Origin of the sequence: Hymenobacter sp. BRD67, from assembly GCF_013256425.1 — a bacterium.
GTDB lineage: Bacteria > Bacteroidota > Bacteroidia > Cytophagales > Hymenobacteraceae > Hymenobacter.
In genome coordinates this window covers 1934695-2045347 of record NZ_CP053904.1, presented here as the reverse complement: position 1 = coordinate 2045347, position 110653 = coordinate 1934695, and the positions used below count along the sequence as shown (strand labels likewise).

114 protein-coding genes, 1 tRNA gene, 1 other RNA gene, 9 pseudogenes and 1 riboswitch (1 of these 126 cut by a window edge) are annotated in these 110653 nt (G+C 58.8%); of the genes and pseudogenes, 61 read left to right on the top strand and 64 right to left on the bottom strand.

The features are described 5' to 3' along the window. The first annotated feature begins 247 nt into the window (after positions 1-247). The 15 genes and pseudogenes from ffs (at position 248) to GKZ67_RS09440 (ending at position 11839) form a co-directional block, all read left to right on the top strand. Positions 248-344, top strand: an RNA gene (ffs, locus tag GKZ67_RS09505) — signal recognition particle sRNA small type. 175 nt (positions 345-519) lie between these two features. Then, entirely contained in the window at positions 520-1176 is a 657-nt protein-coding gene (fsa, locus tag GKZ67_RS09500) for a fructose-6-phosphate aldolase (RefSeq protein WP_173242074.1), read from the top strand. Between the two features lie 121 nt (positions 1177-1297). After that, positions 1298-1501, top strand: a complete 204-nt coding sequence (locus tag GKZ67_RS09495; RefSeq protein ID WP_173242073.1) for a fructose-6-phosphate aldolase — start codon at positions 1298-1300, stop codon at positions 1499-1501. A 180-nt stretch (positions 1502-1681) separates the two neighbouring features. Continuing rightward, positions 1682-2143, top strand: coding sequence for a hypothetical protein (locus tag GKZ67_RS09490; protein WP_173242072.1), 462 nt, complete (start codon positions 1682-1684; stop codon positions 2141-2143). Positions 2144-2178: 35 nt separating this feature from the next. Beyond that, positions 2179-2861: pseudogene (locus GKZ67_RS09485) on the top strand (cell division ATP-binding protein FtsE). Positions 2862-2878: 17 nt separating this feature from the next. Further along, positions 2879-3784, top strand: coding sequence for a glycosyltransferase family 2 protein (locus GKZ67_RS09480; protein WP_173242071.1), 906 nt, complete (start codon positions 2879-2881; stop codon positions 3782-3784). 138 nt (positions 3785-3922) lie between these two features. After that, positions 3923-4978 carry a DegT/DnrJ/EryC1/StrS family aminotransferase gene (locus GKZ67_RS09475; RefSeq protein WP_254245180.1) on the top strand — a complete coding sequence of 352 codons (1056 nt, stop codon included), beginning with the start codon at positions 3923-3925 and terminating at the stop codon, positions 4976-4978. A gap of 9 nt (positions 4979-4987) precedes the next feature. Beyond that, complete coding sequence (locus tag GKZ67_RS09470) at positions 4988-6013, top strand: Gfo/Idh/MocA family protein (protein ID WP_173242070.1); 1026 nt, start codon at positions 4988-4990, stop codon at positions 6011-6013. A gap of 4 nt (positions 6014-6017) precedes the next feature. After that, positions 6018-7007 carry a hypothetical protein gene (locus GKZ67_RS09465; protein WP_173242069.1) on the top strand — a complete coding sequence of 330 codons (990 nt, stop codon included), beginning with the start codon at positions 6018-6020 and terminating at the stop codon, positions 7005-7007. After that, complete coding sequence (locus GKZ67_RS09460) at positions 6983-7498, top strand: hypothetical protein (protein ID WP_173242068.1); 516 nt, start codon at positions 6983-6985, stop codon at positions 7496-7498. Before GKZ67_RS09465 ends, GKZ67_RS09460 begins: the two co-directional genes overlap by 25 nt. A gap of 52 nt (positions 7499-7550) precedes the next feature. Continuing rightward, positions 7551-7662: riboswitch (SAM riboswitch) on the top strand. Between the two features lie 226 nt (positions 7663-7888). Further along, positions 7889-9340 carry an amino acid permease gene (locus GKZ67_RS09455; RefSeq protein ID WP_173242067.1) on the top strand — a complete coding sequence of 484 codons (1452 nt, stop codon included), beginning with the start codon at positions 7889-7891 and terminating at the stop codon, positions 9338-9340. Between the two features lie 95 nt (positions 9341-9435). Further along, entirely contained in the window at positions 9436-9711 is a 276-nt protein-coding gene (locus tag GKZ67_RS09450) for a TIGR03643 family protein (protein ID WP_173242066.1), read from the top strand. A gap of 322 nt (positions 9712-10033) precedes the next feature. Continuing rightward, positions 10034-11092, top strand: coding sequence for a circadian clock protein KaiC (gene kaiC / locus GKZ67_RS09445; protein ID WP_217278723.1), 1059 nt, complete (start codon positions 10034-10036; stop codon positions 11090-11092). Further along, positions 11032-11484 (top strand): ATPase domain-containing protein, encoded by a 453-nt coding sequence (locus tag GKZ67_RS22560; RefSeq protein WP_217278722.1) that lies wholly within the window; start codon positions 11032-11034, stop codon positions 11482-11484. The genes kaiC and GKZ67_RS22560 overlap by 61 nt, the downstream gene beginning before the upstream one ends. A gap of 70 nt (positions 11485-11554) precedes the next feature. Continuing rightward, positions 11555-11839 carry a circadian clock KaiB family protein gene (locus tag GKZ67_RS09440; RefSeq protein ID WP_151088846.1) on the top strand — a complete coding sequence of 95 codons (285 nt, stop codon included), beginning with the start codon at positions 11555-11557 and terminating at the stop codon, positions 11837-11839. A 13-nt stretch (positions 11840-11852) separates the two neighbouring features. Here GKZ67_RS09440 and GKZ67_RS09435 read toward each other — a convergent pair whose 3' ends face one another. The 11 genes and pseudogenes from GKZ67_RS09435 to pseC form a co-directional block, all read right to left on the bottom strand. Beyond that, complete coding sequence (locus tag GKZ67_RS09435; protein ID WP_173242065.1) at positions 11853-13334, bottom strand: lipopolysaccharide biosynthesis protein; 1482 nt, start codon at positions 13332-13334, stop codon at positions 11853-11855. Positions 13335-13364: 30 nt separating this feature from the next. Next, positions 13365-14756 carry a DUF7033 domain-containing protein gene (locus GKZ67_RS09430; RefSeq protein ID WP_173242064.1) on the bottom strand — a complete coding sequence of 464 codons (1392 nt, stop codon included), beginning with the start codon at positions 14754-14756 and terminating at the stop codon, positions 13365-13367. A gap of 13 nt (positions 14757-14769) precedes the next feature. Further along, positions 14770-16065: a hypothetical protein gene (locus tag GKZ67_RS09425; RefSeq protein WP_254245179.1), complete on the bottom strand. Its 1296-nt coding sequence runs from the start codon at positions 16063-16065 to the stop codon at positions 14770-14772. Continuing rightward, on the bottom strand, positions 16062-17126 hold the full coding sequence (gene pseI / locus GKZ67_RS09420) for a pseudaminic acid synthase (protein ID WP_173242063.1): 1065 nt from the start codon (positions 17124-17126) through the stop codon (positions 16062-16064). Before pseI ends, GKZ67_RS09425 begins: the two co-directional genes overlap by 4 nt. 15 nt (positions 17127-17141) lie before the next feature. Next, a complete protein-coding gene (locus GKZ67_RS25100) occupies positions 17142-17303 on the bottom strand; it encodes a hypothetical protein (protein WP_410505051.1) in 162 nt (53 codons plus the stop codon). Between the two features lie 101 nt (positions 17304-17404). Further along, positions 17405-17803, bottom strand: a pseudogene (locus tag GKZ67_RS25095) (GNAT family N-acetyltransferase); the annotation flags it as partial. Between the two features lie 59 nt (positions 17804-17862). Further along, positions 17863-18639, bottom strand: coding sequence for a UDP-2,4-diacetamido-2,4,6-trideoxy-beta-L-altropyranose hydrolase (gene pseG, locus GKZ67_RS09410; RefSeq protein WP_173242061.1), 777 nt, complete (start codon positions 18637-18639; stop codon positions 17863-17865). Between the two features lie 63 nt (positions 18640-18702). Then, the gene (locus GKZ67_RS09405; protein WP_173242060.1) at positions 18703-19458 is read right to left on the bottom strand and encodes a cytidylyltransferase domain-containing protein; all 756 of its coding nucleotides are present in this window, start codon (positions 19456-19458) and stop codon (positions 18703-18705) included. A 12-nt stretch (positions 19459-19470) separates the two neighbouring features. Continuing rightward, a complete protein-coding gene (locus GKZ67_RS09400; protein WP_254245178.1) occupies positions 19471-20277 on the bottom strand; it encodes an SDR family oxidoreductase in 807 nt (268 codons plus the stop codon). Next, the gene (locus GKZ67_RS09395) at positions 20259-21161 is read right to left on the bottom strand and encodes an aldo/keto reductase (RefSeq protein WP_173242059.1); all 903 of its coding nucleotides are present in this window, start codon (positions 21159-21161) and stop codon (positions 20259-20261) included. The genes GKZ67_RS09400 and GKZ67_RS09395 overlap by 19 nt, the downstream gene beginning before the upstream one ends. Beyond that, the gene (pseC, locus tag GKZ67_RS09390; RefSeq protein WP_173242058.1) at positions 21158-22339 is read right to left on the bottom strand and encodes a UDP-4-amino-4,6-dideoxy-N-acetyl-beta-L-altrosamine transaminase; all 1182 of its coding nucleotides are present in this window, start codon (positions 22337-22339) and stop codon (positions 21158-21160) included. The genes GKZ67_RS09395 and pseC overlap by 4 nt, the downstream gene beginning before the upstream one ends. Before the next feature lie 123 nt (positions 22340-22462). On the opposite strand from pseC, the gene GKZ67_RS09385 reads away from it, so the two are divergent. Further along, the gene (locus tag GKZ67_RS09385) at positions 22463-23152 is read left to right on the top strand and encodes a hypothetical protein (RefSeq protein WP_173242057.1); all 690 of its coding nucleotides are present in this window, start codon (positions 22463-22465) and stop codon (positions 23150-23152) included. Between the two features lie 404 nt (positions 23153-23556). Next, positions 23557-24246 carry a gliding motility-associated C-terminal domain-containing protein gene (locus GKZ67_RS09380; protein ID WP_173242056.1) on the top strand — a complete coding sequence of 230 codons (690 nt, stop codon included), beginning with the start codon at positions 23557-23559 and terminating at the stop codon, positions 24244-24246. Between the two features lies 1 nt (position 24247). On the opposite strand, the gene pseB is transcribed toward GKZ67_RS09380, so the two are convergent. Both pseB and GKZ67_RS09370 read right to left on the bottom strand, forming a co-directional pair. Further along, on the bottom strand, positions 24248-25270 hold the full coding sequence (gene pseB / locus GKZ67_RS09375) for a UDP-N-acetylglucosamine 4,6-dehydratase (inverting) (protein ID WP_173242055.1): 1023 nt from the start codon (positions 25268-25270) through the stop codon (positions 24248-24250). A gap of 40 nt (positions 25271-25310) precedes the next feature. Beyond that, positions 25311-26639, bottom strand: a complete 1329-nt coding sequence (locus GKZ67_RS09370; protein WP_254245231.1) for a glycosyltransferase family 4 protein — start codon at positions 26637-26639, stop codon at positions 25311-25313. A 90-nt stretch (positions 26640-26729) separates the two neighbouring features. Here GKZ67_RS09370 and GKZ67_RS09365 point away from each other — a divergent pair, with 90 nt between their 5' ends. The 3 genes and pseudogenes from GKZ67_RS09365 to GKZ67_RS25090 all read left to right on the top strand — a co-directional run bounded on the left by GKZ67_RS09365 (position 26730) and on the right by GKZ67_RS25090 (position 29407). Next, the gene (locus GKZ67_RS09365) at positions 26730-27155 is read left to right on the top strand and encodes a hypothetical protein (RefSeq protein WP_173242054.1); all 426 of its coding nucleotides are present in this window, start codon (positions 26730-26732) and stop codon (positions 27153-27155) included. A 59-nt stretch (positions 27156-27214) separates the two neighbouring features. Next, the gene (gene ffh, locus GKZ67_RS09360; RefSeq protein WP_173242053.1) at positions 27215-28582 is read left to right on the top strand and encodes a signal recognition particle protein; all 1368 of its coding nucleotides are present in this window, start codon (positions 27215-27217) and stop codon (positions 28580-28582) included. A 435-nt stretch (positions 28583-29017) separates the two neighbouring features. Beyond that, a pseudogene (locus GKZ67_RS25090) lies at positions 29018-29407 on the top strand (IS1 family transposase). Positions 29408-29421: 14 nt separating this feature from the next. Here the strand turns inward: GKZ67_RS25090 and GKZ67_RS09345 are convergent. The 14 genes and pseudogenes from GKZ67_RS09345 to GKZ67_RS09280 all read right to left on the bottom strand — a co-directional run bounded on the left by GKZ67_RS09345 (position 29422) and on the right by GKZ67_RS09280 (position 40066). Then, positions 29422-29778: a hypothetical protein gene (locus GKZ67_RS09345; protein ID WP_173242050.1), complete on the bottom strand. Its 357-nt coding sequence runs from the start codon at positions 29776-29778 to the stop codon at positions 29422-29424. Further along, on the bottom strand, positions 29778-30395 hold the full coding sequence (locus GKZ67_RS09340; RefSeq protein WP_173242049.1) for a Uma2 family endonuclease: 618 nt from the start codon (positions 30393-30395) through the stop codon (positions 29778-29780). Before GKZ67_RS09340 ends, GKZ67_RS09345 begins: the two co-directional genes overlap by 1 nt. Positions 30396-30401: 6 nt before the next feature. Beyond that, complete coding sequence (locus GKZ67_RS09335) at positions 30402-30782, bottom strand: hypothetical protein (RefSeq protein WP_173242048.1); 381 nt, start codon at positions 30780-30782, stop codon at positions 30402-30404. An 11-nt stretch (positions 30783-30793) separates the two neighbouring features. After that, a complete protein-coding gene (gene accC, locus GKZ67_RS09330) occupies positions 30794-32137 on the bottom strand; it encodes an acetyl-CoA carboxylase biotin carboxylase subunit (protein ID WP_173242047.1) in 1344 nt (447 codons plus the stop codon). Between the two features lie 170 nt (positions 32138-32307). Next, on the bottom strand, positions 32308-32787 hold the full coding sequence (gene accB / locus GKZ67_RS09325) for an acetyl-CoA carboxylase biotin carboxyl carrier protein (protein WP_173246648.1): 480 nt from the start codon (positions 32785-32787) through the stop codon (positions 32308-32310). 125 nt (positions 32788-32912) lie between these two features. Beyond that, positions 32913-33476, bottom strand: a complete 564-nt coding sequence (gene efp, locus GKZ67_RS09320; protein WP_151088833.1) for an elongation factor P — start codon at positions 33474-33476, stop codon at positions 32913-32915. 103 nt (positions 33477-33579) lie between these two features. Next, positions 33580-34572: a beta-ketoacyl-ACP synthase III gene (locus tag GKZ67_RS09315; RefSeq protein ID WP_173242046.1), complete on the bottom strand. Its 993-nt coding sequence runs from the start codon at positions 34570-34572 to the stop codon at positions 33580-33582. Between the two features lie 58 nt (positions 34573-34630). Continuing rightward, positions 34631-35571 (bottom strand): annotated as a pseudogene (plsX, locus tag GKZ67_RS09310) (phosphate acyltransferase PlsX). A 122-nt stretch (positions 35572-35693) separates the two neighbouring features. Beyond that, entirely contained in the window at positions 35694-35927 is a 234-nt protein-coding gene (gene rpmF, locus GKZ67_RS09305) for a 50S ribosomal protein L32 (RefSeq protein ID WP_173242045.1), read from the bottom strand. Positions 35928-35986: 59 nt separating this feature from the next. Beyond that, the gene (locus GKZ67_RS09300) at positions 35987-36523 is read right to left on the bottom strand and encodes a YceD family protein (protein ID WP_173242044.1); all 537 of its coding nucleotides are present in this window, start codon (positions 36521-36523) and stop codon (positions 35987-35989) included. 77 nt (positions 36524-36600) lie between these two features. Further along, positions 36601-36972, bottom strand: coding sequence for a helix-turn-helix domain-containing protein (locus tag GKZ67_RS09295; RefSeq protein WP_151088829.1), 372 nt, complete (start codon positions 36970-36972; stop codon positions 36601-36603). Positions 36973-36974: 2 nt separating this feature from the next. Then, a pseudogene (locus GKZ67_RS23365) lies at positions 36975-37121 on the bottom strand (type II toxin-antitoxin system HigB family toxin); the annotation flags it as partial. A gap of 238 nt (positions 37122-37359) precedes the next feature. After that, on the bottom strand, positions 37360-38397 hold the full coding sequence (gene pdxA / locus GKZ67_RS09285; RefSeq protein WP_173242043.1) for a 4-hydroxythreonine-4-phosphate dehydrogenase PdxA: 1038 nt from the start codon (positions 38395-38397) through the stop codon (positions 37360-37362). A 211-nt stretch (positions 38398-38608) separates the two neighbouring features. Continuing rightward, complete coding sequence (locus GKZ67_RS09280) at positions 38609-40066, bottom strand: leucyl aminopeptidase family protein (protein WP_173242042.1); 1458 nt, start codon at positions 40064-40066, stop codon at positions 38609-38611. A 120-nt stretch (positions 40067-40186) separates the two neighbouring features. Between GKZ67_RS09280 and GKZ67_RS09275 the strand changes: the two genes are divergently transcribed. Then, a complete protein-coding gene (locus GKZ67_RS09275) occupies positions 40187-41848 on the top strand; it encodes a M1 family metallopeptidase (protein WP_254245177.1) in 1662 nt (553 codons plus the stop codon). On the opposite strand, the gene GKZ67_RS09270 is transcribed toward GKZ67_RS09275, so the two are convergent. Next, complete coding sequence (locus tag GKZ67_RS09270) at positions 41845-42546, bottom strand: hypothetical protein (RefSeq protein WP_173242041.1); 702 nt, start codon at positions 42544-42546, stop codon at positions 41845-41847. The two genes, GKZ67_RS09275 and GKZ67_RS09270, sit on opposite strands and share 4 nt — an antisense overlap. 301 nt (positions 42547-42847) lie before the next feature. Between GKZ67_RS09270 and rsmA the strand changes: the two genes are divergently transcribed. From rsmA to GKZ67_RS25085, 8 genes and pseudogenes are all read left to right on the top strand, one after another. Further along, positions 42848-43633: a 16S rRNA (adenine(1518)-N(6)/adenine(1519)-N(6))-dimethyltransferase RsmA gene (rsmA, locus tag GKZ67_RS09265; RefSeq protein WP_173242040.1), complete on the top strand. Its 786-nt coding sequence runs from the start codon at positions 42848-42850 to the stop codon at positions 43631-43633. A 387-nt stretch (positions 43634-44020) separates the two neighbouring features. Continuing rightward, a pseudogene (locus tag GKZ67_RS24550) lies at positions 44021-44263 on the top strand (phosphoglycerate dehydrogenase); the annotation flags it as partial. A gap of 62 nt (positions 44264-44325) precedes the next feature. Then, positions 44326-44955, top strand: coding sequence for an NAD(P)-dependent oxidoreductase (locus GKZ67_RS09260; RefSeq protein ID WP_317172284.1), 630 nt, complete (start codon positions 44326-44328; stop codon positions 44953-44955). Between the two features lie 147 nt (positions 44956-45102). Continuing rightward, positions 45103-45576 carry a transcription elongation factor GreA gene (gene greA / locus GKZ67_RS09255; protein ID WP_173242039.1) on the top strand — a complete coding sequence of 158 codons (474 nt, stop codon included), beginning with the start codon at positions 45103-45105 and terminating at the stop codon, positions 45574-45576. Between the two features lie 311 nt (positions 45577-45887). Then, entirely contained in the window at positions 45888-46721 is an 834-nt protein-coding gene (locus GKZ67_RS24545; protein WP_173242038.1) for a nuclease A inhibitor family protein, read from the top strand. 66 nt (positions 46722-46787) lie between these two features. After that, a complete protein-coding gene (locus GKZ67_RS09245; RefSeq protein ID WP_173242037.1) occupies positions 46788-48431 on the top strand; it encodes a M28 family peptidase in 1644 nt (547 codons plus the stop codon). Between the two features lie 57 nt (positions 48432-48488). Further along, positions 48489-48836: a hypothetical protein gene (locus GKZ67_RS09240; protein ID WP_173242036.1), complete on the top strand. Its 348-nt coding sequence runs from the start codon at positions 48489-48491 to the stop codon at positions 48834-48836. Positions 48837-48925: 89 nt separating this feature from the next. Continuing rightward, positions 48926-49513: pseudogene (locus tag GKZ67_RS25085) on the top strand (alpha/beta hydrolase); the annotation flags it as partial. A gap of 2 nt (positions 49514-49515) precedes the next feature. On the opposite strand, the gene GKZ67_RS09235 reads toward GKZ67_RS25085, so the two are convergent. The 5 genes and pseudogenes from GKZ67_RS09235 to GKZ67_RS09210 form a co-directional block, all read right to left on the bottom strand. Then, on the bottom strand, positions 49516-49701 hold the full coding sequence (locus GKZ67_RS09235; RefSeq protein ID WP_173240510.1) for a hypothetical protein: 186 nt from the start codon (positions 49699-49701) through the stop codon (positions 49516-49518). Between the two features lie 62 nt (positions 49702-49763). Beyond that, positions 49764-50962: pseudogene (locus GKZ67_RS09225) on the bottom strand (DNA/RNA non-specific endonuclease). Between the two features lie 71 nt (positions 50963-51033). Next, positions 51034-51231, bottom strand: a complete 198-nt coding sequence (locus GKZ67_RS09220; protein ID WP_173242034.1) for a hypothetical protein — start codon at positions 51229-51231, stop codon at positions 51034-51036. A gap of 238 nt (positions 51232-51469) precedes the next feature. Then, positions 51470-52405 carry an aldo/keto reductase gene (locus GKZ67_RS09215; protein ID WP_254245176.1) on the bottom strand — a complete coding sequence of 312 codons (936 nt, stop codon included), beginning with the start codon at positions 52403-52405 and terminating at the stop codon, positions 51470-51472. Between the two features lie 141 nt (positions 52406-52546). Next, positions 52547-53860: a hypothetical protein gene (locus tag GKZ67_RS09210; RefSeq protein WP_173242033.1), complete on the bottom strand. Its 1314-nt coding sequence runs from the start codon at positions 53858-53860 to the stop codon at positions 52547-52549. 162 nt (positions 53861-54022) lie between these two features. Here GKZ67_RS09210 and GKZ67_RS09205 point away from each other — a divergent pair, with 162 nt between their 5' ends. Beyond that, positions 54023-55789 carry a DUF885 domain-containing protein gene (locus tag GKZ67_RS09205; protein ID WP_173242032.1) on the top strand — a complete coding sequence of 589 codons (1767 nt, stop codon included), beginning with the start codon at positions 54023-54025 and terminating at the stop codon, positions 55787-55789. Positions 55790-55924: 135 nt separating this feature from the next. Beyond that, positions 55925-56692 (top strand): YdcF family protein, encoded by a 768-nt coding sequence (locus tag GKZ67_RS09200; protein ID WP_173242031.1) that lies wholly within the window; start codon positions 55925-55927, stop codon positions 56690-56692. Positions 56693-56838: 146 nt separating this feature from the next. Here the strand turns inward: GKZ67_RS09200 and GKZ67_RS09195 are convergent, their stop codons facing one another. Then, the gene (locus tag GKZ67_RS09195; RefSeq protein ID WP_173242030.1) at positions 56839-58239 is read right to left on the bottom strand and encodes an NAD-dependent succinate-semialdehyde dehydrogenase; all 1401 of its coding nucleotides are present in this window, start codon (positions 58237-58239) and stop codon (positions 56839-56841) included. A gap of 235 nt (positions 58240-58474) precedes the next feature. On the opposite strand from GKZ67_RS09195, the gene GKZ67_RS09190 reads away from it, so the two are divergent. The 3 genes from GKZ67_RS09190 to GKZ67_RS09180 all read left to right on the top strand — a co-directional run bounded on the left by GKZ67_RS09190 (position 58475) and on the right by GKZ67_RS09180 (position 60602). Next, entirely contained in the window at positions 58475-59035 is a 561-nt protein-coding gene (locus tag GKZ67_RS09190; protein WP_254245175.1) for an RNA polymerase sigma factor, read from the top strand. Between the two features lie 62 nt (positions 59036-59097). Continuing rightward, complete coding sequence (locus GKZ67_RS09185; RefSeq protein ID WP_173242029.1) at positions 59098-59925, top strand: anti-sigma factor domain-containing protein; 828 nt, start codon at positions 59098-59100, stop codon at positions 59923-59925. Positions 59926-60002: 77 nt separating this feature from the next. Further along, a complete protein-coding gene (locus tag GKZ67_RS09180; RefSeq protein ID WP_173242028.1) occupies positions 60003-60602 on the top strand; it encodes a heme NO-binding domain-containing protein in 600 nt (199 codons plus the stop codon). Positions 60603-60852: 250 nt separating this feature from the next. Here the strand turns inward: GKZ67_RS09180 and xseB are convergent, their stop codons facing one another. Beyond that, positions 60853-61149 (bottom strand): exodeoxyribonuclease VII small subunit, encoded by a 297-nt coding sequence (gene xseB / locus GKZ67_RS09175; protein ID WP_173242027.1) that lies wholly within the window; start codon positions 61147-61149, stop codon positions 60853-60855. Between the two features lie 101 nt (positions 61150-61250). After that, entirely contained in the window at positions 61251-62648 is a 1398-nt protein-coding gene (xseA, locus tag GKZ67_RS09170; RefSeq protein WP_173242026.1) for an exodeoxyribonuclease VII large subunit, read from the bottom strand. A gap of 348 nt (positions 62649-62996) precedes the next feature. Between xseA and GKZ67_RS09165 the strand changes: the two genes are divergently transcribed. The 5 genes from GKZ67_RS09165 to GKZ67_RS25080 all read left to right on the top strand — a co-directional run bounded on the left by GKZ67_RS09165 (position 62997) and on the right by GKZ67_RS25080 (position 69585). Continuing rightward, a complete protein-coding gene (locus GKZ67_RS09165) occupies positions 62997-64913 on the top strand; it encodes a M13 family metallopeptidase (protein WP_254245174.1) in 1917 nt (638 codons plus the stop codon). Positions 64914-65135: 222 nt separating this feature from the next. Beyond that, positions 65136-67196: a M13 family metallopeptidase gene (locus GKZ67_RS09160; protein WP_173242025.1), complete on the top strand. Its 2061-nt coding sequence runs from the start codon at positions 65136-65138 to the stop codon at positions 67194-67196. 476 nt (positions 67197-67672) lie between these two features. Then, positions 67673-68833, top strand: a complete 1161-nt coding sequence (locus GKZ67_RS09155) for a zinc dependent phospholipase C family protein (RefSeq protein WP_173242024.1) — start codon at positions 67673-67675, stop codon at positions 68831-68833. Positions 68834-68968: 135 nt separating this feature from the next. Further along, positions 68969-69346 (top strand): peptidylprolyl isomerase, encoded by a 378-nt coding sequence (locus tag GKZ67_RS09150; RefSeq protein WP_173242023.1) that lies wholly within the window; start codon positions 68969-68971, stop codon positions 69344-69346. A 92-nt stretch (positions 69347-69438) separates the two neighbouring features. Next, positions 69439-69585, top strand: coding sequence for a peptidylprolyl isomerase (locus GKZ67_RS25080; protein WP_410505050.1), 147 nt, complete (start codon positions 69439-69441; stop codon positions 69583-69585). A gap of 62 nt (positions 69586-69647) precedes the next feature. Here GKZ67_RS25080 and GKZ67_RS24540 read toward each other — a convergent pair whose 3' ends face one another. From GKZ67_RS24540 to GKZ67_RS09135, 4 genes are all read right to left on the bottom strand, one after another. Continuing rightward, positions 69648-70388: an amidohydrolase family protein gene (locus tag GKZ67_RS24540; RefSeq protein WP_317172283.1), complete on the bottom strand. Its 741-nt coding sequence runs from the start codon at positions 70386-70388 to the stop codon at positions 69648-69650. Then, positions 70286-70957, bottom strand: a complete 672-nt coding sequence (locus GKZ67_RS24535; RefSeq protein ID WP_317172282.1) for an amidohydrolase family protein — start codon at positions 70955-70957, stop codon at positions 70286-70288. The genes GKZ67_RS24540 and GKZ67_RS24535 overlap by 103 nt, the downstream gene beginning before the upstream one ends. A gap of 72 nt (positions 70958-71029) precedes the next feature. Beyond that, the gene (locus GKZ67_RS23350) at positions 71030-71230 is read right to left on the bottom strand and encodes a hypothetical protein (protein WP_254245173.1); all 201 of its coding nucleotides are present in this window, start codon (positions 71228-71230) and stop codon (positions 71030-71032) included. Continuing rightward, positions 71212-71583, bottom strand: a complete 372-nt coding sequence (locus tag GKZ67_RS09135) for a CinA family protein (RefSeq protein WP_254245172.1) — start codon at positions 71581-71583, stop codon at positions 71212-71214. Before GKZ67_RS09135 ends, GKZ67_RS23350 begins: the two co-directional genes overlap by 19 nt. A 184-nt stretch (positions 71584-71767) precedes the next feature. On the opposite strand from GKZ67_RS09135, the gene GKZ67_RS09130 reads away from it, so the two are divergent. From GKZ67_RS09130 to GKZ67_RS09120, 3 genes are all read left to right on the top strand, one after another. Further along, the gene (locus tag GKZ67_RS09130) at positions 71768-72022 is read left to right on the top strand and encodes an acyl-CoA-binding protein (protein WP_151088801.1); all 255 of its coding nucleotides are present in this window, start codon (positions 71768-71770) and stop codon (positions 72020-72022) included. A gap of 100 nt (positions 72023-72122) precedes the next feature. Beyond that, positions 72123-73184 carry a hypothetical protein gene (locus GKZ67_RS09125; RefSeq protein ID WP_173242022.1) on the top strand — a complete coding sequence of 354 codons (1062 nt, stop codon included), beginning with the start codon at positions 72123-72125 and terminating at the stop codon, positions 73182-73184. A gap of 47 nt (positions 73185-73231) precedes the next feature. Then, positions 73232-73594, top strand: a complete 363-nt coding sequence (locus GKZ67_RS09120; RefSeq protein ID WP_173242021.1) for a hypothetical protein — start codon at positions 73232-73234, stop codon at positions 73592-73594. 82 nt (positions 73595-73676) lie between these two features. Here the strand turns inward: GKZ67_RS09120 and GKZ67_RS09115 are convergent, their stop codons facing one another. Further along, positions 73677-73904, bottom strand: a complete 228-nt coding sequence (locus GKZ67_RS09115) for a CDGSH iron-sulfur domain-containing protein (RefSeq protein WP_151088798.1) — start codon at positions 73902-73904, stop codon at positions 73677-73679. 113 nt (positions 73905-74017) lie between these two features. After that, positions 74018-74542, bottom strand: coding sequence for a GNAT family N-acetyltransferase (locus tag GKZ67_RS09110; protein ID WP_173242020.1), 525 nt, complete (start codon positions 74540-74542; stop codon positions 74018-74020). 263 nt (positions 74543-74805) lie between these two features. Between GKZ67_RS09110 and GKZ67_RS09105 the strand changes: the two genes are divergently transcribed. Beyond that, the gene (locus tag GKZ67_RS09105; RefSeq protein ID WP_173242019.1) at positions 74806-75162 is read left to right on the top strand and encodes a hypothetical protein; all 357 of its coding nucleotides are present in this window, start codon (positions 74806-74808) and stop codon (positions 75160-75162) included. Between the two features lie 14 nt (positions 75163-75176). On the opposite strand, the gene GKZ67_RS09100 is transcribed toward GKZ67_RS09105, so the two are convergent. Next, positions 75177-75461, bottom strand: a complete 285-nt coding sequence (locus GKZ67_RS09100) for a hypothetical protein (RefSeq protein WP_173242018.1) — start codon at positions 75459-75461, stop codon at positions 75177-75179. Between the two features lie 244 nt (positions 75462-75705). On the opposite strand from GKZ67_RS09100, the gene GKZ67_RS09095 reads away from it, so the two are divergent. Further along, a complete protein-coding gene (locus GKZ67_RS09095) occupies positions 75706-76329 on the top strand; it encodes a deoxynucleoside kinase (protein WP_173242017.1) in 624 nt (207 codons plus the stop codon). Here the strand turns inward: GKZ67_RS09095 and GKZ67_RS23345 are convergent. The 9 genes and pseudogenes from GKZ67_RS23345 to GKZ67_RS09055 all read right to left on the bottom strand — a co-directional run bounded on the left by GKZ67_RS23345 (position 76326) and on the right by GKZ67_RS09055 (position 85327). Next, positions 76326-76932, bottom strand: a pseudogene (locus tag GKZ67_RS23345) (DUF2461 family protein). The gene GKZ67_RS09095 and the pseudogene GKZ67_RS23345 overlap by 4 nt on opposite strands. Positions 76933-77047: 115 nt before the next feature. Continuing rightward, positions 77048-77875 (bottom strand): MOSC domain-containing protein, encoded by an 828-nt coding sequence (locus GKZ67_RS09080; RefSeq protein WP_173242015.1) that lies wholly within the window; start codon positions 77873-77875, stop codon positions 77048-77050. A 104-nt stretch (positions 77876-77979) separates the two neighbouring features. Further along, positions 77980-78969 carry a YitT family protein gene (locus GKZ67_RS09075; protein WP_173242014.1) on the bottom strand — a complete coding sequence of 330 codons (990 nt, stop codon included), beginning with the start codon at positions 78967-78969 and terminating at the stop codon, positions 77980-77982. 40 nt (positions 78970-79009) lie between these two features. Beyond that, positions 79010-80251 (bottom strand): S8 family serine peptidase, encoded by a 1242-nt coding sequence (locus GKZ67_RS09070; protein ID WP_254245171.1) that lies wholly within the window; start codon positions 80249-80251, stop codon positions 79010-79012. Next, positions 80167-80607: a S8 family serine peptidase gene (locus tag GKZ67_RS23340; RefSeq protein ID WP_254245170.1), complete on the bottom strand. Its 441-nt coding sequence runs from the start codon at positions 80605-80607 to the stop codon at positions 80167-80169. The genes GKZ67_RS09070 and GKZ67_RS23340 overlap by 85 nt, the downstream gene beginning before the upstream one ends. Beyond that, positions 80568-80699: a hypothetical protein gene (locus GKZ67_RS24120; protein WP_262889644.1), complete on the bottom strand. Its 132-nt coding sequence runs from the start codon at positions 80697-80699 to the stop codon at positions 80568-80570. The genes GKZ67_RS23340 and GKZ67_RS24120 overlap by 40 nt, the downstream gene beginning before the upstream one ends. Positions 80700-80806: 107 nt before the next feature. After that, entirely contained in the window at positions 80807-81184 is a 378-nt protein-coding gene (locus GKZ67_RS09065; protein WP_173242013.1) for a hypothetical protein, read from the bottom strand. Positions 81185-81249: 65 nt separating this feature from the next. Beyond that, positions 81250-81738, bottom strand: coding sequence for a hypothetical protein (locus GKZ67_RS09060; RefSeq protein WP_173242012.1), 489 nt, complete (start codon positions 81736-81738; stop codon positions 81250-81252). Between the two features lie 79 nt (positions 81739-81817). After that, a complete protein-coding gene (locus GKZ67_RS09055) occupies positions 81818-85327 on the bottom strand; it encodes a UvrD-helicase domain-containing protein (RefSeq protein ID WP_173242011.1) in 3510 nt (1169 codons plus the stop codon). Positions 85328-85350: 23 nt separating this feature from the next. Here GKZ67_RS09055 and GKZ67_RS09050 point away from each other — a divergent pair, with 23 nt between their 5' ends. Further along, complete coding sequence (locus GKZ67_RS09050) at positions 85351-85812, top strand: hypothetical protein (RefSeq protein ID WP_173242010.1); 462 nt, start codon at positions 85351-85353, stop codon at positions 85810-85812. Between the two features lie 4 nt (positions 85813-85816). On the opposite strand, the gene GKZ67_RS09045 is transcribed toward GKZ67_RS09050, so the two are convergent. Then, positions 85817-86236: an acyl-CoA thioesterase gene (locus GKZ67_RS09045; RefSeq protein WP_173242009.1), complete on the bottom strand. Its 420-nt coding sequence runs from the start codon at positions 86234-86236 to the stop codon at positions 85817-85819. Positions 86237-86391: 155 nt separating this feature from the next. Here GKZ67_RS09045 and GKZ67_RS09040 point away from each other — a divergent pair, with 155 nt between their 5' ends. Beyond that, a complete protein-coding gene (locus tag GKZ67_RS09040) occupies positions 86392-86589 on the top strand; it encodes a cold-shock protein (protein ID WP_151088786.1) in 198 nt (65 codons plus the stop codon). A gap of 577 nt (positions 86590-87166) precedes the next feature. Further along, a complete protein-coding gene (locus tag GKZ67_RS09035; RefSeq protein WP_173242008.1) occupies positions 87167-89191 on the top strand; it encodes a DEAD/DEAH box helicase in 2025 nt (674 codons plus the stop codon). A 151-nt stretch (positions 89192-89342) separates the two neighbouring features. On the opposite strand, the gene GKZ67_RS09030 is transcribed toward GKZ67_RS09035, so the two are convergent. The 7 genes from GKZ67_RS09030 to GKZ67_RS09000 all read right to left on the bottom strand — a co-directional run bounded on the left by GKZ67_RS09030 (position 89343) and on the right by GKZ67_RS09000 (position 98122). Further along, complete coding sequence (locus tag GKZ67_RS09030; protein ID WP_173242007.1) at positions 89343-89885, bottom strand: DUF4112 domain-containing protein; 543 nt, start codon at positions 89883-89885, stop codon at positions 89343-89345. A gap of 200 nt (positions 89886-90085) precedes the next feature. Then, positions 90086-91633 (bottom strand): lysine--tRNA ligase, encoded by a 1548-nt coding sequence (gene lysS, locus GKZ67_RS09025; RefSeq protein WP_173242006.1) that lies wholly within the window; start codon positions 91631-91633, stop codon positions 90086-90088. 239 nt (positions 91634-91872) lie between these two features. Continuing rightward, complete coding sequence (locus tag GKZ67_RS09020) at positions 91873-92982, bottom strand: hypothetical protein (protein ID WP_254245169.1); 1110 nt, start codon at positions 92980-92982, stop codon at positions 91873-91875. A gap of 270 nt (positions 92983-93252) precedes the next feature. Beyond that, positions 93253-95397: a carboxy terminal-processing peptidase gene (locus GKZ67_RS09015; protein ID WP_173242005.1), complete on the bottom strand. Its 2145-nt coding sequence runs from the start codon at positions 95395-95397 to the stop codon at positions 93253-93255. 249 nt (positions 95398-95646) lie between these two features. Further along, positions 95647-96477, bottom strand: coding sequence for an EamA family transporter (locus GKZ67_RS09010; RefSeq protein ID WP_217278721.1), 831 nt, complete (start codon positions 96475-96477; stop codon positions 95647-95649). A gap of 607 nt (positions 96478-97084) precedes the next feature. Further along, positions 97085-97435: a hypothetical protein gene (locus GKZ67_RS09005; protein WP_173242003.1), complete on the bottom strand. Its 351-nt coding sequence runs from the start codon at positions 97433-97435 to the stop codon at positions 97085-97087. A gap of 456 nt (positions 97436-97891) precedes the next feature. Beyond that, positions 97892-98122: a hypothetical protein gene (locus GKZ67_RS09000; protein ID WP_173242002.1), complete on the bottom strand. Its 231-nt coding sequence runs from the start codon at positions 98120-98122 to the stop codon at positions 97892-97894. A gap of 311 nt (positions 98123-98433) precedes the next feature. On the opposite strand from GKZ67_RS09000, the gene GKZ67_RS08995 reads away from it, so the two are divergent. The 6 genes from GKZ67_RS08995 to GKZ67_RS08970 all read left to right on the top strand — a co-directional run bounded on the left by GKZ67_RS08995 (position 98434) and on the right by GKZ67_RS08970 (position 102384). Beyond that, complete coding sequence (locus tag GKZ67_RS08995; protein WP_173242001.1) at positions 98434-98877, top strand: hypothetical protein; 444 nt, start codon at positions 98434-98436, stop codon at positions 98875-98877. 862 nt (positions 98878-99739) lie between these two features. After that, a complete protein-coding gene (locus tag GKZ67_RS08990; protein WP_173242000.1) occupies positions 99740-100198 on the top strand; it encodes a hypothetical protein in 459 nt (152 codons plus the stop codon). Beyond that, the gene (locus GKZ67_RS08985) at positions 100183-100920 is read left to right on the top strand and encodes a hypothetical protein (protein ID WP_173241999.1); all 738 of its coding nucleotides are present in this window, start codon (positions 100183-100185) and stop codon (positions 100918-100920) included. The genes GKZ67_RS08990 and GKZ67_RS08985 overlap by 16 nt, the downstream gene beginning before the upstream one ends. A gap of 69 nt (positions 100921-100989) precedes the next feature. Beyond that, entirely contained in the window at positions 100990-101691 is a 702-nt protein-coding gene (locus tag GKZ67_RS08980) for a hypothetical protein (RefSeq protein ID WP_173241998.1), read from the top strand. A gap of 268 nt (positions 101692-101959) precedes the next feature. Beyond that, entirely contained in the window at positions 101960-102184 is a 225-nt protein-coding gene (locus GKZ67_RS08975) for a hypothetical protein (RefSeq protein ID WP_173241997.1), read from the top strand. A 53-nt stretch (positions 102185-102237) separates the two neighbouring features. Beyond that, the gene (locus tag GKZ67_RS08970; RefSeq protein WP_173241996.1) at positions 102238-102384 is read left to right on the top strand and encodes a hypothetical protein; all 147 of its coding nucleotides are present in this window, start codon (positions 102238-102240) and stop codon (positions 102382-102384) included. 78 nt (positions 102385-102462) lie between these two features. On the opposite strand, the gene GKZ67_RS08965 is transcribed toward GKZ67_RS08970, so the two are convergent. Beyond that, positions 102463-102536: transfer RNA gene (locus GKZ67_RS08965), tRNA-Asp, on the bottom strand. 293 nt (positions 102537-102829) lie between these two features. Between GKZ67_RS08965 and GKZ67_RS08960 the strand changes: the two genes are divergently transcribed. From GKZ67_RS08960 to GKZ67_RS08945, 4 genes are all read left to right on the top strand, one after another. Next, entirely contained in the window at positions 102830-103777 is a 948-nt protein-coding gene (locus GKZ67_RS08960; RefSeq protein ID WP_173241995.1) for an acetyl-CoA carboxylase carboxyltransferase subunit alpha, read from the top strand. A 76-nt stretch (positions 103778-103853) separates the two neighbouring features. Further along, positions 103854-104702: an MBL fold metallo-hydrolase gene (locus GKZ67_RS08955; RefSeq protein WP_173241994.1), complete on the top strand. Its 849-nt coding sequence runs from the start codon at positions 103854-103856 to the stop codon at positions 104700-104702. A 42-nt stretch (positions 104703-104744) separates the two neighbouring features. Beyond that, positions 104745-105560: a patatin-like phospholipase family protein gene (locus tag GKZ67_RS08950; protein ID WP_173241993.1), complete on the top strand. Its 816-nt coding sequence runs from the start codon at positions 104745-104747 to the stop codon at positions 105558-105560. A 59-nt stretch (positions 105561-105619) separates the two neighbouring features. Then, positions 105620-106192, top strand: a complete 573-nt coding sequence (locus tag GKZ67_RS08945) for a 1-acyl-sn-glycerol-3-phosphate acyltransferase (protein ID WP_151088767.1) — start codon at positions 105620-105622, stop codon at positions 106190-106192. 26 nt (positions 106193-106218) lie between these two features. Here GKZ67_RS08945 and GKZ67_RS08940 read toward each other — a convergent pair whose 3' ends face one another. Continuing rightward, positions 106219-106887, bottom strand: coding sequence for a DUF4159 domain-containing protein (locus GKZ67_RS08940; RefSeq protein ID WP_173241992.1), 669 nt, complete (start codon positions 106885-106887; stop codon positions 106219-106221). 206 nt (positions 106888-107093) lie between these two features. On the opposite strand from GKZ67_RS08940, the gene GKZ67_RS08935 reads away from it, so the two are divergent. From GKZ67_RS08935 to GKZ67_RS08925, 3 genes are read left to right on the top strand one after another with little or no spacing between them, the layout of a single operon-like run. Beyond that, positions 107094-108218 carry a P1 family peptidase gene (locus GKZ67_RS08935; RefSeq protein ID WP_254245168.1) on the top strand — a complete coding sequence of 375 codons (1125 nt, stop codon included), beginning with the start codon at positions 107094-107096 and terminating at the stop codon, positions 108216-108218. 37 nt (positions 108219-108255) lie between these two features. Continuing rightward, complete coding sequence (locus GKZ67_RS08930) at positions 108256-108678, top strand: RtcB family protein (protein WP_254245167.1); 423 nt, start codon at positions 108256-108258, stop codon at positions 108676-108678. A 34-nt stretch (positions 108679-108712) separates the two neighbouring features. Next, entirely contained in the window at positions 108713-109180 is a 468-nt protein-coding gene (locus tag GKZ67_RS08925) for a hypothetical protein (RefSeq protein WP_173241990.1), read from the top strand. On the opposite strand, the gene GKZ67_RS08920 is transcribed toward GKZ67_RS08925, so the two are convergent. Continuing rightward, on the bottom strand, positions 109177-109884 hold the full coding sequence (locus tag GKZ67_RS08920; protein ID WP_173241989.1) for an RsmE family RNA methyltransferase: 708 nt from the start codon (positions 109882-109884) through the stop codon (positions 109177-109179). The two genes, GKZ67_RS08925 and GKZ67_RS08920, sit on opposite strands and share 4 nt — an antisense overlap. Positions 109885-110025: 141 nt before the next feature. Between GKZ67_RS08920 and GKZ67_RS08915 the strand changes: the two genes are divergently transcribed. Next, positions 110026-110367 carry a hypothetical protein gene (locus GKZ67_RS08915; RefSeq protein ID WP_173241988.1) on the top strand — a complete coding sequence of 114 codons (342 nt, stop codon included), beginning with the start codon at positions 110026-110028 and terminating at the stop codon, positions 110365-110367. A gap of 61 nt (positions 110368-110428) precedes the next feature. On the opposite strand, the gene GKZ67_RS08910 is transcribed toward GKZ67_RS08915, so the two are convergent. Further along, positions 110429-110653, bottom strand: the 3' portion of a protein-coding gene (locus tag GKZ67_RS08910; RefSeq protein WP_173241987.1) for a hypothetical protein. 183 nt of this gene lie beyond the right edge of the window; 225 of the gene's 408 nt are visible here — the last part of the coding sequence; its start codon lies off the right edge, out of view; the stop codon is at positions 110429-110431.

Sequence of the window (110653 nt, the reverse complement as noted above, 5' to 3'; positions counted from 1 at the left end):
GGGTTTTAGCGGATTTCACGGATTTTGTGGATGTTTCCGCTGGGCCGTCGTGCTGGTTTGTGGTGCAAAAATACTCCGGCGAGGGTGCTTTCTAAGCATCCTCGCCGGTAATGATAGCCGGCTGCGCGCAGGCATACGATAATTTTTCTGCCAAACAATCAGGCAGCTACAGCCGGATACTAGCTGCAAAATCCGTAAAATTCGCTACAATCCGTGCTAATCAGTGGTCTGGGGTTGTACCTTTGCAGCGGCGAGTCAGAACGACCAGCTCCTGCTGAACTCCCCCAGGGCCGGAAGGCAGCAAGGGTAGGTGGTTGAGCGGTGCGATTTTGGCTCGCTTTTTTTTTGTCTTTTCCTCTGGTTTCCAGCCGGCCCCGAGCCGCGTTTCGTCTGCCGTGTTTAGGTAGCCAGCGCGTAGCTTTGGGCCGGCTTTTTTTATAAGCTACCTATCTTACTAAACCGCTTGTCATTGCAAGTGCCGGTAAGCAATGACAAGCAGTTTTACCAGACATTTGCCAAATGAAGTTCTTTATTGATACGGCCAACCTGGCCGAAATTCAGGAAGCCGTTGACCTCGGCGTGCTTGACGGCGTAACCACCAACCCCTCGCTCATGGCTAAGGAGGGCATTAGGGGCACCGACGCGGTGATGGCGCACTACCGCGCCATCTGCGATATGGTGGACGGTGACGTGTCGGCCGAAGTGATTGCTACCGACTACGAGGGCATTATCCGGGAGGGCGAGGCACTGGCCGAGCTGCACCCCAACATCGTGGTAAAAGTGCCCATGATTAAGGAAGGTGTAAAAGCCATCAAGTACTTCAGTGACAAAGGTATTCGCACCAACTGCACGCTCATCTTCTCGGCCGGGCAGGCGCTGCTGGCTGCCAAGGCCGGGGCTACCTACGTGTCGCCCTTCGTAGGCCGCCTCGATGACATTGGTGCCGACGGCCTGGGCCTGGTTGCCCAGATTATTGAGATTTTTGCCAACTACGGCTACGCCACCGAAGTGCTGGCTGCCAGCGTGCGCCACGTACCGCACCTTATCCAGTGCGCCGAGCTAGGCGCCGATGTGGTCACCTGCCCGCTCAACGTTATCACCGGCCTGCTCAGCCACCCGCTGACTGATAAAGGCCTGGCCACTTTCCTGGCCGACCACAAGAAAGTAAACTCGTAGTTTTAATGTGGCAAATGTGGAAGATGTGAGAATGTAGAAAAATGGCTATGCCAGGTATAGTCAGCATTTTCAGCTTGCATTAACACATTTTCACATCTTCCACATTTACCACATTCTTTCAGTGTACATCATCAAAGTAAAAGGCAAGGCAAAAATCCCGGACTACATCCAGCTGCGCGACGAGCAGTTTGTGCTGATTGCCTATTTCCGGGCCGACCGGCCGCTCAAAGACCTGCACCGCTACGGGCTGGAAGGGCAGGAAGTGCCGCTGGCGGCGGTTATTGCCGACCTGGAGTTTGGTAAGCTGCGCAAGCTGGAATTGTAATAAGAGCTATCAACCCATCATCTTAACTTAAATAGGAGGGAAAAATAGAAAAATTCAACAGCTCACATGCTGCTCATGTATTTAGTTATTTCTTTGATTGTGCTTGACCTCATTCCGTAGTAAGCGCTTATTCTGGGGAGAGCGTCAGGCTAATACGTTAACTAGATACCTGTAAAAAGTATGAAAAAGCTCCCTTTCTTACTGTTGACGTTTCTCTTTTGTGCCTGCTTGGCGCAGGCGCAAATACCAGGCACTGCCAGCCGGCAAGACAGTGCCATCAAACTCAACGTAGCCGGTTATGGAAGAAATTCAAGTGCATTTTATACGATTAACAATGAGCCCGTTACCAACGCTACTATTAAACGACTGTTAAAATCGTATCCAAAATCTGCTGTTGAGGTTCAAAAATATAAGTCACAGCAGCGGTTAGCATTCATATTAATGGTGCCAGTTGCTGTTACTGGATTAATTGTTGGGGTAATACAAGCGAAAAGTCATGATGATGCTCCAGGTTCCGCTTTTAGTAAAGCCCCGATACCCTTTTCAGTTTATCTTGGCTCACTTGTCGGTGGTGCTATTATCGCGGGAAAAAACGACCATTATGGGAAAGCAATAGAAGCGTACAATAGTCGGTTTAAATAGCTCTATCAACTACCTCAACCTTTACTAATTCGTCCCTGAACTTGACCGAGCCGATAATTGAGCTGCACGGAGCCACCATTACGCAGGAAGAGCGAGCGGTGCTGGAAAATATATCGTTTGAGCTGGGCAAAAGCGAGTTTGCTTACCTGGTGGGGCGTACCGGGTCGGGTAAATCATCCATCTTGAAAACGCTATATGCTGACCTGCCGCTGCTAGTGGGTAGCGGCACTGTGGCGGGCTTCGACCTGGCGAGCCTGCCAGCGGGCAAAGTGCCTTACCTACGCCGCCGGCTCGGTATCGTGTTTCAGGATTTTCAGCTGCTGAGCGACCGCACGGTGAGTGAAAATCTGTTGTTTGTGCTAAATGCAACCGGTTGGAAAGGCAAGGCTCGCAAGCAGCAGCGCGTGCAGGAGGTACTCACGCAAGTGGGGCTGAGCGGCGTGGGTGCCCGCATGCCGCACCGCCTCTCGGGTGGCGAGCAGCAGCGCGTAGTAATAGCACGGGCGCTGCTCAACGAGCCCATTTTATTGCTTGCCGACGAACCCACGGGCAACCTCGACCCGAAGTATCCGACGGCATTATGGAGCTCTTTGCTGAAATTAATCACGCTGGCACTGCCATACTTATGGCTACGCACAACTTTCAGCTACTCGAAAAATACCCGCACCGGGTGCTGACGTGCAAAGACGGGGCGCTGCTGGATTCGGGTCGGCGCTAGCATACTCGTCGCTACCAATGCTGGCCGGCTTATCTATTCTGATTCCCGTTTACAACCGCAGCGTTAAGGTGCTGGTCGAGAGTTTGCTGAGGCAAGCTCCGGGCTGGCTCGGAGGCTTTGAAATCGTGCTGCTTGATGATAACTCGGACGCCGGGTTTCAGCTCCAAAACCGACTGCTGGCGCAGCTGCCGAGCGTGCGCTACGAAGAGCTGCCTGCCAATGTAGGCCGAGCTGCCATTCGCAATCGCCTGGCCGCCCGCGCCCGCCAGCAGTGGCTGCTGCTGCTCGACAACGACAGCCTGCTGCCCGCCGGGGCGCCCTTTCTAGCGCGTTATGCCCAGGCTGTGCAGGACCAGCGCGGGGCCGGCCTTTTTATTGGCGGCACCACTTACGAAGCCACGCCGCCCGCCGACCCGGCGCTGCAACTGCGCTGGCTCTACGGCCGCGCCCGCGAGATGCGCCCGGCGGCCGTCCGGCAGCGTGACCCCGGCGGGCAGCTGACTATCAATAATGCTTTGATAAAGCGGCAATTGCTACACCGGTTTCCGCTTGATGAGCGGCTGAGCGGCTATGGCCACGAAGACACCCGCTTTGGTCTGGCGCTGGCCCAGGCCGGCGTTGTAGTGCAGCACCTAGATAACCCCGTGCTGCACGATGGCCTGGAGCCGGCCACTGTTTTTCTGGAAAAAAGCCGGCAGGCCGTGCATAATCTGGCGCAGGTGCTCCGCATCGATGCGCTGGGCGCCGACACCCGCCTGGCCGGCGCCGCCCGCCGGCTGCGCCAGCTGGGGCTGGCGCGTGCCGCGCTGGCCGTCCTGGCTAAGCTGGAGCCGGCTTTGCGGCGCAATTTACTGTCCCCCCGGCCCGATTTGCGCGCCCTCGACGCCCTGAAGCTGCGCTGGCTGCTGCAAGAGCTAGATTAGCTGGCCAGTGCCAGTATCTTTGGTCTTCGGCGAATCCTTAAAAACAGCTAGCTTGCCTGAGTTACTACCCATTAATTTGCTCGATTTGGCCGCCGAGCATGCCCTTACCAACCTGAGCTGGATGCGGCCTGGCAGGCAGTGCTGCGCGAAGCCGCTTTTATTCAGGGGCCGGCCGTGGGGCAGTTTGCCGCCGAGCTGGGCGCCTACCTGGGCAATGCCCACGTGGTGCCCTGCGCCAACGGCACCGATGCCCTGACCCTGGCCCTCATGGCGCTGGAACTGCCGCCCGGCACCGAAGTTATCGTACCGGCTTTCACCTACGTGGCTACGCTGGAGGCTGCCGCCCTGCTGGGGCTACGGCCGGTATTGGTTGATGTGTTGCCCGATACGTTCAACATAGACCCTGCGGCGGTGCGGGCGGCGCTCACGCCGCAAACCGGGGCCGTGGTAGCGGTGCATTTATTCGGGCAATGTGCTGATTTAGAAGAATTAAACGCTATCTGCCAGGAGTCGGGCGTGGCCCTTATCGAAGACAATGCCCAGGCGCTAGGAGCCACGTTTACCTTCGCCAGCGGCGAAACCCGCTACGCCGGCACGGTAGGTGAGGTAGGCACGACATCCTTCTTCCCAAGTAAAAACCTGGGCTGCCTGGGCGATGGCGGTGCGCTTTTTACCCGCGATGCAGGGCGCGCTGCCCTACTCAAACAGCTGGCCAACCACGGCCAGAGCCGGAAATACTATCACCAGCGCATCGGCCTCAACTCGCGCCTTGATACCCTGCAAGCTGCTCTGCTCCGCGTGAAGCTGCGGCACCTGCCCGCCGCCCAGGCCGCCCGTCAGGCCGTGGCCGCCCGCTACGACGCGGCGCTCGGCGGTATTGTCGGCTTACAGTTACCAGCCCGCGACGCGCGCAGCAGCCACGTTTTTCACCAGTACACAATTAAAATGACTGGCGCCGAGCGCCGCGACGCACTGCAAGTGCATCTGCATCAGTGGGGTATAGCTAGTGCGGTTTATTACCCTTTGCCGGTGCATCAGCAGCCAGCTTATACTTATTTGTACTATAAGCTGGGTCAGTTTCCGGTGGCGGAGAAATTAGGCGGGCAGGTATTATCACTGCCCATGCATCCGGGGCTGGCGCTAAATCAGCAGGAGTACATTATTACCAGCCTGCGTGCATTCTTCGGCGTTTGATTCAGCCTTGTGAGCGACTACCTATCTCCCGTACGCTTTGTCATCTGCGGCGTGGGCCACATTGGCCGGCGGCACGCGGCTTTAGTAGCGCGCCATGACGGAGCAGTGCTAGCGGCACTCATTGACGTGCGCGAGGACTTGCGCGCCGGCCTGGCGGCCGAGTTTCCAGACGTACCCTTCTTTACTTCACTCGAAGAATACCTGCAAAGCGGCCCCGCCGCCGACGTGCTCACCGTGGCTACGCCCAATGGCCTGCACGCCCCGCAAGCCATTGCCGGCCTGCGGCACGGCCTGCACGTCGTTGTTGAAAAACCCATTGCGCTCCATAAAACAGACGCCGAAACTATTGTGCACACGGCTTTGCAAACCGGCCGCCTGGTGTTTGGGGTAATGCAGAACCGCTACTCGCCGCCCGCCGCCTGGCTCAAGCAGGTGGTAGGAGAGGGCCGACTGGGTCAGGTATTTCTGGTGCAGCTCAACTGCTTCTGGAACCGTGATGCCCGCTACTATCAGGCCGGCGGCTGGAAGGGAACGCAGGCGCTCGATGGAGGCACGCTTTTCACGCAGTTCAGCCACTTCGTAGATTTGCTTTATTGGGTGTTTGGCGATATTACCAATATTTCGGCCCGCTTCCGCGACTTCACGCACCAGGGAATTACCGACTTTGAGGATAGCGGCCTGGTCACCTTCGACCTTGTGCGCGGCGGCAGCGGCACGCTCAGCTACAGCACCGCCGTGTGGGACCGCAATCTGGAAAGCTCCCTAACGGTGGTAGCCGAGCGCGGGGCGCTGAAAATCGGCGGACAGTATATGGATAAAGTTGACTATTGTCACTTGCAAGGGTACGCGATGCCAGTGTTGCCGCCGACCAATCCATCCAACGACTATGGCCCGTACCAGGGCTCGGCGGCCAACCACGTGCAGGTGATTGAAAACGTGGTTGCTACCGTGCAAAAGCGCAGCTTTGCCACCACCAACGCGCTCGAAGGCCTGAAGGTAGTGGAAATAATCGAGCGGATATACGCCCTGCGCTGAAAGAATGTCCATTGCTCAGACTCCCCAGGCCGCTAGTTGGCGCCGGCTGCTGCGCCGCGTGTGGCCCTGGCGGCGCTGGCTGCTGGGTGGGGTGCTGGCCTTATTATTACTGCCCTATGTGGCGCTGTGCCTGTATAGCCAGCCCTATTGGGACGACTACGACTATGCGGCGCTGGCGCGGCGCGTGGGGCAGTGGCCCGCCCAGCGCTACCTGTATACGCATTTCACGGGCCGCTATTTCACCCTGCTGCTCACGCGGCTTAATCCGCTTGCGTATGGCTGGCTGCCTGGGTTTAAGTGGTTGTCTTTGGGCTGGCTGAGTGCTACGCTTGTGGTGCAGACCCTTGCGCTGCGGGTGTTGGCGCGGCAGCGCCTGAGTTGGCGCGCGGCGGCCGGCTGGTCGGGGGCGCTAATATTGGCGCAGCTCTACGTAATGCCCAGCCCATACGGGGCATTCTACTGGTTTTCAAGTGCCGTAGTGTATCAGGTGCCGGTTATTCTGGCGATGCTGTTTCCGGTGGCGGCCCTGCAGGCAGGGCGTGCGTCGCATTTCGCCGGGCGGGCCGGCTGTTACACCATAGCCGCGCTGGCCCTGCTGGGCATGGTAGGGAGCAACGAACTAGCGTTGCTGCTGGCTGTCTGGTTTCTGGGCTGGTGCTGCTGGCTTAGCTACCGCCGTGCCAGCTACCCGGCCCTTCGGCGCTGGCTGGGGCTGGCGGTCGTGGCGCTGGCGGGCGCGCTGGTAGTAGTGCTGGCCCCGGCAATGCTATCCGCTTACAGCACGAAAACCCTGGCCTGGCTATTCCGCTCTATAAGGTTGCCGGCCGGGCCATTGCGCAAACATTGCTTTTCCTCACCGAGCCCCGGCAACTTACGGCGCTGCTCTTGCTGCCCGTATTGCTGGCCCATCCGGCGTATCGCTACCGGCACCTGCGCCCCGCCGGCCTGCGGTTATCGGCAAGCCAGGGCGTGCTGTTTGTACTCGGGGGCCTAGGGCTGCAAATGCTGTTTCTGAGCTTCACGGCCTGGGGCTACCCGGCTGCTCGTACGCTTAATTTTCTGTGGTTTAGCCTGTTGTCAAGCTGGCTGTTGGTGTGCTGGGCCACGCTGCCGGCCGAAGGGCCGCGCCGGCCCGGCCCGCTGCTGCGACGTCTGCGGCTTCCCATGCTGCTCTACGTGGCGCTGCTGGCGGGTGGTGGTACCGAACGTGCGGCCTGGCGCGAATTACTCGAAAATGCTCCTGCCTGGCAGCGCCAGCAAGCGGCGCGCACGGCAGCTATCGAAGCGGCGAAGCAGGCCGGTGTCCGCGAGGTGAGCGTGGAGCCGTTACGCGGCATTCATCCCCAGAATGTGCTCATTATCGGTGAAACGCTCAGCCCGGATGCCCGCGCCCGCCACAACCAGGACGCCGCCCGGTGGTACGGCCTCGACTCCTTGCGGCTCAGCCGGCCGGGCCTGGAGCCGGCCAATGTAAACCTGCATTAGCCGTACTTGTACCTACCTTTGCCCCATCAAGTCTGGCTTACGGCCCTGCTTGTTTTTATACCGAGGCGCTGAGAGATAGGCTCTGCGACGCGCCGGCAACCCCCGCCCCGTGGCGGAACGGTGCCAACCGAACGGCGGCCAAACCATGGTCGCCCCTATAAAAGCCCGTGGCCTTTTCTGTTTTACGTTCTGGTTCTTGCTGCTCAACTTTTGGCGTATCACTGTGCGCTGCCCGGCCCATTGCAGGCGGTTGTTGTTGTTGAGTAGCGTAAGCTTGTCAAAAAGCTGGTTTTAACTTTTTAGTGGGTTGACTACGACCGGCCGGGCGCGACTGCGTTCCGGCGGGCTGGTCTGTTTAAACGCAGAATATAGATTTTGCGCAATGTTCTTATGCTGAAAAAATCTCTGGAGCTGCTGCGGCAGGAAGCCGCCGAATCGGGCACGGGTTCGCTCAAACGTAGTCTGAATGGCGTGAGCCTCATTGCCCTGGGTATCGGGGTTATTATCGGAGCGGGGCTCTTTTCACTCACCGGCATCGCGGCGGCCAACAACGCGGGCCCGGCCGTTACGCTTTCCTTCATCGTGACGGCCGTGGGCTGCGCCTTCTCGGCCCTGTGCTACGCCGAGTTTGCGGCGCTGGTGCCGGTAGCGGGCTCAGCCTACACGTACTCCTACGCCACTATGGGCGAGTTATTTGCCTGGATTATCGGCTGGGACCTCGTGCTCGAATACTCGGTAGGGGCCGCCACGGTGGCCATCAGCTGGTCACAATACCTGCTCAAGTTTCTGGGCAAATACGGCCTGCACCTGCCCGCCCAGCTGGTGCTGTCGCCCTTCGAAACGGCCACCCTGGCCAACGGCTCGGTGGTGCACGGCTACGCCAACTTTCCGGCCATGTTTATCGTGCTGGCTATCACAGCTATCGTGGTGCGTGGCACCAAGGGCTCGGCGTGGTTCAATGCCCTGGTAGTGGCGCTGAAGGTGGCGGTGGTGCTGGTTTTCATTGCCTTAGGCTGGAAGTACATCGACCCCGCCAACTACCATCCTTATATTCCCGCCAACACCGGCAAGTTTGGCGAGTTTGGCCTGAGCGGCATCTTGCGCGGGGCCGGCGTTATCTTCTTCGTATTCATCGGGTTCGACATCGTGGCCACCATGGCTCAGGAAACCAAAAACCCGCAGCGTAATATGCCCATCGGCATTATCGGCTCGCTGCTGGTATGTACCGTCCTGTTTGTGCTGTTCGGGCACGTGCTCACGGGCCTGGCCAATTACACCGAATTTAAAAACAGCGCCGCGCCCGTGGCCATCGCCATCGACAAAACTCCCTACGCCTGGCTGACTTCGGCCGTGATTCTGGCCATTCTGGTAGGCTACACGTCGGTAATTCTGGTCGATTTGCTGGGGCAGTCGCGGGTATTTTTCTCCATGTCGAAAGATGGCCTGCTGCCGCCCATCTTCTCGCGGGTGCATCCCACATTTCGCACGCCCATGCATTCAAGTTTGCTCTTGGGGTTGTTTATCAGCTTGTTTGCGGGCTTCGTGCCTATCTCGGTGGTGGGCGAGATGACAAGTATCGGCACGCTGCTGGCCTTCGTAATGGTGTGCCTGGGCGTCATCATCATGCGCCGTACCAACCCCGATGCCCCGCGCAGCTTCCGCACGCCGTGGGTACCGCTGGTGCCCATTCTGGGCATCGCCACCTGCGTGCTCATGATGGTGTCATTACCCTGGGAAACCTGGCTGCGCCTTATTGTGTGGCTGGCAATTGGGTTGGCTATTTACTACGGCTACGGGCGCAAGCACAGCAAATTGCGCCAGCAAGCCGCCCGCAACGAGTAGCCGGCCGCTATTCCGTAAACACTTTTCGGCCTCCCGCGCTTATAAAGAAGCCGCTTCGGTAACTTACCGGAGCGGCTTTTTTGCTACCTATAAAAATGCCGCTAACAGCGCCGCATATCGACCGCATTATTGAGATGGCGTGGGAAGACCGCACGCCTTTTGAGGCAATAGCTACGCAGTTCGGTCTCTCCGAAGGCGAAGTGATTCGGCTTATGCGCCGGGAGCTGAAGCCGTCTTCCTGGCGTTTGTGGCGGGCCCGCGTGCAAGGCCGGGCAACCAAGCACCGGGCTAAGAGTCTGGTCGAAGACGCGCGCTTTAAATCAAATCGGCAGCGGGCCATCTCAAAAAATAAAATTTCGAAGCGCCCGTAAAGGCATGGTAGTCAGGCAAGCTCTTCGTTTTTAGAAAAAATTGCCTGATTTATAATAGATTAGGGAAATAGGGGCATGTTTTTTGTCAGTGTGCCAGAATAGCTGCTCCTGGTATTTATTCGGGATTTTCTCGTCATAATACGGCCAGTGCCGGGACTCATTCCTGTTCTCAAGAAGCAACAGTCGGATGGTGCTGCGGCTGGGTTGGCTGCCGAATGCCAGCTGCTCCTAACTGCTTCCCTCGTTCGCTTGGGCTTTTACCAGGCTTCCCCAGTTCGGGCGCAGGTCTATTTATCCTTTTCCGCAGCATCGCTACCGTTTTATGAGCATCAAAAAACTTCTGACCGGCATCACGGCCTTCGACCATATTTCGGCCGGTGGCCTGCCCTACGGCCGCACCACGCTTATTTCGGGTAGCTCGGGCTGCGGCAAAACGCTGTTTGGGGCGCAATTCCTGGCCATGGGCATTCAGCTTTTCGACCAGGCGGGGGTATTTGTCACGTTTGAAGAGCAGGTCGATGATATTCGCGTCAACCTGCGCACGCTCAACTGGGACATCGACGGGTGGGAGCGCGACGGCAAGTGGGTATTTGTCGATGCCTCGCAGAAGGATGACGATACGATGCTGGTGGGCGACTACGACCTCAGTGGCTTTCAGGTGCGCCTGGAATATGCGATTACCAAGTGCAATGCCAAGCGCGTGGTGCTCGACTCTATTGGTAGCGTGTTCACCGAGTTTCAGGAAATGAATACCATTCGGCACGAATTGTTTAAAGTGACGATGGAGCTGGGCCGCCTCGGTACTACGTCTATTATTACCACCGAGCGCACCGAAGAGTACGGCAAAGTATCGCGGCTGGGCGTGGAGGAATTCTTGACCGATAACGTAATTATTCTGCGCAATGTGCTGAGCGACGAAAAACGCCGGCGCACCATCGAAATCCTGAAGTTTCGGGGCAGTACGCATGAAAAAGGCGAAAACCTGTTCACCATTCACCCCGAGCAGGCTATTGTGATTATCCCGCTGTCGGCCATGGATTTGAAGTACCGCTCGTCGAGCGTGCGCGTCACTTCGGGCATTGCCAAGCTCGATGATATGTGCGGCGGCGGCTTTTACCGCGACTCAATTATCCTGGTTTCGGGCTCCATTGGTGCGGGTAAAACGCTGCTGGTCGCCGATTTTATCAACGGCATAAAGGCCAAGCAGGAGCGTTGCCTGCTGCTGGCCTTTGAGGAAAGCCGCGAGCAGCTTTTTCGCAACGCCAGCGGCTGGGGCCACGATTTCGCCAAGCTCGAAGACGATGGCTTTCTGAAAGTAGTATGTATCTACCCGAAGTATCTTCGCTGGAAGACCACCTGCTTAATATACAAGCGATTGTAAAGGATTTCAGGCCCGACCGGATTGCCATCGACAGCTTGTCGGCGCTTTCCCGTACCTCCACCGATAAAGCTTTTCGGGAGTTTATTATTGCCCTCACGTCGTTTCTGAAGCACCAGGAAATTACGGGGATGTTTACGGTCACTACCACGCTGCTTTCGGGTGGTACTTCCGACACGGAAGGCAATATTTCGCCGCTCACCGATACCATTATTCTGCTACGCTACGTGGAGATGTCGGGCGAGATGCAGCGCAGCCTGTCGGTGCTCAAAATGCGCGGTTCCAAGCACGACTCGTCGATTAGAGGCTTCACTATCAACGATAAAGGTATCAATATTGGTAAGCCGTTTATTGGTGTCAGCGGCATCCTGACGGGTATCCCAATTCGGAGCTAGCCGGCGCCGGGCGGGCAACATACCATTTAATAAGCACCGTTAATCCGGCGTTATAGTTTTCGCATCTATCATGAGTGAATTTAATTTACAGCTTTTCGTAAACGGAAAGAGTCATACTTCTGTACAGGCCATTGACATCCTAAGTACCATCTGCCGGGAGCGCCTCGACGGGCAGTACGAGCTCGAGGTCATCGACATTCAGAAGCATCCCGACCGGGCCGAAGAAGCGGGCATTCTGGCCATTCCTACCTTAATCAGGAAGTGGCCGCTGCCCGTCACCCGCATCATTGGGGCGCTCACGGTACGCTCGCGCGTGCTGGCCGGGCTGGGCCTTTCCAGCCTCGAAGCAATGTAGTGAAGCGGCAGGCTTAGCGCCTGGGTAGCCTGCGCAGCGCCTGCTGCCACAGCGCCGATACTTCGGGCACTACCCCCGTGGCCAGTAGCCCCGCTCCGTAGAGCAGGGTGAGCACGCCGCCCCTTAAACATAGAGTAAAGTATATATTATTTGGTGCGGGCAACGCCCAAGCCGCAGCCGCCGCACCGCTGGCCAGCAGCAAAATGTAGAGAATGCGCAAATCGAACGGCTGCCAGCCGAAGCTGCGCCACACAAACCAGGTGCGGGCCAGGTTGATGCCGGCCAGCGCCAGCGCATTCGAGATAGCTGCCCCAGTGAGGCCCAGGCGCGGAATAAGCAGGTAGTTGAGCCCGATAATGCCCACCGACAGGCCCACATTGAAGAGCAGGTCGTAGCGGTAGCGCGGCGATGTAACCACGATAATACCGTTGACGCCTGTGATGCCGTCGGTGAGGCGGCCCGCCAGCAGCAAGAGCACGGCCACGGTTCCCGCCGCATATTCGGGCCGGTGAATAAGCGAGTAAATAAAAGGTAAGTTGAGGGCAATTCCCAGCGCCAGGTAAGCGCCGAGCGCAGTAGTGAGGCGGGTGGTGCGGCGATAAAAATCGAGCATTTTGGCAGTTGCCCCTTCCTTCCAGTATTCGGCAATAAGCGGGTAAGCCGTTTTGTACAAAGCCCGGAACGGCACGGCCAGCGCAGTACTGATATTGAGCGCAATATTGTAAATACCCGCATCGGCAAAGCTGTGCGAGCCCAGCATCAGCGAGTCGATGGTAATAAGTAGCGTGCCCGAAATATTGCCCAGCAGCGCAAAGCTGCCGAAACGCAACAGCTCGCTCATGGGCCGCACCCGCAGCACTGCCCGCGTAGGCCGCAGGTGCAGCTCGCCAATAACGGCCAGATACCCCAGCAGCAGCGCCGATATACTCGCGTATGACCCGAGGTAAGCCAGCACGAAGCCATCAAACGAGAGCAAGCCCATGCCGTAGAGTAGCGCGGCGCCCACGATGAGCAGCCGCTGGAGCACGTCAGTAAGAAAAGAAGAGAACGAAGTGTGAAACAGCGACTTGGTATAGGCTTCGAGCAGGTTGTAGACCAAGATGCAGAGTGCCATGCCCAGCATGACCGCGTAGTGCGGCCCCAGCATAGTGGCATCGTGGGCGTACCAGCGCAGCACCAGCGGCCGGCCCAGCCACAGCACCGCCGCCACCAGCACAAATACGGCCAGCGGCAGCCCCAGTAGCAGCGGCAAAAACCCCGAATGCCCCGCCTCCCGGTTGCGGAAGTACGGAAAATACCGCATGGTGGTGTTGGTAAAGCCCAGCGCCGATACCAGCGCGCCCATCGTGGCCAGCGACACCAGTACCGATAGGAGGCCCAGCTGCGCCGGCGCCAGCAGGCGCGGCAGCACCAGCGTAGTGTTGACGAAGCCAATGCCCAGCCCAACGTAAGAAATGACGGTGTTGCGCAGACCCTGGCGCTGAACGATACCCAACTCGGTGAATTAGAAATTAAAAATTAAAAACTAGAAATTGGGAGCGGAATCTTCGCTCGCAAACGCCTGCCATATTTCGCCGCCCGTTAAAAATGCCGCGCCCTGCTGGCGCAGGTGCGTCATGATTTCGTGGAATTGCTGCGGGCCGTTTTTCGTATTGGCCGGGTCGAAATTTTCGTTATGCCACAGTACAGAGGCCACGCCGCCGAAGCGTTTTATTTCGGCAAAAACCGGCCGGAGCGCGGGCAGAATATCGGCTGGTTTTAGCTGCAAATAGTTTGGGTGATGCAGCGTGGCGTCCATGACGTTTAGCGGAATTTCCAAAAACTCCACTGCCTGACTACTGGTGAAATCGAACGGGTAAAATGGCTGGCAGTAAGAATTTCGAAAGCCAAAATATTCGGCAAATCCAAGCGTAGAATCGAAAGGGAAACCTACTTTGTTTACGAGCGTTGCTGTTTGGCGCGGCTCCCAGCTAAGGTAGTGAAAACGATTGCCGCGCATAGCCAGCGACCAATGACGCCGACACGTATTTCGCAACGCTTCGTAGCTGTCGTCCGTGCCCAGAGGGGTGTGAAGGGCCTGCTCGCATCCCGCTGCCCTTAAATTTTGGAGGCGCCGCTCTAAATCAAGAGTCAACTCGTAATCGGCATTGGGAGTGCCATTTGGCGCTTTTTTGGCGCTCGGTAACATAAAAAACGTAGACTTCGCGCCATGATGCGCCGTGCTCGCAGCCACTGCTTCCAGGTTGTCCCAGGCATCGGGCTGGGTGAGGTGCTGCCATAGCAATTTGCCGAATAAGCCGAATTTTCGCTGCTTTAGCGCCGCCTTGGCCGGTGCTTTCCAGGCGCTGCGTAAATTATCAACGTCGTGCGAGATAAAGGCGGCAAAACCAGCCTGCTGGCTGCCCCAGCGGCGCGGGTGCAGCGGCTGGCCGCTTACGTGCTCAACGGCCGTTTTCAGCACGTCGAAATAATAATTGACGACCGGCAGCGTCACGAAATTATACTGCTGCTGCACGCTGGCGCCATAAGGAAAGCGCCTGTGCCGGTCGCGCTCCGACGAAAAATATTCCTGCCAGCCGCTCAATAAATAAAATGCGGCCGAAATAATATCGGCCGCAATAATCGCCTTATTTCCCTGAAAAATAAGCAACGATTCCGCCGCCGCATTATCGAAGAAAAAAGGGACCTGGCGACCCTGCCAGGCGCGCCAGTGCGGGGCCGCCGGGTGAGGCGCGTTGCCGTCGAAAAATCCGGTGCTCAGGTCGGCTATTGCCACCCGCGGCTGCTGGCTGGCGTAGCCAATCGCCACGTCCGGCGCGCCGGGATAAGCTAACCGGAAATGCCGCAGCACGTAAGCCAGGCGCACTTCGGCCGAAACGGGCGCGGGCGCGGCGGGCGGAAGGGTAGGAGGGGGCATGGCAGCCGCGAAATTACGCCGCGCCGGCCGGGGCGGCCAACCACTCGCTCAGCCGGCGCAGGGCCAACTCGCGGCTATGGCCTTCGTCGGCAGTGCCCAGGCTGGCGTTGTAATAACCAGCCCGGCGATATATATCGGCTGGCTTATGCTGGGCCAGGCGGCGCAGCGCGGTGGTCAGTTCGGGCAGCGTACGTGCCCATTCGCTAAGGCCGTGGGCGGCGTAGCCGTAGTAGTCGGCCAGGGTAGGCGTGGGCGAAAACCGGTAGTACACGCTGGCCAGGTTGAGCAGCGTGGCTTCGAGATGGGTACTGGTATCGGCGGCAACCAGGGCATCGTGGGTTTGTAGAAACTGGAACACGTTTTCCTGCTGTGGGTTGCTCCACTGCAAAGCCGGCAGCGCCTGGCGCAGAGCGCTGAAATCGCGGCGGTCGGCGGGGTGGGGGCGTAGGGTAAACGTCAGGGCCGGCAGCTCACGCAGCAGGTACGTGAGGGTAGCGGTGAGGTCGGGCAGGCCATCGAGCAGGTTGCAGGCTACGGCCACGTGGCGTACCTGGGGCGCAGTATTACGCTGGTTTAGAAAGCTATCGGCCTTGGGCATGCCAACCAGTTCGACGCGGCCGTGCACGGGGCCGCACTGCCGGTATTTGTCGAACGCGTCCTGGCCTTCCAATAAGCTCAAATCGAAGCCCAGGGGTGGGAAGTTGGTGCTTACGCTGGCGTGCTGCACGTAGGCCGTTGGTACGCCCTCGGCGCGGCAGGCCAGCAGCAGGGCGCGGGCATCATCGTTGTGGTCGTTGGCAAAAACCACGGCGCGCGGCCGGTAATGGCGCAGGGCCCGCCGGTACACCTCGTAGTAACCAATGGCGTAAAAAATCAAGTCGAAAAAACGCAGTGCCCGGTGGCCCACCAGCCGGTGCAGACCCCGCAGCGCCACCGGGTACTGCCAGTAATACAGAATTTTGCGCCGCAGCGACAGCCGGTTTACGTCTTTACCATAGCGCCCAATGTTTTTGCCCTGGCCCGCCAGCAGCACCGCATCGGGGCTGGCCTCCCGGATAAATCTCAGCGCCTCGTAGTTGTTGGCGCTCACTACGTAGAGCCACACGGCGCCGGCCAGCCGGTCGGGGTTTCGAACAGGCTGGAAAATATGCCCAAGCAGCCGCAGCGCGGTGTAGCCAGCCATCCGCCCCAGGCGCTTCAGCGGATTGGCTGGTGAAATGCCGGCCAGCACGGACGCCGGCAGGGCCGCAAACAAGTCGGTAAAGCGCAGCTGAAGAATATCGCGCAGCCGGCTGGCCAGGGCGCTCACGGCCGGGACACCGGTTCGCCAAGCAGGGCATCCCAGGTAAGGGGGGTGCCGGGCGTGAGGTCGCGGGTGGCGCGGCGACCCAGCACCACGTCCCAATGGCGGGGCAGCAAGCCGTCGCCGGGCCGGATAATCCGCAGGTTATCAGCAGTGAAAGCCTCGCCGGCAGCTACGGGGCGGGCCACGTAGATGCTGCGCTTGAAAATGCGGCTTTTCTCCTCACTGGGCTGCACGCAAAGCTGCACCGTGCCCAAAGCCTGGTGGGCGCGGGTGGTTTCATCGACCAATAGCTTTAGCTCCTCGGGCTCCAGCGAAAAGGCCGAATCGACGCCGCCGTCGGCGCGGCGTAGGGTAAAGTGCTTTTCAATAACGCAGGCACCCAGCGCCACGGCGGCCACGCTGGCCCCCACGCCCATCGTATGGTCGCTCAGGCCCACCGGGCAGCCAAAGGTTTCGGCCAGCACCGGGATGGTGCGTAAGTTGGTAGTAAGGGGAGAGGCTGGATACGTGCTGGTACATTTTAACAGCACCAGCTCGCGGCAGCCAGCCTGGCGCAGCACCTGCACGGCCTCGTCGATTTCGCTGAGCGTAGCGGCTCCGGTGCTCACAATCACGGGTTTGCCGGTAGCAGCTACGCGGCGCAGCAGCGGCCAGTGGGAATTTTCGAAGGAGGCAATCTTGTAGGCGGGCACGTCGAGACTTTCCAGAAAGTCGACCGCCGACTCATCAAACGGCGAGCTGAAAGCCAGCAGGCCGTGCTGGCGCGCCCGCTCAAAAATGGGCGCGTGCCACTCCCATGGAGTATAGGCTTCTTTATATAGCTGGTACAGGCTTTTGCCCTCCCACAGCGATTGCCCGTCTTCGCGAATAACGAAGCCGGTATCCATGCTGATGGTATCGGCAGTATAGGTCTGGAGCTTGAGGGCGTGGACCCCGGCGGCGGCGGCGGCATCCACAAGGGCCAGCGCCCGGTCAAGACTCTGGTTGTGATTGCCCGACATCTCGGCAATAATAAACGGCAAATGCGCCGGCCCAACGGGGCGGCTACCAATCGTAATTTCCATGAGTAAAAACCAGGGCTAAGCTGCCGGAGCAGCTATCCACACGAAGGTAAGCCCGCCCGCCGGGCCTGCCGCCTCGGTCTGCGCAAACCCCGCCCGCCGGAAAGCCCGAACGGACGCCTCATTGTCGGCTTTAACCTCCCCCAGCACGCGCCGCACCCGCGGAAACTGCGCCAGCACAGCACGCGTGCCGGCCACCAGCAGTGGCGCGGCCCAGCCCCGCCCCGGTAGTCAGGGCCGAGCGAGTAGCTAAGCGTAGCCGTTATTCCGGCTTCGTTAGCCGTCGAAACTGTAAAGCGAATAAGGCCCGCTGCCGCTCCGGTATCGGACATTTCAGCCAGAAGTAGCAGGTGGCGGTCGGGCGCGGCCAGCTGGCCAGCCAGCCAGGCTTCGTGGCGGTCGGGCGGCACCAGCTCGGGCGCAAACGACTGCCGACGCGTGGCCGGGTCATTGGTCCAGGCCAGTAGCTGCGCGGAGTCTTCGGGCTGCACGGGCCGCAGGCGCAGCGGGGCCGTTGGTAGCAGCAGGGCCGTAAACTCCTGCCGGAGTCGCCGGGGGGCCAGCCCGTCGAAATAGTGGCGCTGTGCTTGACGTAGCTGGGCGGCCAGGCGCGGGGCCTCGTCGGCGGTCAGCACGTTGGCCGCCGTAGTATAAGGCAGCGCCAGGCCAGCGCTCCGCATAAAATGGTCAAGGTCCTGCTGGTTTTCGGCAGTGGGGCGCAGCAGCAGCAAGCCGCCGCTTACGGCGCAGTACTCGTAGCTGATAGTGCTGGGGATAGCACGGCCGCTCCGCAGGTGCGCATCAGCGCCGCCAGCTCGGCGGCAGAAAGGGCGCGGTGCAGCCGCAGGCGGCCGGGGTGGGTAGCAGCCCACTGGTATAGCTCGTCCGGGGCAGTGTAGGCGCTGCCCACTACCACATGAACCAGCGCCACGGCTGGCAGGGCCAGCAGGACCTCGGCTGTAGCACGGGTGAGCTGGCGCGGGTCGGCTCCGCCCAGGCATACCAGCACCTGCGTGGCCGAAGGGCTTGCAGCTTGGCTCTCAGCTGATTGAAAATCAGCGCGCAGCGGGGCGTAGCCCGGACCGGTTAGCAGGCGGCAGGTGGGCGGGCGCAGGTAGGCCGAAGGGGCCACGCCGCCTGCCGGATTCAGCACCAGGTCGGCGGCAAAAGGGAACGCGTGCAGGTCGTCGAGGCACACCAGGCGGGCTGCCAGCGGGCGCACCAGCTGCTGGTACGCATAGTCAAAGCCGTATCCGTCGAGCACCAGCACGTCGGTTGGCTGAAGCAGGGCGGGCATACTTTCGGCCGCTTCGGTGGCTGGCGCAGCGGGCGGTAGCTCCGTCAGCGCGAGGCCGGCGTTGCGCAAGAGCACTTGTACGTTCTCGTCGGGTGCCTGAATGAGGAAGTGGATTTCCCCAAAATCAGCCCGCAGAATTTCGGCCAGTGCCAGCAGCCGCATGAGGTGTCCCAGCCCGATACGACTGTTCCCATCGGCGCGCAGCACGAGCCGGGGCAACGCTTGTTGGGGGTAGCAGTAACCGCGAAAGTGTCAGCCATTATGCAAATAAAGGCGGTCCGGCTAGGCCCGCACCTGCTCATTATGCCGGTTAATATCGGCCAGCCACGGATAGCGGGCCACCAGAGCCGGCAGTTCGGCCGGGTCGGTAAGCGAAAAAGCTGGTCCCAGCTCCGTAAAAAGCAAGCTTAGCAGCGCATAGTCGCTGGGGTAGTCAACGGTCAGGCGCAATGCCGCCACGGCGGGCGGCACGGCCAGCGCCAGCGTTTCGAGTCGAAACAGCTCGGGGTGGCGGCGCAGGTAGGGCGTTACATGTTCCCGCTCATCGGGCTGGTTGGCCTCGGCGTGGGCGCGCCGGAGCGCGGCAACCTTTATCACTTCAACATTAGTACCTAACGGCAGGCCGGTAGTATAGGTATAATCGGCCCCGGAGGCCAGGTGATGCGCTACGGCCTTATCCAGAAAAACCGGGTCGAGCGCTGGGTTGTCGGCCGTGAGGCGCACGACGGTATCAGCTCCGTCAGCCTGCGCCAGCGCGCCGGCAAAGCGGCCGAGTACATCCTGCTCATCGCCCCGAAATACCGTTGCGCCCAGGCTCGTAGCCAGCGCTGCCAGCTCATTATCAAGCGGGTGGGTAGTTGTTGCGACCATTATCGTTTTCGTCGAAGCAGCCCGCTGCGCCCGCCTTACCACGTGCCCCAGAATAGTAGCGGCATTGCCCACTGCGCCGAGCGGCAGCGGCAGGCGCGACTTGCCGGGCAGGCGCGACGACCCTAGCCGGGCCTGAATAAGGACAATAACCTGCGGTGACTTTAACATATAGGCCTGCTTTTAGCGGATAGTCCAGCCACCATCCACTACCAGGTTGTGGCCAGTGACAAAATTCGACGCGGCCGAGCTGAGAAACACAAACGCGCCCGCTACATCCTGCGGCTCGCCCACCCGGCCCAGCGGGATGCGCCGCCGCAGCTCGCCCTCAAAGCCCGTATTCTGCCGCACCTTATCGGAAGGAAAAGCACCCGGCGACACGCAGTTTACCTGAATATTCTCTGGCCCCAGATACGAGGCGAAGTACTTGGTTAGCTGAATCATCGCTGCCTTGCCCGCGCCATAGTGCGGCGGATTCAAAAACTGCGGCGCGTCGGCGTAGACCTCGAAGTCGGGGGCTACCAGGCCGTACATGGAAGCTACGTTGATAATTTTGCCGCTGCCGGTTTCGCGCAGGTAGGGTAGCACCTCGCGCAGGCAGCGGTAGGCACTGCCCACCGAGCCATCGAGGCCGAGCGCAAAATCGGCGTCGGGCAGCGCATCGGGCTGCTGGCCGCGGCTGTAGTAAGCGTTGTTGATGAGCACGCTGGGTGGCCCGTAGAGGTCGAAGCTCTGACGGAAAGCTGCCTGCACCGAAGCCGTTTCAGCCACGTCACAGAAAATAAAATGCAGGTTGTCGGTAGGCGTTCCGAAAGTTTTGGCAAATGTTTCGGCACTACGCCCCAGCGCAATAACCTGCGCCCCGTGAGCCAGCAAACCGCCCACAATGGCTTGGCCGAGGTGGCCATATGCCCCGGTCAGCAGCACAGTCTGGCTGCGCAGGTCGAACATAGTGCGGTAAAACGAATCGGTCAGGGGCGCGGCGGCCATGCGTAGGGAAGAATAAAAGTGTCGGTAGTTTCGGCCAGCCCGGTCAGGGCTGGCCGCAGGGCTTCAACGGCGTGAGCATAAGCAGCGGCAGTCAGGTTCTCACGCAGGTTCTCTACCGAATCGACGCCAATCACGGCCCGCGCCACCCCCGGCGCGTAGGCTGCAAAAAGCAGCAGAGCGGCTGGTAGTGGCACGCCGGCTGCGGCGGTGAGCGCCCGCAGCTGGGTCAGCTTCGGGGCTAGTGGTCGGAAAAATTCGGGTAAGTCGGTTGGGTCGCGCAGTAGCAGGCCCTGCAAAAAAGCCGACCGCACGTGTACCTCCACGCCTTGCGCGGCCAGCCGGGGCAATACCGCCGCAAAGCGCTGGTCGAGCACACTATAAGGCACTTGCACGAGGTTGATATCCCATCCTTCAGCCAGCAGCCACTCGGCTTCGTGCGGATGGTAGAGCGACACGCCGATGCGGCCCACTTGTCCGGCCGCCCGGGCCGCCCGCAATGCCGACCAAGCCCCCGGCTCGGCCTGCATGGGCCCAAAAGCGTGAAACAATACGCCGTAGAGCCGTTGCCGCCGCAGCCGCGCCAGTGAGGCCGCGAGGTGCTGCGTCACCTGCGCCGCCGGACCGGCCGGAATTTTGGTAATTATAGAGAAAATTGAATATTTACCCGCCAGCTCACCTAACCGCACCTCGCTGTTGCCGTAGGCAGCTGCAGTGTCGAGCAGCGTGAGGCCAGCGGCCGTGGCCGCGGCCAGCACCTCGGCCACGGCGGCAGCAGTTGGCTGGCCGCCGTGGTTGTTGATGCCGTAGGCCAGCCCAAACTGGGCCGTACCCAGCGCCAGGCGCTGGGTTAAGGCCTGCAGTTCGGGCGTAGCCGCCGTGCTCACGCTGGGTTTCGGGCTAAAAATTCCTGCACGCAGTCGATAACGTACGCCTGCTCGTCATCGGTGAGGGTGGGGTAGAGGGGCAGGCTTAAACAGCGCGCGTAGTAGGCCTCGGCAGCCGGAAAATCCCCGGCTTTCCAACCCAGCTTCTCGTAGTACGGCATGCGGTGTACGGGTACGTAATGTACCTGCGCCAGAATATTTTTGCCACGTAAGAACTCATAAAGCCCGCGCCGGTCGGCTACCTGAATCACGTACAGATGGTAGGCGTGGCCGGGCCGGCCGGGCGCCAGTACCTCCACGCCCGGCGTGTCGGCAAAGGCGGCGTCATAAGCGCGGGCCAGCTCGCGGCGGCGGGCCAGCCCGGCATCGGCCCTCGCCAGCTGGCTGATACCCAGCGCGCACAATATATCGGAAATGCGATAATTGTAGCCCAGCTCTTGCATCTCCATGTACCAGCCGCCTTCGTCCTGCCGCAGCAGGCCGCTGGCTTCGCGCTCGATGCCGTGGGTACGCAGGCGGCGCAGGTGGCGGTACAGCAGCTCGTCGTTGGTGGTTATCATGCCGCCCTCGCCGGTGGCAATGTGCTTCACGGGGTGGAAGCTGAAGATGGCCAGCTCGGCCAACTGCCCGCTCCCGCAGCGACGCTCAACGCCTTGTTTATCAATGAAAAATCCACCCGGCGCGTGGCAGGCATCCTCAATTATCCAGAGGTCATACTCGTCGGCCAGCGCCCGGGCTTCTTCCATGTTAACGGCCAGCCCGGCAAAATCGACGGGTATGAGCCCGGTAAAAAAGCCTTTAGGATGCGCTTCGAGCAGCTGCCGCACCTTTTGCAGGTCGAGCAGACCAGTGGCTGGGTCGATATCGGCAAAGTATACTTCGCCGCCGCAATAGCGCACGCAGTTGGCGGAAGCCGCAAAGGTGATAGGCGTAGTAATAACGCGCTGACCCGGCCGCACTTGCAAGGCCAGCGCGCACAGGTGCAGGGCGGCCGTGCCGTTGCTGACCGCCACAGCAAACTTCGCGCCTACATAGGCCGCAAATTTCTCCTCAAACTCCGTCACGCGCGGCCCCTGCGTAAGAAAGTCGGAGCGGAGCGTAGCCACGACGGCGGCCACGTCCTCGTCAGTGATATGCTGGCGGCCGTAGGGCAAGGGGGAGGGAGGTGTGCTCAACATAGACTACAAAGGTAGCCAGCCGATTTTTAGTGCTCTGGGAGTGTAAAGGAATACTTGTAACTTGCCATTCAGCACAGTGTATATCTTATGAGCTACGTTCATTGGCGCCTCTACTTAGTGGGGATGCTGAGTTTTCTGCTGGCCCATCCCGTGTGCGCCCAGTATGAATTTAACGCCTGGAGATTTGGTAGTAACGCCGGGCTTTTGTTTCCGGCTACGCCAGCGAGTGGGCCGCCCCAGCCGGATGGAAGTAGCTTTTTTGCTATCGAGGGCTGTGCATCAATTGCCGATTCGGCCGGCAACCTCCTCCTCTATACCAATGCCGAACAAGTTTACTCGCGCTCAGGTGTTCAGCTGTCTGGTGGTCAGCTGGGTAGCGGGGGAAGCAATGCCGTGCAGGGCGCCATTCTGCTTAAACATCCGGGTCCAGCTCACCAGTACTTACTATTCAAAGTCGACGAAGCTCAGAATTTATTTGTGGGTGGGCTGCGCTACACAAGTATTGAAATGGCGTCGAATGGGCTGGCTGGTCGCTTGGTGTTTCCTTTGCCACATTTGCTAACCCCGGCTGGCTATTTAGTTACGGAGGCGATGACAGCTATTCGGCATGCCAATGGAGCCGATTACTGGGTAATCGTGCATGGCTACCTAAACCGGGAGTTTCTGAGCTATCATATTACGGAGGCTGGCCCTGAGCCTGTACCGGTCCGCAGTGTGGTGGGTAGCTATCATGGCTTCACTAATCCAGGCTGCCCAATGCGCGGCTCGCCCGATGGGCACCAACTAGCTATAGGACTACCCGGCGGGGCGTAGAGCTACTCGACTTTGATAACCAGACTGGACAGCTAACGAATAGCCGGCCGCTGCCATTACCACTCACTTGGAACTGCTACGGACTAGAGTTTTCGCCCGACAACTCGTTGCTATACGTTGCCTACGGTGGCAGCAGCATTTTTCAGGCTGACCTTCGACGCGGCACCCTGGCCACCCAGGTGGCCAGCGGCCGGTTTGGGGCTCTGCAGCGTGGCCCCGATAATCGTATTTACGTGGCCACGTCTCAGGCTGAGTATGTAGGAGCAATTACTGCACCCAATACGCTGGGTACAGGATGTGGCTTTGTAGCCCAGGCAGTGACTCTGCCAGGACAGTGCTTATACGGCCTGCCTAATTTTGCTAACCAGCCTAGCCGTCCGTTACGGCTTATAGGTCCGCTCGACGTGTGCGTTGGGACTGAAATAGCGTTCAGCGCTGAAGGGTTGGTAGTAGATAGTACACTGCCCGAGTGGGACTTCGGCGATTCTACTGCTGGCACTCCCAACCATACCATCGGCAACCCGGTTAGACATCGCTACTTATTGCCAAGTACTTATCAGGTTAAGGTAATGGTTGCTACTGCCTCCGGACCAGTGCAACGTACCCAGCAAATACGGGTGAACGCGCTGCCTGCTCTCCGGCTTATTCCCAGAGGCGATACTGCCCTATGCTACGGCGAGAGCCTGACCTTACACGCAAGCCCGCAGCCTGGCGGTACTGTTTACCGCTGGCAGGACGGCAGCACCAATCCTACCCTAACTGTACAGCAGCCTGGCCAATACATGCTGGAAATACGCAATGCTGCCGGATGCACCGAGCGCGACTCCATATTCGTGCGCGACCAAGCTTGTATGCTGCCAAATATCATCACGCCCAATGGCGATGCTTTGAATCAAACATTTGTACTGGCGGGGCTGAATGCGGTCGAGTGGTCAATCAGAATTTTTAACCGCTGGGGAACTCAGGTATTTCATCAGGCTCAGTATGATAACTCCTGGTCCGCCGACGGCCAGGTGGCCGGGCTCTACTACTACCTGCTTACCAATTCGCAAACCGGAGTACAGCGCAAAGGTTGGGTTGAGGTGGTGAAGTAAGCTATACCTCAAAAGTAGCGTCGACGTGCAGCCGGATTTCCTCCCGAATCTGCTCGGCCGACAGCCAGTCATTGTTATTGGCCGAATCGTAGTGAAAGTCAGTGGGCACGCGCTTGGCCCCGAAGTGCTGAATAAAGCTTTCCTCCTTCCAGCCGGGCGAAGTGGTGGGCAGAATGACGTAGTAGCGGTCCAGCTCCACCGTACTCAGGGCATCGGTCTGGGTTATCATTTCTTCGTGCAGCTTCTCGCCGGGCCGGATGCCCACAATGCGCTGCTCGCAGTCGGGGCCAATAGCGCGGGCCACTTCCGTAATTTTATAAGAAGGAATCTTGGGCACGAAAATCTCACCGCCCCAGGAGTGCTCCAGGGCATACAGCACCAGGTCCACCCCTTCTTCGAGCGAGATGTTGAAGCGCGTCATGTCGGGGTGCGTGATGGGCAGCACGCCCGTGTGCCGTTGCTGCAAAAAGAACGGTACCACCGAGCCGCGCGAGCCAATTACGTTGCCGTAGCGTACTACCGACAGGCGCAAGTCTCTGGAGCCCTTCATGTTATTAGCTGCCACGAACAGCTTGTCCGAGCATAGCTTGGTAGCGCCGTAGAGGTTGATAGGCGCGGCGGCCTTGTCGGTGCTCAGGGCCACTACGTGCTTTACGCCGCAGTCGAGCGTAGCATTGATTACATTCTCCGCACCAAATATATTGGTCTTAATACATTCCATTGGATTGTATTCGGCGGCCGGCACCTGCTTAAGGGCTGCGGCGTGAATAATGATATCCACCCCTTCGCAGGCCCGGTGCAGGCGCTCGGCGTCGCGCACATCGCCGATAAAAAAGCGAATAGCCGGGTAGTTGCTGTGCGGAAACTCCTGGCTCATCTCGTACTGCTTCAGCTCATCGCGCGAGAACACAATGAGCCGTCGCACATCGGGGTACAGCTTAAATACGGTGCGCACAAACTGCTTGCCGAAGGAGCCGGTGCCGCCGGTAATGAGCAAAGACTTGCCGTTGAGGTCGAGAGCCATGAAACTGGAATAGGAAACCACAAAAATAGGTGTCCCTGGCTTAGGGCCGCGCAGCCGCGCCTCCGCCAGCCAGCGCCCGCACCAGCTCGGCCAGCCGAGCGGCCTGGCCCCGCCGCGAGTACTGCGTGGGCCGGGCGTGGGGAAGGTCGAGGTTGGGGTTTTGCTGCCAACCCCTGGCCAGCTGCTCCAGGGTGCTGAGCATGAGGCCGTAGTCGTCGTAGGGCAAGGCCTGGCCCGCCCCGGCCTCGCGCAGTACTTGGTCGGCATCGGAGCCCGCCGGACCCACGCACAGCACCGGTTTGGCCGTAGCGAGGTATTCAAAAATCTTACCTGGCAAAATTCCCCGGTTAAGCGCTACATCCGGAATGGCCATCAGCAGAACGCTGCTGCTCAACAAGTAAGCTATTGATTGCTCGTGGGGCACAAATGGAATAAATTCTGTCACCTCCGCTAGCTTTGCAGCCGCTACCTGCTCGCGCACTCCGGCATCAGCCTGCCCTACGAAGCGCAGCCGCCAGGGCACCCGCGGATAGCGCTGCTGGCATTCGGCAATTGCTTTCAGTAAATTATCAATGCGGTAGCGGGCCGTAATAGTGCCGGTGTGAGTCAGAAGCAGGCAATCTGCAGGTGGGGCCGATAGGCCCTGGAAATCAGCTTCATCGTAGCCATTGGGCAGCACCACGATTTTACCTTTGGCCAGGTCAGGCAGCTTGCGCCGGAACAGCCGCTCGGTTTCGGGCGAGGTCACCAGCACGGCATCGGCTCCGCGTAGCACCTGCTGCTCGTAGTGTGCGTCGAGCCAGGCCGCGGCGGCCGTGCGGTGCAGGTCTTTAGTATAATAAATGTCAGTCCAGGGGTCGCGCAGGTCGGCCAGCCACCGCAGGCCGTGCTTTTTTTGCAGCTCCAGGCCAATAAGCTGCGTCGAGTGCGGGGGCGAAGAAGTCAGTACCGCATCAAACTTCTCTCCCTGCGCCAATAGTTTTTCCACGGCTGCCAGGGCGTAGGAATTCCAGCCCCGGCGCGGGTCAGGGATGAAGAGATTGCCGCGCACGAAGCGCATCATTTTCTGCGTCAGGCTTGGCGTTCCTTCGTTGGCGAAGCCGCCATGCGGCACGGCCCGCCCGGTCAGCTTCTGGTAAGACCCAAACGGCTCCAGCGTGGCCGTGCGAATAACGCGCACCCCCGGCGGCACCTCGCGCAGCAGGCTTTCGTCGCGCACGGGGTAGGTTGCCTGGTCGGCATCTACCGTAATAACAGTGGGCTCAATGCCCAGCTCGGGTAGGTACTTTACCCATTTCAGGCAGCGCTGCACGCCGGCCCCGCCCGAAGGTGGCCAGTAGTAGGTAATGACGAGTAGGCGGAAGGGCACGGAATTCAAAGCCCACAAAACTACGTTTCAGCGCTTATTCCTTGCCCCGTACCTTTGGTACTTAATTTCGCCGCTTTAGCCCGCCCACGTATGAACGACGACCGGATTTTGGAGTTTATGGCTCAAATGAGCGACTACATGCGTAACAGTGACCGTCGTTTCGAGCAGATAGACCAGCGCTTTGAGCAGATGGACCAGCGCTTTGAGCAGCTCATTACGGTGATGCACAATGGTTTTGAGCGCGTCGTCAACAAAATAGGCCAATTGACCGATGAGGTGCGGGGCACCAATGAGCGAGTGGAAGTGCTTACTGGTCAGGTCGAAACCCTGACTACCGAAACAAGTGCTATTCGTCGCAGGGCCGACGCTACCTTCGATCAAGCAGGGCGCCTTACCGAGCAGGGCGAGGTAGCAGCCTTGTGCGTTTCGCACGTCGAGCAGTCTTTACAGCCCACGAATGCTGAGTTGCACCAGCGGCTGCTAACGCTCGAAAACAAAGTAAATAAGGCCTCCTAGCCGTGGCCGCAACCTGCGAATTACCGCACTTCGCTTCATCTGCAAAATAACCGACTAATATGTTCGATAACCTCTCTTCCAAGCTTGATAAAGCCATAAAAACCCTCAAAGGTCAGGGCTCTATCTCCGAAATCAATGTCGCGGCCACCATCAAGGAAATCCGCCGGGCGCTGGTCGATGCCGACGTAAACTACAAGGTTGCCAAAGAGGTAACCGACAAGATTAAGGACGAGGCCATGGGCCGCGACGTGCTTACGGCTATCTCGCCGGGCCAACTCATGGTCAAAATCGTGTACGATGAGCTGACGCTGCTTATGGGTGGCGAAAAGCAGGACATCGTTATTAAGGGTGACCCGGCCGTGGTGCTGCTTTCGGGCCTGCAGGGCTCGGGCAAAACAACGTTTGCCGGCAAGCTCGCCAGCTTTATTAAGAAGCAGAACCGCAATGTGTTGCTGGTGGCCTGCGATGTGTATCGCCCCGCCGCTATCGACCAGCTCAAGGTACTCGGCGAACAAATAGGCGTAGAGGTATATTCGGAGCCGGAGAATAAAAATCCGGTCGAGATTTCTCAAAATGCTATTGCCTACGCCAAGAAAAACAACAAGAAGGTAGTCATCATCGACACCGCCGGCCGCCTGGCCGTGGATGAGCAGATGATGCGCGAAATCGAAGCCGTCAAAAAAGCCATCAACCCCAGCGAAACGCTGTTCGTGGTGGACTCGATGACCGGCCAGGATGCGGTGAATACGGCCAAAACCTTCAACGACCGCCTCAACTTCGACGGGGTAGTGCTCACCAAGCTCGACGGCGATAGCCGCGGCGGGGCGGCCCTCTCCATTCGTGCCGTGGTCGAAAAGCCCATCAAGTTCATCTCGACGGGCGAGAAGATGGAGGCGCTCGACCTCTTCTACCCCGACCGCATGGCCCAGCGCATCCTGGGCATGGGCGACGTGATTTCGCTCGTGGAACGCGCCCAGCAGCAGTTCGACGAAGACGAAGCCAAGCGCATCAACGCCAAGATTCGCAAAAACCAGTTCGACTTCAACGACTTCCTCGGCCAGCTCGAGCAAATCAAGAAGATGGGCAACCTGAAAGACCTGGTGGGCATGATTCCGGGCGCGTCGAAGATGATGAAAGACGTCGAAATCGACGACGATGCGTTCAAACCGGTCGAGTCTATCATTAAAAGCATGACCAAACAGGAGCGCGCCCAGCCCGACCTTATCAATGGCTCGCGCCGCCGCCGCCTGGCGGCCGGCTCGGGCACCGATATTCAGCAGGTAAACGCCCTCATGAAGCAGTTTGAGGACATGCGCAAGATGATGCGCCAGATGAACAAGCTGAGCCAGACCAAAGGCGGCATGGCCCAAATGGCCAAAATGATGGGCGGCATGAAAGGTGGGATGCCTGGCATGAGCCGCCGGTAGTTTATTTCAGTTAATCACAAAAAAAGAAATCCAGCCGACTTAACGGCTGGATTTCTTTTTTAGGCGGTGGTCTATTATAGGGTGTTTTCCGTATAAGGCTGATGGTCACAACAATTCATTATTGTGCAAAATGCACCAGCGACCAACTTCGCCGCAACGGTAGCAAGCAAGGGCAGCCGAAATACCAGTGCAAAGCCTGCGGCTACCAAGGGCTGTTCGTGCCGGCTGCTGTTCGCAAAGCTGCCCAATACGCGCAGGTCGATGCCCTATTGCTAGAGCGCAATTCGCAACGCAGCATTGCGCGGGTAACTGGCGTAGCACGCAGGACGATTGCCAAGCGGATAAAAAAAAGCAGTCCTGCCAGCGCCGCCACTGCCTCGCTTGCGGCCTAAAAAGGCGCAGAAAAAACGGTGGGAAGCCCTGGAATTAGATGAGATGTGGACGTTTGTAGGGTGTAAGAGGCGAAAGGTCTGGCTGTGGCTAGTCGTAGAACGTGCTAGCCGGCGTATCGTCGGCTGGACGTTGGGTAGCCGGGGCGAAGCCCCACTGCGACGCTTGTGGGCAGCCTTGCCACGGCGCTACCGCCGCCACTGTTGGTAGTTCACGGACCTCTGGAAAGCCTACGCCAAGGTGTTGCCCCGCTGGCAACACCGACCCTGCCCAAAAGGCGAAGGGCAAACTAGCATCGTGGAAGCCATCAACTGTTCGCTCCGCCAGCGCTGTGGCGTATTGGGGCGAAAGTCCTGTTCTTTCAGCAAGTCGCTCGCTATGCACACGGCGCGCATTAAACTCGTCATTGATAATTATAACCTCACCCTCAAATAGACCACCGCCGTTTTTTACTTGGTAATTAAAATTCGTGGAATATCCTTTTCCCGTAAATCTATATCGGCCGGCAGGGGCTGTTTCGTAAACTCATCGAAGCAAATTTTGCTGCGACCTTTAAATTTCATTTCCGGGTCATTAATAATTATAACGTGCGGAAACGTGCCGTATTCTTTGTCTTCCCGCATCAGCGTTTGCTGGCTGCCGAGGCCGGGATTATTTACCACATTGGCGTACACCAACTCGCCCTGTGGTGCTTGCTTGAAATAAAGCACCTTGCTCTCGATATGTCCATTACAGGCGTCGGAGCAGCCAGCCAGCGATAGCAGTGCACAACCAAACGAGCCAATGAGTAAGCTGCGATACATCATTAATAAGAGTCAGCTAGCCGTAAGGGACTAATTTCAACCTCTTCGTAAATACTTGCTAGGCTAATGGATAAGCTAAGCGAAGGCAGTTCCAATAAATCTGTCGGGTTGCGTAGCTGGGTTAATTTCCAGATATTTTCAGAATCGCGCAAGAAGCTTTCGACCAAAACCTGGTTTTGAGAAATCAAAACATACTGCTGCAACTCGGGCAGCCGCTGATACTGCTGAAATTTCCACCCGCGGTCGTGGCCCTCCGTGCTAGCCGATAGTACTTCTACGATTAGACTAGGGTGCCTTGCAATGCGGGTTTCCCGCTGGTCGTCCGGATGGCAGGTCACCATCACATCCGGATACGTGAACTGCTTATCCTGCTCGATACTTAACCGGACATTCTCATCAAATACCCGGCAGCCGCGACCCCGTAACCCTTGCCGTAACGCCATCACGCAATTTTGCTTGATGGTATTGTGCGCAAACGTAGCGCCCGCCATTGCCGCCGGCCCGTCGAGCGGAAATATCTCGCCGTGGTAATATTCATGGCGAATATCCGCCCGCTCTTCAAAGGCGAAGTACTCCTCGACGGTGTAGCTGCGCTCGTAGATAGACTGGGCGGCTGACATGGCTGGTTAGTCGTAAAGTGATAATTCCGGAATATTCTCATCATTTATACTTGACCCACAGGTAGCTACCCTTATACCATATTTGTCAAAGCAGATACGCTTCCTGCCTGTAAACCTGTGCTGATAATCATCTATGATAGTAACATTGTAGAATTCTGCTAGTTCGCTGGTGGGTAATCGTAATGTTTTTCTAACGCCAACTCCCCCTTTATTTTTTAAATCAGCATAAATCTTTTCGCCTCCAAAAATGCTGTCGTGTCTTGAATATAATACCACGCTCTCAATTGCACCATCGCAAGAGGGTTCGGGGGTACAGCCTGCTGTAGCGAAGATAAAACAGACCACTGCTAGCCCATTTAGGAGATGGTAGTGGCCTGCCTTAAACATTACTTTAAAATTTACACCACCGAGAAATCGAACGACTCCAAAAACTTGGTCGTGAAATTACCGGCCTTAAAATCCTCGCTGTCCATCAGCGCCAGGTGAAACGGAATAGTGGTTTTCACGCCTTCCACTACAAACTCACTTAGCGCGCGCTTCATTTTTACGATGCACTCCTCGCGGGTCTGGGCTACGGTAATGAGCTTGGCAATCATGGAGTCGTAGTTGGGCGGAATCTGGTAGCCCGCGTACACGTGGGTATCGACGCGCACACCGTGGCCGCCGGGAATGTGCAGCGTGGTGATGCGGCCGGGCGCCGGGCGGAAGCCGTTGCGCGGGTCCTCGGCGTTGATGCGGCACTCCATGGCGTGCATCTTGGGATAGTAGTTCTTACCCGAAATCGGGATGCCCGCCGCGACCTTAATCTGCTCCTTGATAAGGTCGTAGTTAATGATTTCCTCGGTTACCGGGTGCTCGACCTGGATGCGGGTATTCATTTCCATGAAGTAGAAGTCGCGGTTGGCATCGACCAGAAACTCGATGGTACCCACGCCTTCATAGCCGATGGCTGAAGCGCCCGCGATGGCCGCCGCGCCCATGCGCTCGCGCAGGTCGTCGGTCATGAACGGCGAAGGCGCTTCCTCCACCAGCTTCTGGTGGCGGCGCTGAATGGAGCAGTCGCGCTCCGAAAGGTGGCACACGTGGCCGAACTGGTCGCCTACAATCTGAATCTCGATGTGGCGGGGCTCTACTACGAATTTCTCCAGGTACATGCCGTCGTTGCCGAACGCTGCTTTCGACTCGGTGCGCGCATCGTCCCAGGCTTTCTGAAACTCGTCGTCGCTGTTGATGATGCGCATACCGCGCCCGCCGCCGCCCGCCGTAGCCTTCAGAATAACCGGGTACTTTATCTCATGCGCGATTTTTTTGCCCTGCTCTACCGATTCCAGCAGCCCTACCGAGCCTGGTACCACTGGCACGCCAGCCTTAATCATGGTTGCTTTGGCCGTAGCCTTGTCGCCCATCTGGTTTATCATTTCGGGCGAGGCCCCGATAAACTTGATGCCGTTTTCCTGGCAGATGCGCGAAAACTCCGCGTTTTCGCTCAAAAAGCCGTAGCCGGGGTGAATGGCATCGGCGTTGGTAATCTCGGCGGCGGCAATAAGCGTTGGAATATTCAGATAGCTCTGGCTGCTGCTGGGCGGCCCGATGCACACGGCCTCATCGGCAAAGCGTACGTGCAGGCTTTCCTTGTCGGCAGTCGAATACACGGCTACCGTTTTGATACCCATCTCGCGGCAGGTACGAATAACGCGGAGGGCAATTTCGCCCCGGTTGGCAATCAGAATTTTATTGAACATGGCCAGGAATGGCGAAGTCTATGGGAGGGAAATAAAAATCAAAAGAACGTCATGCTGAGCTTGTCGAAGCATCTCTACCGCGCCGCTTGTACATGTGCAACGAAGCGGTAGAGATGCTTCGACAAGCTCAGCATGACGTTCTTCTTTTTGGAAGCCAACGTAGCAAAAGGCTACTCAATCAGGAATAGCGGCTGGTCGTACTCCACGGGCGTAGCGTTTTCGACGAGCACCTTCACGATGCGGCCGGCCTGCTCGGCCTCAATCTCGTTGAACAGCTTCATGGCCTCGATGATGCAGATAACCTGTCCTTTCTCTACCGTGTCGCCTACCTGCACAAATACGGGCGCGTCGGGGCCGCTGCTGCGGTAAAAGGTACCAATCATCGGCGATTTCAGCGGCGTGTAGCTGGCGCTGCTGGCGGGCTCGGCGGCCGGGGCCGCCGGTATGGAAGCAGCCGCCGGGGCAAGCGTTGGCGCGGCAGGGGCTTGCTGCGGAGCCGCCGGCGCCGGCGCGGCGCTCATGCTTACAATCTGCTTGGTGTTGGGCTCGCGCTGCACCGAGATTTTAAACTCTTCGGTTTCAATATTTACTTTATTGAGGCCCGACTTGGCGATGAAGTCGAGCAGTTCCTGGAGTTCTTTGGCTTTCATGGCAGCGTCTTTTTTGGGCGGGGTTTTGGAATGTTCTTTCGACATCGGAAGGGAGTAGCATGGACTCGGCAGGTCCGCTGGTATATCAGTACGAGGCGCGGACTCGCCGAGTCCACGCTACCGGGCTACTTAACGCGCTCTACGTAGGAGTAATCGCTGGTTTTAATGCGAATCTTGGTATCCGTGTCAATAAACAGCGGAACCTGAATGCGAGCTCCCGTTTCGACTATGGCCGGCTTCAGGGTGTTAGTGGCAGTATCGCCGCGCAGGCCCGGCTCAGTATAGGTTACTACCAGGTCAACGGTGGTGGGGAGCTCGGCGGTAAGCGGCTGTTCGGTTTCGGCGTGCATAAGGATAGTCACCGCCTGGCCTTCCTTCATGAGGTCGGCGAAGGGCACCATCGCCTCGGGCAGCACAATCTGCTCGAAGGTGTCATTATCCATAAACGTGAAGCCGTAATCGTCCTTAAACAGGTACTGGTGCGGGCGCTGCTCTACGCGGGCCGTTTCAATCTTCACCCCGGCGTTAAAGGTATTATCCAGCACCTTGCCCGTCTTGATGTTGCGCATTTTGGTGCGCACAAACGCCGGGCCTTTGCCCGGCTTCACGTGTTGAAACTCAGTGATAACGTGCAGGTCGTTGTTGTACATCAAGACAAGACCGTTGCGGAAGTCGGCGGTGGTAGCCATTTTATTGAATTAAAAATTATAACTTACAAATTATGAATCAGGCTAAAGGAATTCGGTCGTTGCTAAATCGGCAATCTCTAATTCCTGATTTCTCCATTCATAATTAAGAATTGTATGCCCATTTCACATGAATGGCACCCCAGGTAAAGCCCCCTCCGAAAGCGGCAAATATCAGGTTATCGCCCTTGTGAAGCTGCTTTTCGTAATCCCATAGACAGAGCGGAATAGTGGCATTGGTGGTATTGCCATAGCGCTGAATATTGAGCATCACTTTCTCGGGCCCTACGCCCATGCGGTTGGCGGTAGCGTCGATGATGCGCTTGTTGGCCTGGTGCGGCACCAGCCAGGCAATATCGTCGTGGCTGAGGTTCTGGCGCGCCATTACCTGCGCGGCCACATCGGCCATGCTCTTCACGGCAAATTTGAATACCGTGGCGCCTTCCTGAAAAATATAATGTTCGTGGTTGGCCACGGTTTCTGCCGTTGGGGGGCGGCGGCTGCCCCCTGCCTTCTGATTGAGATACTGTTCGCCGTGGCCATCGCTGCACAGCACCTGGTCGAGAAGGCCGTAGCCCTCGGTGCTGGGCTCCAGCAGCACGGCGCCGGCGCCATCGCCAAACAGAATGCAGTTGGCGCGGTCGGTGTAGTCAACGATGGCCGACATTTTATCGGCCCCGACCACGATAACTTTCTTGTACATACCGCCCTGGATAAACTGGGCCCCGGTGGCCAGCGCATACAAAAAGCCCGAGCAGGCGGCATTCATATCGTAGCTGAAGGCTTTATTGATGCCTGCCCCGGCCGAAATAATGTTGGCTGTGGCCGGAAACAACATATCGGGCGTCACGGTGGCACAGATAACCAGGTCGATTTCATCGGGCCGGGTATTGGTCTTTTCGAGCAGCTGTTTCACCGCCTTAATCCCCATTACCGACGAGCCCTGGTCTTTCCCTTTTAAAAGCCGGCGCTCCTTAATGCCGGTTCGCGAAGTAATCCATTCGTCGGTGGTATCGACCAGTTGCTCGAGCTCCTGGTTGGTGAGCACGTAGTCGGGCACGTAGCCTCCGACTCCGGTAATGGCGGCGGTAATCTTCATGAGCGCAAAGGTGCGGCCCCAACCTCAACTGTCCAGCCCTAAGCCAGACCGGTCAAGGCTAGGATTTGAAATTGTCTTTAATCTTATCGACGATGCCCGACTGCGCCATTTGGTAGCCTTGCATAAGCATATTGCAAATAGCCAGCGGCGTGCTCACCCCGTGGCCAATAATGGCATTGTCGTTGATGCCCAGAATGGGCGAGCCGCCAATGGTTTCGTAGTTAACCTTCTCAAAGAACTCATCGTTCAGGTTGCGCGCCACCATGATGTCGTACATCGACTCGGCCATTTTGAGCATCACGTTGCCCACGTAGCCGTCGCACACAATCACGTCGGCCTTGTCGTTGAACAAGTCGCGGCCCTCAATATTGCCGATAAAATGTACGTGGGGGTTTACTTTAAACAGCTGGTGGGCCGCCTGCGTAGTCACGGTGCCCTTGCCTTCTTCCTCGCCCAGGCTCATGAGGCCCACCTTGGGGTGGGCAATGCCCAGCACGTACTGCGCGTACAGTGAGCCCAGTTCGCCAAACTGCTCCAGCATTTCGGGCTTGCAGTCGGCGTTGGCGCCTACATCGACCAGAATGCCGTAGCCGCCGGCCAGCTTGGGTACAAAGTTGGCGATGGCCGGGCGCAGCACCCCAGGCACGGCTTTCACCGTAAACATAGCTCCCACGAGCATAGCTCCGGTGTTGCCGGCCGAGCAAAACGCGTCTACCTGGCCGCTGTGCAGCATTCGGTAGCCCACGGCAATGCTGCTGTCCTGCTTTTGCTGGAAAGCTTTGGTGGGATGCTCGCCCATCTCGATAACCTGGGAGGCGTGCACCACTTCCAGCGCGGCGGCACCGGGCCATACGTCTGGAGCAGCGGCTGTACCTCCGCATCGGAACCGATGAGTAGTATCTGGGCTTTGCCGGCCAGGCGCTGAGCAGCCAGCACGGCACCGGCCACGGCAACCTGGGGGGCAAAGTCGCCGCCCATAGCGTCGAGGGCAATTTTCATGAACGCGGAGAAAGTAGAGAGTCAGCCATAGAGCGCAAAGGCGCGAAACCAAACCGGGCCGGACTGCGCATCTCAAAAGAGCAGTCCGGCCCGATGGTACCGCGAAATAACAACGCTTTCGGCTATTCTTCGTCCGAGCCCGTGTCGCCGGCTGCTGCCGGGGCCGCTACCGAGGTATAATTCTTGATAGCCAGCTGGCCATTATGGTACAAATCACCATCCACCACGTAGGCTTTGTGACGCAGGTGCAACTCACCCGTATTCGGGCAGATGGTCACGGCCTTAGGGGTCAGCTTGTAGTGGCTGCGGCGTTTGTCGCGGGTGGCGGTGGAGGTCCGGCGCTTAGGATGTGCCATGGTCTTGGTAAGGGGAAATTAAGAGTTAGGAATTAGGAGTGATGAATTAGTACAGGGTCCTAATTCAGGTTTTTGAGGGCGGCCCAGCGGGGGTCGCCGGGCTCGTCGTCAGGATTCTCACCGGCAGGCCGGGTCGAAAAAATAAGCTTGGTGGCGGCATCGGGGTCGTCATCGGCCTCGTTCTGGAAGCGCGGGTGCAGCTTCTTCATGGGCAATGCCAGCCCGATGTAATCATATAGGTGTTGAGCTATATTTAGCGTCAGCGTCTCGGGCGTCACTTGCAGCACATCATCGTCCAGCTCCTTGGGCTCGTCGCCGTAGCGCACCAGCAGCTGATTCTCAATATCCAGGGGCTGGTCGTACTCATCCAGGCTGCGGTCGCAGGTGAGGCGCACGGTACCGGTGATGTGCGAGTCGATGGTAATTACGCGCTCGGTTTTGTCGAGCGTTACCTCGGCGTGCAGGTTGCCGTCGGCAATAAACTCGCCCTTGGGGTCGAACTCCTCGAAGAAGGCGCGACCGAGCTCAAACGCAAACTGGTGCATCTTAAGCGAAAGCCTGGCGATAGGCAAATCAAATTGCGGGTCCTTTTTCACAGTAAGCCGAATAACGGGGGGCAAAGGTAAGGCTTTTTCCTGGCTTTATCAAGCTAACGCGGGCTATTGCTTCAGCTTCAGGCCGTTTTTAAGATAAACTCGGGGCTGATATCGAGCCGCTCGTAGAGCTTCTTGGCCAGGTCCATCGTTACGCGCCGCTTGCCGCTCAGTATCTGGGAGAGGCGGCCGGCCGGTACTTCGAGCAGCTGAGCCAGGTCTTTCTGCTTGAGCTGACGCTGCTGGCGCTTCAGCTCAATCATGGCGGGCAGGGTAGTGGGCTTAGGAAGAGCAAAGGGAGCACCTTCGACCCTGATTTCGTATGACTGAATGGCTTCTGCTAAAATGCGGGCGGGGCCTTGTAAATCCGGATTAGCGTCAATATCCTGCGCTAATAGCTCGTCGAGTTGACGGAATGCTTCGCGGTATTCCTGAGACGTATTAATTAACATAGCTATAACTTACTGTAATCGATGGTTGCTGCATTTATCTTGTCATACGCTTGGTGTGTGCCGACGAATTTTACGAACACCGTGCGAGTAGAAAATACAATGGCCGCGATGAGCCGGTAGCGATTGCGCCGAATATTGAAGACGTAGCGAAAGTTACCAACGTAGTCTACCGAATTAGAAAATAGTCGTGCGTCTGCCGGATTACGCCACTAGGCTAAGCTAACTTCCTGATACCAATCTTTTAATGCTGAGGCGGCATCAGGATGTTGTTTGCCAAATTCGCGTAAAATGGGCCAACTCAATATTACCATAGGCAACAAGACGGAAACGCGGCCGTTGCCAGCCGCGTTTCAAAAGTAGAAAGAAAATTTCGTTTTTAGAAAAATTCTACCGGATTGAGCGGGGGTCGGCCGCGTTGAGCTGCCGGGCGCGTACTACATCGCAGGCCAGGTATACGGCCGCCCGAAACGACGAGGCATCGGCCACAAACTTGCCGGCGATGCCGTAGGCCGTGCCGTGGTCGGGGGAGGTACGCACGACCGACAAGCCGGCCGTGAAGTTGACGCCCCGCTCGAAGGCCATAAGCTTGAAGGGAATCAGCCCCTGGTCGTGGTAAAGCGAGAGGGTGGCGTCGAACTGCCGGAACTGGCCGGTACCGAAGTAGCCGTCGGCCGGGTAGGGACCGAACACGAGGTGGCCATCGTGCTCAAACTGCCGGATGACGGGCGTTACCACATCGGCTTCCTCGCGGCCCAGCAGGCCGTTTTCGCCGGCGTGGGGGTTGAGGCCCAGCACGGCAATCTTGGGCTTGAGAATACCGAAATCCTGCTGCAACGACTTCAGCAAAAGCTTGATTTTGGTGCGTAGCAGGTCGCTGGTGAGGCGCGTCGACACATCTTTGAGGGCGATGTGGCCGGTGGCGGTGGCTACGCGCAGCTGCTGGTCCTCATCGACCAAGAACATGAGGTTGTCGGCCGCGCCGAAGTAGCTGGCCAGAAACTCGGTGTGGCCGGGAAAGCGAAAGTCGTCGCTTTGGGTATTCTCCTTGCTAATGGGCGCCGTTACGAGGGCATCGAGCAGGCCGGCCTTGAGGTCGCGGGCGGCGCAGAGCAGGCTTTCGCGGGCGGCCTGACCGCTGGCGGGCGAAGGCTGGCCGGGCGTGAGGTGAAAGTCATCTTCCCAGCACGTGACGGCGTTGAGGCGGCCGGGCGCAATGTCGGCGGCGTCGCGCAGCTGGCGGAAGGTGAGCGGCTCGGCATTTTTCTCGACCGGAAAATCGTCGAAAAGCGTGGTGGCGGTGCCGTACACCACGGGCGTGCATTGCTGGAGCAGCCGCTCGTCGCGCAGGGTTTTATAAATGACTTCGGGGCCGATGCCGGCGAGGTCGCCCACGGAAAAGCCGAGGCGGGGGAGGTGTTTGGGCATGATGAATAAAGGTGCTCCGAATCGTGTGTCATGCTGAGCTTGCCGAAGCATCTCGCCCGCATCGTCGAACGATTGAGGTTAGTGCTGCACGCGGGATGCTTCGGCAAGCTCGGCATGACAGACGGTTTAGTGAACTACCGGCTTATTAAACGGGCTGCTTGGTCAGAGACTGCAAGCCTACACGAAGGAAACCCATTTTTTGTACGGCTTATTAAACGAGCTGCCTGGTCAGAAACTCATAGAGCAGCCGCACGCCGGTGCCGGTGCCGCCCTTGCCCCGATACGAGTCGGGCGCGGTCAGGAAGGCCGGGCCGGCAATGTCGAGGTGCAGCCAGGGCGTGCCTTCGATGAAGCGCTCCAGGAACTTGGCGGCCGAGATGTGGCCGGCTTCAGCTTTGCCGAGGTTGCTCAGGTCGGCAATATCGGATTTCATGTGGTCGGCGTAGTCGTCCCAGAGCGGAAACTCGACTAGTCGCTCGTGCACGCGGTGCGCGGCGGCCAGCAGCTGAGCCATGGTATCGGCCTCAGCGGTGCCCATCACGGCGGCGCCCTCGGTGCCGATGGCGCGCACGGCTGCCCCGGTGAGGGTGGCCAGGTCAATGACTAATTCGGGGTGGTATTTTTTGGCAAAGCTGAGCGCGTCGGCCAGCAGCAGGCGGCCTTCGGCGTCGGTGTTTTTAACCTCTACCGTAAGGCCCGAGTGCATGGTGAGCACGTCGCCGGGCACGTAGGCGAGGCCACCGGGGCGGTTATCGGTGGCCGGCACCAGGCCGATAACGTGCAGCGGCACGTGGTTTTTGGCCAGGGCATACAGCACGCCGCCCACGGCCGCGCCGCCGGCCATGTCGCACTTCATCATGTCCATGCTATTGGGCGTGGGCTTGAGGCTGAGGCCGCCGGTGTCGTACACCACGCCTTTGCCGACGAGCACATAGGGCTTCTCGTTTTTCGCGCCTTCGGGCTTCCACTCCAGAATGCTGAAAGTGGGCGGCTCGGGCGAGCCCAGGTTTACGGCCAGCAGGCCGCCCATGCGCAGGCTCTCGATGCGGGCCATGTCGAGGATGTCGGTGGTGTAGCCGGCTTCGTCGCCGGCTTCGGCCAGGCGCTCGGCAAACTGCTGGGCGTTGAGCTTATTGAGCGGGGCGTTGACGAGGTCGCGGGCGAAGGCCACACCTTCCAGCACGTGCTGCAGCGTGGTTACCTGCGCTTCGGTGGCGGCGTCGCCTACCAGGCTAAGCTGCGTGAGTGAGGCGGCCTGACGCGATTTCTCGTCGGTCTTGTAGCCTTCGAACTGATAGGCCGAAAGGAAGAGGCCCTCCGCCAGCGTGAGCGCGGCCTCCGGGTTTTCGCTTAAGTTATGAATAAATACTTCGCTGGTTTTTTCCTTTTTCAGCGCGGCTTGCAGCTGGTGGCCGGCCTTGCGCAGAGCTTCGAGGCTAAGGTCAGGGGTGCGCTTTTTTTCGAGCACTACAAAATAGTGCTGATGCGAAAAATGATTGAGGGCCACGAACTTCTGTTCGTCGGCGAGGGCGGCATCGACGTAGCGCCGGGCTTCGGCGGGCAGGTCGGTGCCGGCCGCCGGGGGGAGGGCAGCAGCGCCGGGAGGCAGTACGAACACCTGGGTAGCGTGGGCCGGCGCGGTGGCGGCGTGGGCAAGCGTGAGGGACATAGTAGGGGTAGGAGAGACGTAACTTTGGCGTGAAGGTATGTAAAACGAAGTGGCACTTCGTTTCGTCAGTAAACCAGCGGCTCGGCCGGAAACGGTGTGCCACGCCGTTTTACATGAGGTATGATTCTTCGCAAAACCCTGCGTCTACTGCTCCCATTGCTCGGCTCGTCGCTGCTGGCCTCGGCCCAGCTCATGCAGCCTAAAACAGTGTTTACCCGCGCCGACTCGCTGCGCGGCGGCCAGCCGCTGGCCCGCACCTGCTACGACATCAACTACTACCACCTCGATGTGAAGCTCGACGTGGCCCGCAGGTTTATCAGCGGCTCCAACCTGTTTCGCTTTACGGCCACGCGCGATTTTACCCGGCTTCAATTCGACCTTTTTGCTAATCTGGAAATCGGCAAAGTGGTGTACAAGGGCCGGTCGGTGCCCTTTACCCGCGAAGCCAATGCAGTGTTTGTGACCTTTCCTGAGGTTATCAGGCAGGGCAGCCGGGACGAGTTTACGGTAGAATATTCAGGTTTTCCTATTATTGCCAAAAAAGCTCCCTGGGACGGCGGCTTCGTCTTTACCCAGGATGCTGCCGGCCAGCCCTGGGTGGCCACCGCCTGCCAGGGTGTGGGGGCCAGCATCTGGTGGCCCACCAAAGACCAGCAGGCCGACGAGGTAGACAGTATGCTTATCAGCATCGCGGTGCCCAAAGGTCTTAAGGATGTATCGAATGGCCGGCTGCGCGGCACGGCCAAGCTGCCGGGCGGCTACACCCGCTACGACTGGGCCGTAACCAACCCCATCAACAACTACGACGTGGCGCTGAACGTGGGCAACTACGTACATTTTGGCGACACGTACCAGGGCGAGAATGGCGCGCTGACGCTCGACTACTGGGTGCTGCCCGAAAACCTGGAGAAAGCCAAATCGCAGTTTACGGCCAACGTAAAGCCCATGCTTAAAAGCATGGAAAGTTGGTTTGGGCCGTATCCCTTCTATAAAGATGGCTATAAGCTAATAGAAGCGCCCCACCTGGGCATGGAGCACCAGAGCGCCGTGGCCTACGGCAACAAGTACCAGAACGGCTACCTCGGCCGCGACCGCTCAGCCACCGGCTGGGGCACGAAGTGGGACTTTATCATCATCCACGAAAGTGGCCACGAGTGGTTTGGCAACAACATCACCAGTAAGGATATCGCCGATATGTGGGTGCACGAGAGCTTTACCACGTACTCGGAGGCGCTGTTTGTGGAAAGCCAGTTTGGCAAGCAGGCGGGGCAGGAGTATTTGCACGGTCAGCGCCGCAATATCTCGAACGATGGCCCCATCATTGGTCCCTACGGCGTGAACAAGGAGGGCTCGGGCGATATGTACGACAAGGGCAGCAACCTGCTCAACATGGTGCGCACGGCTATCAACGACGATGCGAAGTGGCACAGCATTTTACGCGGCCTCTCGCGCACCTTTTATCACCAGACCGTAACCGGCCAGCAGGTTATCGACTACATCAGCCGCGAGGCGGGCCGCGATTTTCGGCCTGTTTTTGCCCAATATCTGCAATATGCTAACCTGCCGATACTCGAAATGCGCGTTGAGAACAACCAGCTACTAGGGCGCTGGATAGCCAATGTGCCCGGTTTCGACCTGCCGGTGCGCCTGCGGGTGAAGGGCGGTGAGTATCAGTTCGTGACGCCTACTACCAAGTGGCAGCCGCTGGCTCTGCCCGGCGCTACGCGGGAGAATGTAGAGGTCGATACGTTCAACTACTACGTGGGCGTGCTGATGGATTAGCCGGCTTGGCTAAGCTGGCGCTGGGCCTCGGCTACCAGTTGATTGCGCAGCTCAGCCCCGTTGTACAGATGCTCGAACGACAGCTGTTGCTGCTGGCCGTTGGTATAGGAGAATATTGCCGAAGCAGGCCCCACGCCTTGAACTGCGGCCAGGTGTGCCCAGCGCCCGGCCTGCTCCTTGCCCAGCAGGCGGGTGCGTACGCTGAAGCCATCGGCATGCAGGTGTAGGTAGCGTCGCTTACCTAGGCGCGCCAGCCCAAAGGCCAGCACTACGTAAAGAGCGGCTAGCGCAGCGTATAGCCAGGGCAGAATGTGCGCTCGGTGCGGGGCGCCGGCCAGCTCGGCCAGGTGATGGCGGTGCCCGATATGGTAGCCTTCGAGGCCCAGAATGCCCGCCGCGGCCAGCTCCAGCCAGGCTACTGGCTCGGGGTGCCCGTGGCCGTGGCGGAGGTGCAGCAGCTCGCGGGCCATCAGCAGCAGGTAGGCAGCGCCGATAATAAACTCCAGGCCCAGCAGCGACGTTAACGCTTCCTGAGAGGCCACTGCGGCTGTGGCCCCTCCTACTAACACCAGTGCCGGCACCAGGTGGCTCAGGGCTCGGGCGCGTAGCTGCTTGGTATAGCGGCGGTTATAAAGCCAGATAGGGGAGGCAGAAGCAGCGCCAGCCGCATCGGGCCGGACGGGAGCAGAATCAGGCATGAGGTAGGAGTTGAAAAACGCAAACTATGACCGTGATGCTGCAAGCTACTGCCTGGAAGATAACTTTTTCAAGGCGAAATAGAAAGCGCTTTTAACAAGCATAGCAGGGCACATTCGTACCGAGCTGCGGCAACTAGGTCCAGCGCGCCCGGCCTGCAAGCGCTTGTTGCCGCCAGCGTACCGATATTTGAGCCACCTTCCCGCTAGTCGGCCGGAGGCAGTTGCCCACCTGGCGGTGGCCAGAGCAGGGGTGGGGCGTAGCTTCCGGTCCCTGTCGCCGTCGCCGCAGCCCATCGCACCCGTGGCTCAATATACTGTTCGCCCCAAAAAACATCTCGGTCAGCACTTCCTGGCCGACCCCAATATTGCCCGCCGCATTGTGGAAAGCCTGCGCCAGCCCGAGGGCGTACGCGAGGTGCTCGAAATAGGCCCCGGCATGGGCGTACTCACGCAGTATCTGCTGGAAAACAAGGCCTACCAGACCAGTGTGGTGGAGATTGATACCGAGTCGGTAGCCTACCTCACGGCGCACTATCCGGCGCTGGCCCCGCGCATCTACGCCACCGATTTTTTGCAGCAAAACCTGGCCGAGCTGTTTCCAAACGAGCCGCTGGCTATTATCGGCAACTTTCCCTACAATATCAGCACCCAGATATTCTTTCAGGTGCTGGCCAACCGCCAGCAGGTGCGCGAAGTGGTGGGTATGCTGCAAAAAGAAGTGGCCGAGCGACTGGCCGAGCCACCCGGCTCCAAAACCTACGGTATCCTGAGCGTGCTCTTGCAGGCATACTACGACATCGAATACCTGTTTACGGTGCCGGCCCACGTCTTTGTGCCGCCGCCTAAGGTAGAGTCGGCCGTGGTGCGCCTCACCCGCAACCAGACGGAGAAGCTGGACTGCGACGAAAAGCTGTTTTTTCGGGTGGTGAAGCAGGCGTTTTCAACCCGCCGCAAGACGCTGCGCAATGCGTTGAAGCCCCTGGGTATGTCGGCGGAGACAATGGCCGCCGAGATTTTCGATAAGCGCGCCGAGCAGCTGGGGGTGGCCGATTTTGTGCTGTTGACGAATTTGGTGGCGCAGGTATGAAATTAAGTGTCCGATGCTTGCTGACTGGAGTTGCAGTCGGATTAGTTAGCTGTAATTGGTCGGTTAATAGCACCGATGCTAAACTGGCCGGCAATTATTACCTGACTACTGACTACGAGGGATTCAGCTTTTTGCATTTTGGCAATCCATGGTTTAGACAACCACCAGTGCTGGTTGGAGAGCTAGATTCTACTGGCACAGCCGGACCCTACCTCATTGTTTGCCAAGCCGAGGTAGGAAAATATTACTTTTTACCCTTAGCAGCAGAAGATAAGCTGCTAGCACTTGCTGGGCAGTTGGGGCCTTTCACTCCAACTGTTTACCACCGCAAACTGCACCAATTAACGGGATACGCTACGATTCGGCTTTCTCCTACTCCACGCTAATATGTCCCTCTGCCTGATAATCGACGATATGCATCCCTCGCTTTTGCCCATGCTCACGAGCATCGGCGTCGAGGGCGACTACCAACCCAAGCTCACCCCGGGCGATGTGCCCGCTGCCCTGGCCGCCCGGCCTTACACCGGCCTGATGGTGCGCAGCAAGATGCGCATCACGGCCAACCTGTTGGCGCACGGCCCGCAGCTGCGCTACGTGGCCCGCGCCGGGGCCGGCGTCGATAACATCGACGAAGAAGCCCTGGCCGCCGTTGGCGTGGTGCTGGTGAATGCCCCGAGGGCAACCGCGACGCGGTGGGCGAGTTTGCCACCGGGCAGCTGCTGGCCCTGCTGCGGCATAGCATCACGGCCGATGCCGAAGTGCGCCGCGGAGAGTGGCACCGCGAAGCCAACCGGGGCGACGAGCTGGGCACCAAAACTGTGGGCCTGCTTGGCTATGGCCACATGGGCCGGGCATTTGCCCAGCGGCTGCGCGGCTTCGGCTGCACGGTGCTGGCGCATGATATTGACCCGGCGGTGGGCAGCGACGGCAACGCCGAGCTGGTGCCGCTGGCCGAGCTGCAAGCCCGGACCGAGGTGCTGAGCCTGCACATTCCGTACTCGGAGGCCAATCATCAGTTTGTGAATGAAGCCTTTCTGGCCGGGTTTCAGCACCGCATCTGGTTTATGAACACGGCGCGGGGCGAAGTGCTGGACCAGGCGGCTTTGGTAGCGCGCCTGCAAAGCGGCCAGGTGCGTGGGGCCGCCCTCGACGTGCTCGACAACGAAAAGCTCGCTACCCTCACGCCAGCCCAGCAGGCTACGTTCGACTACCTGCGCGCGGCGCCCAATACGGTGCTCTCGCCTCATATTGGCGGCTGGACGCACCAGAGCTATCAGCGCATCAATGAGGTGCTGGTAGCTAAAATCGCCGCGCTGCTGTAGCGCGGGGTTGCGGGGACAGGCGCCTTGCTTTCCCACTTTTTGCCCTATCTTTGCGTTACCAATAGGGGAGAACGGCTGGCCGATGTGCCAGCCGTTCTCTTTCTTTTTTACCTGACCCACCCGCCACGCGAAAACAGTCCTAAACTTATGGCTACTATCAATTATTACACCGCCGAGGGCCTGCAAAAGCTGAAAGACGAACTCCAGGACCTCAAAGTCCGGGGCCGGGCCAAGGCTGCCGAAGACCTGCGCGAAGCCCGCGATAAAGGCGACCTGAGCGAAAACGCCGAGTACGACGCCGCCAAGGACGCCCAGGGCCTGCTTGAGCTGAAAATATCGAAGCTCGAAGAAGTGCTGGGCAATGCCCGCATTCTGGACGAAACCAATATGGATTTCAGTAAGGTGCTCATTCAGAGCAAAGTAAAGCTGAAAAATCTTAAAAATAACATGGTGCTCGACTACCTGCTGGTTGCCGAGGAAGAAGCCAACCTGGCTGCTGGCAAAATCTCGGTTAAATCGCCCATCGGCAAGGGACTGTTGGGTAAATCGGCCGGCGACCTGGCCGAAATTACGGTGCCTGCCGGCAAGCTCCAGTTTCAGATTCTGGAAGTGGGGCGCTAGTAGTTAATATAGTTATTTCTAAATAAATAGAAAATCAAAAGACCGTCATGCTGAGCTTGTCGAAGCATCTCTACCGCTTCGTTCGGGTGTCGTTCTGGAGAGATGCTTCGACAAGCTCAGCATGACCAGCGTTTTTCTTGATTTTCCTAATTTAGGAACAGGTCTAATGGTTAATTTATTAATGGTCAACGGTTAATTGAATTTAAAAGCAGCGCCACCGGCGCTGCTTTTTTTGTGAGTTGCACCTCGAAAAGGGAAGCGTAGTTACTTTGTCATGAGCCATTGACCATTGCTTCATTAACCAGTAAACTATGCCCTCTATTTTCTCGCGCATCGTTTCGGGCGAGCTGCCCGCCTACAAGGTCACCGAAGATGCTGACCACCTGGCCTTTCTCGACATTACGCCGCTGGTGGAAGGCCACACGCTGGTGATTCCGAAAAAGGAAATTGACTATATATTCGATTTGCCGCCGCAAGAGCTGGCGGCGCTGCACGTATTTGCGCAGCGCGTGGCCAAGGGCGTGCAGGCGGCCGTGCCGTGCAAGCGCATCGGCGTGGCCGTGATTGGACTGGAAGTGCCCCATGCCCACATTCACCTCATCCCGATGAACAAGGTGGCGGATATGAATTTCGCCAACCCAAAAATAAAGGTGGCCGACGACCGCATGCAGGCGCTGGCTTCGGCTATCGCGGCCAAGGTAGACGGTGGCAGTGGACTCGGTGCGGCAGCTACCGGGGCGGCACCGGCCGCCGACGATACCACCCTGGCCCAGCTGCAAAGGCTGACCCAGGGCCTGAATTTCATCAGTGAATCGGATGCGCCGCTGGAGCCCGTGAGCTACGCTGCCCCGGCCGGCAACCTGCCCCTCGATAAGCTGCTGCAAGTAGTGGGCGAGCCAGCCGGCGCGAAAGTGGAGCAAGTGGAGCTAACCGAGTTTCTGCGCAACCATACCGCCGACAACGGCGTGACGGGCGATGTAGCTATAGCCAACCGCTTCAAAGCCTTGCAGCTATACCTGAAACAGGAGCTGGACGGGACACAGGTGTACCGGGTCGGCTCCGGGCCGCAGGTGCACGCCTACGCGCTGGGCCGCGACGCGGCCGGCCGCCTGGCTGGCTTCAAAACGGTGCTGACCGAAACCTAGCAGGTAGGGGAAAAAGCCTTTCTGCTCAAGGCCAGACTCGGCACTTTAACACCGCAAAAAAACGACATGCATCAAGCTACTAAACTCCTGACGGTCGCCGGTCTGCTCGCCAGCCAGCTGGCCGTGGCGCAGGGCATCGACCCTGCTGCCATCGCGGCCCTACCCACCGTGCAGCCGGCCGCCCTCGAAGCCCATGTGCGCTACCTGGCCGACGACCGCCTGCGCGGCCGCCTGCCCGGCACGCCCGGCTACCAGCTGGCCGTAGACTACGTGGTGAGTCAGCTTAAGCAGAATGGCGTGCTCCCGGCCGGCGATAAAGGCACTTATACCCAGACCGTGCGCCTGCGCCGGGCCTTCGTAGAGGCGGGCGCAACGCTCAGCTTTCAGCCGGCCACCGGCGCGGCCCAGCCGCTGGCGTATGGTGCGGCCATTACGCTGTATCCCAACCCAGGGCTGGCCGAAGTAAGCGTGTCCAATGCGCCACTGGTGTTCGCAGGCTACGGTATCTCGGCCCCCGAGCTGAAGTATGACGACTACGCGGGCCTCGATGCGAAAGGCAAAGTGGTGGTTATCACGCGTCAGATGCCCCGACAATTTGCCGACAACGAGCGCCAGTACTTCACCGACCTGCGCACGGTGCTCGAAACGGCCGCCCGCCACGGCGCGGTGGGCGTGCTGCTGGCCGCTGCTCACGCCGAAGCCCGGCTGCCCGAGTTCCCAAAAGGACTCGTGAGCGCGCTTGCGCCCGATGGCCAGGTAGGCGTATCGCGCAGCTACGCCCCCGGCTCGGCGCAGCTGGTGGGTAGTATCAGTCCGGCCACCTTGCAGCAGCTATTTGCCGGTGCGGCCCGCGACACCATGCAGACGCTGAATCTCTTGCGTAGGGGCAAGCCGGCCCCGCTGGCATTGCCCGGCCGCCTGAGCGCCCGCTACCGCAGCCGCTACCAGGACGTAGACAGCTACAACGTGGTAGGTAAAATAACGGGCTCGGATGCTAAGCTGAAGAACGAGTACGTAGTGCACAGCGCCCACCTCGACCACCTGGGGGTAGGCCCGGCCATTAATGGCGACTCCATCTACAACGGCGCCCACGATAATGCCACCGGCGTAGCGAGCGTGCTCGAAATCAGCAAGCTCTACGCCAGCCTCAAACCCAAGCCCCGGCGCTCGGTGCTCTTTGTGCTGGTGACGGGCGAGGAAATGGGTCTGATTGGCTCGACCTACTTCGCCAAATACCCGACCGTGCCCAAGGCGGCGCTAGTGGTCGACATCAATACCGACATGCCCACCATCATCGCGCCGCTGCTGAGCGTGGTGCCGCTAGGGGCCGACCATTCGTCGCTGATGCAGCCGGTAAAAGCCGCTGCCGATTATCTGAAGCTAACCATTGAGCCCGACCCCGAGCCGACCCAAAACCGCTTTATTCGCAGCGACCAGTACAGCTTCGTGGTGCAGGGCATCCCGGCCTTGCACATCAAGTACGGCAACCGTACGGCCGACGGCAAAAACAACCTCAGCGAAACGGTGCAGAAGTGGCGCGCCGTGACCTACCACAAGCCGCAGGACAACTTCGAGGGCGGCACCTTCGACTGGGCGGCCGGCGCGCAGTACGCGCGGCTCAACTTCCTCATCGGCTACCAAGTGGCGCAGGCTAGCCAGCGCCCTAGCTGGAATAGGGGCGACTTTTTCGGGGCTCGATTTGGGCGCTAGGTTGCAACCAGTTGAGGGCTAACGTTATCTTGAAGTTGGACTAACTATTACCCGCTGATGAAAAAGCTTTTCCTTTTGCTACTGCTTGCCCTGGCCGCTGGCTGCGAAAAGCACGACCCCAATACCGATGAGGTTGAGGTCGAAACCCAAGGCAGTAACCGCGATTGCGGCAAGGCGCAGGTTGTCGTAAAAGACCCGGCCAGGGTGGCGCAACTCATAGGCTCTCCCATTGGCGGCGGCGCCACTTACCTCGCCCTCAATCTAGATACGGCGCTCTGGGTGCGTAAAAACCAGGCATTACTGCTCCGCATTCGGCGTCCTACTGCCGAGGAGGGCAGCTTTATCTGCCACGCAATGGGGCCAGCCTACCCGGCGCTGACGGTGGTAAGTGCCCGCGTAAAGTAAGCCTGCGGAATGCAACGCTTCTAAAAGGTAGTAGTCTATAAAAAGCCAGCGCATAGTGCGCTGGCTTTTCGCTTTTTAGCTCCAGTCGTATGGTCCGCGTCTTACTCTTTTGCCTCGCTCTGCTGGCCGCCGGGCCAGCTTTCGCTATCAAGCCTTTTGCTAAGTATTGGGCCCGGCCTGACACGCTGGGCTTGAAATACCAAGACCTAGCTCTCACCACGCCCGACCACGTGCACCTAGCTGCCTGGCTGATTGAGCCCATGGCTGGCGTACCTACCCAGCAGACTACCGTAGTCGTGGCTGGCGGCGACGCGGGTAACATGGCTTCCTATATCTACACGGCGGCCTCGTTGGCCGGGGCCGGCTACCGGGTGCTACTCTTCGACTACCGTGGCTTTGGGCACAGTGACACCTTCACCATCAACCAAAATTACCTTTATTACCCCGAGTTTGCCACCGACACGCGCGCAGCCCTGACCGAGGCCCGGCGGCGCAGCCCCGGCCAGCGCGTGGGGCTTATGGGCTTCTCGATGGGTTCGCTGGTGGGCTCGGAAGCGGCGGCTACCACTCGCTGCGATTTTTTGGTGACCGTGGCCTACCCGGCTAACCCCCAAAACGTGGTGAGCTACTACCAGCGCATTCGCCCTGAGCGCCCCATTATTCTGCCCGCTGATGCCGCCTACAGCCGCGTAGCGTCCAAGGTGAAGTGCCCCTGGCTGTTCATCACCGGCACCGACGACAAGGCCACGACCCTAGCCGATACCATGACTGTTGCGCAGGCTGCTAGCCGCCGGCAGCGGCGCGAGGTGCTGCCCGTGCCCGGCGACCACCAGCAGTCGATGGGAGCGTTTGTGGAAGATGACACAGCCCGCGCTGTCTGGAAGCGTTGCGCCGCCTGCTGGCCGCCCAGCCTACCGCTCAAAAAGGCTAGCGCGCCCGGCCGCTGTCCACCACCTTTTGCAGCTGGCCCTGCGTGGCGGCCGGCAGCGCGCTCAGAATATCGAGGCCCGAGGCGGCTTCAATGGCATCGACCGAGGTCAGGTACTGGTTCCACTGCGGGGCGATGCTGTTGTCGTTGGGCGTGTCGATGGCTACCACGCGGGCCTGGCCGGCGATGATGCGTTGGAGGTCGTTGTCGCCTTCGGGCAGGAAGACCACCACTTTCCAGATGTGGGCGGGCACGGTTACGCGGCCCTGGTCGAGGGTTTGGGCGGGGCCGTTTTTACCGGTGCCGCCGCGGCCGTAGCTGCCCATTATCACATAGGCTTCCTGGCCATTCTCGACCTGGGCACGGGTATATTCTTCCAGGTGCGCCCAGGTTTGCTGGTTGTTTTGTGGGCCTGGGGCACCATGTTGCTCATCAGGAAGGTGGCCGAATTGTCGTCAAGCGTGGCGGTGCGGTCGCCGCTGGGGCAGTTGTGGCCCTTATCGAAGCCCGAGCCGGCGTAGCTCTGCGGCGACACGGCGTAGAACTGTCGGGGCAGGCCGGGGTCGGCCCGGAAATCGTTCTGGCGCGGAAAGTTCTTGGTAATGTCGGTGCGGCCCACGTGCCAGCTCGTCCAGATGGGCGTGCCGCGCTGGGCGTTGTAGCTCGTCACGTATTGCGGGTGAATATATAGATAATTTGTAGTATTTGCCGGGTCCGAAGTCGCCCCGCTTGGGTTGCCGAGCAGCAGGTTGTCGTTGTCGGTGGCCGCGCCGGGGCCCGGGGCCTGGCGTACGGGCCGGGTCGCTGTGGGACTGGCTGGCGTGGACGGGTTATTCCGGTTTTTGAAATAATCGTCGGCCGGCGAAGCCGGGGCCGGTACGGCCACCGGAGCCGGGCGACTGGCCGGGGCGGCCGTCACTGGCCCGCTGGTCGTTTCGAGGCTGATGTCGTCCAGGTTGAGCCGGCTTTTGCCCGCGTCGGTCTTGCGGATTTCCAGGCGCAGCGGCTCGTTGGCCAGGCCGGCGAAGGTGGCCGCCAGCAGCGTGGGGCCGGTGGCCGTCTGGGGCTGGCCGTTGCGCTGCCAGGTGCGGCCGTGGTCGCGGCTCACCCACAGCTCCCAGGTGCTGGGCCCATCCTGGCCGTAGGCGGCCGACAGAATCGTGATTTTGCGGATGCCGGCCGGAGCGTCGAACTGCATCGTGAGCTTACCGCCGGCGCGCAGGCGGGCGGCGTGGTGGCCGTCTTTATGGTCTTGCTCGGTGCTGCCAATCAGGGCGTTGGTAAACAGCCAGGGCCGGTGCTCAGCGCCACGTCGGCTGTTTCGTAGGCGCCTTTGCTGCCGGTTTCGAAGGTTTCGGGGAAGGCGCCGGCCGGCACCTGGCGGCTGGCAGCGGGCGCGGAAGTGACGGCTGTCGGCTGGGCGCCAGCCAACAGGGCCGGCAGCGCCAGTAAAGTGTAAAAACGCATAGCACGAAAGTAGCAGGTGCCAGCGCAAGAAAACGAGAAAGGGCCCGCAGCGGTGCCACGAGCCCTTTTGTAGCGTGGGCTCTGCGAGTCCGCGCGTGGTGTTATTGAACAGCGTTCTCACGCGCGAACTCACAGAGTCCACGCTACGCTGCGGCTTACGCCTGCCGGTCGCCCTTTGTGAACTCCAGCATCCAGCCGGGGTACTCGGCGGGCAGCTTGCTCACCTCGTCCAGCGCTTTCAGCTCCTCGGGGTAAACTGCACATCCACCGCCGTGAGGTTGTCGTCGAGCTGCTCCATCTTCTTGGCGCCGATGATAGCCGTGCTCACCACCGGCTGGTGCAGCAGCCAGGCCAGGGCCAGCGCGGCCACGGTGCTGCCCTTGGCCTCGGCCATTGGCCGGAGCTTGTCGAGGATGTCGAAGGCGCGGTCTTTGTTGACGGGCGGGAAGTCGAAGTTGCTGCGGCGGCCTTCGCCCTTCTCATTCTCGCGGGTGTACTTGCCCGAGAGGAAGCCGCCGGCCAGCGGGCTCCACACCATCAGGCCCACTTTTTCGGCCAGCAGCAGCGGCCCCAACTCGCGCTCCAGCTCGCGGCCGGCCAGGGTATAATAGGCCTGCAGCGAGGCGTACTTTTCGAGGTGCTGGTAGTGCGAGGTGTCGAGGGCTTTCTGGAGCTGCCAGGCGGCCACGTTACTGGCCCCGATGTAGCGCACCTTGCCCTGGCGCACGAGGTCGTCGAGGGCGCGCAGGGTTTCTTCCCAGGGCGTAAGCGGGTCGAAGCTGTGGGTTTGGTAGAGGTCGATGTAATCGGTTTTCAGGCGCTTGAGGCTGGCTTCGGCCTGGGCCATGATGTGCTTGCGCGTCAGGCCGGCGTCGTTGGGGCCGTCGCCCATCTTGCCGCGCACTTTGGTAGCGAGCACCACGTCGTCGCGCCGGATGCCGAGGTTGTGCAGCGCCTGGCCGGTAATTTCTTCCGACTGGCCTTCGGTGTACACGTTGGCCGTATCAATAAAATTGATGCCCGCGTCGAGCGAGCGTTTTACCAGGGCGTCGGCCCCGGCCTGGTCGACGCCGCTGATGGCGCCGAAGCGGCCGCCGCGCGTGCCAAACGTCATAGTGCCCAGGCACAGCTCAGAAACTTTCAGGCCGGTATTGCCCAGCAGATTGTATTTCATGGGAAAAGGAAAAATGGAGTGCGGGGGTATAAGCATGCCCGCAGGCAGATTGTTTGGCGTAGCGTGGACTCTGTGAGTCCGCGCGTGAGAACGTTAGTCAATAGATACCACGCGCGGACTCGCAGAGTCCACGCTACTGTCCTAATACAGCTTAAACAGCGGCTTCACGTTGGCCAGCGCCTCGCCAAACCGCTCCGAGGCCCGCGCCTGCTGGTAGGTTTCGGCGGCTTCCTTGGCGCGGCGGGTCTCGTCGGCGATTACCCTGGTGGCGCGGTCGGCCTTGATAAGCCCATCCTGCTGCCCCTGCGCGATGGCCGCCCGAATGGCGGCGCTGTACTGACTGGTAATGACGGGCAGGCGGTCGGTAAGGCTTTGCAGCTGCGCGGCGAGCTGCACGGCGGCCTCGGCCGAGTTGTTGGCCGGCGTGAGGTAGCCGTCGGGATTCAGGATGTCGCTCTGGTTCTGGGCGCGGGCAAAGGCCTGGTCTAGCGAGGCGAAGCGGGCCCCCAGGTTGGCCGCCACGTAGTTGCTCATATGGCTGATATTGCCCACGTCGAGAGTATTGGTAGCGGGCTGGCCGGGCGGCGGGGCCGTGTAGTAGGCCGAAATATCTTCCTGGTACGCTACCAGCTGCGCGTAGGGCCGGTACAGTTGGCTGAGCTGGTGCTGCAACACGCTCAGCTCGTTGTCGAGGGTAAGCAGCGAGGCCTGGTTATCGGCCCGCGCCGCGTCGAGCGCCGAGAAAAAGTTGAGCGTCGGCCGCAGGCCGTTTTCAATGATTTTCACCTGCTCGGCCGTGAAGCCGTCGCTGCTCAGGCTACTGGCCCGCACGCTGGTCAGCAGCTCACCCACGGCGTTCAGCATGGGGCCCACCGTGGGCATAGCTGTTACGTACGAGCTTTGGCTGAGGTGAGCAGCCAGGTCGACGAGGCGGCGGCCTTTGCTCTTATCCACGGCCTTGTTGGCCACAAGGGTTTTGGTATATTCCACCAGCGAGATACCGAGCGGGTTGCTGTCGGTGGGCGAGCTGAGCGCCGCCTGCTCGTTGGCATTGCGCAGGGCCTGGGTTAGCGCCCGCAGCTGGGTAAGGCGGCTGTGGCACACCAGCAGCAGGTTGGCGGTGGCCTGCACGTTGCTCTTGGCCAGCGTGAAGCGGGTGGTCTGGCTCAGCTTCTGGCCGGCCAGGAAGCTCGTAAACTTGCCGCCCAGGTCGCTGTAGAGCCGCTGCTGCTGGCGGTAGGCCTGGCGCAGGCTATCGACACGGTGCGTGAGCAGCAGCACCGTGGCCTGCGCCTGGGCGGTGGCGTCGTCGGGGCGGGGCGGACGGCAGAAGTAGCGGGTGCTGCGGGCAGCGTAAGAGCGGTAGGGACCGGAGCGGTAGCCTGCGCCCAGGCAGCGCCGGGTAGCAGGACCAGCCCAACGAGTAATAGCTTGAATTCGGCAGTAGTCATACAAAAAGCAGGCAGGCGCAGGGTGCCCGCCACAGGATGGAAAATAGCCCAGGCCGGTAATCAAAACTACAAACCGGCTGTGTAGGCCAGATTAAGTGGCAATTTTCAGGCCGGATACTAAGCAGGTGATCGGACAAAGCTCCACTGGCTGCTAACTTGCCCCTGCATGAAACTCCGCTACCTGCCTTTGCTGGCCCTGGCCCTGCCCGCCTGCACCAGCCCCTCCACCAACTCCACCGCCGGCCAGCCGGCTGCCACGCCCGCCGATGCGCGCTTCGACCGCTTCAAAAACCAGTTTATTCTGGATTTATGGAAGCAAAATCCCGATTACGCCTCGTCGCAGGGCTATCATAAATACGATTCGCTGCTCGTCATTCCCAGCGAGGAGCAGCGCAAGCGCGATGCGGCCTTCGTGGCCCAAAACCTGGGGGCGCTTGCGGGCTTTACCCTCGATAGCCTGTCGCCAAATAATCAAATCGACCTGCACCTGCTCACCAATGAGCTGCGGTCGGAGCGCTGGTACGCCGACACGCTCAAAAACTGGCAGTGGAACCCGGCAACCTACAACCTGGGCGCCAGCGTGGGCGACCTGCTCAACGGTCGGCACTATAAGCTCGACCGCCGGCTGCGCAATATCTCCGATAAAATTTCCCAGGCCGGGGCCTACTACGGCGCCGCCAAGGCCAATATCAGCCATCCTACCCGCGAGCACGCCGAGCTGGCCGTGGCTCAGAACGAGGGCGGCCTGGCCGTCTTCGGCTCGGCCCTGGCCGACTCGGTGCGCAAATCGGGCCTGAGCGACGCCGAAAAGCAGCTGCTGCAGCAGCGTATCGCGGGGGCGCAGCGGGCCGTGCAAGGCTACATCGACTTCTTGAAGAAGGACGTGCTGACGGGTAGCGGCTTTCGCTCGTTTCGCATTGGGAAAGACCTGTTTGCCCGCAAGTTTGCCCTCGATATTCAGTCGCGCTACTCGGCCGCTGAGGTGCTGCAGCTGGCCCAGCAGCACAAGGCCGACCTGCTGCACGATATGGGCCGGCGCGCCGCGCGGCTCTTCCCCAAGTACTGCGCCGGCCAGCCCATGCCCAAGGATACGCTGCAGCTGATTCGTAAAGTGATTGACCAGCTCACGCTCAAGCACGCGCCCCGTGAAGGCTTTGTGGACGCCGTGAAGCGCCAGATTCCGACTCTCATCAAGTTTGTCAACGACCATCAGCTGCTGACCCAGGACCCCAGCAAGCCGCTGGTCGTGCGCGAAACACCGCTCTACATGCGCGGCAGTGGGGCAGGAGCCAGCGTTTCGGCCCCCGGGCCTTACGATACCAAAGCCAATACCTATTACAACGTGGAGCCGCTGCCCGCCAGCTGGACGCCCGCCCAGGCCGAAAGCTACCTGCGGGAGTACAATGATTATACATTGCAAATTTTGAATATTCATGAGGCCATTCCTGGTCACTACACGCAGCTCGTGTACGCCAACCGCTCTCCCTCGCTGGTGAAAAGTATTTTTGGCAACGGGGCCATGATTGAAGGCTGGGCCGTGTATTCGGAGCGCATGATGCTGGAAAGCGGCTACGGCGGCAACTCCGACGAAATCTGGCTGCTGTGGGATAAGTGGAACATGCGCTCGACCCTGAATGCCGTGGTCGATAACCTTATCCAGACCCAGAACGCCAGCGAGAAAGACGTGGTGGCGCTGCTTACCGGCGCGGGCTTTCAGGAAGAGGCCGAAGCCCGCAACAAGTGGCACCGCGCCACCCTGAGCCAGGTGCAGCTCAGCTCGTACTTCACCGGCTACACCGAGATTGTGGCCCTGCGCGACGAGATGAAGAAGAAGGAAGGCAGCAGCTTCAATCTCAAGAACTTCAATGAGCAGTTTCTGAGCTACGGCAGCGCCCCGGTCAAATATATCAGTCAGCTAATGCTTCGCCGCTAGCCGGAATTCCAAGGCATTGCTTAGCGCGGTTTACGAGTAGACGTGCTGAGCCTACAAAGCACCTTGTTGCCGCGGGGCTCGTGGGTTCGAGCCAGCTAAGGTGCTTTGTGGGCCCGGTATGTTTTTTTGCAGCTCATGTTCTTTCTGCTTTCTAAGCTTCTTGATTTTTTACTATTACCCACAGTATGGCTGGCGGCGGCGCTGCTGGGCGCGCTGGTAGCCCGGTCAGGTGGCCGGGCTCAGCGGCGCTGGCTGGTGGCCGCGGCCGTCGTGCTGGCAGTAGGTACCAGCAATGCCTTGGTCAATGAGGCGTTGCTGGCCTGGGAAAAGCCGGCGGTAGGGCTGGCCGCCGTGGCCCCGGCCGATGCGGCGGTGCTGCTCACCGGCATTGCCACCGGCAACAAGTCGCCCCACGACCGGGTTTACCTGAGCCGTGGGGCCGACCGCTTTACCAACGCACTGTGGCTGTACCGGGCCGGGCGAGTACGGTATATTATTATTTCGGGCGGCTCGGGGGCCGTGCTGAAAACCGTTGGTACGGAGGCGGCTGGCCTGCGCACGCTGCTGCGCCTGGCCGGGGTGCCCGACTCGGTGCTGCTGCTGGAAGAGCGTAGCCGCAATACCCGCGAAAACGCGCTCTTCACCAAAGAGCTGCTGGCCCGGCACCCCGCTATCAAGTCCCTGGTACTGATAACCTCGGCCTTTCATGAGCGGCGGGCGTTGGGCTGTTTTGCCAAAGCAGGTCTGTACCCTCAGGCCTTCCCGGCCGATTTTCGCACCACCGACCGCAGCTGGACGCCCGATTACTGGCTGCTGCCCGATGCCGATGCTCTCACCCGCTGGAGCCTGCTGCTGCACGAGCTGGCCGGCTGGCTCGTGTATAAGGCCGCTGGTTATTGCTAGTGCTGTGTCAGGGAAAATAATTACCTAAAGAATCGACTGGCTCCCCCTCTCCTTTTCGGAGAGGGGCCGGGGGTGAGGCGCCCACCAGAACGATTAGGTAAGGAACTTGCCTGACGCAGCACTAGCGAGCAAGCTGCCAGTTTTCGTTATTCGGTTTTCGTAGCTGCCAGCTGTGCCGTTTTGGCAATCCAGATGGATTTCTGATTGACAAACTCCCGGATGCCCAGATAGGAAAGCTCGCGGCCGTAGCCCGATTTCTTTACGCCGCCAAAGGGTAGCTCCGGCATCGATTTTACCATGCCATTCACGAAAACGGCCCCGTTTTCAAGTTGGCGGGCAATGGCTTCGCCCTGCGCCGGGTTGCGCGTCCAGACGGCGGCCCCAAGGCCGAACTCCGAATCGTTGGCCAGGGCCACGGCGTGGGCCGCGTCGCGGGCCGTAAGGACCAGCGCCACCGGGCCAAAAAATTCCTCGGCATAGGCCCGCTGGCCTTTTTTAACATTAGTCAGGATAACGGGCGCAAACTGCGCGGTGCCGGGCCGGGGCTGCCCGCCGGCCAGCGCCATCCGCGCGCCCTGCCGCACCGAGTCGGCCACTTGCCGGCTGAGCTCATCGGCCAGGTCGGGGCGGGCCAGCGGGCCATAGTCGGTAGTTTCTTCATTGAGGGGGTCGCCGTAGCGCAGCTGTTCGAGGTGGCTTTTAAGCAGCTTGACGAAGGCCGGCTGCACGGCTTTTTCCACGATGAAGCGCTTGGCGGCAATGCAGCTCTGGCCGGCGTTTATCAGACGAGCCTGGGCGGCAGTCTTAGCCGCGAGTTCCAAGTCGGCATCGGCCAGCACAATAAAGGGGTCGGAGCCGCCCAGCTCCAGCACGGTTTTTTTGATAGCCCGGCCCGCTGCCGCTGCTACGGCCGCGCCGGCCCGCTCCGAGCCAGTGAGCGTGACGGCCCGCAGGCGGTCGTCGGCAATGAGCTTTTCTACCAGCTCGGTTTCGATAAGCAGAGTACGAAACGCGGCCGGCGGCAGGCCCGCGTCATGAAAAATATTTTCCAGTGCCAGCGCGCACTGTGGCACGTTGGAGGCGTGCTTGAGCAGGCCCACGTTGCCAGCCATGAGTGCGGGCGCGGCAAAGCGCACTACCTGCCAAAAGGGAAAATTCCAGGGCATCACGGCCAGCACCACGCCCAGCGGCGCGTAGCTGATAAAACTGCGTCCGGCATCGGTTTTTACTTCCTCATCGGCCAGGAAGCCTGCGGCGTGCTCGGCGTAGTAGTCGCAGCAGGCGGCGCACTTTTGGGCTTCGGCCCGGCCGTCGCGCAGGGGCTTGCCCATTTCCACGGCCATGAGATAGGCTAATTCGTCCTGGCGCTCGCGCAGCAGCGTAGCGGCCCGGCGCAGCACGCTGGCCCGTTCGGCAAAAGTGGTAGAGCGCCATTGGCTGGCGGCCTGATGTGCCTGGGCCAGTATTCGCTCGGTTTTGGGCCACGAAAAAGCCGCGAAGCGGCGCAGCCGCCGACCCGTATAGGGGTTAATAGATTCGATAGCCATACCGGGGGAGAAAGCCAGTGGGTTTTAATGTAAACTATTCACCGCTCCATTTTACAAACCGTACAGTACGGTATTGGGTTACGTCGGCGCAGCCGGGCCGGTTTATCAGGTGCTGGCTCACCGATTAACCTCAACCATAAGCTGCCAAGTAGCGTCAAGCCTAAAAATATCCTACATTCGTCGTGAGTTACCGAGTGCTTCGGCTGGCTCCGTCGGTTTTGCCTTTCTTTTTTCCGTGTCCGACCTCCCTCTCATTTCTACCCCTACCGTCGCTGAAGCGGCGCTGGTCGAGCGCCTCAGGGGCGGCGACCAGTCGGCTATGACCGAGTTTTACGACCGCTACTCGGCGGCGCTCTACGGTGTTATCAACCGCATCGTCAAGGATGAGGAAGAAGCCGCCGATGTGCTCCAGGAGGCACTGGTCAAAATCTGGCACTCGATGGCCAGCTACGATACCGGCAAGGGCCGGCTGTTTACGTGGGTGGTCAATATTAGTCGAAATTTAGCGATTGATAAAATCCGCTCGCGTCAGCACCGCGTAGGTTCTCGCACTCAGGGCCTCGACGATAGCCTGGCAGCACAGCGCCAGGCCGCCCCGGACACTTTTCGCCCCGAGCACATAGGCTTGCAGGAAATAACCCGCAAGCTGGTGCCCGAGCAGCGTCAGGTTATCGACCTACTCTATTTCGGAGGCTTTACGCAAAGTGAGGCGGCCGAAGAGCTTAACCTACCGCTGGGCACCGTGAAAACCCGGGCCCGCACGGCTCTGAAGATACTAGCCAAACTTATCCGCTAATTCCAGTTACATCCGTGGAAGAATATCAGTCTTATATCGAATCAGGCCGCCTAGAGCAATATGTGCTGGGCGAACTAGACCCAGCGGCGCAGGCCGATGTGGAGCAGTGGGCCGCCCGCTCTCCGCAGGTGCGCCAGGAACTCGACGAGCTTTTGGCCGGCCTTGGCGTGTATGCCGAAGCGCATGCGCAGACAGTACCTGCTGGCCTGCGCGATAAGGTGCTCAGCCGGGTACTGGCTGAAATAGGCCGCCCCGATGCCCAGGCACCCGCCGCTGCCGCTCCTGCACCTGCCATGCGGGTGTCGGCCTCTAATCCTCAGCCAGCCGCTGTCGCGTCTGTTCCCGTTGCGCAGGCTCCCCGTCGTAGCGTCTGGGCTATGGCTGCCTCGGTGGCGCTGCTTCTCAGTCTGGGGGCTAACGCCCTGCTTTACAGCCGCTGGCAGCAAGCTAATACCGACCTGGTAGCGGCCCAGAACAGCCAGGCCCGGTTTGCCCAAACCTCGCAGGTAATGGAGCGCCGCCTTACCACTACGCAGGAGCAGCTGCACCTGCTGCGCTCACCGGTGGGCTACAAAATGGTGGCGCTGGCCGGCACGCCGGCGCACCCCACGGCCCGCGCAAGGGTGATGTACAACGCAACAGCGCACCGGGTTTACGTTGATGTGCAGCAGCTGCCGCCCCTGCCGCCCGGCAAGCAGTACCAGCTGTGGGCGCTCGACAAAGGCAAGCCGGTTGATGCCGGCGTGCTGGCCGCCAATACGGCCTCCGGCGATAGCATTCAGCAGATGAAGGATATTGCCAGCGCCCAGGCATTTGCGATGACGGTAGAGCCGGTCGGTGGTAGCGTCGGCCCTACACTCGCTACGATGACGGTTATTGGCAATATATAGTTAATATAAAATACAATGTGCCCGCTCTGCCAGTAGTGGTGGGGCGGGCGCTTTGTATTTTTAGGGCGCTGTTAACTTTGGCGCTGACCACCGCGTTGTATCCCTTCGAAGTCTTTATTCAGTATATGCACGGCACCATTTTTACACTCCTCAAACGCTACGTTCAGACGCAGTACGACCATAGCACCTGGCTGAAGCTGGTGGAGCTGGCCGGCCTCAATTCGGGCGATTTTGACCACAAGGAAGTGTATCCCGACGAGCATATGTATGCCCTGGTAGGGCAGGCGGCTGAGCTGACTGGTATTCCGGCCGGGGAGCTACACGAAAAATTCGGCGAGTACCTCGTGCCCGACTTAATGTATATGTATCAGAAATATGTAAACCCGGACTGGCGCACCCTCGAAATGCTGGAGAATACGGAGCAGCATATGCACGGTCAGGTGCGCCGTGAGCATCCCGAAAATTCACCGCCCGTGCTCCAGGTAAAGCGTATTGCCAAAAACGAATTATTAATTAATTATGTGTCGCCGCGCCGCATGGGTGGCCTGGCCGTGGGCATTGTGCGGGGCCTGGCTACTTATTACGACGAAGCCGATACCATTGACGTAATGCCAACCACGAGCGAAAATGGCGAGCGCGTGCAGATTCACGTCCGGAGAAATCCTGCTCAGGCATAATTATTTTCGGACGTTGCAGCAGGTCATCCGTTCCTGCTTAGAGCGAATTATGGGTCAGTGTACAGGTTCTGTTCTTGCGTTCGCCTCACCCCCAGCCCCCTCTCCGAAAAGGAGAGGGGGAGCCAGTCTGGCAAAATGTGTATACTGACCCAGAATCCGCGCTAGCTGCTACTTTGGTCAATAAATTAAAGCACCGATTCCGCTGAGGAAAGCAGGGGTGGTGCTTTAATTTATTGCCCAAATTTATTTATTAAAATAATCTTGGCGAAGTGGGTCGGCCGGGTCCGCCCGGCTCATAGTCGTCGGCATCGTCGCTATCATCCTCGGCAAGCTCGGCTTGCTGCTCCTCATCCGGGTCTTCTTCCTCATCGAGCGAGTCAAAAATGCGGTCGAGCGAAGCCTCGGCATGGCGTAGCTTATGGCGGCAGAGGCGAATTAATTCGGCCGAGCGCTCGGCGCGGGCCGTCAGGTCGTCTACCTCCACCTGGTCGGTTTCGAGGCTGCGAAGAATCGTTTCTAGTTCCTGAATGGCTTGGTTGTAAGTCACGGGAAGTTGGAGCTTAAAAAGGATGAGTTAAATAATAAATCAGAGCGAATAGGCCGGAAGAAACGGCTGTGGCAACTAGCGTGGCCGCCAGTTTTAAGGCATTATTTTCCGGGTAGCGCAGCGGCTGATAACTGACTGTCGGTAAAATATTTACGAATAAGCACATTTTCGCGCCTCAGCCCGGTCAGCTCATAGCCCATGATTTTTAGTTCATGGTTTTTACTTAGCCTTATGAATCCCTGCTGCATTAAATAGCGCTGCCGCATCAGCTGCTCGCGGCGGCGCTGGTGGTGGCGGGCAAAGCGGCGCAGTACCGTGCGCGAGCGGCGGCGCAGGCGTTGCTCCTCGTGGGCAAGCGTATGGCGGGCGGCACGGGGCAGTGTGTAGCGATAGCTTTCGAGCTGCTGACCAAGGTGGCGCAGGTGCTGGCGTGGCCCCAGCGTAGCCTGGCGGCTGCGCTGGGTAAGGGCGGCCTGGGCCTGGCGTAGCTGCTGGTGAGCTGCCTCGCGCAGCTGGCTGGCCTGGCGCTGGAGGTGAGCCTGGTAGCGGGCCAGGTGCTGGTGGCTACGGTCGGCAATGCGGTCGGCCAGCTCGGCTACGAGGGCTTCGAGCCGACCCAGGCGCTCAACCAGAAACGCGGCTACGGCGGTAGGGGTTTTTAGGGCGCGGTGAGCCACCAGGTCTACCACTGCCTCGTCGCGCTCGTGGCCGATACCCGTCAGTACGGGCAGCGGAAACGCCGCCACCGCCGCCGCCAGCCCGTACTCGTCGAACGCCAGCAGGTCGGTTTTGGCTCCGCCGCCCCGAATGAGCACGACCACCTCAAACTGCCCCCGCCGGGCCCGGATAGCATCGAGCGCCGCCCGAATGCTGGCGGGCGCGTCTTCTCCCTGCATCAGGGCCGGAAACAGGGTGAGGGCAAAGTCGTAGGGCGCCTCTTCGAGCTGGCGCACAAAGTCCTGAAAGCCGGCGGCAGTGGGCGAGGAGATAACCGCCAGCCGCTGCGGGCCCAGCGGCAGTTGCAACTCCTGCTGGCGTTCGAGCAGGTCTTTTTCCTGGAGGCGGCGTAGCGTAGCCAGGCGCTGGCGGGCCAGCTCGCCCACGGTATAGCTGGGGTCGAGGGCCAGCACATCGAGCGAAAAGCCATATTGCTCGTGAAACGTCACTTTTACCCGTAGCAGCAGGCGCAGGCCGGGCCGCAGCTCCTGGCCAGTGGCCTCGGCGAAGGCAGGGGCCAGCTGCTGATAGCGGCTGCCCCAGAGGGTAGCGCGGGCCTGCGCCGTAAAGCCCAGCGCCTCGGCTCCGGCCGCTGGCTCGGTGAGGGTGAGGTAGCAGTGGCCGCCCTCGTAGCGGGGCCGGCTCATCTCGGCTACCTCGGCTACTACCCAGTAGCTGTCGGGAAAGCGGTGGTGCAGGGCAGCCCGCACCTGGGCAAGCAGGGCGCCCAGGCTGAGCGGACCGGCAGGCTCGGCAGCGGCACGGCGCGGATACAGAGGCATAAGTAGGGTAGGCGTTAGCGGGCCGGAAGTCGGCAGACCGTAAAAGTACCTCTGCGGCCCGCCAGCGGAGGCAATGAGTGTGCTGGTAAGCATTTAGGGGCCATTTCAGTTTCTGGCAGCTTAGCTGAAGAAAGGCATCGCGCAAATGCTGCTGAGCCCTTAACTTGCGGGGCCATATTCCCTACTCAACCCCATCCACATTCTCTTTTTCATGTCAACAATCTCCCGTTACCAGCGGAGCGCGGCGCTGGCCGTGGCCGCGCTGGGCCTGGCTGCGGCTACCCCGACGCTGGCGCAAACCGCTGCCCCAAAGGCGTAGGTATCAATCCGGCCAATATAGATACCTCGGTGAGCCCCTGCGACGATTTTTACCGCTATGCCTCGGGCAACTGGCTTAAAAATAACCCCGTGCCGGCCGCCGAAAGCCGCTGGGGTAGCTTCAACGAGCTAGCCGACCACAACAACGCGACGCAGAAAGCCATTCTGGAAGAGCTGGCCCGCAATGCCGGCTCGGCAAAACCCGGCACGAATGCCCAGAAAGTAGGCGACTTTTACGCTGCCGCCATGGACACGGCCGCCATTGAGGCGGCGGGCCTCAAATACCTGAAGCCCTACCTCGACCGCATTGCGGCGATTAAGACGCTGCCCGAAATGCAGAAGTTTCTGGCCGACCCCAAGGCCCATACTGGCAGCGTGTGGTTTAACTCGGGCGTGGGGCAGGATGAGAAAATCAGCACCCAGTATGCGGTGCAGTTTTATCAGGGTGGCCTGACCCTTCCCGACCGCGATTACTACCTGAAGGAAGATGGCCGCTCGAAAGGTATCCGGGCAGCTTACCAGACGTACCTGGTAAGCACCTTTAAGCGCCTGGGTGACAGCGATGCCGCTGCCGCAGCCAATGCCGCAACGGTAATGCGCATTGAAACGCGCTTGGCCAAAGCCAGCAAAAGCCGCGTGGACCTGCGCGACCCGCAGGCCAACTACCATAAAATGACCGTGGCCCAGGCCACCAAGGAATTCCCGAATATCGACCTGCCCCTGATGCTGAAGGAAAGCCACCTGGCAGCCAAGGAGGTTATTGTGGCGCAGCCCGAGTTCCTGAAGGAGGTCAGCACCATGCTGGCCGCCGAGCCCATCGCCGACCAGCGCGAGTACCTGCGCTTTCACCTCGTGAGCAGCGTGGCCTCGGCCCTGCCCAAGGCATTTGGCGACGACGCTTTCCGCTTTTCGCAGGTGCTGACCGGCGCCAAGCTGCAGCAGCCGCGCTGGAAGCGCATGCTGCGCGCTACCGACGGCGCGCTGGGCGAAGCATTCGGCCAGCTCTATGTTGACAAGGCCTTCTCGCCCGCCGCGAAGGCGAAGGCCAGGGAAATGATTGAGAACCTGCGTAAGGCCTATGCCGAGCGCATTATGGCCACCGACTGGATGAGCGCCGCCACCAAAAAAGAGGCGCTCGTGAAGCTGAATGCCTTCACGGTAAAAATCGGCTACCCTGATAAATGGAAAGACTATTCCAAGCTGACTATTAATCGCCAGAGCTACCTGCAGGATGTGCTGGCCGCCCGTACCTGGGCTGCCGAAGACAACCTGAGCAAGTTTGGCAAGCCGATTGACCGCACCGAGTGGGGCATGACCCCGCCCACGGTGAACGCTTACTACAACCCGCCGATGAATGAGATTGTGTTCCCGGCCGGTATCTTGCAGCCGCCGTTCTACGACCCCAAAGCCGATGATGCCGTCAACTACGGCGGCATCGGGGCGGTAATTGGCCACGAAATGACCCATGGCTTCGATGACCAGGGCCGGCAGTACGATGCCAAAGGCAACCTGCGAGACTGGTGGACCAAAGAAGACGGCGATAAGTTTAATGCCAAGGCTGCCATGGTGGGCAAGCAGTACGACGCGTTTTCGCCCCTCGACTCGGTACACGTAAACGGCAAGCTGACGATGGGCGAAAACCTGGCCGACATCGGCGGGCTGACCATCGCCTACCAGGCTTTCCAGAAAACGGCCGAAGCTAAGAGTGGCCAGAAAATCGACGGCTTCACCCCCAACCAGCGCTTCTTCCTGGCCTGGGGCCAGATTTGGCGCACCAACATCCGGCCCGAGGCGGCCCGCCAGCAGGTGCAGACCGACCCGCACTCGCCAGCGCAGTTCCGCACCAACGGCCCGCTCATGAATATGCCCGAGTTTTATCAGGCGTTTGGCTGCAAGCCCAGCGACAAGATGGCACGCCCCACGGCCGAGCAGGCTCGCATCTGGTAAATAAAGCAGCGTAGGCCGGGCAGTTCTCGTTATAAAAACCAGTACGAGCCCAAGTATCTGCGCAACAAAAAACCCGCTCCCGAAAGGAAGCGGGTTTTTTGTTGAGAATTTTTTAGGTGTTCGTGCCTTTACTTCGTTGTGATGCAACTGTGAAGCTGTTGCTGCATCTATTTACGCTACGTTACTTTCGCATTCTCTCTTTTCTCCTAACCAATCCTTTTCATGTCCTCCACTACCATCTCGCGGTTTGCGCTGGCTACGCTGGGCCTCGGCACCCTGGCCGCTACCACCGCCTTTGGGCCGCCGGCCAGAAAAACTTCGCCGCCCCAGCAGGGCGTCGGCATCAGCCTTGCCAACATCGACCAGTCGGTGAGCCCCTGCGAGGATTTTTATCACTATGCCAACGGCAACTGGATAAAAAATAACCCCGTGCCCGCCGCTGAAACCCGCTGGGGAGCCTTCAACGAGCTGCAGGACCGCAACATTGCCGTGGAGAAGCGCATCCTGGTAAAGGCTGCCGCCGACCGCAGCGCCAAGCCGGGCTCTAACCTCCAAAAGGTGGGCGACTTTTACGCCGCCGCGATGGACTCAGCCGCCATTGAGGCCGCGGGCCTGAAGTATTTGCAGCCGCGCCTCACCCAGATTGCCGGCCTCAAAAACCTGAGCGATATTCAGAAGTATATGGCCGACCCCAAGTCGTTTGGTACGGGCTGGTACAGCTTTGGGGTGCGTCAGGACAGCAAAAACAGCACGCAGTACGCCGTAGCGATGGGCCAAGGCGGCCTCGGCCTCGGCGACCGTGACTACTACCTCAAAGACGACGGTCGCTCAAAAGGTATCCGGGCCGCTTACAAGGCTTACATGACCAGCGTGTTTCAGCTGCTGGGCGATGCGCCCAGCCTGGCCGCCACCAACGCCGACGCGGTACTGGCGCTCGAAACCAAAATGGCCCAGGCCAGCCGCAGCCGCGTCGAGCTGCGCGACCGACTCAAAAATTACAACAAGGTGACGGTAGCGCAGGCCACCAAGGATTATCCGAGCCTGGACATACCGCTGGTGCTGAAAGAAAACGGCCTCAGCAGCGCGCAGGACCTTATTATTGGCCAGCCCGAATACTTGACGGCCGCCAATACGCTGATGGCCAACACGCCCATTGCCGACCAGCAGCAGTACCTGCGCTGGCACCTGGTGAGCGGCGTCACGTCGGCGCTGCCTAAAGCTTATGGTGATGCCAGCTTCCGCTTTCAGCAGGTGCTGACGGGTGCCAAGCTGCAGCAGCCGCGCTGGAAGCGGGCGCTGCGCGCCACCGATGGCGCGCTGGGCGAAGCATTCGGCCAGCTCTATGTTGACGAGGCCTTCTCGCCCGCCGCCAAGGCCCGGGCCAAGGAGATGGTTGAGAACCTACGCCGTGCCTACGCCGAGCGCATTATGGCTACCGACTGGATGAGCGCCGACACCAAGAAGGAAGCCATTCAGAAGCTGAATGCCTTCGCGGTGAAAATCGGCTACCCCGATAAGTGGAAAGATTATTCCAAGCTGAAAATCACCCGCCAGAGTGCCCTCGAAAACCTGTTTGCTACGGCCGAGTGGGCTGGAAAAGACAATACCAGCAAGTTTGGCAAGCCGATTGACCGGGGCGAGTGGGGCATGACCCCGCCCACGGTGAATGCCTACTACAATTCGAGCATGAATGAAATCGTGTTCCCGGCCGGTATTCTGCAGCCGCCGTTCTACGACCCCAAAGCCGATGATGCCGTCAACTACGGCGGCATCGGGGCGGTAATCGGCCACGAAATGACCCACGGCTTTGATGACCAGGGCCGCCGCTCAGATGCCAAAGGCAACCTGCGCGACTGGTGGACCAAGGAGGACAACGAGAAATTCTCGGCCAAAGCCGCGATGGTAGGCAAGCAGTACAGCGCCTTCTCGCCCCTCGACTCGGTGCACGTAAACGGCGACCTGACGATGGGCGAAAACCTGGCCGACATCGGCGGGCTGACCATCGCCTACCAGGCTTTCCAGAAAACGGCTGAAGCCAAGGGTGGCCAGAAAATCGACGGCTTTACGCCCAACCAGCGCTTCTTCCTGGGCTTTGCCCAAATCTGGCGCGCCAACCAGCGCCCGGAGGCGCTGCGCCAGCAAATCCAGACCGACCCGCACTCGCCGGGCCAGTACCGCACTAATGGCCCACTCATGAACATGCCCGAGTTCTACGAGGCCTTTGGCTGCAAAGAAGGCAATAAAATGGTGCGCGCCACCCAGGACCGCTCGCGCATTTGGTAAGGTCTTTGCAAATACACTAAATGACGAAAAGCCTGGCCGTATTGGTCAGGCTTTTTTTGTGGGCTATTCTCGGGATGGGCAAAAAGCTGTAGAGTTTGGGCGTAGTCCACGAAAAAGCCCGGCTTCCTTGCGGGAACCGGGCTTTGCAGTCGCTACAGCCAGAAGCCTTGCGGCTTCATTAACCTAACGCTCAGCTGTGCAGAAAAGTTTAGGTGCTGCCATGGCTGGCTGCCGGGCGGAGAAAGTCGCTGGCTCAACCTTTTTTAACAGGTCTGTTTAGGGTAACAGTAGGCGGTAGGATAGGCGGGCAAAAGGGCAGGGCAGCTGCTGCTGAAATTCGGCTGAGCCGCCGGCTGGCCTTACAAGTAAGCCAGGTCGCGGCTTCCCGAGCGGGCAGGAAGTGGAAATGTGGCCGCCCGGCCCGAACTTCGGCCCGCCGGCAAGCAGCGGCAAGGCAGCCAGCCGGCATTTAGCTTATGAAAAAAATTGTTCTCAGCCTGGGCCTGGCGGCCATCCTGCTGGGCTCCGCGGCTCCTGCCGCCCGCGCCTGGGGCTTCGTAGGGCACCGCGTCATCACGCAGGTGGCCGTGTACGAACTGCCGGCCGCTATGCAGGTATTTTATTTCCGGCACATGGCCGAGCTGGTGCGCCTGAGCACCGTGCCCGATGAGCGCCGTGCCCAAGACCCCGCCGAAGCACCCCGGCACTTTATCGACATGGACCATTATTCCGAGGACAATCCTTTTGCCAAGGTGCCCCGGGCTTATGACGACGCTGCTGCCAAGTTCTCGGCCGATACACTAAACAAGTACGGTACTGTGCCCTGGACCGTGCTCGATACCAAGCAGAAGCTGGTGGAGGCCTTCCGGCAGCGCGACACTACGGCTATTATCAAGTACTCGGCCGAGCTGAGTCACTACACGGCCGACGCCTTTGTGCCACTGCACACCACTGTGAACTACGATGGCCAGCTTACCGGCCAGGCCGGCCTGCATTCACTCTGGGAAAGCCAACTGCCCGAGCGATTTCTGTCGGTATATAAGCTGGATGGTGAAGCCGGCAAGGAGCTGAAAGACCCGTTGGCGGCCATCTGGGGCGTTATTCAGAACAGCTACGGCTTCCTGACGGCCACTTACGACATTGAAACCAAGCTGAGCAAAAGCTTTACGCCCCAGACCAAATACACCTTCTCGCACCGTTTTGGCCGCACCCAGCGCCGCTATTCCGATGCCTTTGCCGATGCCTATGAGAAGGAAGTGGGCGGTATGGTGGGCTTTCGGCTCAAGGGTGCTTCACCCATGGTAGCCTCAATGTGGCTAACGGCCTGGCAGGAAGCTGGCCGGCCCGATTTGGCTACTATAATGGCGTCGGCCAAGCTTGGCAAGGAGGAAAAGGACCAGCTTGCCACGCAGCTCAAGGCCTGGAAGGCCAATACGCTCTTCCAGGACCATTTGCTGCTAGCCCAGCCCGAGAAGAAAGCGCAGGCTGCCGATGAGATAAAAGCGGCGGAGGGCGAAACCGTGCCGCCCCCCCCGCCCGAGCCTGGTGCCCCGGCCCCGGCTGCCGCACCGGCCAGTAAGGTAAAGGTGAAAACCAAAGGCCCAGCCGGCACCGACAAGCAGAAAACCAAGCCTTAAGGTCGCGCGCATGATGTTTCGTTGTTTGCCCTGGCTGGCTGCGGGGTTAGGATTGCTGGCCGCCTGCGGCCCCGCTGACAAGCCGGCTGCGGTGGCCCCGCCGCCCAAACCCAAGCCCCCGGCCCCGACATTGCAGTGCTTACTGATAGCACCGCCCCGGCGGCACTGCTGGCCTACGGCCGCCAGTACCCCGGCTCGGAAGTGCTGCTGAAAACCCGCTTGGGTAATATTAGGGTAAGGCTATATGATGACACGCCCATCCACAAGGCTAATTTTCTGCTGCTTACCCGGCGGGGCGTGTTCGACGAAACCGTATTCAACCGCGTGGTCAAGGACTTTGCCGTGCAGGGTGGGCAAACGAGCGGCCCGCGCACTATTCAGCTGCACCGCTACCGCCTGCCGCCCGAAATCCGGCCCCGGCACTTCCACGTGAAAGGAGCGCTGGGCATGGCCCGCTACGACGACGCGCAAAACCCGGGCACCTGTCTTCCAACACTGACTTTTACTTTGTAGTAGGCCAAAAGCTAACGCCTTTTCAGGCCCGCGCCGCCGCAGGCCGGCCGCTTACCCCCGCTCAGGTTAAAGCGTATGGCACCCTGGGCGGCGTGCCCTCGCTCGATGGCAAGTACACCGTGTTTGGCGAAGTAATAGAAGGACTCGACGTAGTCGATAAAATCGCCCGCGAGCCGGTTGACCCCCAGGATAAATGGCCGTTAAACGACGTAGCCATGAAGGTAGAAGTGCTGAAATAGTGGACTAAGGAGCCGAGCAGGAGAAATTACTGTTTCTAATTTCTCCTGCTCGGCTTCCCTGCTTAGTTCCCTTCTCCCAGGTACACCTGGCCGCCCTTCATCACGAACTTAGGCCGGGTGAGCGTCGAGATATCCTGTAAGGGGTCGCCGTCTACGGCCACCACGTCGGCATACTTGCCGACTTCGAGCGCGCCCAGGTTCTGCGCATCGCCCAGTAGCTCGGCGGCATTGACCGTGGCCGTACGAATGGCCTCGATGGGCGACATGCCGGCCTCGGTCATGTAGCCAAATTCCAGCGCGTTTTTGCCGTGCCGATACACGCCCGCATCGGTGCCGAAGGCTACCCGCACATTCTGCTTGATAGCCCGCCCGAAGGTGGCCTGTATCTGCGAGCCGATGTTGAGGGCCTTCACGGCGATAACGGGCGGAAAGTAATCCGGATGCCGCCGCGTAGTATCGGCTACCGACTTGCCGGCAATAATGGTGGGCACGTACCAGGTACGGTTTTTAGCCATCAGTTGAATAGCCTCGGCATCCATCAGCGAGCCATGCTCGATGCTGGTGACGCCCGCCCTAATAGCCCGCTTGATGCCCTCGGCGCCGTGGGCGTGGCAGGCCACCGGCATACCCAGGTCGTGGGCGGTCTGCACAATGGCCCTGATTTCCTCCTCCGTGTACTGCGCGCCGCTGCCGTCCTTGCTTAGGTCGAGCACGCCGCCGGTACTGGCAATTTTGATAAGGTCGGCCCCGCGCCGAAACTGTTCCCGCACGGCCTGCCGGCACTGGTCGGGGCCGTTGGCCACGCCCTCGGCCGGCCGGGGTTGAGCTTCTCCATCATATACTCGCTGAGGCCGTCGGTCGGGTCCATGTGCCCGCCCGTGGAGGAGATGGCCGTCCCCGCCGAGTAGATACGCGGCCCCGGTACGAGCCCCCGCGCCACGGCCTTGCGCAAGGCTGTGTTTACGCCCGAGCCGCCGCAGTCGCGCACCGTGGTGAAGCCCGCCCGCAGGGTAGTGAGCGCATTAGCTTCGGCCCGGTACGCAACATCGGCCGGGTTGAGGGTAAACTGCTCGGCAAAGGAGCCGCGGCTCGGCACCGTTTCGAGGTGCACATGGCAGTCGATAAGGCCCGGCAGCACCGTGCGGTTTTCGAGGTTGATAACGTGGTCCTGGGAGCTGCCGGCGGCCGTGTAGCCGGCCTGCACGGCGGTTATCCGGTCTTTCTCCACTACCAGGGTCTGCTGGCTGAGCAGGCGGCCGCTGCGCACATCGAGCAGGTGGCCACAGTGCAGCAGGGTTTTTTGGGCGAAAGCAGCCGGGCCGGCCAGGCCCAGTGAGGTAAGCAGCAGCAGCGTACGGGTAGCGTTGGGCATAAGTAAAGGGCGTGCGTGGCGGTGGGTAAATGTTCCGCAAGCTACGCGCTCCGCTGCTTTCGCCGGCTACGGCTATTTATGGGCCGCACTGCCTACGCGCTGCTGGGCCGCGCTTTGCCTGGCCATGGGCTGCAAGCGATTGAGCAGCTCCGTGAGCTGCTGGTAGATATACTCGGCGGCCAGCTGGCGCATGCTATTGGCGTCGCCTTTTAGCAGCACCCGGTACTCGTGAGCGTGCCCGTCGATGAGTATGGTTACGAACACCGTGCCCACCGGCTTGTCGGGGTGGCCGAAGGGCCGGGACCGCACAGGCCGGTCACGGCTACGCACACATCGGCCTGCGGCAGGCGCTGATGCAGGCCCAGCGCCATCTCATTGGTCGTCTGCTGGCTTTCGGCCGAGTAGAGCTCAATAGTTTTAGGGCTCACGCCCAGCAATTTCTGCTTGGCAATAGCGTGGTAAGTAACCACCGAGCCCAGCAGCACGTCGCTTACCCCTTCGGCGGGAGCCAGCTGGGCGGCTACCAGACCGCAGGTACAGCTTTCGGCCAGGGCCAGGGTGAGCTTGTATTGCAGAAAAAGCTTGACCAGCGGCGTGCAGTCGGCGACAAAAGGCGTGGGTTTCATAAGTGGCGTTCGGGCAAAAGCGGCAAGGCAACTAGAGGCACTACGTCAATATATTGCCCCGATGTTTCGGCTGGCTGCTGCGCTAGGGCCAGCTGCCGGCCGCACTTTCGCAGCCCATCCCCTACGTTTGTGGCAGTAAGCTCCGGCTTATTCTTCGGTTTAGTTATTCATAAATTTTTTAGTCATGACTACGCAGCAAGATTTTGAGGCCGCTTCGCAGCGCGCCCAGCAACTGCCCGCCAAGCCTTCCAACACGGTACTGCTTCAGCTTTACGCGCTCTACAAGCAGGCTACCGAAGGCGACGTAACCGGTTCGCGCCCTGGTGGCTTCGACTTCAAGGCCATTGCCAAGTACGATGCCTGGCAGCAGCTTGCCGGCCTCAGCAAAGACGCCGCCCGTCAACAGTACGTAGAGCTGGTGAATGAGCTCAATGGCTAATAACCGCTAGTGGCCAGTTGGTTAGCTGGTTGCTACTGCTTACCAAAACGCCCGTGAGAGCGGCATTACGCAGTAACCACTGAAAAATAACCAGTAAAAAGTGGATATTTCCCGAAAGAAGCCCAGCTACCCGCTTACGCCGGCCCTGCGCCAGTATCTGCGCGACTACGACCGCGAGGCGCCGCTGCCCGTGAGCTACGCCGACCTGCTGCGCTTCAGCAACTCGTTTGCGCTGCTCGACCGCGCCGGGAAGGACACGCTCTGGCAAACGGTTTTTTATGAGCCCCAAAACCTGGTTGAGCTGAGCCAGGGGCTGGTGCAGGTGTATGCGCTGCTCAAAACGGCCGGCGACCTGTCATTTGCCGACAACCTGCTGGCCGACCGCATCGACTACTGCCGGTTTGGCAATTCGCACCCGTTTCGGGTGCGAATTCTCAACCAGCTCAACGACAACTACGACTACTTCTACGTGAAGCAGGCCGATGCCTCGCGGCTTTACGGCCTGGAGCTGGAGCACCTGCTGTCACCCAACTCCATGAATTTTCTGGTTGATACCGGCAATACGCTCATTGAGGAGCACATTGCCGGCATTCCGGGCGATGACTTTATCCGGCTCCGGCTCAACCAGCCGCACCTCAACCAGCCGCACCTCAACCAGGTGCGCATCGCCAAGGAGTTTGTGAAGTTCAATGAGCGCTGCTTTGCCCGGCTGCTCGGCGATATGCGGGCCTACAATTACGTCATCGACATAACGCCCGACTTTGAGGATGAGCAATATAGGGTTCGGGCTATAGACTTCGACCAGCAGAGCTACGAGGGCCGCCGTGCCATGTATGTGCCCCAGGCGTTCAAAGACAATCAGGCCGTGGTGGAGATGTGCGCCCGCCTGCTGAAGCCCGAAAACCTGCGCCAGTACCAGGCCGAGGAGCGCACGCTGATGGCCCGCCGCGCCAGGGCCGAGCGCCACCGCCTCAAGGCCCTGCTCGACGTAATGCGCCGCCAGGAGCTGGCTCCGCCCGATAAGGTGGAAGAGCTGAAGGGAGCGCTCAATCGCTACCACCACACCCAGCTCTTCGCGCGATGTGACTCGATGGGCGATATCGTGCGCCTGAACCTCTGGCTGATGCTGGGACCCAAAACCCTGGGCAATAGTGCCGCCTGATGAGGAACGTCGTCGTATTCCATTAATCTAATCTGCTAATCTTCCCAATGGTTACTGTTCATCTACAAGACGATAGCGTGGTGTTCACCGTTGAGGGCTGGCACAAGCTCTGGTCGTTTCGCAGCGAGCTGCGCGTGCCCCGCAGCCATATCAAAGGTGTGCGCCGCGACCCGGCTGCAGCCGCCCACCTGGCGGGCATTCGGGCGGCGGGCACGTATGTGCCGGGGCTGATTACGGCGGGCACGTTTTTTCTCGACAATGTGCCCGACCACAAGCCCACTTTCCTGGATGTGCAGCACCCCGACAACACCCTGGTGGTAGACCTGAAGGCCGAAGAGTTTAACCGCCTCATTATCGAAGTAGCCGACCCCGAGGCGGTGATTGCTCTGCTGGTTAAAGAGATTATATAATAAAAATAATATATAAAGAAAAAGGCGCCGCCGGCCTCTAGCTAATGCTGGCCGGCGGCGCCTTTTTAGGCAACCGGGATGTTCAGACCGCTTTAGGAGCCGGCAAATCGAACGCCGTGGCATCGTGCTCGAAATGCCCTTTATGCGAGCCATCGCAGAAGGGCTTTTGCTTGCTCAGGCCGCAGCGGCAGATGCTGATGCGCTCGCGGCCACCGAGGCCGTAAGCATTGCCTTGTGCATCTACAAGTTGAATATCTTCGCCTTCCACGCGCAGCGAGCCGTTGGAAAGTACGGTGAGTTTAGTGGCCATTTTTTGAGGTTTGAGTGAGGAATGATAAGTTGAAAGTTCTGAGCTAGAAAGTATGAGCAGGCAGCAGGCAGCGGGTACAGGGCACCAGTTAAGTTTGCCCACTCATCACGCTGTTACAGCTCTTTGCGCAGCACATAGTCGTTCATCCAGTACGGGCCGATGGGAATATCTTCCTCGCGGTGCTGCACAAAGCCCAGCCGCTCGTAAAAGGCCAGCGCCGGGTTGTGGCGGTTCACATTCAGCTCCAGGGCCAGGCCCCTGGCCTCGCGCACGGCGCTGATGACGGCCTGCACCAGGTGCTGGCCCAGGCCCTGGCCCTGGTGGGAGGGAAGCACGTATATCTTGTTCAGGTGATAGATGCTGTCTGGCTTTTCAGAATACGAAGCGAAGCCGGCGGCGTGCCCATCTACATAAGCCAGCAAAAAGGTGTGGTGCTGCTCGCGCATCTGGCGGCGCAGCGAAGCCGGGGTGTAGATAACCCGGTACATGTAGTCTATCTGCTCCTTCGAGATGATGAAGCGGTAAGTGGGCTCCCAGGTGGCCTCGGCCAGCCCGATAATAGTGGGAATATCCTGCTCGGTGGCGGGCTGAATATGCAGGGGCAAGGCCGAAGCGGCCGGGACAGAACGGGTAGGCATAAGCGACAAAGAATCGGGCGAAGGTCGGCTAAAAAACCGACTTGCGGGCTGGGCTGGCATACGTAGCCGGGCTGCCATGCGTTAAGCTGCGCAGATTGGCCCGCATTTGGCAAGGCAGTATCTGTCCAATTTCGTATTCTTCCCATGATAAAAGCTGTTTTTAGTACTCGCCACGCCGCGGCGGCTTTGCTGCTAGCGGCCCTGCCCCTGGGGCGAGCGCCCAAAAATCTGCCCAAGACAGCCTGCTGCGCGCCGGCGACCTGGTGGGCGGCCGGCCCCATGCCTCGGTACCCCGCACCGCGGCCAGCGGCCGCCTCGTCGCTACCGGCGACCCCACCCTGGCACGCCTGCTGCACGAGAGCATCGATGTAAATAAAGTGCCTGCCAGTCAGCTGGTAGACCTGTACAGTCGCTTTATGGACGCTACCCGTGAGCAGCGCCGCCAGTGGACCGCCAAAGACTGGGATGAGGCCAGCGATGCCCTTACCCGCCTCAACGCCCGCTACGAAACGGTGCGCCTGGACCTACCGCTCGACGACCGCCTCACGGTGCGCAGCTACCAGGGCGAGTTTCGGACTCTGCAAAGTGCCCGCCGCCTTAAAGACCGCGTGAATGAGTAGCCTGCCCGGACCGGCTAACGGTGCGTGAGCCACTGCCAGGCCGGCGCCAGGTGCCGAAATGACATGGCGTTCAGCTCCTGCGTAACGGCCGCGATGAACTCGTGGCTACCTGAGTAGTTACTAAGCTGACTCTCTGTATTATGAGCCAGAATATGGGCCACTACCTGCAAGCCGCCACTGGTGGCTTCGGGCAGCCACTCATAGTGCAGCCACGGCAGGGCGTCGGCCCATTCGCCGGTTACCTGCTGATGGTCGCTAAGCAGGCGGCGGGGCAGGCGACGGCCCTTAAATAGCTCCATACCGGCCATTGCTCCCCGCACCAGCGCGTCGGCCGTGAGGTGCCCATGCCAGTGAATGTAGAGCAGCTCCAGCCCAGGGTAAAAGTCAATGTCGGCCAGCAGCGCCCATGCACGTCGGGCACGCTGAGCAAGCGCGTAGCAGGCACAGGGGAGGGGAGCTCAGCCATAACAAGGAAGTAGGAAGAGCAATGATACAACGCTTACCTTTGGCGTCCTCATTTCGACCGATTTAGTAGTTTATTGCATGCATATTGCTATCGTTGGCAACATAGGAGCTGGCAAAACCACGCTGGCTCATAAGCTGGCCCAGCACTTTCGCTGGGAAGTCTTTCTGGAAGAAGTGGATGATAATCCCTATCTTAAAGATTTCTACGCAGATATGCCCCGCTGGGCTTTCCATTTGCAGGTTTATTTTTTAAATAGCCGCTTTCGCCAGACGCGCCGCATCAAGGAGCTGGTGCAGCTGGGCAAAAGCGTTATCCAGGACCGCACCATCTACGAGGATGCGCACATCTTTGCGGCCAACCTGCACCAGTCGGGCCTGCTGGCCGAGCGCGACTACAATAACTACTACGAGTTGTTTGAGAGCATGATAAGCCTCGTTGACCCGCCCGATTTACTGCTCTATCTGCGGGCCGACCTGCCCAAGCTCATCGGTCAGATTGAAAAGCGGGGCCGCGAATACGAGAACTCTATCAGCATCGAGTACCTCAAAAACCTGAACGAGCACTACGATAAATGGATTGCCAGCTATACGTATGGCAAGCTGCTCATCATCGACGTGAATGAGCTGGACTATGTACGCCGGCCCGAAGACCTGGGTACGATTATAGAGCGGATTGATAATAAGCTATTCGGCCTGTTTTAGTCGTACAGGGCCTCGTTTAGCCAGCTTACCCACGGCCGGGCGGCCTGCATACCCGCAACCACGCGGTCGATAAAGTCGGGCGCCAGTACTTCGCCATCCCGAAAAAGCTGCACTACGCCGAAGCTTTTAAGCTTAAGCCAGGGCAGGTCGGGGTCGGTGGCGAGGTAGCCTCTGGGCGGGCGGGTGAGCTGCGGAACGCCCATATCCAGGCCGCCTGGAAAATGCTGCAGCACTAGCGGGTGGGTCAGCTGCTGGTGAAAGCTGGCTCCATTGTAATGAATCTCCTGGCGGATGGCCGTCAGCTCGGCGGGGTAGGCGTGAAGCGCCCGGCCCGCAGCCACGAGCCGCCCCCCGGCTTTAAAGCCAGGAAATAGCCCGCCCGCGGTGCGTGCCGGCCACCGGGCACCAGGCCCGCGCCCAGGCGCCGCTTATAGGGCTCGGGTCGGTCTGGCTCCGGTCGTTCTTATGCAGCCGAAACATGACCTGCGCTGGCGTAAGTCCCGCCAGCTCAGGGATGCCCGGCGTGGCCCGGCGCAATACTTCCGTTACGAGTGCGGCAAAGGTGTCGCGGGCCCGCCGGTAATCGGCGCGGTTTTCCTGCATCCAGGCCGTGTTATTGTTTGCCGCCAGGCGGCGCAGAAAATCGAGCGCAAAACCTATATCCATCTGCTTGAAATAAAAGCGCGGTATGCGGCCTGCACGAGCAAAGCAAGCTTTCTTAGCTTACCACTACGACGGCATCGCCTACCTGCAGGCGGCCGTTGGCCGGGCCCGTTACGTTCTGGCCAAACAGCACTTTGTTGGCTGGCTTGCGGTAAGTGGCCAGGGTACGGAGCGGCTCGCCGGCGGGGTTTTTCTGCGCGGTGTCCTGGTTGATGGTCGTGACGATACAGCGCCCGCAGCCGCGCACCGAGCGAAAGGGCTGGCCGCCAATGCTGAAGTCAGCCCAGTGCAGCTCCGCGTCGGCGGGGGCACCGCTTACCAGTAAGTTGGGGCGGAACCGATTCATGGGTACCGGCTCGGCGAGCTGGGCATTGAGCTTGGCCAACGATTCTTCGGTAGCCAGCAGGTAAGGGTAGCCGTCGGCAAAGCTGACGAGCAGCCCCGCCGGGTTCAGCTCGGGCTCCACCTCGCGGCGAACCATATCCGACATATAGACCAGCTTGCAGGGCTGGCCCAGGGCCTCGCTCAGCCAGTGGTCGGCTTCCCGGGTGCCGCGCCAGGCCCACACCATATCATCCCAGATGCTGACAAACAGGGTCTTATCGGGCGTAGCTTCAAAGGGAATATAGAGTGGTAGTAGCTCGGGCCGCTGGCGATGGCGCAGCAAAAAGCCATTGTAGGCTGGCTCCACTGCCAGCAGCGCCATTTGGGCGTGCTCGCGCTGCGTCAGAAAACGGTTGCGCTCGTCTACTATCAGCCAGCGGCGGTCGTGGCGCAGGCCCTGGGGCGTTAGCTCGGCCGCTGGTAAGCTTATGCCTCCCAATGATTTAACCGGGTAAATAAAAAGACCAGTAAGCGTAAGCTGAGTAGTAGAAGCGGGCATACTTACAAAAGTAAGCCGCGCTTCAGCTAAGAAAGGGGAAGCAGGAGTGGAAAATCTTTAATGAGATATTTATTATTTGCCATAATAATATTCAATTTTAATGGTTAATGTAATGCCCGTTTCTTGACCATGCCGCCTTTGGCGTCGTTCACGCTGTGCATAATGATGAAGGCGTGCGGGTCGAGGTTGTTCACTTCAGCGGTTACCTGACTGACTTCCAGGCGAGTTACTACCGTGAAAACGATGTCGATGGGGCTGGGCTGTTCGCCGTGCGAGCCGTAGCCCCGCTTGCCCCCATATACGGTAACGCCCCGCCCCAGGCGCTCGGTAATAATGCGGCGGATAGCGTCGCTGTGTTCGGATATTATAGTAACTCCGGTATATTCTTCAATGCCATTGACCACAAACTCAATGGTTTTGGCGGCTGCCAGGTAAGTGAGAATGGAGTAGAGGGCGGTCTGCACCGATAGCACCCAGGCGACAATGCAGAAAATTAGAATATTGAGTACCAGTACAAAGTCGCCCACGCTAAGGCTGGCCTTGCGGCTCAGGTAAACCGCCAGTATCTCGGTGCCATCGAGTACCCCGCCCCCGCGCATGGCCAAGCCGATGCCCGCACCCAGAAAAAAGCCGCCGAATACGGCAATCAGCATTTTATCCTGGGTAATAACGGGGAAGTGCACCACCACCAGCACGAGGGCCAGGGCCAGAATGGCCGTCAGGGCCCGCGCTGCGAAGCCCTTGCCCAGCTGCTCGTAACCCAGCCAGATAAACGGCAGGTTGAGCACCACCAGAAAAACTGACAGCGGCAGGTGAATGAGCCGCGCCGCCAGCAGCGACAGCCCCGTAACACCCCCGTCGAAAAGGCCGTTGGGAAGAATAAACGACTCCAACCCCAGCGCCGCCGAGAACACCCCGGCCGCCAGGTAGGCAGCGTTGGCCAGGTGCCGCCGCCAGCCCGACTTTACCGGTGCCGGGCGGGGGGCCTGTGCATCGGCCAGCAGCGGGTGAGTGGAGGGAGTATCTTTTGGGGGCGAGGTACCCTGCGCCCGCAGTCGGCGCAGCCGCTCTAAGATGAAGAATTGAGGAAGCATGCCTCAACTTACGCAAAAAGCGGCTGGCCGCCCGGGCTTTTTACTTATGCGACGCGTCCTGCTGAGCTGCCAGGCGCACGGCTTCGTAGAGGTCCACAATGCCACCGGTGGCCGAAAGGGTCGAGAAATCAGCCTTTTTGCCGTTTTCGCCGGGTATCAGCACCTGCGTGTGGTGCACCTGCGCCGATTGCCGAATAATTCGCTTGAGGTCGGCGGCGGTGAGGTTGGGAAAATACGATTTGAGCACCGCTGCCACGCCGGCCGTAACCGGCGAAGCCATGCTGGTGCCGCTCTCTGAGCCGTACTTATTGCCCGGCAGCGTCGAGTAAATACCCACGCCGGGCGCAAACACGTCGACCTGCCGCTTGGAGTAGTTGCTGAAGCTGGCGGTCAGGTTCTCGTCGTCAGTCGAGCCCGAGGCCCCAACGGTCAGCAGGTTGGGCGGGGTCGAGCCATCGAGGTAAAACGAGGCAGGGTAATGCTGCGTCACGTCGAGGTTGTCGTCTTCGTTGCCGGCGGCGTGTACAAGCAGTACGTTCTTGCTGGCGGCGTACTTGTAGGCTGCTTCCACGGCCGGGCGCTGGGGCGAGAATTCCTTGCCAAAGCTCATGTTGATAATCTGCGCGCCGTTGTCTACGGCGTAGCGGATGGCATTCGCCACGTCTTTGTCACGCTCGTCGCCATTGGGCACGGTACGCACGCTCATTATCTGCACCGGCGCGGCCGCAATTCCTTGTACGCCAAGGTTATTGTCGCGCACGGCCGCAATAATGCCGGCCACGTGGGTGCCGTGCAGCGCATCAGGCCCCATCACGTCGTTGTTGCCGTAGTTGCGCTGGGCTACATCGTCGGGGTTGTCCTTCACAATCTCGGCGCGGGCGTTGAATTTAGTATTCAGGCTATAGTCGAGCTGTTCGCGCTGTTCCTTGAGCTCGCTCGTCAGCTCCGCAATGAGCGCATCAGTATCGCCGATTCCGCCCTGTTTCATATTCTGGTAGAGCGATGTAAGTAAGCCCTTGAACTCGGGGTCCGAAATCTGCGCTGCTGCGCGGCGCATGGTCGTGGTATCGAGCTTTTCGACGCCCAGCTTCTCCTTGAGCGCGGCGGTCATCTGCGTGAGCGGGCCGGTCATCTGGCCGGCCTGGGCCAGCTCGGTAGTCAGCTCCTTGCGCTTGGCATCATAGGCTTTTTTGGCCTTCAGATACATCGTGTAGTCGGCGCGGTCGGCGGCCTTAATCTGGGTGCTGGTTTTACCCGCAAAGCGCGGCCCGTACTTGGCCACAATGCGTGTCGATTCGAGGGTTTCGACCGAGATGTTACGGCCATCCTTGCCCCCAGAAAATTCCAGCCGTGCACGTCGTCGATGTAGCCATTGTGGTCGTCGTCGATGCCATTGCCCGGGATTTCGCGGGGATTACGCCAGAGCACGGGCTTCAAATCAACGTGGGCCGTATCGATGCCCGAGTCAATTACGGCAACTACTACCGCAGTCGGCACGCGGCCCTTCAGCAGCTCGGCATAGGTGCGGGTGGTGCCGGTGCCGGGTATTTTGTCCAGCTGCGGGTCGCGCAGGTGCCATTGCGCCTTGGCAGCTTCCGCTACAGTAGGGCCGGCAGGCGTAGTGGCCGGGGCCGGCATATCGGGGCAGTCTGCGCCTCGGCGGCGGCGGGAAGCAGAAGAGAAGCAGCCAGCGCCAGGCGCGGCCAGGTAGCAAGTCGGTTGGAAAGCATTGGAGGAGGTAAAAACGGCGGTGAAAAATAGCCGTTTGGGTATAGACGGGAGCGGAGCGATGGGTGTTGCGCCTGGGCTGCTATTTGCTACGTGTTTACCTGTTGCGCTACGCCATCTCATCCGCCGGTTTCAAGTCAGTTTGTTGCAGAATCAATAGAAAGCCGCCCAAGCCAGCAACTAAAATGAGGCACAGCCAGAAGGGTTTGCCGTCGTTACGCTGGTCAAATGGACCGTATTTAGGATAGAGTATAAGCGGCTCAAGTCGCGTATTTCCCGGACTACGGTAAACCGAACTATGTTCAGCAGCCCTTATGTAAGGTAGCGCTTTAGCTGATAAGCCCGCGCGCTCAAGGTACTGGAAATTTACAAGGGTATCCAATTTGGCATACTTGAATTTCTCATGCCACTGCTGCCCCAAAATGTTTAACTTATCATACGTAGCATCTTCGGTTAGGCCAGGGGGCACTGCCGTGGAGTAGCGCAAGGCCAGCCAGGCTACAGCAGAGTAAAAATGTTCTTTATCAGTTTCACTTTTAATTATGGGGACGCTTATATCAAAAATAGCAGCAGGCGGGTGTTTTTTTGGTGTACTATTGCTGAGTCACAACCGATGGCGGAGGTGTCTAAATAGCGTTGTTTTAATAAATAAAATCTGGTAGGCGGATACTTTTCAATTTCTTCAATCGTATTCAACGCTGTTATTCCGGCTAATTTATTGCCTAGATAATCGTCCAGGCGCCAAGATTCTACGCCTATCAGCAAAACAGGCAGAAAATATAGCAGTACCGTGTTGCCACCTTCCTTAGTGCTGGCGCCACGCTGCGTTGAGTATTTCAGATACTTGAGTTGCGGATGCAGGAATACAGCTACCAGCACCACGGCCACCGTGATAGGTAATACACTAATCCATAATGCGCTAATGGCATCTGAGGCACGCTTATTCATCCACCAGTCAACTATGAAAAAGCTGCTCAATACGCTAAGCACGATTCCTAGGAAGGGCAGAAAAATCTGCCTAATTTTTGAATCCGGACTCATTAAGAATAATTGGGCATTGCTTTTATAAATAGAAGCTGCTTAGGAAGTCGAATTAGGCTTTTTCGCCGGCTGCCCGCTTTCATACCTCTGCTACCTCCCCCGACCCAAAATAATAGATTACTCCGCGCACGTCTTCGTAGCCCAGCTCCCGGAATAATTTTCCATAGTCGCGCAGCCTGATTTTATGGATATCCTGCGGGGGCGGTAATTTAAAATCAAGCATGGTCACCGTTTGCTCGGCGCGGCTGTCGCCTTCGCCAAACACGATGCGGTCGGGCTTATAGGCGCGGTGGGTGTGGCCGCCGATGAGGATTTCACGCTCAGTTTCCACGGCCAGACCGGGGGCGAAGTAAGGGGCCAGGCGTGGGTGGTGCAGTACCTGGCGCAGGCCGGCTTCTAGTGCCGGCCGCTCCTTCGCATTCACAATGCCTTCGGCCACGAGCTGGCGCAGCGTACGCTCCAGGTCCTGTACCGATAGCAGGCGGCGCAGGGCATAGTGCAGCTTGCGGTTTAGCTCGCCCTGCTTTTCCTGCTCGTCAAAATCGAAGACCGTAGTGGCGTGGCGGCGCAGGTGCAGGCGCTCGTCCCAGGCCGTAGAAGTCAGGTTGGTAAGTGGGAAGCCGGTGGCGGGCGGCTGGTGGCTGGTTTTGAAGTCGGCCGCTGCCCCCTGGCTGAGGACGAAGCTCGTCGCTTCTGCCTGCCAGTGGCCGAGCTGGCGCAGGTAACCGGCCAGCAGGTCAGCCACGTCGCGGGCCGGGCCCTGGGCGGCGGCCGGCTCGGCAGCGGCAGTCAGGGGCAGCTCGCCGGAGGTCTTTTTGGGCTCGGCGGGCGTTTTGCTGATGATGTAGAGCCGGTGCCGGGGCCGGGTAAAGGCCACGTACAGCGTATTGAGGCCATCGAGCAGCGTTTTCTCGCGCTCCTCGGCGTCCTGGGTTGCCAGGGGCGTGTAGGTGAGCGTTTTGTTGAGGCGCACCACGGCCACGTCGGGCAGGTCGGGCAGGGGCTTTTCGGCGGTTTCGAGGCGGCCCCAGAGCAGTGTATCGGTGCGGGGCACCAGCGTCCAGTCGGCAAAGGGCACGATAACGACGCCATAAGCCAGGCCCTTGGCCTTGTGCACAGTCGTAATGGTAATGGCATCGGCTCCGCCCGGCGCATTGATGCTCAGCGAGCCCTTGCGCTCGTCCCAGTGCGTCAGAAAATTACCCAGGTTATTGCCGTATTTCAAGCTGAATTCCAGCGTCAAATCAAGAAAGCGGAATAAATAATCACTCTCCGTATTGGCCCCGAGCAGCCCGAAAATGCCGATTAATTTTTCGGTCAGCTCATACAAACCCAGGTTGCCGGTTTGGTGCTCGTCGACGTCGAAGCCCAGGTGGCGCAATTCGTCGAAAAAAGGCCGGCCGCTTTCGGTATTATTTGCTATCTCCGCGATGTGGCGCGCCCGCGCCGGGGTAGGGGGTAGGCGGCGCACTACCTTGTCGAGTAGCAGCAGCGCCTCGGCCCGCGCCAGGGTATCGGCGCTCTGGTGCAGCACGCGCATCACGGCCACCAGCAGGTTTACTACTTCGGCAAACTGCAAGGCCAGCGAATCGGCCGAAATAATCGGAAATCCCCGCTCTTTCAGGAACTTAGCCAGCAGGCGGCTTTGCCAGCGGGTACGGCACAGCACGGCCACATCGCGCAGGTGGTAGCCCTCGGCCAGCGCCTGCTCTACCAGTTGCAATGCCAGGTAGCAGGTGCTTTCCTGGTAGTCGAGCAGCGCTTCGGGCGCATAGCCGGGCAGGGGCGCTTCGAGGTACTGCCCGGCCGCGGGCGCATAGCGCCGGGCGGGGGCGTCATCTTTGGTAAAAAGCAGCTCGACGTGGCCGGCCAGGTCAGTCAATTCGCCGCCAACCAATCGGCCTTGTTGCCCCGGAATCTCCTGCCGAAAGCCCGGCTCAAAAATTCCCTGTACGATGTCGTGCTCACCGCTGCGCTCGCGCACGTAGCTGAAAAAAGCATTGTTAAACCCGATAATGGCCGGCTCGCTGCGGTAGTTAACCGCCAGCGAGTGCGGCTCCAGATTTTGCTGCAAGGTGTAGTAGCGCTCCGTGAGCAGCCGCTGCATTTCCGCATCGCGGGCGCGGGCTACTAGCGCAGGGGTATCGCCCTGATAAAGCCGCAGAATCTGCTCCAGCTCGCCGCCGCGCCAGCGGTAAATAGCCTGCTTGGCATCGCCCACCGCCAGCGAAAGCCCCCCGTTGGCTACCGCATTCTCGACCAGCGGCAGCAGATTATTCCACTGCAACACGGAGGTGTCCTGGAATTCGTCTATTAGTAAATGTCTATATTTTTCGCCCAGCCGCTCGTAAATAAACGGCACCGGCTCGGTGAGCACGATGGCCGCAATGCGCCGGTTGAATTCGGAAATCAACACTACATTGCGCTCGCGGCTGATTTCTTCGACCAGTTTATTGAGCTCGCTCAGCAGCGAGGCATGGAATAAAAACGGTTGCACCGCACCCAGCAGCACGTAGCCCGGAAGGTATTTTTCGCGCAGCGCCAGGAGTTCACTAAATGCCTCTACCAAGTCGGGCTGCGCTGCTTCGATGGCGGGCACCAGCCCGGCCTTTTTGCCCTTTTCGCTCCACCATTTGCCGCTCTCAATCGTTTTGCGGGCCGTGGCAGTAGGGAAAATGTTGTCCTTCTCGGGCAGACTTAGCCAGCGCTCCCACTTGGTAAAGTGCCCGTAGATGCCGCCGCTGCCGCTGGCCAGATGCTCAGCCTCGATGCCGGCCGCCGCCAGCACGTCCACGGCGTGGTTGGCCTGGGCCTGCACGGCTGCTTCCGCTTCCCGCTGCCGGGTCCGGATTTCCTGGTCGAGCGTCCGGAAATCGGCCATCGTTTTCTGGCCCAGCTGGGCCACGGCCTCGTGTACGCTCTCGTTGAAAAGCGCCCGGCCGAAGTCCAGCAGCTCGTCGGGCAGCTTGTTCCAGTTGCGGCCCTGCTCGGCCTGGCCCAGCGCGTAGTCGGCCAGCGTCTGGCTCAGCAGCTTGCTCTGCGGGTCGCGGTTCACCTTGTCAATCAGCGCCGCCACCGCCGAGCGCAGCACGCTGTCGGTATCCAGCTCCACCTCAAACGTGGCGGGCAGCCCCAGCTCGCGCGTAAAAGCCGTGACAATACGCTGCACAAACGAGTCAATCGTGCTAACTGCAAAGTCGGCGTAGTGGTAGAGCACCAGTTGAAACGTGGCCGCTGCTCGCCGCTGTACTTCCTGCTGCCACTCGGTGGGCGTGCGCAGGTGCGGGGGCAGCTGCTTTTCCTGGGCCAGCTCGGCGGCTACTTCTACCAGTAAAGCATTGGGCTTGCCTGCATCTGCCTGCGCGAAGCGCCGCAGCGCGCCCAAAATGCGCTCCTTCATCTCGCCCGCCGCGTCGTTGGTAAAGGTTATCGCCAGAATACTCTTAAAGTAATCGGGCTTGTAAATTCGCTCGCCCGTGGGGTCGGCCGGCTGCGGGTAGCCCAGCGCCAGCTTCAGATATTCTTTCGTTAATTGGTACGTCTTGCCGGAGCCGGCCGAGGCGGAATAGATGCGGAAGGGGGCTGGCATTAAATAAGTTTACCCAAAAAATAATGAGAACATTCGCTAATGTACTTTCACTTACAGTAGCTGTCAGCGTGGTAGTAACTGCTCCAATACAAAAGCTAGCGGCCACTCACACAGTAAGCAATACATGTGTTAACGGTAAGAGGAAGCCCGACTACTACAAATTGCCTTCCGATGCGAAGCTTAGTTCTAAAGAATTAGTTGTCATGAAGGCTATTTTGTGTAAAGCAATGGCTGATTACAACCAGAAGGCTGATACGCAGAAAATAAATTTAAATGAATACGGAATTCAATACGAAACCTCCTTTGATAAAGAAGGTAGAAAAATAGTGTGGATAAACGGTTTCTGTAAAGAAGCGGGACTCGGCTATAAAAATTTAAATCTCCAGGTGGTCAGCGTATTTGATGGTGGAAGTTGCTTTTTTAATATTACAATCAATATTAAATCTGGTAAAACAACACCAATAAAAGTTAACGGTCTTGCTTAATCACCTAAACGATGCCAAGCCGTTCCGCCACTTCCGCCGGCACCCGTTTTGGCCGGCCGCTAGCCGCATCCAGCAACACCCACTGGGTCTCAGCAGCGCAGAGCAGCTGTCCATCGGCCACGCGCTCGATGCGGGTGAGGCGCTTCGAGCTGGCCCCCTTCACATCAGCCACCCAGGTACTCACGCGCAGCTCGTCGCCGGCGTAGGCCGAGCGCAGGTAGCGCACGCGGTGCTCCTGCACCACCCATACCTGGGGAGGCAGCTCGGCGGTAGGCGGATATAAGTGGTGCCAGTGGGCGGCGGCCACGTCCTGGACCCAGCGCACGTAGGCTACGTTGTTGGCGTGGCCGAGCTGGTCGATGTCGGAAGCCTCGACGGTAAAGGTATGACTGTAAGCATACGTAGGGGCGGCGGGCGTGTCCATAAGTTTTTTGAAAGCATGGCGAAGTTCGGGAATTTTGTCTATCTTTGGCGCAACTCAAGGCCCTGTGGTGCTGTTCCGGTCCGCTCCGGTGTGTTCGCATCTTAGGTCCCCAGCTTTCCGCCGGGCTTTGACGACACCCCCAAATTTTTTTTATTATGCCGACCGGAACGGTAAAATTCTTCAATGAGACCAAAGGCTTTGGTTTCATCAAAAACGACGAAACGGGCCAAGACATCTTCGTGCACGTGACCGACCTCGTAGACGCTAAGTCGCTACAAGAAAAAGACAAAGTTCAGTACGAAGAAGCCCAAGGCCGTAAAGGCCCGAACGCGGTAAAGGTGTCGCTGCTCTAAGCAACCCACACTCTCGTACTGCCGAAAAGCGCCTTCCCACGCGGGAAGGCGCTTTTTTATGGCCCTGCCTATAGCTTTACCCGCTGGTCGTGCTGACCAAGCAAGCAGCTTAGGTAAGCACTGGCGCGAGTTGCGGCTTCGCCTAAACTCGCGCCAGTGCTTGCGCCGGTCGTATAGGATGGCTCTAGAGACGCATCCTTGCGTCTCGGCGTTCGAGCCATTCGGGTGTTGTTCAACGCCGAGACGTAAGGCTGCGTCTCTACAATGTGCCCTAGCCTGGTCAAAAGGATTTATGGCATCTCCATTAGCTTTTTTCAAATAAAATACGTACCTTTGCACCCGCATTTGAGAACGGTCCCATTGAGTGGCCGGGGTGGCCCGAAGTAAGAAGTTGGCTGCCGAGTTGTTTCCCGTTTTATCGGTCGTATTTTTTCCGCCTTGTCGTTAGTAGGAAGGTTGAGGGGGAAGAAGCGCCGCCGCTGTTGAGCCGGCTGTTTTCAGAGCGTAGTCTCATTCCCCCCTTAGGCCACCCCGGTTTGGAAAACCAGGTGGCCTTGCAACCCTATTCCGTTCCGACATGGATACCGAACAAGTAGAAAAAACCCCCGCAAAAACTACCGAGAAGCCTAAGATTCGTTTTGACGAGCTGAATCTCTCGCCCGAAGTGCAGCGCGCCATCACCGAAATGGGCTACGAGGAAGCCTCGCCCATTCAGTCGGCCGCTATCCCTGTGCTGCTGGCTGGCAAAGACGTTATTGGCCAGGCCCAGACCGGCACCGGCAAAACGGCTGCCTTTGCCATTCCGGCTATTGAAGGTATTGACGGCGAAAGCCGTGACGTACAAGTAATTGTGCTGTGCCCAACCCGTGAGCTTGCGGTGCAGGTTTCGGGCGAAATCCAGAAGCTGGGCAAGTATAAGAAAGGCCTGGCCGTAGTGCCGATTTACGGCGGCTCGTCGTACGACCGGCAGTTCCGCGCCCTGGAGCGCGGCGTACAGATTGTCATCGGCACGCCCGGCCGCGTGATGGACCACATCGAGCGCGGTACGCTGAAGCTCGACAAGGCCACTAAAATTATTCTCGACGAAGCCGACGAGATGCTCGACATGGGCTTCCGCGAGGATATTGAGTTTGTGCTCAGTAAGATGCCTGAGAATCGCCAGACGGTGTTCTTCTCGGCTACCATGAGCAAGCCGATTATGGACATGACCAAGAAGTACCAGCGCGACCCGCAGGTAGTGAAGGTCAACCATCAGCAAATGACGGTGACCAACATCGAGCAGAGCTACTTCGAGGTGCGCGGCCCGCAGAAGAAGGATGTGCTGACCCGCGTGATGGACATGTACAACCTAAAGTCGACCATCATCTTCGCCAATACGAAGCGGATGGTGGATGAAATTGTGGCCGACCTGCAAGCTAAAGGCTACTTTGCCGATGGCCTGCACGGCGATATGAGCCAGGCGCAGCGCCAGAACACCCTCGATAAATTCCGCAAGAATACGCTCGAAATCCTGGTAGCTACCGACGTAGCTGCCCGCGGCATCGACGTCGACAACGTGGAGGCCGTCTTCAACTACGACCTGCCGGCCGACGAGGAATACTACGTACACCGCATCGGCCGCACCGGCCGCGCTGGCAAGAATGGCCGCGCCTTCACCTTTGTGAGTGGCCGCGACATTTACAAGCTGCGCGACATCATGCGCTTCACCAAGGCGGATATTAAGCTAGCCCAGGTGCCCTCGTTTGCCGACGTATCGGAGGTAAAAACCACGCTTTTCCTGAATCAAATCAAGGAAGTGGTGGAGAAGGGAAACCTGGATAAGTACATTGGCCGCGTGCAGCGCCTGCTCGACCAGAGTGAGGAAATTACGTCGCTCGACATCGCTGCTGCGCTGCTCAAGATGAACATGAAGGAGGACAAGCGCAACGAGCAAAGCCTTGATGCCAGCCGCGAAAAAGGAGCAAGCCGCCCCGGCTACACGCGCCTCTTTATCAGCATGGGCAAGAAGGACCGCCTACACCCCCGCGACGTAGTGGAGTTGATTGCGGAAGGTACTAACCTACCCGGCAACAAAGTAGGCGATATCGCGCTCTACGACAAGTTCAGCTTTGTAGAAGTGCCCAATGAGTTTGCTGAAGAAATTGTGGGCCAGCTGGGTCGCAGCAGCATTCAGGGCCAGCCGGTTACGTTCAGCATCGCTACGCCGGTGCAGGATGCCGCTGCCAAAGAAGAGGGTCTGAACCGCCCCGAGCGCCGCGAAGGTGGCTTCGGCGGTGAGCGTCGGGGCGGCTTCGGTGGCGGCGACCGCCGCGAAGGTGGCCGCCCACCCTACGGTGGCGGCAACCGGGGCGGAAGCAGCTATGGCGGTGGCGAGCGCCGCGAAGGCGGCAGCAGCTACGGCGGTGGCTATAAAGGTGGTCAGGGGGGCGGTAGCTCCTACGGTGGCAACAAAGGTGGCAGCAGCTACGGCGGCGACCGTGGTGGCAGCAGCCAGGGCGGTGGCTATCAGCGTGGTGGCTACAAAGGTGGCCAGGGCGGCGGTAGCTTCTACGGCGGCAACAAGGGCGGCTACGGCGGCAAGCGCGAGAGCTTCGACGAGTAGCGCACTTGCCTGCAGTAGGAGCAGCGCCCACTTTCGGCGCACCTGAGTGGTAGGCGATACGCTAAAGCAGATTAAAGCCTAAAAAGCCCCGCTGGAAATATCCAGCGGGGCTTTTTTATGAAAAGCTATTTATAGACTTCCTGAACAGCTTTTATAAATACTTGTCAGGCCACGTGCTGCTACGCGCTGAACGTAGGCTGGCTCTCGAAGTGCAGCCACGCCCAATGGAGCAACGCCACGCTGCCCACGCGAGCAGGCCAAGTGCCACCAGCAATACCAGTACTATCACCAGTAGCAGTCCTTTGCCGCTGCCCATGTGCCGGCCTTCGGCGTAGTGGCGGCGCAGTAGGGCCACATTGCGCTCATTGCTTTTATAGGCGAAATCGAATATATTGCCCACCAGCGGAATAGCTCCGACAAGGCTGTCGACCAAGATGTTAAGCACCATGCGTACTGCTACCGCGCCGCTGGCGCCGTGGCGCAGCATAGTGAGCAGCAAAGCCACCGAAACAGCCGTGGACGAGAGGTCGCCGACTATCGGGATGAGGCCCAGCAGCGGGTCGAGGCCAAAGCGAAACCGGGTGCCGGGCAGCCGGAACTGGCTGTCCATGAGTCGCGAAATATGCACTACCCAGCGCAGGCGCTCATCAGCGTCGAACGCAGAGGGCGGCGTAGGAGGGTTGGGTGGTCGCATCGCAAGAGGTAATCGGGCCCTACACGCGGCCAGCCAGTTAAGGGATAGGTAGAAAAATTCGCTGCCAGAAGCGCTGGTGCTGCTGATTGGGAGCAGGCTCTAGAAGGCTGGTCCCGATGGGCAGGGAAGTCGAAATACCACCCAAGCCCACCGGGACCAGTTGCCTGCTTGGTATGGCCTGCCTGGCGGCCAGCCGCCAGCTAGTGGGTATCCAGCTGTTTGGCCGCTACTTCGGGGCGCATCTGCGGGAAGAACAACACGTCCTGAATCGAGTGTGAGTTGGTCATAATCATGCTCAAGCGGTCGATGCCGATGCCCAGGCCCGCCGTGGGCGGCATCCCGTACTCAAGGGCGCGCAGGAAATCTTCGTCGAGCACCATGGCCTCGGTGTCGCCGCGCTTGCCCAGCTCCAGCTGGTCCTCGAAGCGCTTACGCTGGTCGATGGGGTCGTTGAGCTCCGAGAAAGCGTTGCAGATTTCCTTGCCGTTACAAATCGCCTCGAAGCGCTCCACCAGGCCGGGGTGGTCGCGGTGCTTTTTGGCCAGCGGCGACATCTCCACCGGGTAGTCGGTGATAAAGGTGGGCTGGATAAGCTTGGGCTCGACGTACTCGCCAAAAATCTCGTCGATGATTTTTGATTTACCCATGCTCGGGTCAAGGCCTACTTTGAGACTGGCGGCGGTTTCGCGCAGGGCAGCTTCGTCCATCTCGCCAATGGCTACGCCGGTAAACTTCTCGATGGCCTCAAACATGGTGTAGCGCTGCCAGGGCCGCTGAAAGTTGATGAGATTGTCGCCCACCTGCACCTCCGTTTTGCCGTGTAGGGCCAGGGCCACGCGCTCCACCATTTCCTCCACCAGGTCCATCATCCAGGCGTAATCCTTGTAGGCCACGTACAGCTCCATCTGGGTGAACTCGGGGTTGTGAAACCGGCTCATGCCCTCGTTGCGGAAGTCCTTCGAGAACTCGTACACGCCGTCGAAGCCACCAACTATTAGTCTTTTCAAATATAGCTCATTTGCTATACGAAGGTACAGCGTCATGTCCAGCGTATTGTGGTGGGTGGTGAACGGACGAGCCGCCGCACCGCCATACAAGGGCTGCAAAATCGGGGTTTCTACTTCCAGATATCCTTTGTCGTTCAGGTAGTTGCGCATGGCCTGTACCAGCTGCGTGCGCTTGATGAATGTGTCGCGCACCTGGGGGTTCACCACCATATCCACGTAGCGCTGGCGGTAGCGCTGCTCGGGGTCGGTGAAGGCGTCGTAGGTTGTTTCGATGCCGGTTTCCTCATCCTTCACGCGGCGAACCACGGGCAGCGGGCGCAGGGCCTTAGCCAGCAGGGTCAGCTCCGTAACGTGGATAGAGGTTTCGCCGACCTGGGTCTTGAACACGTGGCCTTTTACGCCGATAAAGTCGCCCAGGTCGAGTAGCTTCTTAAACACCACATTGTAGAGCGTTTTGTCTTCGCCAGGACAAATTTCGTCGCGGTTGACGTAGAGCTGAATGCGGCCCGACGAGTCCATCAGCTCCGCAAACGAAGCTTTGCCCATTACCCGCACCGACATCAGGCGGCCAGCCAGCGCTACTTCCTGAAAGTTATTCAGCTCCGGATGGTAGTTGTCGTGGATTTCCTGGGCTGAGAAATTGACCTCAAACAGCTCTGATGGAAAAGGCTCGATGCCCAGGGCGCGCAGCTCGTCGAGCTTGTGACGGCGCAGGATTTCTTGTTCGCTCAAATGGACCACTGATTAGCACGGATTTTAGCGGATTGCACGGATTTTGTGGACGATTAATCCAAGCTCGTGCGGCTGCTCGGGCCGGCTGCGGGCAGTCGGGAGGGAGGGCGTTTTCCGCTATGTGAAAAGTAAAATTGAGCTGCAAAAGTACGGCACGAAAAAAGCCGCCCCATTCGGGGCGGCTTTTTTCGTGCCGTAATCGTCCACAAAATCCGTGCAATCCGCTAAAATCCGTGCTAATCAGTGGTCTAGGCGGCCATTTTCAGCTCCGGCTCCGGCTCGATACCGAGCAGGGTAGGCTGCACCCGCGTGCGCAGGCGCTCCTGCACAAAGCTGTGCTGCAAGTGGGCGGGCAGCTCGCGCACCAGCTGCTCGTAGCGCTCCAGGCCCAGCGCCTTGGCCACGTAGGTTTCGTGAATACCGTTGAGATAGCTCACTATGCTCAACAACGAGCTGTGAAACAGGCGGAAGTCGATGTCGGCCTCCACGTAGCGCTCTATCTCACGGCTACTCTGCGAGATGCGCAGGCGACCCAGCAGGTCGAAAATGGTAGTGTAGCCCAGGCGCCAGGTAATCTGCTGCCAGTGCGCGGCGGTCCACTTGTCGAGGGGCTTGCCGGTTTTCTGGCTGCGAATGGCCGTATTCGGGTTAGTCTGCACCTGCTGGCGCACGCTGATGGCTTTCTGCTTGCGCGTAGTGCGCAAAAACTGCCCAATCTGGGCCTGGGCATCAATCTCCTGCGAAGCAATGTGCAGCCCGGCCTTGTAGCCGGCCAGCGGCAGGCGGTGAATACTGAAGTCGCCATAAGCTCCGGCCGCGTAAAACGAAACCGGGCGCGGATAAGCGTTCTTCACCACCAGGCGCCCCACTTCGCGGCGAACAACCTGCTCATTGGTAGAGCGCACGCCAGTGGTAAACAGGAAAGCCTGCAAGCCGGCTAAAATGGTGTGATAAGCCTGTGGGAAGGTCCAGTGCAAGGCGTTGCGCAGGAAATTTTCGTCACCCAGCTCGGCCGTAGCCCGGAGCGCATACTCGGTGCTCCAGCACGAATGCAGCAGCTTAGTGAGGGCAGTTACCTCGCCTTCGCTTAGCTGGGCTTGGTGCTGGCGGAAATAAGGGAGGTTGGCAAGGCCGCCCAACGGGCTTTCCCCTTCCTCAATGTGGTAGCTCAGGGCAAAGAAATAGTTGAGAAATACCTGGGCCGGTATCGAGCGGCGCCAGGCTTCATCGGCCAGGCGCTGCTGCTCCTGCTCCTCAGGCGTGAGCAGGGCTTCAGCCGGCGAAACATTCATCACCGGAGCCGGATACGTCTCGGCCGGAATGAGCGGGATAATGCGGGTTTCGGTTTTCGTTGTCATACCAGATAAACTACCGGCCAACGATTTTAGTTGCACCTTTGCTAATAAAATTAAGACCTATTTGCTAAAAAAATTAGTGGCGGGCAAAGCCCCGTTTTTTCTGCCTTCCGGGCAGCGAAAGCTTATGTAGCAATACCCAAAAGGCCCGTGAGCATACGCAGCATCGCCGGCGCAGCAGCCAAAAAAAGCTCCTGAGCCAGCGGCTCAGGAGCTTTCAGTAAGGCAGCCGGTGCAGGTGCTATTGCCCGACAAAATCAGCTTTAGCTGTCCTTAATGTTGTTCGTCTTTGATAACGGCTACTGCCTCGCCCAAGGTAATATCCTTGTTCAGGCCGCGGGTAAAGCGCATCGAGCGGTTCACCTTCACTGAGTCGCCACCGAGAGCCTGGCGGTCGGCTGAGAGGGGTACGAGCGCCAGTGGCGTAGCCGTTTTCTGAATAGTATCGTACTTGTCCGACTCAGCTTTCAACTGGTGCTGCATCGCGCGGAACTTGTCGAGCTTGAGCGAAACCACCGTTTCGTCTTTCCGCTTGCGCAGGCTCTGCACCAGCTCGGTCATCTGCTGGAAGGCGGGGTTGGCCGCCACGCGCGCCTTGCTGTTGGCCTGGAGCTTGGCATAGTTCGGCTGGTCATCCCAGGGGCGGTAGGCGGCCGGCTTGATTTCATCCCATTTCAACGGGTAGTCCGACTCCTTTTCGCCCTGGTCGAGATACGAGAGCACATCGGGCAGCACGATATCGGAAGCCACGCCCTTAAACTGCGTGGAGCCGCCCGTAACGCGATAGAATTTCTGCATCGTGAACTTAAGCGAGCCAAAGGGCTTGAGGCTACTCAGCTCCGAAGGCAGCGTTTCGTCGAGGTCGATGATACGCTGCACAGTGCCCTTGCCATACGTGCTGGCCGAGCCCATGATAATGCCGCGCTTGTAGTCCTGAATGGCTGCCGCCAGAATCTCGGAAGCCGAGGCGCTGTACTTGTTTACCAATACCACGAGCGGGCCGCTGTACTGCACGCGCGGGTCTTTGTCGTTAAGTACCTGGGTCATACCCTGGCTGGAGCGTACCTGTACCATCGGGCCGCTGGGCATAAACAAGCCGGCCATCTCCACGGCATCGTTGAGCGAGCCGCCGCCGTTGGAGCGCAGGTCGAAAATAACGCCCTTCACGCCTTCGGCCGTAAGCTTAGCGAGCTCCTTCTTAACATCGGCCGCCGAAGAGCGCCCGCCGTTATCGTTGAAGTCAGCATAAAATGCCGGCAGGCGCAGGTAACCAATTTTTACGCCGCTCGGGTCGTTGATAACCGCCGACTGCGCGTAAGTATCTTCAACCACCACCACGTCGCGAACGATGGGAATAACCTTGGTTGAGCCGTCGGCCTTTTTAACAGTCAGGCGCACTTCTGAGCCCTTTTTGCCCCGAATGAGCGTCACGGCCTTGCTGGTATGCCAGCCCTCAATGCTCACGGGCTCGTCGGCACCCTGCGCTACGCGCAGAATGGCATCACCCTTTTTCAGCTCGCCCTGACGATATGAAGCTGAGCCAGGCACAATATCTTCGATATATATCAGGCCATCCTTTTCGCGCAGCGTAGCCCCAATACCCTCAAAGCGGCCGGTGAGCTGAATATCAAACTCCTGCTTTTCGCGGGGCGCAAAATACTCGGTGTGCGGGTCGTAGGTATTGGCAATTACATTGGCGTAGTTGCTGAGTACCTCATTAGTATCGGGCTGGTCGGCAAACTGCTCGTCGTAGTATTTGAGCACGCGCTTGCGGGCTTCTACTTCCATCTGAGCGGGCGTGCGGTCGGGCTCGGCGGTAGCAGGCTCCTTGGCCAGGCTGGCTACGCGAGCCCGGTCGTGGCGCTTGTCCTGCTCGTCCATCATCTCGGTTACACGCGTCAGCGTCTCATACTTGAGCAGCTTGCGCCACTGCTCGCGCTGGTCGGCGGCATTTGCCGGAAAGGCAGCCTTCTCGAAATCGGTCTGGATGCTTTCGTCGTTGTCGAAGGTAAACGGCTGGGCCAGAATCTCGTGCGTGAGCGCCTGCATCTGCTTGCTCCGCTCAGCCATGAGCTTGGTGCTCAAGTCCAGAAACTCGTGGGTACCGCGCTTGGTCTCGTCGTCGATATCGGTCTGAAACTTCATCAGCTGCGCGATGTCCGATTGCAGCAGGAATTTTTTGCGATAGTCCAGGCGCTTGATTGCCAGGTCAAATACCCGCTTGCTAAACGCGTCGTCAATACGTTCGGGCTGGTAGTGCGCCTGCGAAAGGCCTTGCACAATAGTGCCCACCAGTACCTGCTCTTTGCCAGGTACTGCCTGGGGGCCGCTGTGCTCGTAAAAGCGATAAGACGCCAACCCAAATACGGCGGCTACCAGGCCGGCGTAAGAGCTAATTTTGAGGCGGGGGGAAAACATTCAGAAGATAATTAGAAGAAGGCCAAATGTAGGGTCCAGGCAGCAGCTAGTTGCACGGCGCTACCCTAAGTACGGTAAAAACGTCGGCAGGGACGCGAATAGTGCCTACTAATCGATACTTCCAGCTTAATAGCCGATAAGCAGGCAATGTTTAGCCTTGCGCCTTGCCAGTAGCTCATCCATAGCCCGGCTTTAATGACTGACGGCATCAGCTTGGGTAGATAAAATATAAGTAAATACTTAATATATTTATTCGCCCCCAACGCTTGGCGCAACTTGCCGGGCCGTGAGCGTAGCCCCCGCGCTGGCGGCAGCTACCAGCACTACGGCCAGCCACTGCGGAGGTGTCAGGCGCTCGTGTAAAAAAAGCAGCCCGCAAAGCGCGGCCGCGGCGGGCTCCAGGCTCATTAAAATACTGAATGTGCGGCTGGAAAGCTGCTTTAGCGCATTCATTTCCAGTGTAAAGGGTAACGCGCTCGACAGTACGGCCAGCGCGGTGCCTGCTACCAGCAGGTGTGGCGTGAGCGCGGCGTAGCCGCCCGCTGCCACGCTAAACGGCAGAATGAAGAGCGAGGCGAACACCATGCCTATGGCCACCCCCTGCGTGCCTGGCAGCACTTCGGCTACCCGCCCGCCCAGTACAATATACATGGCCCAGGCTCCGCCAGCCAGCAACGCAAAAAGTATTCCGAGCGGGTCGAGTCCGCTGCCGCTCCAGGGGGCCAGCAGCACAATGCCGGCGCCGGCCAGCACCACCCACAGCACATCGAGCCTACGCCGTGAGCCCACCATAGCTACGGTCAGCGGCCCCACAAACTCCAGCGTAACTCCCAAGCCCAGCGGAATACGGGCTAATGCGCAGTAAAACAAAAAGTTCATGCAGCCCAGGGCCACGCCATAAGGTGCTACGGCCCGCCACTGGGCTGCCCGCAGTTGCCCCAGCCGCGGGCGCACCGCCACCAGCAGAATCAGCGCCGAAATGCCAATGCGCAGGCCTGCCGTGCCCGCTGCCCCTACTACCGGAAACAGCCCCTTGGCTATAGCGGCTCCGCCCTGCACGCTCACAATGGCGAGCAGCACGGAGGGTACCGGAGGGAAAGACTTGGAAGACAAGGCGGCCATTAGGTGCAGCGTAGGAAGTAGTTACTTAACAAAAGTCCCTTCCTGCTCTCAGGAAGGGACTTTGAGATAGCATATTGTACACTGCTACTGTCTGATTTGTACAGCACTACGGTACCAGTAGCCCAGTAAAAGCGGTAGCCATTTGTAAGTACTAGCGCAAATTTCAGAACCGAGGACGGCTTGGCTGGTGCGGGCGGCCGGCTTTTGGCCAGCTGTGCGCTCGTCGTAGGCGCCGCTCGTTCTTTCGACAAGCGGACAGCGGGCAGCCCGCCCTGTACTCGTATTTAGAAACGGCGCTAGGCTGACAGGTTGCCGGGCAGCAAAGGTAGGATGCGCTGGCTGGTGGAAGAGAGTTCGGCACCTGTCAAGCAATAGCACAGCAAGCTGAAAGTGCGCTGGCTGGCGCAGTTTCGGAGTCGCTGTACAGTATGCCGAAACGACGTTTAGCGTTTAATAGCAGCACTGCCTGAAAAGCATAAGCTGTGGCAGGCCCACAAGCACCAACTGACTGCCTACGCTCCCTGCTTTTTATATAAAAGGCTGCAACACCTCACCGTGGCTACCTTTAAGCGCTGGGAGCAGTAAAATCTGCCGGAATCTTACACTGCGCCTGCTCAGCAGCCAGCTCCTTCAGCAGTAGCTCCACCTCGTCCTCGGAGCGCAGCAGGGCGCTTTGAGCCATATCCAGGATAGCCTGTGCGCGCTCGCGCTCTTCAGGAGTAGGTATTGCCCCTTGCAGTAGATAATCCAATAATTCCTGCTCGGTGCGCTGCAAATGCGTTAAAAGCTCCTGCTCATTCACAGCCGGGCCGCCCAGCGCCAGATAGAGGCGTACGCTACGGCGCAACTGTTCTTGCCACGATGCGCTATAAGTATGCGTTACGAAAACAGAAGTAGTATTGTAAGGATTCTCCATATTTTGCGCAAGGTACGATGCAAAGAAGCGTTTGGACAAAATTAGGATAGCTGATTCATGAAATACTCATTTGAAAAGTAAGCGAGCAAGACAGGCTGCACCGCTAATTACCCGCAAGATGCTTGATACCCGGATGTTAGGTGGGTAAAAATAGTTGGAGCACTATCGTTGGCCGTATAGGTGCCAGCAACTCAAATATGCAGGATACTCAGGCTGACCGCCACCGCTCAGCAGCAGCTAGGCTAAAAATAATATAGGAAAAATTATATATCTTCCGGGCCTGCCTCAGCATAACTGCTGTCGAGTCCTTCCAAACTGTAGCAAGCTTTTTTAAAGCAGGACCGTTTGGTAATGGAGTCGCGGCAAACGGAAAGTTCTCCCGATTAATAGCTACGCCCCAGGCAGTAGCAAGCACTTGGTTAAGCCTTGACAGACAAGTTCTTTGTAGCCTGACTGTTAGTTGAGAAAGCCATTGCGCACTTGCTTGAGGCGGTGTTTGCGCTGCTCCGCATCTTCCTTTTCCTCGGCAATGTGAAAGTAAGAAAAGGAGAAGTGTACAAAGGCATCAAAGCTAAGACTGGCTGTTACTTCGGGTGCTTCCTCATGGAGCAACTCATATTCGGCTAGGTAGCTGCGGAGCAAATCCCGGCGATTGGCATAGTGGTCGAACGATTTGCTGGCATCCATTTAGGCTAAGGAAAGAAGGAGCAAAACAGGCTAAAGAACAGCAGGTGTACTGACTGCGACGTCTATCGTAAGAAACCACTCTTTGGTTCCAATACTTAGGCAATATTAGCAGAATTTAAGGAAAAAGTAGTAAAAATTGCGAAAAAGAAGTGAGTAGCAGACTTGACCAAGGCCGCCCGCCAGAGACGCTTTTCCCAAAATGCCCAGGGCTTTCACTTAATTTCTTAATGGTAGCGGACTTGTGGGGCCTCCGTGTATAGTGACGGGTCGGTTATAGCCAGTTGCAGGAACTTACGCCTTAATTTTGCATTATGCTGGCCCCGATAGAACTCGAATCCCGGATTATTTCCTTTCGTACCGACCTGCAGGTAATGGTGGTGCGCTGGCATACGCACGCCTCCCTGGGAGTTGTGCAAGCCGATTATGCCCGAATGCTGCGTAGTGCTGAAGAAGCGGGAATGAATCATTGGCTGCTGGATGTGCGGCGCCGCGAAAAAGTTGCGGTGGAGCTGAGCGCCTGGGTAACCGACAGCTTCTATCCGGAGGCCGTTGCGCGGCTGGCTCCGAGGCGGCTGCGGATGGCGGTGCTTAGCTCCCCGGCTTTATTCGAAGTATATCGGTCAGATGCCGAGCACAAAAAATATGTAGAGTATGCCGTAGACCGGGAGCGTCCTTATGATATCGGCCTGTTCCACGATGAAGGGGAGGCGATGCAGTGGCTTTGCGCCCCCGACAGCACCCTTGACCGGTTGTGAGGTAGATAATGCCTCAGGAGGTCTTGGTTTTTGATTACCTCCCGCAATTTTAAATGCGTAGTCTAACGCACATTACGGCAAGCAGATGCGCCATAAGCAGCGCGGTATTGCCGAATGCTACTCCGCGTTTAAGTAGGCTTAATGGTAATAAAATCCGATACGGCTATAGTTCCGTACGTTCCCTTATTCGTAAACCTTTAAGCAGTGTTCTATGAAAAGGCTGACATTCACGAAGCGAAGCAAGGTGGCTCCGGGTAAACCATCCCTGGCTCACCAGTTATGGCAGCGCATTAAGGCTTGTTCTCAGCTGGCACAACCGCCTACCTTTGCGCAGATTGTGGCCGAGTTCAACGGAACAAGGCAGCTTTCGAACTAATGCAGTGCGGGCAGATGTAGCGGGTAGTTGCCAACGCAGGAAAGTTTGCTAGTAAGCCGTGCAATGAGGCTGTTTGTCAGCTACTTGCTCGGGCTGCCGTGACTATTTACTTATATTACTTATGCCTGTGCCAGCAGTAAATGCGGGTATGACGCCACATTAAGGCCTGGCTCGATGCACACTCTACGGTGAGTAACTGCCGCTCTCTACCTTAGCGCAGCTGCTACGCTAAGGTAGAGAGCGGGCTGTCCGCTCGTCGTTCGCGCCACTCATTCTTCCTAAGCGCGTAGAGCCGGCAGCACGCTATATACGCCAATCTGATACTAGCATTGTTTTGGGGTCGTTGTACGGTAGCGCGGACTTTTAATCCGCGCATTGCTATGCTCGGCACTCGCGGACTAGAAGTCCGCGCTACTTGACCAGCCTTATCCTGATTCCGAAACTGCTTTAGGGGTATTCGAAGCTGCCACGCTCGACACGGCCGACGTGCTGCTGACGTTCAACAAGCGCCACAACCTGCTGCTGGGCATGTACGGCCTGGCCTACGAGGTAAATGTACTTGTGCCCGACCGCGAGCTGCCGGCCGACGTGCGCAAGAAAATCATCCTGGCCTCGAATATCAGCGAGGGCGAGTGGATAGAGGACTTGCTGCGCGGTGAGGATGCTGACGTGCTCGACGACATGGGCCTGCTGCTCGCCGCGATGGATGAGCAGGTAGCTGGTGCCGGCGCGGCTGGCAAGGAAGCTGAGCCCGAACACCCCATCGTGGCCGAGTTCAGCGAGAAGTACGACGCCTTCGTCATTGTGTGCCGCAATGAGATTGACGCCAACAACGTGACCCAGCTGCTGGGCCTGGAGAAGCGCCAGAGCTACAAGAGTCAGGAAGTGGGCAAAACCCACGTCATCGACGCTAAAGAGTTTGCCGAGCGATGCAAGTCCAAGTAGTCATTCCCTCGCACAAGCGGGCCGGGCGCATTGCGACGCTCGGCCTCTTTCCGTCGGCCATTGTCTGCGTTCCGGAGAGCCAGGCGGCCGAGTACCGGGCCACGCACCCGGGCGTGGAACTGGTGCTGCACCCCGATAGTGTGGTAGGCCTGGCCGCGAAGCGCAACTGGATGTACCAGCACTTTGGCAACCTGCTCATGCTCGATGACGACATCACCGACTTTCGGCGCATGTATTTGCCGGCCGGCGAGCCGGTGAGCATCGACGAGCGCCGGGCCCTGGCCATCATTCAGGAAACCGCCTACTGTGCCAAGCAGGCTGGGGCCTACCTCTGGGGCTTCAATAGCAACCCCAACCCGACGATGTATAAGACCCTCAATCCGATAGCCCTCACCGGCTACGTGACGGGCTGCGCGACCGGGCTACTTCAGGGCTCGAAGCTTTGGTATAACTCCAGCATCATTTGCAACGAGGACTACTGGATATCGTGCCTTAACGCCTACTACCACCGCCTGATTTATAAGGATATGCGCTTCGGCTTTATCCAGAAGGATACGTTCGTAGGGCAGGGTGGGCTAGCCGAGTTCCGCAACCTCGATGCTGAACGCCAGGACTTCGAGCTGCTGAAGCGCTGCTTCGGCGACGTAATTCAGGAGAAGCGAGATAGTAAACTGGCCAAGCGCAAGCATCAGTTTCAGAAGACCATGAAGTTACCTTTTTAGCTATGGTTTGAAACCTGAAAGAAGTATAGGATTAATTAGTTTACTTTGTCAAGTAATCAGTCGTTCATCATGCGTATTATCTATTTACTATTTTTCCTCCTCTTTATTGCAGGCTGTTCTAAAGGGCCGGCTCCGGCCCCAACAGTCGCTTTTGGATATAACCGTAATGTATTTGAAGTAGGGGAAAAGATAGAAGTCGTCAACAAAAGTCAAAATGTAACGCGATACGAGTGGTTTATTGACTCTTCGCGTGACTCTGTTAAAACGGATGCTAATCCTATATTCAATGGGCGAACTACAGTAGGCACGCACACGATTACTCTAGAAGGATATAATGCTGATGGTGTTAAAAATGAGGCAGTAAATCCCTTTCAGGTTGGCGAGCGGCGGCTAAGCTTGGTGCGGATAACAGCTGTAAACCTTTCCCGTCCTAATGGCCAGCCTTGGCATGCAGATGGGAGCGGGCCTGATGTTTACGTTGTCCTAACCAGTCCTACTGGCGTGGTTATTCGCACGGTAGATTATACCAATGTGCAGGCCTCAACATTGCCGCTTATTGCCGCTTTTTTTAATAATAGCGAACCGATCCTTCGCAACGGCAATTGGTCCTTGCAGTTCTACGATAATAATGGAGGCCGTACACCGGAGCTGATGTTTACCATGCCAATAGTCTTAACAGCGCCACCTGCTGACCGGAATGTTGACGGTTACGGCACCTACACATTTCAATCTGGCAACTATGCAGCTAAATTTGAAATAAATACTCTATAATAGACAGCATTTTTAAAGCCCCTGGTGACTGCCACTAGGGGCTTTTTCATGCCCTTTTGGCTGTGGATAAATAATTTATTTTTTCTTTCAAAAAAGGTTGTTAAAATTTCTGTAAATCGTTCTGTATCAAGAATATTACAGTATCAACATCACCCCTTAACAACCTCACAATGAGCACCCAAATTCAAGTCAGGGTGGTTTCTTCAGCCGCGTTGGGCAGGGTATCAAGCACTACGCGACTGGTGGCCGCATCAATGCCCGCGCCGGCGTGGCTGATGTTGGGCAGCGTCACTCGGGCGGTGGCATCCGGATGGTGGACGGGGCCACCGGCGAGCACCTGGGCGAGTGGGAGAAAGGCGAGGCCTACATGATTCTCTCCCGCGACACCTACGCCAACAACAAGCACTTGGTCGATGAGCTGATTGATACCAGCCTGTATCGGGGCGGGGCACCGGTGCGGCCGAAGCCCGGCTACTTTGCCGATGGGGAGTAGGTGGTACCGGCGCGGTACCGTCGGTGGCCGGGGCATCGGCCAGTGGCTAGGAGTTGATACGAGCCGTCGAGCGGGTGGAAGATGCGGTGCGCGCCCTGCCTAGCCGCCAGTATATCGGCTGGGACCAGACGGATACCGCCACTATTGAACTGGAGCTAAACTACCGGGCCCAGGACCGCGAGCATGCCGCAATCCGGTAATGGCTTGCCACCCTTTTCAATTTGGACAAAGAAAAAGGCCATTTCCGAGCTGGAAATGGCCTTTTTGCAAACGATTCGCGGTCTGGACGGGACTCGAACCCGCGACCTCCGCCGTGACAGGGCGGCATTCTAACCAACTGAACTACCAAACCGTTTGCTAAATCAGAAAGCATTGCGCTTTTCCGTTTTGGTGATACAAAGGTAGGGCAAAGGAAAACGTTCCCACAAGCAACGGGCCAAAAAAAGCGGGTGTTTGGAGGTTGTACAGGCGTTGAGGCTTGTTTTTCAAGGGGATTAATTTTTGATGGCGGCTAGTGTGGGTTTGGGTTTACCTTTGCCGCCCGATATTTTGGTCGCTTATGGCGCATTAGCTGCTTGGTGGCTCAAGGCCTTTGTCGGCACCAAAAACGCATTTAGCACTCCCGATTACTCAGCGACCCCACTTATGCTGCTTGATTTTGAACAACCCATTGCCGCCCTCGAAGACAAGCTGCGTCAGATGCAGCAACTCGCCCAAGACAGCGACGTCGACGTAGCAGACGCCGTTGTAGCCCTAAAGGCTAAGATAGAAGCCCTGAAAAAGGAAACCTATGCCAACCTCACGCGTTGGCAGCGCGTGCAGCTTTCGCGCCACCCTGAGCGCCCTCAGATGCTGGATTATATTGGGGGAATGGTCGACAAGTTTATAGAGCTGCATGGCGACCGCACAGTGGGCGACGATAAGGCGATGGTAGGCGGCTTGGGCGAGCTTGCTGGCCAGGCCGTGATGTTTATCGGACAGCAAAAAGGCCACAATACCAAGGAGCGGCAGTACCGCAACTTCGGCATGGCCAACCCCGAAGGCTATCGTAAGGCGCTGCGCCTGATGAAGCTGGCTGAAAAGTTTAAGCTGCCTATCGTAACGCTAATCGATACGATGGGGGCTTATCCGGGCCAGGAAGCGGAGGAGCGTGGCCAGGGCGAAGCCATTGCCCGCAACCTGAAGGAGATGTTCATGCTTAAGGTGCCCGTCGTGTGCATTATTATTGGCGAGGGGGCCAGCGGTGGCGCGCTGGGTATCGCCATCGGCGACCGGGTGATGATGCTGGAAAATACCTGGTACTCAGTTATTTCTCCCGAGTCGTGCAGCAGTATCCTGTGGCGCTCGTGGGACTATAAGGAGCAGGCTGCCGAGGCGCTTAAGCTTACGGCTACTGATATGGAGCGTGCCGGCCTCGTTGATGGCATTATCAGGGAGCCCCTGGGCGGGGCCCACACCGATGCCGCGCAGATGATAGACACGCTCAAGAAAACCCTGCTTGCAACGCTGGCCGAGCTAGCCGCCATACCGGCCGAAGAGCGCATTTCGCAGCGCATCGATAAGTTTTCGGCAATGGGTGTAGTGGTCGAATAGAGGTAAGATTAGAAAGCTGAAAACGCGGGCTGGTAGCCAGGTAGCCGCAATTTTGACTTTTAATTTATAATTCAATATGAGAGTCCATTCGCTAGATACCGGGTTGTTTAAGCTCGACGGTGGTGCCATGTTTGGCGTGGTACCCAAGTCGATGTGGCAGAAGCTGAACCCACCCGACGCTAACAATATGTGCACTTGGGCTATGCGCTGCCTGCTGGTGGAAGATGGCGGGCGCCTGATTCTTGTCGATAATGGTATTGGCGAGAAGCAGGACGAAAAGTTTCGGGGCCACTTTTACCTGCACGGCGACGACACCCTCGAAAAATCGCTGCGCAAGCTGGGCTTTACGAGTGCCGACATCACGGATGTTTTTCTTACGCACCTGCACTTCGACCACTGCGGCGGCTCGGTGGTGCGCCGGCCCGATGGCGCCTTGCAAACGGCTTTTGCAAACGCTACCTACTGGAGCAACGAAGCACACTGGGCCTGGGCTAACCAACCCAACGCCCGCGAGAAAGCCAGCTTCCTGGCCGAGAATATCCGACCCATTCAGGAAAGCGGCCAGCTCCGCTTTATCGACCCGGCTCACGGAGTGCCCGATGCCCTGCCACAGTTCAGCGACATTCTGTTTGCCAACGGCCACACCGAGAAAATGATGGTGCCGCTGATGCAGTACCAAGGCCGCACACTGGCCTACATGGCTGACCTGCTGCCAAGTGCGGCCCACATTCCGCTGCCCTACGTGATGAGCTACGACGTGCGTCCGCTCGTTACGCTCAGCGAAAAGGAGGCGGTGCTGCGCCGCGCCGCCGAAGAAGGCTGGGTGCTGCTGCTGGAGCACGACCCGCTGCATGAAGCCTGTACCGTGCAACTCACCGATAAGGGCGTACGGCTGGCCGAAACGCTGCGTATTAGTGACCTCTAATATTTCCGGCACCCTGTTTTGGGGTTGCGAACACAAACAGCTATGGTTCCGGAGCTAGAAGGCAGGAGTCAGAAACCGGCGGCCGGTCTTAGCCTGGCCCTATCGGGTGGCGGGGCACGGGGCATTGCGCACCTGGGCGTACTGGCTGCGCTGGAGGAGCTGGCCATACCGGTTGGCCGGTTAGCGGGCGTTAGCTCGGGGGCCATTGCGGCCACGTTTTACGCGGCCGGCTTTGCTCCGCGCGAGATTTTGCGGCTCCTGCAAACCACCAATGTTGTGCGCCTTACGCGCCCGGTTTTTAGCCGGCACGGACTGCTGGGGCTCGACGCGGTGGAGCAGCTATTGGCCCGGCATCTGGGCCAGCAGCAGCGCTTTGAAGACCTGAACCGCCCGCTCACGCTGGCCGCTACCGACCTGTGCGCAGGCGAAACGGTTTATTTCAGTGAGGGGCCGCTGCTGCTGCCGCTGCTGGCCTCGTCGGCAGTACCTATTCTGTACCGGCCCATCGAGTACCAGGGCCGGCTGCTGGTAGATGGCGGCCTGCTGAACAACCTGCCCGTTGAGCCCCTGCTGGGCCCACCCGGCAGCCCGCCGGTAGTGGGCGTGCACTGCAATCCGCTCAACCGCGAAGCCCGCCTGCCCACGCTGCGCCGGGTAATTGAGCGCACGCTCCAACTGGCCATTCATGCCAATACTATTACCCGTCAGGCGCAGTGTGCACTGCTGTTGGAGCCGCCCGAGTTGCTCAACTACCGCCCACTTGACTATCGTAAGGCGGCCGAGCTATATGCTGTCGGCTATCGCTACGCGCTAAGCCAGGAGGCCGCGCTACGGGCGTTGCTGCCGACCGGCATCTAACTAAGGCTAGGCCGGGCTTTTTGCCTAGCTTTGCGCACTTTTTCGCACTTCCACCCCCTATGGCCGCCCGCAAAACATCTACGTTCTGGTATTACATCGCAAAGGCTATTTTTGCCGTGGCTGGCTGGCGCCAAACCGGGCAGATACCGCCGGATATCCGCAAGTGCATGATGATTGCGGCCCCCCATACCAGCAACTGGGATATCATTATGGCCCGCGCGGCTTTTTATATTATGGATGTGGATGTGCGCTTCACCGTGAAAAGCGAGTGGACCGAAAACCCCTGGCTGGGCTGGCTCGTGAAGGCTATCGGCGCGCTGCCCGTCAACCGCAGCCGCAACAATAGCCTGGTCGATGGTATGGTGCAGCTGTTTCAGCAGCGTGAGGAGCTGGTTATTCTTATTACGCCTGAAGGCACCCGGGCCTACCAGCCCAAGTGGCGCAAGGGCTTCTACTTTGCCGCGCTGGAAGCGAAGGTGCCCATTGTACTAGGCTTCCTCGATTACAAGAAAAAAGAAGCCGGCGTAGGCCCGGTCGTCTGGCCTTCTGGCGATTACGAAAAAGACCTGGAGGAAATCAAGGCTTTTTACCGCACCAAGACGGGGCGCTTCCCAGCGCAGGGCGTGCGGTAATTTTCAGTTAACAGTTAACAGAAAAATTAGTCTTGCGTGAGCGCATACGCCACCAGGTTAGCGCCCATGCGTAGGGCTGCATCGTGGATGGCGGGCGGGTCTTCGGGGTAAGTGCCCACGTCTTCCCAACCGTTGCCGAGGTCGCACTCGTAGGTGTAGAAGCACACCAGGCGGCCTTTGTATACGAGGCCAAAGCCCTGCGGGCGCTTGCCGTCGTGCTCATGTACCTTGGGTAAGCCCCTGGGAAACTGATACTTTTGGTGATAGATGGGATGCGAAAAAGGTAGCTCTACGAACTCCAGCTCCGGAAAAACCTTCTTCATCTCGGGGCGGATAAACTTGTCGAGCCCGTAGTTATCGTCGATGTGCAGGAAGCCGCCGCCCACCAGGTACTTGCGTAGGTTCTGGGCCTCGGCCGTGGTAAAGCTGACGTTGCCGTGCCCGGTCATATGCAGAAAAGGATATGTTAGCAGCTCGGGCGCGTCGAGCTCCACGGTAGCCTCATCGGGCGCGATGTTGGTATGCAGCGTCTGGTTGCAGAAGCTGATGAGGTTAGGCAAACTCGTTTTGTTGGCGTACCAGTCGCCCCCGCCCCCGTAGTGCAGCTTGGCAATCTGGTAGCTGGGCGCGGCGGGCGGCGTGGCAGCCGTGGTAGTGAGTAGGAGGCTAGCGGCGAGGAGGAGGTTTTTCAGCATGGCAAAGGGCCGGACTGGCCGACATACTCCACAAAGGAAAGGCTGTGATAGAAAGTTTCGGTGGATACACTAACACTACCGCACCGCCACACTTGGTAGAGAAGGTTGTGAAGGCAGGCAACGCTGCTTTCATTTCTGGTGTCATTACAGCTGATTAAAAAGCCGCAATAATGATGCATTTTAAGCTTATACACTTACTTGTTCTAGTGCCAGTAGTAGCCTTCGGGCAGAAGCCAAGGGCCCGTGATATTGGCATTCCTTTCAACGGTACTCCGGGCAGGTTTAATGCCATTACCGATGTTGAGGGGGTTGAAGTTGGTTACAGTACTATCATCTCCGGGCAAGGGAAGAATATCCGGGGACAAGGGCCGGTCAGAACGGGGGTTACGGCAATTCTGCCGCGAGGCAAGAATAATAATCCAGTTTTTGCAAACTGGTATTCGCTGAACGGAAATGGGGAAATGACTGGGACAACCTGGGTCACGGAATCGGGGTTTTTGGAAACCCCGATAATGCTAACCAATACCAATAGCGTTGGGGTTGTGCGCGATGCTGTCACCAAATGGTTCATAAAAACTGGCTGGCACAAAGATGACTTTTGGTTTGCCTATCCTGTGGTAGCCGAAACCTACGACGGGTTTTTAAATGATATTTATGGGTTCCACGTAAAAGAAAGCAACGCGTATGAGGCCTTGAACAGTGCCACGACGGGTCCGCTAAAGGAAGGCAACGTAGGGGGAGGCACGGGGATGATGTGCCTAGGCTTTAAAGGGGGGACGGGAACGGCCTCTCGGGTGGTTAAAGTCAGCGACTCGACGTATACCGTCGGCGTTTTGGTGCAATCAAATTTTGGCAAAAGAAGGAATTTTACCATTGCTGGCGTGCCCGTTGGCAAAGAACTGAGGGATACGCTGGACTATGATTTCAAGGCCGCCCCATCCTATCGACAGGAAGGCGATGGGTCAATTATCGTGGTAGTGGCAACGGATGCCCCCGTGTTGCCACACCAGCTAAAGCGGATTGCCGCTCGGGTTCCCATTGGCATGGGCCTGGTAGGCGGCCGGGGCGAAAATGGCTCCGGTGATATATTTATTGCGTTTTCTACCGCCAATCGAACCGCATTTCAGCGGAAAGATTTTGTTAAAGTGGAGCAATTGCCCAACGATTTGATAGACCCGTTATTTGACGCTACTATTCAAGCGGTGGAAGAGGCCATTATCAACGCGATGGTGGCGGCCGAAACGTTGGAAGGTATCAATGGTAACAAAGTATATAAGCTGCCGCAAAGCGCGGTTTTGAGAATACTGAAGAAATATAATCGATTAAAATAATAGTGCCAAGGGCGCCACGCCGCTCGACTCGCAGTTTATGCCCGACATCACTGGCCCCCGCATTATTCCGCTGAATATGGCCGAGCCAATTTTAATTGTCGAAGGCGACACCACGGCCAATAACCTGGGCTTTGCCCCGCACGGCGCGGGCCGCAACCTCAGCCGCACCCGTCACAAATACAGTAAGGCCGACAAAACCCGCGAGGAGTGGTTTGCGGAGGAAACCCAGGGCATCGACGCCCGCTTTTTCTTCAACGAAATCGACATTTCGGAGCTGCCCAGCGCCTACAAAAACGCCGCGCAGGTGAAGCAGCAGATTACCGACTTCCAGCTAGCCCGCACCGTGGACGAGATTCGGCCCTACGGCTGCATCATGGCCGGCGACTGGGAGAAAAACGCGCCCTGGCGCGTGAAGAAGCGGCAGAGGGCTGCCCGCGAGGAGCCCGGCGGTGAGGATTAATTCTGGACTACGCAACTTTTAAATTTGTAGCACCTTGAAAACAAAACCCCTTAAACTGCAGGTTGAGTTTGGAATGCCTCAGTATAAATGGCTTCCCGTGGAGCTTACGATAGGCGACTTCCATTTGAAATTTCAGGCTTCGGGAGTTTTGAATGACCCATTGGCTGATTTGATTAGCTGCTTACTGCTTGTTATGCAAGGCGTAGACGCTTCCGTAAGTTGGTGGCTAGAGCCGGCAGAACTGGCTTTCCAGTTTAATATACAGCCACAAGGTATTCAGCTCAAAATTTCTGAGTTAGATGACTGGCATTCTATAAGTCCGCAATTCAAACAGCAATTGTTTTGCCTGGAAGCCAGCCAGCAAATTGTATTGCTGCCCTTTTGGCGTGCGCTGCAAAAGCTTAACCCAGCTGATTTCAACAGAAAGAATTGGTTTCCACTACCGATTAAGAAGCTGGAGAAGCTAACAAACTTGATAAAAGCACGCAAGCAACTCGGTTAAAGCTCCCGCACTATCTGCGCCGTGAACACGGCCGCCAGCGCGGCCGTTTCGGTGCGCAGCCGCGAGCTGCCGAGCATAACGGGCCGCATGCCCCGGCCCAGCGCCAACTCAATTTCGCTAGGGGAGAAGTCGCCTTCGGGGCCAATGAGCACGCAGCAGCGCGGCGCGGCCCCAATAACCTGGGCCAGGGCGGTGCGCTCGCCGGCTTCAAGGTGGGCGATGAAAGTGGTAGCAGGGTCGATTTTGGTCAGGAATTTCTCGAAATCGATTAGCTCGTCGAGCTGCGGCAGGTGGGCCTGGCCGCTCTGCTTGAGGGCGCTGACGGCGATTTTCTCCAGGCGCTCCAGCTTGAGGTCGCGGCGCTCGGAACGGGCGCAGCGCAGGAAGCTGAGGCGCTCGATGCCCACTTCGACGGCCTTTTCGACCAGCCACTCCATGCGGTCGAGGTTTTTGGTGGGGGCTACGGCTACGTGGGTGTAGGTGGGGCGCGGGGCTATGGTTTCGCGGCCAGTTATAGTAAGCGTGCAGCGCTTGGGGTTGTCATCAGCGATGAGGGCGGTGGCCACCGTGCCGTGCCCATCTACGAGCACAACGGGCGCGCCAGGGCCGAGGCGCAGTACGCGCACAGCGTGCTTGCTTTCCTCTTCTGAAAGTGTGTAAGTGGCTAAAGTGGGCAGAAGGTCGGGGGCAAAGCAAGTGAGCATAAAAGGCAAAATAAGGCTTGCGAAAGGAGTACTCCTTAGGGAGTAAAAAAGAAACCGGCGGAACTATCGGTCAGCGCGGGGAGGTTAGAACGAAAATCTGGTAAAATACCAAGACCTGCCTGCATATTCTCTCTATCCGCTATGACGACTGCTTCACTTTTCTTCCTGCCTCTTTCTATTTTACTAAGTTTCAGCGCCCTTGCCCAGACGGTTTCATCCCCGACGGTAGTCGAGATGACCCGCGAAATGAGTGCGCGCCTGCAACTCAACGAAGGTCAGTTTGTGAAGCTGCTTACACTCAACCGCATGCGCCTGACCCGGCAGCGGGAGATTGAGCAGGCTACCCGTAACGACGGACCTGCCCGCACCAATCAGCTAGCCGAGCTGCAGTCGCAGTACGAGCAGGAGTGCGGGCGAATAATGTCGCCCTCGCAGCTGAGCCAGCTGCAGCAGGACGAAACCTCGGGCGGCGGCAATGGCTAAGCGCTGCTTATGTAAATAACTACAAGCCAGCTGCCGCGTGCAGCTGGCTTTTTTTATGAATTTACGGTAGAGGGTCAGCCTGTACCTCCGTTACCGTGCCAAGCGGTCCAAAATGAATGCTCAGGCGCGGGCCGCTGGTGTGGGGGCGGCGCGGCCCACATTGGGCGCCGGGCGTAAGGTAGTAATGGTACACCTTTTCGGTCTGAGCCAGCAGCTCTTCCTCATCAGGCGGGCCGAGCACGGCCGTTACATCATTGGCGCGGGCCTCATAGAGGCGGGGGCGGGC

Excerpts from the sequence above, each read along its gene's own strand:
- fsa (WP_173242074.1), top strand. The coding sequence starts at position 520 with ATGAAGTTCTTTATTGATACGGCCAACCTGGCCGAAATTCAGGAAGCC.
- GKZ67_RS09490 (WP_173242072.1), top strand. The coding sequence starts at position 1,682 with ATGAAAAAGCTCCCTTTCTTACTGTTGACGTTTCTCTTTTGTGCCTGC.
- GKZ67_RS09480 (WP_173242071.1), top strand. The coding sequence starts at position 2,879 with ATGCTGGCCGGCTTATCTATTCTGATTCCCGTTTACAACCGCAGCGTT.
- GKZ67_RS09465 (WP_173242069.1), top strand. The coding sequence starts at position 6,018 with ATGTCCATTGCTCAGACTCCCCAGGCCGCTAGTTGGCGCCGGCTGCTG.
- GKZ67_RS09455 (WP_173242067.1), top strand. The coding sequence starts at position 7,889 with ATGCTGAAAAAATCTCTGGAGCTGCTGCGGCAGGAAGCCGCCGAATCG.
- GKZ67_RS09450 (WP_173242066.1), top strand. The coding sequence starts at position 9,436 with ATGCCGCTAACAGCGCCGCATATCGACCGCATTATTGAGATGGCGTGG.
- kaiC (WP_217278723.1), top strand. The coding sequence starts at position 10,034 with ATGAGCATCAAAAAACTTCTGACCGGCATCACGGCCTTCGACCATATT.
- GKZ67_RS22560 (WP_217278722.1), top strand. The coding sequence starts at position 11,032 with ATGTATCTACCCGAAGTATCTTCGCTGGAAGACCACCTGCTTAATATA.
- GKZ67_RS09440 (WP_151088846.1), top strand. The coding sequence starts at position 11,555 with ATGAGTGAATTTAATTTACAGCTTTTCGTAAACGGAAAGAGTCATACT.
- GKZ67_RS09430 (WP_173242064.1), bottom strand. The coding sequence starts at position 14,756 with ATGCCCCCTCCTACCCTTCCGCCCGCCGCGCCCGCGCCCGTTTCGGCC.
- pseI (WP_173242063.1), bottom strand. The coding sequence starts at position 17,126 with ATGGAAATTACGATTGGTAGCCGCCCCGTTGGGCCGGCGCATTTGCCG.
- GKZ67_RS09405 (WP_173242060.1), bottom strand. The coding sequence starts at position 19,458 with ATGTTAAAGTCACCGCAGGTTATTGTCCTTATTCAGGCCCGGCTAGGG.
- GKZ67_RS09400 (WP_254245178.1), bottom strand. The coding sequence starts at position 20,277 with ATGGCCGCCGCGCCCCTGACCGATTCGTTTTACCGCACTATGTTCGAC.
- pseC (WP_173242058.1), bottom strand. The coding sequence starts at position 22,339 with ATGTTGAGCACACCTCCCTCCCCCTTGCCCTACGGCCGCCAGCATATC.
- GKZ67_RS09385 (WP_173242057.1), top strand. The coding sequence starts at position 22,463 with ATGCTGAGTTTTCTGCTGGCCCATCCCGTGTGCGCCCAGTATGAATTT.
- pseB (WP_173242055.1), bottom strand. The coding sequence starts at position 25,270 with ATGGCTCTCGACCTCAACGGCAAGTCTTTGCTCATTACCGGCGGCACC.
- GKZ67_RS09365 (WP_173242054.1), top strand. The coding sequence starts at position 26,730 with ATGAACGACGACCGGATTTTGGAGTTTATGGCTCAAATGAGCGACTAC.
- ffh (WP_173242053.1), top strand. The coding sequence starts at position 27,215 with ATGTTCGATAACCTCTCTTCCAAGCTTGATAAAGCCATAAAAACCCTC.
- GKZ67_RS09345 (WP_173242050.1), bottom strand. The coding sequence starts at position 29,778 with ATGATGTATCGCAGCTTACTCATTGGCTCGTTTGGTTGTGCACTGCTA.
- GKZ67_RS09340 (WP_173242049.1), bottom strand. The coding sequence starts at position 30,395 with ATGTCAGCCGCCCAGTCTATCTACGAGCGCAGCTACACCGTCGAGGAG.
- GKZ67_RS09335 (WP_173242048.1), bottom strand. The coding sequence starts at position 30,782 with ATGTTTAAGGCAGGCCACTACCATCTCCTAAATGGGCTAGCAGTGGTC.
- accC (WP_173242047.1), bottom strand. The coding sequence starts at position 32,137 with ATGTTCAATAAAATTCTGATTGCCAACCGGGGCGAAATTGCCCTCCGC.
- accB (WP_173246648.1), bottom strand. The coding sequence starts at position 32,787 with ATGAAAGCCAAAGAACTCCAGGAACTGCTCGACTTCATCGCCAAGTCG.
- efp (WP_151088833.1), bottom strand. The coding sequence starts at position 33,476 with ATGGCTACCACCGCCGACTTCCGCAACGGTCTTGTCTTGATGTACAAC.
- GKZ67_RS09315 (WP_173242046.1), bottom strand. The coding sequence starts at position 34,572 with ATGAAGATTACCGCCGCCATTACCGGAGTCGGAGGCTACGTGCCCGAC.
- rpmF (WP_173242045.1), bottom strand. The coding sequence starts at position 35,927 with ATGGCACATCCTAAGCGCCGGACCTCCACCGCCACCCGCGACAAACGC.
- GKZ67_RS09295 (WP_151088829.1), bottom strand. The coding sequence starts at position 36,972 with ATGTTAATTAATACGTCTCAGGAATACCGCGAAGCATTCCGTCAACTC.
- pdxA (WP_173242043.1), bottom strand. The coding sequence starts at position 38,397 with ATGCCCAAACACCTCCCCCGCCTCGGCTTTTCCGTGGGCGACCTCGCC.
- GKZ67_RS09280 (WP_173242042.1), bottom strand. The coding sequence starts at position 40,066 with ATGTCCCTCACGCTTGCCCACGCCGCCACCGCGCCGGCCCACGCTACC.
- GKZ67_RS09275 (WP_254245177.1), top strand. The coding sequence starts at position 40,187 with ATGATTCTTCGCAAAACCCTGCGTCTACTGCTCCCATTGCTCGGCTCG.
- GKZ67_RS09270 (WP_173242041.1), bottom strand. The coding sequence starts at position 42,546 with ATGCCTGATTCTGCTCCCGTCCGGCCCGATGCGGCTGGCGCTGCTTCT.
- greA (WP_173242039.1), top strand. The coding sequence starts at position 45,103 with ATGGCTACTATCAATTATTACACCGCCGAGGGCCTGCAAAAGCTGAAA.
- GKZ67_RS24545 (WP_173242038.1), top strand. The coding sequence starts at position 45,888 with ATGCCCTCTATTTTCTCGCGCATCGTTTCGGGCGAGCTGCCCGCCTAC.
- GKZ67_RS09245 (WP_173242037.1), top strand. The coding sequence starts at position 46,788 with ATGCATCAAGCTACTAAACTCCTGACGGTCGCCGGTCTGCTCGCCAGC.
- GKZ67_RS09240 (WP_173242036.1), top strand. The coding sequence starts at position 48,489 with ATGAAAAAGCTTTTCCTTTTGCTACTGCTTGCCCTGGCCGCTGGCTGC.
- GKZ67_RS09220 (WP_173242034.1), bottom strand. The coding sequence starts at position 51,231 with ATGCGTTTTTACACTTTACTGGCGCTGCCGGCCCTGTTGGCTGGCGCC.
- GKZ67_RS09215 (WP_254245176.1), bottom strand. The coding sequence starts at position 52,405 with ATGAAATACAATCTGCTGGGCAATACCGGCCTGAAAGTTTCTGAGCTG.
- GKZ67_RS09205 (WP_173242032.1), top strand. The coding sequence starts at position 54,023 with ATGAAACTCCGCTACCTGCCTTTGCTGGCCCTGGCCCTGCCCGCCTGC.
- GKZ67_RS09200 (WP_173242031.1), top strand. The coding sequence starts at position 55,925 with ATGTTCTTTCTGCTTTCTAAGCTTCTTGATTTTTTACTATTACCCACA.
- GKZ67_RS09195 (WP_173242030.1), bottom strand. The coding sequence starts at position 58,239 with ATGGCTATCGAATCTATTAACCCCTATACGGGTCGGCGGCTGCGCCGC.
- xseA (WP_173242026.1), bottom strand. The coding sequence starts at position 62,648 with ATGCCTCTGTATCCGCGCCGTGCCGCTGCCGAGCCTGCCGGTCCGCTC.
- GKZ67_RS09160 (WP_173242025.1), top strand. The coding sequence starts at position 65,136 with ATGTCCTCCACTACCATCTCGCGGTTTGCGCTGGCTACGCTGGGCCTC.
- GKZ67_RS09155 (WP_173242024.1), top strand. The coding sequence starts at position 67,673 with ATGAAAAAAATTGTTCTCAGCCTGGGCCTGGCGGCCATCCTGCTGGGC.
- GKZ67_RS24535 (WP_317172282.1), bottom strand. The coding sequence starts at position 70,957 with ATGCCCAACGCTACCCGTACGCTGCTGCTGCTTACCTCACTGGGCCTG.
- GKZ67_RS09135 (WP_254245172.1), bottom strand. The coding sequence starts at position 71,583 with ATGAAACCCACGCCTTTTGTCGCCGACTGCACGCCGCTGGTCAAGCTT.
- GKZ67_RS09130 (WP_151088801.1), top strand. The coding sequence starts at position 71,768 with ATGACTACGCAGCAAGATTTTGAGGCCGCTTCGCAGCGCGCCCAGCAA.
- GKZ67_RS09120 (WP_173242021.1), top strand. The coding sequence starts at position 73,232 with ATGGTTACTGTTCATCTACAAGACGATAGCGTGGTGTTCACCGTTGAG.
- GKZ67_RS09115 (WP_151088798.1), bottom strand. The coding sequence starts at position 73,904 with ATGGCCACTAAACTCACCGTACTTTCCAACGGCTCGCTGCGCGTGGAA.
- GKZ67_RS09110 (WP_173242020.1), bottom strand. The coding sequence starts at position 74,542 with ATGCCTACCCGTTCTGTCCCGGCCGCTTCGGCCTTGCCCCTGCATATT.
- GKZ67_RS09100 (WP_173242018.1), bottom strand. The coding sequence starts at position 75,461 with ATGGAGCTATTTAAGGGCCGTCGCCTGCCCCGCCGCCTGCTTAGCGAC.
- GKZ67_RS09095 (WP_173242017.1), top strand. The coding sequence starts at position 75,706 with ATGCATATTGCTATCGTTGGCAACATAGGAGCTGGCAAAACCACGCTG.
- GKZ67_RS09080 (WP_173242015.1), bottom strand. The coding sequence starts at position 77,875 with ATGCCCGCTTCTACTACTCAGCTTACGCTTACTGGTCTTTTTATTTAC.
- GKZ67_RS09075 (WP_173242014.1), bottom strand. The coding sequence starts at position 78,969 with ATGCTTCCTCAATTCTTCATCTTAGAGCGGCTGCGCCGACTGCGGGCG.
- GKZ67_RS23340 (WP_254245170.1), bottom strand. The coding sequence starts at position 80,607 with ATGCCGGCCCCGGCCACTACGCCTGCCGGCCCTACTGTAGCGGAAGCT.
- GKZ67_RS24120 (WP_262889644.1), bottom strand. The coding sequence starts at position 80,699 with ATGCTTTCCAACCGACTTGCTACCTGGCCGCGCCTGGCGCTGGCTGCT.
- GKZ67_RS09060 (WP_173242012.1), bottom strand. The coding sequence starts at position 81,738 with ATGAGTCCGGATTCAAAAATTAGGCAGATTTTTCTGCCCTTCCTAGGA.
- GKZ67_RS09055 (WP_173242011.1), bottom strand. The coding sequence starts at position 85,327 with ATGCCAGCCCCCTTCCGCATCTATTCCGCCTCGGCCGGCTCCGGCAAG.
- GKZ67_RS09050 (WP_173242010.1), top strand. The coding sequence starts at position 85,351 with ATGAGAACATTCGCTAATGTACTTTCACTTACAGTAGCTGTCAGCGTG.
- GKZ67_RS09045 (WP_173242009.1), bottom strand. The coding sequence starts at position 86,236 with ATGGACACGCCCGCCGCCCCTACGTATGCTTACAGTCATACCTTTACC.
- GKZ67_RS09040 (WP_151088786.1), top strand. The coding sequence starts at position 86,392 with ATGCCGACCGGAACGGTAAAATTCTTCAATGAGACCAAAGGCTTTGGT.
- GKZ67_RS09035 (WP_173242008.1), top strand. The coding sequence starts at position 87,167 with ATGGATACCGAACAAGTAGAAAAAACCCCCGCAAAAACTACCGAGAAG.
- GKZ67_RS09030 (WP_173242007.1), bottom strand. The coding sequence starts at position 89,885 with ATGCGACCACCCAACCCTCCTACGCCGCCCTCTGCGTTCGACGCTGAT.
- GKZ67_RS09020 (WP_254245169.1), bottom strand. The coding sequence starts at position 92,982 with ATGACAACGAAAACCGAAACCCGCATTATCCCGCTCATTCCGGCCGAG.
- GKZ67_RS09015 (WP_173242005.1), bottom strand. The coding sequence starts at position 95,397 with ATGTTTTCCCCCCGCCTCAAAATTAGCTCTTACGCCGGCCTGGTAGCC.
- GKZ67_RS09005 (WP_173242003.1), bottom strand. The coding sequence starts at position 97,435 with ATGGAGAATCCTTACAATACTACTTCTGTTTTCGTAACGCATACTTAT.
- GKZ67_RS09000 (WP_173242002.1), bottom strand. The coding sequence starts at position 98,122 with ATGGATGCCAGCAAATCGTTCGACCACTATGCCAATCGCCGGGATTTG.
- GKZ67_RS08995 (WP_173242001.1), top strand. The coding sequence starts at position 98,434 with ATGCTGGCCCCGATAGAACTCGAATCCCGGATTATTTCCTTTCGTACC.
- GKZ67_RS08985 (WP_173241999.1), top strand. The coding sequence starts at position 100,183 with ATGCAAGTCCAAGTAGTCATTCCCTCGCACAAGCGGGCCGGGCGCATT.
- GKZ67_RS08980 (WP_173241998.1), top strand. The coding sequence starts at position 100,990 with ATGCGTATTATCTATTTACTATTTTTCCTCCTCTTTATTGCAGGCTGT.
- GKZ67_RS08960 (WP_173241995.1), top strand. The coding sequence starts at position 102,830 with ATGCTGCTTGATTTTGAACAACCCATTGCCGCCCTCGAAGACAAGCTG.
- GKZ67_RS08955 (WP_173241994.1), top strand. The coding sequence starts at position 103,854 with ATGAGAGTCCATTCGCTAGATACCGGGTTGTTTAAGCTCGACGGTGGT.
- GKZ67_RS08950 (WP_173241993.1), top strand. The coding sequence starts at position 104,745 with ATGGTTCCGGAGCTAGAAGGCAGGAGTCAGAAACCGGCGGCCGGTCTT.
- GKZ67_RS08945 (WP_151088767.1), top strand. The coding sequence starts at position 105,620 with ATGGCCGCCCGCAAAACATCTACGTTCTGGTATTACATCGCAAAGGCT.
- GKZ67_RS08940 (WP_173241992.1), bottom strand. The coding sequence starts at position 106,887 with ATGCTGAAAAACCTCCTCCTCGCCGCTAGCCTCCTACTCACTACCACG.
- GKZ67_RS08930 (WP_254245167.1), top strand. The coding sequence starts at position 108,256 with ATGCCCGACATCACTGGCCCCCGCATTATTCCGCTGAATATGGCCGAG.
- GKZ67_RS08920 (WP_173241989.1), bottom strand. The coding sequence starts at position 109,884 with ATGCTCACTTGCTTTGCCCCCGACCTTCTGCCCACTTTAGCCACTTAC.
- GKZ67_RS08915 (WP_173241988.1), top strand. The coding sequence starts at position 110,026 with ATGACGACTGCTTCACTTTTCTTCCTGCCTCTTTCTATTTTACTAAGT.